Raw genomic sequence first — 112511 nt, 5'->3', positions numbered from 1 at the left:
CGGATGACACCACAGTCCGGCCTCTCCATCGAAAGGTGCGGCCGTCAGGTCAATGGCAAGGTCCACCGAGTAGGCAGTCTCGAAAGCGGTGAATTCGAGCGCATTGCGCGGCGGTGGCGTGTCCGGGCTCTCGGCAAGAAAGAGCAGCCGGTAGAACGCCGTCTCGGCCACTGCCGTTTCCGGTTTCTCGCTGGCGTAGAAGACGCCGGGCGTGTGGCCTTCGCGTCGAAAGCGCGACGGTCCCGGATAACGGCCATAGCGGAATGGCGTGGAAAGCAGATAGTCGAGATGCGCGCATTCGGGCGGGACGGGCGGTTTCGTTTGCTCGATCTCGGCCTCGAGCAATGCCTGTTCCTCCAGCGTGTCGGTGAGCTTCATCGTCGAAACGCGGTGCTGCGCCTCGACCAGCCGCCAACAGGCGCCCGCGCGCGCCTGCGCCTCAGAGCGGAGCGCGTCGGGAGTCCAGATAGCCGAGGACATGAACGAGGCCGTCAATCGTGCGGATGCGCTGCAGCGGCGTTCCGTCGAGGGCAGTGTTTCGGTTGTGCATCCACTGGCGCGAGACTGCGTCGTCACCGCCGGTGATGGCGTCGAGTGAACGGTATAGCCGCACGAACAGGATGGCCAGTTCATAGGCCTTGCCTGAAAGGTGCGAGGCGGCACGCCCCTGCTTCAGCCGCGACAAGGTGGCTTCCGACAGGCCGATCACGTCGGAGAGTTCGCGCGCCGTCACGCCGAGCAAGTCCGCTGCGCGGAACAGCGCCTTCGTGACCACGGCTTCGCGCTCGGGTGTCTGTGTTTGAAGGGCTCGTGCCATCGAAGGCCTCATGTGAAAGAAAAAATATCAAATATTTCACACGATGGCAATATGCGCCCTCACCGCCGCCGCGATACCCGCATCGGGAGACCGCCCTCGGGCTGGGTCGTCAGCTTTTGCACCGGCCATGGCTTCGTCTCCGGCAGTGTGTCGAAGCGGAAGCGCGACATCAGCACGCCGAGCGCGATGACCGCCTCCTGCATGGCGAAGCTGGCGCCGATGCACACGCGGGGCCCGGCGCCGAAGGGCAAATACTGGAAGCGGTCGATCCTGTCGCGGTTTTCGGGATGGAAACGTGCCGGAACAAATGCCTCCGGATTGTCCCACAGCTTGCGGTGGCGGTGCACCGTCCACGGCATGATCTGGATCTGCGTGCCCTTGCCGATGTCGAGGTCCTCGTAGCTGTCGGCCTCGACCGCCTCGCGGCTGATGGAGGCGGCCGGCGGATAAAGCCGCATCGCCTCCTCGAACGCGGCACGCGTCATGGGCATCGCGTCGAGCCATTTCACTGGGTCCGGCTCGCGTGCCAGCACCGCATCGATCTCCGTCTCGATCTTCCGGCGCTCCCAGGGGGCCTGCGACAGGCAGTAGAGCGTCCAGCCGAGTGCCCGCGCCGTGGTCTCGTGGCCGGCGCCGATGAATGTGATGATGTTGTCCTTGATCTCTTCTTCCCCCAAGCCGTCCGGACCCTCGGCCTTCAACAGGAGCGTCAGGAAGTCGTTCGGCGTGCCATCGGGGTCGCGGGCGAGCCAATCCTTGCGCATGGTCATCGTGTCGGCGACGATCTGACGGAAGAAGGCCATCGTCTTGCGGCCGCGCAGCCGGGTGATGCGCGGCAGCCAGTCGGGCGCGCCGATGAGATCGAGCGGGTCGACCCGGCCCATCGTCTCGAACAGGTGGTCGACCTGTTTGGCGAAGCTCCCCGGCTCGCCGGCAATCTCGCCGGAAAAAAGGGTCTCGGCGAGAATGTCATAGGTCAGCATCGTCATGTCGCGGGCGATGTCGGGCGGCTCGGATGGGTCTTCATAGCGCTTTGCGAATGTTTCGGCCGTCTTCAGCATGGCCTGCGCAAAGCCGTGAATGTGGCGCGGCGTAAAGACCGGCGCCATCGCCTTGCGCGAGCGGCGCCAGATGTCGCCTTCGGCCGTCAGAAGCCCGTCGCGCAGGATCGGCCGCAGGATCTTCTGGCGCACCCGCGCCATCTTGTAGTTTTTCGCGTTGTCGACAAGGATATGGCGGATGAGGCCGGGATCGTTGGCGATGACCAGTGGTCCGCCGATACCGGTCGTGATCGAGATCCACTTCTCATTGTAGGAGGGTTCGCCCCACAGCTCGAGCGGATTGCGGTAGACGATCCGTATCATCTGCAGCGTCGAAGGCGGCGATGTGCGCGGCTTCGGCGCCGGGGGCACGAAAGGGGTCGGCGTGGTGTCCATGAAAGCCATCCTGTGCTAGGAAAATGTAGGCTTGCAATCGTCGGCGATCAATCTCCAAGGGAAGGGACGGTCAGGGCGCCGGGAACGGCGGTTGCCGATGCCGCGCGAGATCGGCAAAAGTGCCTGTCAAACTTGGAAAAATCGGCTTGAACGCCTATATCTTGGGCATATTAAACGTGTGATTCGGGGCTGCACTTTCCGCGCCAATCCACCGGCAAAAAGACAACGGTTTCTTATGAGCGAAACGTCCGAAAACAATTCCGGCGAACCGGCCGAATACGGCGCGGATTCCATCAAGGTTCTCAAGGGCCTGGATGCCGTGCGCAAGCGTCCGGGCATGTATATCGGCGACACCGATGACGGCTCCGGCCTGCATCACATGGTCTATGAGGTGGTCGACAATGCCATCGACGAGGCGCTGGCAGGCCACGCGACGAAGGTGACGGTGACGCTCAATCCGGACGGCTCGTGCACGGTGACCGATAATGGGCGCGGAATCCCCACCGATATGCATGCCGAGGAGGGCGTGTCGGCGGCCGAGGTCATCATGACGCAGCTCCATGCCGGCGGCAAGTTCGACCAGAACTCCTACAAGGTCTCGGGCGGCCTGCACGGCGTCGGCGTGTCCGTCGTCAACGCGCTGTCCAGCTGGCTCAAGCTCAAGATCCGCCGCAAGGGCAAGATCCACGAGATGAGCTTTTCCCACGGCGTGGCCGACGCGCCGCTTGCCGTCACAGGCGATGCGGGCGACGAGACGGGAACCGAAGTGAGCTTCCTTCCTTCGACCGAAACCTTCACCATGACGGAGTTCAACTACGACACGCTGGAGCACCGCCTGCGTGAGTTGGCTTTCCTGAATTCGGGTGTGCACATTCATCTGACGGACAAGCGCCATGCCGATGTCAGATCTCAGGAATTTCTCTACGACGGCGGCATTGTCGAATTCGTCAAGTATCTCGACCGGGCCAAGAAGCCGCTGATCGAAGCGCCGATTTCGATCGGCGCCGAGCGCGATGGGATCACGGTGGAAGTGGCCATGTGGTGGAACGATTCATACCACGAGAATGTGCTCGCCTTCACCAACAACATTCCGCAGCGCGACGGCGGTACGCATCTGGCGGGCTTTCGCGGCGCGCTGACGCGCCAGGTGACCGGCTATGCGGAAGCTTCGGGCATTTCGAAGAGGGAAAAGGTCTCGCTGACCGGGGACGATTGCCGCGAGGGTCTGACGGCCGTTCTCTCGGTCAAGGTGCCGGACCCGAAATTCTCTTCGCAGACCAAGGACAAGCTGGTCTCCTCGGAGGTGCGCCCGGTGGTCGAAAGCCTCGTCAACGAGGCGCTCGGCACCTGGTTCGAGGAGCATCCGGGCGAGTCCAAAACGCTGATCAGCAAGGTGGTCGAGGCGGCCTCGGCGCGCGAGGCGGCGCGCAAGGCGCGTGAACTGACGCGCCGCAAGGGCGCGCTCGACATCACCTCGCTGCCCGGCAAGCTGGCCGACTGCCAGGAGCGCGATCCGGCCAAGTCCGAGCTTTTCATCGTCGAGGGTGATTCCGCCGGCGGCTCGGCCAAGTCCGGCCGTTCGCGCAAGAACCAGGCGATCCTGCCGCTCAGAGGCAAGATCCTCAATGTCGAGCGCGCGCGCTTCGACCGAATGCTGTCGTCCGACATGATCGGCACGCTGATCACCGCGCTTGGAACGGGCATCGGCAAGGACGAGTTCAATCCGGAGAAGCTGCGCTATCACAAGATCATCATCATGACGGACGCTGACGTCGACGGCGCCCATATCCGCACGCTTCTGTTGACGTTCTTCTTCCGCCAGATGCCGGAACTGATCGAGCGCGGCCATCTCTATATCGCCCAGCCGCCGCTCTATAAAGTTACCCGCGGCAAGAGCTTCCAGTATCTCAAGGACGAGCAGGCATTCGAGACATATCTGATCGAATCCGGTCTCGAGGATACCTTCCTGGAACTCGGCAATGGCGAAGTGCGGGCCGGCAACGACCTGCGCGCAGTAATTGAGGACGCATTGGCGGTGCGCAGCCTGATCAACGGCCTGCACACACGCTACGATCGCGCCGTGGTCGAGCAGGCGGCGATCGTCGGTGCCCTGAATCCCGATCTTTTTGCTGATCTTGGCCAGGCCGAAGAGATGGCGCAGCGCATTGCCGAGCGGCTCGACGCGATCGCCGAGGAAACCGAACGTGGTTGGGAAGGCCGCACTGCGACGTCCAATGACGGCTCGGGCGGTTTCATCTTCGAGCGCACCGTGCGCGGCGTGAAGGAGACCGTGCAGCTCGACATGGGGCTCATCGGATCGGCCGATGCCCGCGCGCTGAACCGCTATGCGGACCGCCTCGGCGAGATCTACGCGAACCTGCCGGTGCTCAAGCGCAAGGAGACGACGCAGGACATTTCGGGACCGATGCAATTGCTCGACGCCGTCTTCTCCGTCGGCCGCAAGGGGCTCACCTTGCAGCGCTACAAGGGGCTTGGCGAGATGAATGCCGAGCAATTGTGGGAGACGACGCTCGATCCGGATGAGCGCACGTTGCTGCAGGTCAAGATATCCGATGCCACCGATGCCGATTCCTTGTTCTCGCGGTTGATGGGCGACGAGGTCGAGCCGCGGCGCGATTTCATCCAGGAAAATGCGCTGAGCGTCGCCAATCTCGACGTGTAAGGCTATTCCCGGCAAGACTGGCCCAAGAAAAACGGCCGCATTCCCGCTACCGGCGCCCGATCGTTGTTGGTAGCCAGGTGTCCTGGCTGATTGGACGATGGAGAAGACGATGCTGCGCAAGACCGACTTTTATATCGATGGTCAGTGGGTTCCGCCCGTGGCGCCGAAGGAGCTCGAGGTCATCAATCCCGCCGACGAGCAGGCCTATGCCGCAATCTCGCTCGGCGGCGTGGCCGATGTCGACAAGGCCGTCGCCGCCGCCCGCGCGGCCTTCAGCAGATGGAGCGCTACCAGCCGCGAGGAACGCCTCGAATATCTCGAGCGTCTGCTGGCCGAATACAAGGCGCGCATGGCCGATATGGCCAAGGCGATCTCCGAGGAAATGGGTGCGCCGATGAAGCTGGCAACCCAGGCGCAGGCCGCCGCCGGGGCCGGGCACATCAAGTCGTTCATCCGCGTCCTGAAGAATTTCACCTTCGAACGCCCGCTCGATGAGCGCAATCCGCAGGAACATATCATCTACGAGCCGATCGGCGTGTGCGGGCTGATCACGCCGTGGAACTGGCCGATGAACCAGGTCACGCTCAAGGTCGTCCCGGCCGTTGCGGCCGGATGCACGGTTGTGCTGAAGCCCTCCGAGATCGCTCCCATGTCGTCGATCCTGTTTGCCGAGATCATGGATGCGGCAGGCTTTCCGGCCGGCGTGTTCAACATGGTCAACGGCGACGGACCGACGGTCGGCGAGGCCATGTCGCGCCATCCGGGCATCGACATGATGTCGTTTACCGGTTCCACGCGCGCCGGCACCGCCGTGACCAAGGCGGCGGCCGACACCGTCAAGCGGGTGACGCTGGAACTCGGCGGCAAGTCGCCCAACATCGTCTTTGCCGACAGCGACCTGGCCGATGCGGTGGCGCGCGGCGCGGCGCATTGCTTCGAAAACACCGGTCAATCGTGCAACGCGCCCACACGCATGCTGGTTGAACGCTCGGTTTACGGCAAGGCCGTCGATATCGCGGCCGACTATGCCAAGCAGTGCAAGGTCGGAAATCCGGCCGAAGACGGCGACCATATCGGACCGCTTTCCTCTGCCGTTCAATTCGAGAAGGTCCAGAACCTGATCGATGCCGGCATCAAGGAAGGCGCTCGGCTGGCCGCAGGTGGTCTGGGTCGTCCCGACGGTTTCAACCGAGGCTATTTCGTGCGCCCGACGGTCTTTGCCGATGTCTCGAATGACATGCGCATCGCCCAGGAGGAGGTCTTCGGGCCGGTCCTGGCGATGATCCCCTTCGACAGCGAGGACGATGCCATCGAGATCGCCAACGACACGCCTTACGGCCTCGCGGCCTATGTGCAGTCGGGCGACAAGGAGCGCCTGCGCCGCGTTTCGAAGGCTTTGCGCGCCGGCATGGTGCAGCTCAACGGTGCCGACCGCGCACCGGGCAGTCCCTTTGGCGGCTACAAGCAGTCCGGTCTCGGCCGCGAGGGCGGCAAATGGGGCCTGGAGGATTTCCTGGAGGTCAAGGCCGTCTCCGGCTGGGAGTGAGGGGCGCGTGAATCGCGCCGCTCAATGCCGAAACCAGCCGCCACTGCTTAATGGGTCCCGGCTCGCGCGGCTTCGCCGCTTGGCCGGGATGACGCGCGGCTCAGGCCCGCGTCGAGGCCGCCTTTGTCGACGACGAAATCGACGATCGCCTCGACGCCCTTGCCGCGCGAAAGGTCGGTGAAACCGAATTCCTTGCCCGAACGCATGCGTCCGGCGTCATGCTCCATCGTCTCCAGGTCGACATTGACGTGCGGCGCCAGGTCCGCCTTGTTGATGACGAGATAGTCCGATCGCGTGATGCCGGGCCCGCCCTTGCGCGGGATTTCCTCGCCCTGGCAAACAGAAATCACGTAGAGCGTCAGGTCGGCCAGATCGGGCGAGAAGGTCGCCGCCAGATTGTCGCCGCCCGATTCGATGAAGACGATGTCGAGGTCGGGGAATTTGCGGTTGAGCTCGGCAATCGCCTGCAGATTGATCGAAGCGTCCTCGCGGATCGCCGTGTGCGGGCAGCCGCCTGTTTCCACGCCCATGATGCGCTCTTCCGACAGCGCCTGCAGGCGCGCCAGCATCAGCGCGTCTTCCTTTGTGTAGATATCGTTGGTGACGACGGCGATGGAGTAGCGCTCGCGCATCGCCTTGCACAGTTTTTCCGTCAGCGTCGTCTTGCCGGAACCGACCGGTCCGCCGATGCCGACGCGCAGGGGTCCATTGGGTGATGTCATGAGCGAAACAGTCTCGTATGTTGGGTTTCATGCCGCATTGCGGCGATTTCCGACAGGATCGTAGCCGTGCCGAGATCGTCAAGCCCGGAGCGTGCCGCGCGATTCGCTGTTGCGAGGATGACCGGCTCCAATCTCGCCAGGACGGCCGTCGCGTCGCGCTGGCCGACAACGCCGAGCCGGATGGCCGCCTGAATCAGGTTGGAGGCGAAAGCGTGCAGGTAGGCGCCAGCCGCGTCGGCGCAGGCGATGCCATGGACGCCGCAGATTGTGCCGACGGCCACAGGGTAGGGGCAGCGTTCCGGCAGGCGAGCGGCGGCCGGATGCGGCCAGTTGGCGGCGGCCGTCAGAAAGGCCGCGCCCTGCAATCTGCTTTCCATGTGCCGTTCGGCCGAGCCGGCAAGGGCCTCGGCTAGATAGGCCGGCTCTGTCAGCTCGCCACCATCGCGCGCACGGCGCCAGCTCTCGCAAAGAAGCACCGCGTCGTTCCAGCCTGAACCGGACTCAACCAGCGTCTCGATCCACTCGAAGAGCTGTTCGCCATCCGTGACCAGCCCGTCGGCCACCGCGCTCTCCAGGCCGTGGCTGTAGCTGAAGGCGCCGACGGGAAAGGCCGGCGACAGCCAGGTCAGGAGGCGCAGCAGCGCCGGGCCCGAATGCGTGTCAGTCATGGTGGTGATGATGCTCGTGGCCATGCGCGTGGCCGGAATAGGCGCCGCCCACCGGCTCGAAGATCTCGACGACCGGGGCCACCGTCGCGCCGAGGCCTTCCAGCATCGCCTCGATGACATGATCGCGCCGGATCAGGACGCGCTCGGGCTCGATCTGTGCGGCCAGGTGGCGGTTGCCGATATGCCAGGCCAGTTCGATCAGATGCAGGCGATCGCGGGCGCGGATCTCGAGCAATTCCTCCGCTTCGGCGACGACTTTGATCACTCGCCCGTCATCGAGCAGCAGCCCGTCGCCGTGGCGGATATGGCGTGCCTCGGGCAGGTCGAGCAGGAAGGAAATGCCGTTGTCGGAGACCATCGCCATGCGGCGCCGGTGGCGCGCCGTTTCATCAAGCGTGATCGTGCCGGCCGGATCGGTGAATGCGCGGATGATCGAAGAGCAGGTGGTCATTGGTCCCTTTCACCAAATATGCGTTCGTCACTCATGGCGCCGTGTACCACACGAAGAACGGTCACCTTCCTTTCATCGACGCAATAATAGATCAGATAACGGCCGTAGGGCCGTCTGCGAATATTGAGGTGACCGTGATTGCGCACAATCGGATAGCGGTCTGAATGAAGCGCCAGGGATTCGCATGCGGCCTGCAACTCTTCATAAAAAGTGAGGGCACGACGAGGGTTGTCCGAGGCGATGAAGAGCGCGATGCCGCGCAGATCGCTGCGCGCCTTGCGCGCGATTTCAACCCTCATGCCGGGCTCCGGCCATGGCAAGCAGTTCGGCCTTCAATTCGTTGAAGACGTCACCGATAGGCTCGGTCCGACCCGCATCAAGATCGTCCAGCGCCTCTGCCAGCACGGCGTCCAGCGCCGCCAGTTTCGCCTCGCGTTCCTGCACCAGCCGAATGCCCTCGCGCAACACTTCCGAGCGCGAGCGGTAGCGGCCCGATTTGACCAGGCTTTCGACGAATTCCTCGAGCGGCTTTCCGAGATCGGCGCTGACGGCCATGATGTGATCCTCGCTGCAAATCCAATAACTATTATTGATTATGCACGACGCCAGGGCAAGCCTCTCGGCTCAATGTGCGCCGCCATTGGCCTGCGCGCGGGCGCGCGCCGGCCGGGCAAGGACGTGGTCGAGATAAGCGTTCACGCGTTCCGACTGGATGGCGAACTTGGCGCCGCGCGCCCATCCGCCGATTTCGCCGAGTATGACGTCGACGGCGGAAAAGCGGCCGCCCAGCGCATATCGGCGCTCGCCGAGCCGCCGCTCCAGTGTCCCGACCTCGTTGGCGAAATCATGCGCCGTCGCCGGTCCGACGTCGGCGCGGAACTCCTGCGGCAGAATGAAGCGATGCCTGAGCTTGATCCACAGGGGCGCTTCGAGCTCGGATTGGAGAAAGTGCATCCAGCTGTCGAGCTCGGCGCGCCCGGCAAGGCCGGGATTGGCACCCATGCCTTTGTCGGCATGCTTTTCGGCCAGATAGCAGCAGATTGCCGCTGAATCCGTCACCACCAGATCGCCATCGACCAGCGCCGGTGCCTTGCCCGACGGGTTGAGCGCGCGCAATTCGGGCGAGCGCAGACCCATCTCGACGAATTCATACGGCGCTTCCAGTTCCTCCAGCATCCAGAGGACGCGGCTGACGCGCGATCTGCGCGGACCGACGGCTTTGTACATGTGCAATGAACCTCCCATAGTGAATGAACGCACGCCAGATCAATATGCTGGAACATGTACCTTTCGCTCAAACGGTTCCGTTTGAGCGGGACATGTCTAGTGGAGTGAATTTGACATTTGAGTCCTCGGTACGTGTCAACCGCCATATCAAATGTCAAATTCAAAGCTCCACTAGAATCAATTAGTTACTAGTGGTTCTCCTGAATCCGACATTTGCTTGATTGCTTGATGCAGGTGGGATGCAAATGTCGGAATCGAACCACTAGCGCTCGCTTGATCAGGCGATCGTGTCGAAGAGCCTGAATATCCACGATATCTGGTAGACCAGCGCGAAGACGACGAAAGCGACGTGAAAATACATGTTGCGCGTCGCGATCGCCACCGCGCACAGCGCTATGAAAAGCGGCGTGCGCAACAGGTATTCGGTGCCAAATCGGGCGAAATGCTCGCTGCCCTTGATCAGCGTGTCGACGATGTCGAGGCCGTATGTGGCCGCCAGCAGGCCGAAGAACCAGGCGCGGCGGGCCAGAAAGTAGTCCTTGTAGCTCGTGTAGTCCTGCATGGAATCGGGAAACAGCAGCGCGCAGAGCAGGAACAGGGCGATGGCATAGCTGACGATGAACAGATAGATGCCGAACGTCCACTGATGCACGGAGAAAAGACCAAACTCCCACCACCAGTAGTGCACCAGCATCAAGAGCAGCGAGACGACCCAGGCGAGATGCACCGGATAGAGCGGGTATTGCTTTGGATGCTGGATGATGCGCGCCACGCCCGACAGGAGTCGCGTGACGCCCAGACCGATGACCATCCCCATGACGATACGGATGTGCGGAAAGGCTTCCGGCAGTGCGGCTGTGTGTTCCATTGCAACAGACGTTACGGACGCCCGCGCGCGGGATCAAGCTCCCGATATGCGTGCAAAAGCCGATGGTCGGCCTTGCCGGCAGCGCCCCCGGCGCCATGATCCTTTGTGGCCTCAAAACAGGAAGTAGCGCTGCGCCATCGGCAGGACCGTTGCCGGCTCGCAGGTGATGAGTTCGCCGTCGGCACGCACCTCATAGGTCTCCGGGTCGACCTCGATATGCGGCGTGGCGTCGTTCAGGATCATGGAGCGCTTGCCGATGCCGCCGCGCGTGTTTTCGACGGCCACCATCGCCTTTTCCACGCCGAGCGTCTCCTTCAGCCCCGCATCCAGCGCGGCGCGGGAAACGAAGGTTACCGAGGAATTGGTGATCGCCTTGCCGAAAGCGCCGAACATAGGGCGCATATGCACCGGCTGCGGCGTCGGGATCGACGCATTGGGGTCGCCCATGGGCGCGGCCGCGATCGAACCGCCGATCAGCACCATGTCGGGCTTGACGCCGAAGAAGGCCGGGTTCCACAGCACGAGGTCGGCGCGTTTTCCCACCTCGATCGAGCCGATCTCGTGCGCAATTCCGTGCGCGATCGCCGGATTGATCGTGTATTTGGCAATGTAGCGGCGCACTCGGTAATTGTCGTTGTCGCCCGTCTCCTCTTTCAGCCGCCCGCGCTGGCGCTTCATCTTGTCGGCCGTCTGCCAAGTGCGGATGATGACCTCGCCGACGCGTCCCATCGCCTGGCTGTCGGAGGCGATGATGGAAAAGGCGCCCATGTCGTGCAGGATGTCCTCGGCCGCGATCGTCTCCTTGCGGATGCGGCTTTCGGCAAAGGCGATGTCCTCGGGGATCGACGGCGAAAGGTGATGGCACACCATCAGCATGTCGAGATGCTCGGCGATCGTGTTGACCGTGTAGGGCCGCGTCGGGTTGGTCGAGGAGGGGATGACGTTTTGATGGCCGCACACCTTGATGATGTCCGGCGCGTGCCCGCCGCCCGCACCCTCGGTGTGGAAGGCGTGGATCGTGCGATCCTTGAAGGCGGCGATGGTGTTTTCCACGAAGCCGCTCTCGTTGAGCGTGTCGGTGTGGATCATCACCTGCACGTCGTATTCGTCGGCGACCGACAGGCAATTGTCGATGGCCGCCGGCGTGGTGCCCCAGTCCTCGTGCAGCTTGAGTGCGCAGGCGCCACCCAGCACCATCTCCTCCAGCGCGCCGGGCAGCGACGCGTTGCCCTTGCCCGAAAGCCCGATATTCATTGGAAAGGCGTCGAAGGACTGGATCATCCGACCGATATGCCAGGGGCCGGGCGTGCAGGTGGTGGCGAGCGTGCCGTGCGCCGGCCCGGTGCCGCCGCCCAGCATTGTGGTCAGCCCGCTATGCAGCGCCTCCTCGATCTGCTGCGGGCAGATGAAGTGGATATGGGCGTCGAAACCGCCGGCCGTCAGGATCCTGCCCTCGCCGGCAATCGCCTCGGTGCCGGGGCCGACGACGATCGTCACGCCGGGCTGCGTGTCGGGATTACCGGCCTTGCCGATGGCGTGGATTCGTCCGTCCTTCAGTCCGATATCGGCCTTGTAGATGCCGCCATGGTCGACCACCAGCGCGTTCGTGATGACCGTGTCGACCGCACCCTCGGCGCGCGTCGCCTGGCTTTGGCCCATACCGTCGCGGATCACCTTGCCGCCGCCAAACTTGACCTCCTCGCCATATGTGGAGAAATCCTTTTCGACCTCGATGAACAGTTCCGTATCGGCCAGACGCACCTTGTCGCCGGTTGTCGGACCGAACATCTGCGCGTAGGAAGGGCGGGAAATCCGGGCGGGCATCTGTTTTGCTCCTTCAACAAGCGGCAATCCGGCGTGAGCCGGCGCCATGCCGCAAAATGGGCGGATAGACCTGCTTGCCTGGCGTATTCGGAACCGTCAGCGCGATGGGCGCGTTGAACAGAATCGAGCCAAGGACAGTAACAGTCAGGGGAGAGCGCAATTGCACGAAACAGCCACCATGCACCCGTCCGGCGTCGTCAGGATGACGGCGGCGAGCGCCTTGCTGCTGGCGGCCTTGTCGGTCGCTCCGGGCCTGCAGGCGCAGGGTCTGGACGATCCCGAAGCGATCGAGAAGATCATCGGGTCTGAAGTCCAGGAAGAAGAGGTCGAGGCGGCAGCCGACACCGGGCGCGTGATCAGGGCGATCGAGGCCACGGGCAACAACATCAGCACCGTGCGCAAGACGACGATGCTCGACAAGGTCGATATCGTCTTCCTGACCGATTCCGCGGTCACCGAGGGCGGTCCGCCGCCGGAGGTCGAGGCCAAGCTCCAAGAGCACAAGGACGAGATCACGCAGCTTCGCCAGGAACTGGAAGGCAATGCGATGCTCTACCACGCGATCGATTCGCGTCAGATTCTGTTGCGCGACATTCTGGCGATCGAATTCCACGACCGCGACGTCGTCATTTACGCCGCCGCGAAGCCGGCGGGCTGACCGCCGGTTGCGTACGGCCATGGCATGCGGCGCCGGCCGGGTCACCTAGAGCTTGCCCATGATCTTCTGCTGGAAGCCGAAGATCGTGCGCGCTCCGGCCAGCGGCACCAGTGTGACGTCGCGTTTCTGGCCTGGCTCGAAGCGCACGGCCGTGCCGGCCGCGATGTCGAGGCGCATGCCGCGTGCCTTGTCGCGGTCGAACCGGAGCCCTTCATTGGTTTCGAAGAAATGGTAGTGCGAACCGACCTGGATCGGCCGGTCGCCGGTATTGGCGACCGTGATGACGACCGACGGCCGACCGGCATTCAGCTCGATCTCGCCTGCCGCAGGAATGATTTCACCGGGGATCATTGACGCCTCCTCGCGCGCTTGCCGCGCCTTCGTGACCGCTGTCCTTATCTGAGCCCTCAGACGCCTGCCGCCAGCCAGAGGCCGGCGAGCGCCGTCACCACGCCGGCGGCGCGCGTTGTCCACCGCCCGGCAAATGTGCCGAACGCCAGCCCCAGGCCGATGCCGGCCAGATGCAGCATTGCGGTGGCGGCGGCGAAGCCGAGAGCGTAGCCGAGTAGCCCGGCCTGACCCATCTCGCCGCCATGCGCATGCCCGTGAAAAAGGGCGAAGACGCCGACGACGGCCATGCCGGCCGGCGCAGAAACCGCGAAGGCCATGGCGACCATGAGGCCGATCACGACGACCGAGGCGAGGATCATCGGTTCGACGAAAGGCAGGGCCAGCCCCGCCGCGGCCGCCAGGAAGCCGATCATCATCGTGCCGACAAAGGCGCCCGGCACCAGCCACAGCGCCCGCCTGCCGAGCATCGCCGCCCACAGCCCCACCGCCACCATCGCCAGAATATGGTCGGCGCCGAAGAGCGGATGGGTGAAACCGGCCATGAAGGAGCCGTGCTCGGCCGGGTCGAGATGGGCGAATGCGGGCATGGTGCCGGCGGCGAGCATGGCGGCGGCTATGGCGGCTTTTCTGAGCATGGATGTCCCTCTCATGATTGTCACTCGGCCCATTGGCGATGTCAGCGGATCGGTTCGTGAACGGTGACCAGCTTGGTGCCGTCGGGAAAGGTGGCTTCCACCTGCACGTCGTGGATCATTTCGGCGACGCCCTCCATCACCTGCTCGCGACCAACGACATGCGCACCCGCCTCCATCAGATCGGCCACGGAGCGACCGTCGCGCGCGCCCTCGACGACGAAATCGGTGATCAGCGCGACCGCTTCGGGATGGTTGAGCTTCACGCCGCGCTCCAGCCGTCGGCGCGCGACCATCGCCGCCATTGCGACCAGCAGCTTGTCCTTCTCGCGGGGCGTCAGGTTCATCCGTGTCTTTCTCCTACAGTGACCACACTTTGGGCAGGCCTGCCCGTTCATTGAGCAGTTCAAGCAGCGCAACCAGGCGTTTGCGCAGATGGTAACCGTCCTTGCAGCAAAGCCGTGCAAGAAGCTTGCCAGTATCGCCAACCTGCCAGGCGCTGGCGCCGCCATCCTCGCCCATGATCGCGCGCGCCGCCTCGAGCCGCTCCGGCGCCTCGGGCGCGACCAGGAGAACGGTTGCGACAGCGGCGCCGCCCAGCGTAACGGCCCGTCGCCCGAGCCGATCGGCGATCATCGGGCCGATGGCGAAATCCTCGGCATGCACGAGCCGCCCGGATTGACGGACCCGCCAGCGGTCGCGGAACTCGGCGCGCCTCACCACCTCGCCCATGGCCGTGCGGCCGAAGATCGTCGCTTCGAGGAAGAGCCCTTCGGCGTCCGGCGCCAGATCGACCTCGAGGCGGCGCCTGAGCGCGCTGCCGTCGAACAGGATCGTCTCCTGCGGCAGCCAGCAAACCCGGCCACCGGCGCCCACCGCGATCGACGTGGAGACCGTCGCCGTGCCAGCCGCCGAGCGGTAGGCCCGCTCGCAGGCCTGCGTGGTGAGGATCGCCGAAGCGTCGTCGCCGACCTCGAAAGCCCATTCCAGCGAATCGCCACCCGTCAGTCCGCCCGCCGTGTTGATGAGCACCGCCTGCAGCGGGTCCTCGCCTTGCGGCAGCCGGATCTTGGCGGCGCCTTCCTGAAACATCCGCTGAATGCGCGTGCGCCCCGCGCGCCGCGTCACGCAGAGCGCGCCGCGCGCCCTGACGCGCTGCGATTTCAAGCCTGGATCAATTGCTGGTTCGATGGACAAGGGACACCTCCGTGGCGGCAGATTAGAGCATCTTGCCCCGGGGTGAAACGCTGTGCGATCGAGCCTCGCGGCCGCTCAGTTGTGGCCGCGCTCAATTAAGGCTAAAAGTTGGCAGGCGGCTGAGGGGGCGCTTCCCGGAGCGAAAGCGAGGGCGACGACGCATGACGGATCAACTCGAAGCCGAGATCATTGCCAAGCTTGGCCAGCATCTCGACAGGCCAAACGGGCCGATCGGCCGCGATACGGAACTCGGCGAACTGGGCATCCATTCACTGGAACTGACCGAAATCATCTTCGACATGGAGGAGCGCTACGGCATCGAGGTCGAGATGGACACGGCAAGCGCCTGGGAACGGATGCGCAATGTCGGGGACATCGTCGACGCGGTGCGCGGCCTGATCCAGCAGAAGAGCTGATATGGCCAGCCCCCGCATCGTCGTCACCGGGCTCGGCGGCATTTGCAGCCTGGGCAACAATGCAGAGGCGATCCGGCAGTCCATGCGCGCCGGCAAGGTCGGTATCGCCGAGATCACGACCACCCCGCTGCATGAATTGAAGGCGCGCATCGGCGGCGAGATCGCCGAACTGCCGCCATTGCCCTTCGAGCGCCGCCAGGCCATCACCATGGACCGTTTCAGTGTACTGGCGGTAATCGCCGCCGGCGAGGCGCTGGGGAATGCGGGTCTGGTGGTCGACGATCTCGACGCCGCGCGTGTCGGCGCGGTGGTCGGCACCGGGGTGTGCGGCTGGGAGGCGATCGAGGAGAATTACCGGGCCGTGTTCCTGGACGGCAGGAAGCGCGCCAATGTCTTCACCGTGCCGCGCGTCATGCCGGGCGCGGCGGCCGGGCAGGTGAGCATGGTGCACGGGCTGCGCGGCCCGGTCTTCGGGGTCACGTCGGCCTGTTCCTCGTCCAATCACGCATTCGCCGCCGCTGTCGACCAATTGCGGGCCGGCCGTGCCGATGCGGTCGTCGCCGGCGGCACGGATGCACCGCTCATCTATGGCGTGCTGAAGGCCTGGGAGGCGCTGCGCGTCTTGTCGAAACAGGCCTGCCGCCCCTTTTCGGCCGACCGCGACGGCCTGGTGCTGGGCGAGGGGGCCGGTATGGCGGTTCTCGAGACGCTGGACCATGCCGAGGCACGCGGTGCGCCCATTCTGGCCGAACTCGCCGGCATCGGCATGACGGCCGACGCCGCCGATATCGTTGCCCCGACGGTGGACGGGCCGGCCAGGGCGATGCAGAACTGCCTTCGCGATGCGGGTCTGGCGCCTGCCGACATCGACTATATCAACGCTCACGGCACCGGCACCAAGGCCAATGACGAGATCGAGACGGCCGCCATCCGCCGGGTCTTCGGCGCTGCCGCAGATGACCTTTCGGTCTCTTCCACCAAATCGATGCACGGCCATTGCCTGGGTGCCTCCGGGGCCCTGGAAATGATCGCCTGCGTCATGGCGCTGCGCGAGGGCATCATTCCGCCGACCATGGGCTACCGCGAAGCCGACGGCGCCTGCGATCTCGACGTCACGCCCAACGCGGCGCGCCGGCGCGAGGTGCGCGCGACATTGAGCAACGCCTTTGCTTTCGGCGGTACGAATGCGGTCGTGGCGCTGAAGCGCTTTTAAGGCATGGCCCTGAACATTGGGCATCGGCATCGGAGAGGATCGTGCTCAACAAGGAGATATATCGTGCCGAGGAGTCAACATAACGACGTCGCGCTCGAGGCCGAAGCATTTCGGACCGGCGCCACCGCGTTGCTCCCGGCTCTTGCTTGCCGACCGTGTTCGGCTGGTATGGCGTCCGCAAAAGCATTGCCATTCGCTTTGACACCCATCTGATATCACCTATATGATATCCAGAAATCAGGATGGAGATATCAGGATGCCGCTGTTCATCCGCGACACCGAGGTGACTTCCATGGCCGAGGAGCTGGCGAGACTTACCAGGGCGGACAGCAAGACGACGGCTGTCAGAGAGGCGCTCCGCCATGAGCTGGAACGTGTTCGCCCGGCCGTCCCCTTGCGGGACAGGCTGGCCCGGCTGCATGCAAAGGCAGCCAGGATCGGTCTTCCCAATCCGGCGTTCGATATGAAGGCCTATAGCGACGAGATGTGGGACGACACCTGATGTTCGTGGACGCCTCTGCCCTCGTCGCGGTGATCAATCAGGAGCCGGGTTGGGAGGAAATCGCCAAGCGTCTCTCTGATGTGCAGAATACATGTCTGGTGTCTCCCCTCGTGCGATTTGAGGCCACTCTGGCCGTGGCGCGGGCGGCCGCAACCGCCGGCGGCAGAATTTCCAGGCCGGCGCCGGAACTGATTGCCGCCGCGCGCGAGCTCGTCGATGAACTGGTCATGGAGATCGGAGCCGAAGCAATCGGCATATCGGATACGGTCGGGGATTTGGCTCTCGACGCGGCAATGACATATGGCAAGGTCGTCGGTCATCCAGCGGATCTCAATTTTGGCGACTGCTTCGCCTATGCCTGCGCAAAATCTCGCGGTGTGGGCCTTATCTACAAGGGAAACGACTTCGCCCGAACCGACCTCGCGTGAGGCCCACCGCGCATTCCCTTGCAAATCAACAGCGCTCAATGAAAAAAGCCCCGCCGGATCGCTCCGGCGGGGCTTGATCTTGGTTGCGGCAGCGGCTGCCGGGAGGACGATCAGTCCTCCTTGCCGCCCTGCTTCTTCAGTGCGGCGCCCAGGATGTCGCCGAGCGACGCGCCGGAGTCGGTCGAACCGTACTGAGCGACGGCTTCCTTCTCCTCGGCGATTTCCAGCGCCTTGATGGAGACGGTGAGCCGGCGCGTCTTCTTGTCGAACTGGATCACACGGGCATCGACCTTCTGACCGACCGAGAAGCGCTCAGGGCGCTGCTCGCCGCGGTCGCGCGACAGGTCCGAGCGCTTGATGAAGGTCTCGATATCGTGGTCGACCAGCTTGACTTCCAGGCCGCCGTCCTTGACGTCGGTGACCTCGGCGGTCACGACCGCGCCCTTGCGCAATTCGCCGGAAGCGGCGGCCGCGCCGACCGTATCCTGGCCGAGCTGCTTGATGCCGAGCGAGATGCGCTCCTTGTCGATGTCCACGTCGAGCACCTGCGCCTTGACGACGTCACCGCGGTTGTACTCCTCGATGACCTGCTCGCCCGGACGGGTCCAGTCGAGATCGGACAGGTGCACCATGCCGTCGACATCGCCTTCCAGCCCGATGAACAGGCCGAACTCGGTCTTGTTCTTGACCTCGCCCTCGACCTGGCTGCCCACGGGATGGGTGCGCGCGAAGGCTTCCCACGGGTTCTCCAGCGTCTGCTTGAGCCCGAGCGAGATGCGGCGCTTGACCGGGTCGACCTCGAGCACCACCACGTCGACCTGCTGCGAGGTCGACAGGATCTTGCCGGGATGCACGTTCTTCTTCGTCCACGACATTTCGGAGACGTGGATGAGGCCCTCGATGCCCGGCTCCAGCTCCACGAAGGCGCCGTAGTCGGTGATGTTGGTGACCGTGCCGGTGATCTTCTTGCCGAGCGGGAACTTGGTGCCGATATCGGTCCACGGATCGGCCTCGAGCTGCTTCATGCCCAGCGAGATGCGGTGCGTCTCCTGGTTGATGCGGATGATCTGCACCTTGACCGTCTGACCGATGTTGAGGATCTCGGTCGGATGGTTGACGCGGCGCCACGCCATGTCAGTGACATGCAGCAGGCCGTCGATGCCGCCCAGGTCGACGAACGCACCGTAATCGGTGATGTTCTTGACCACACCTTCGACCACCTGGCCCTCTTCGAGGTTCTGGACGATCTCCGAGCGCTGCTCGGCGCGGCTTTCTTCGAGCACCGTGCGGCGCGAGACCACGATGTTGCCGCGGCGCTTGTCCATCTTGAGGATTTCGAAGGGCTGCGGGTTGTGCATCAGCGGCGTGACGTCGCGGATCGGACGGATGTCGACCTGGCTGCGCGGCAAGAAGGCCACGGCGCCGTCGAGGTCGACAGTGAAGCCACCCTTGACCTGGTTGAAGATGACGCCTTCGACGCGCTCGCCCTTGCTGAACTTCTCCTCGAGGCGCACCCAGCTTTCCTCGCGGCGGGCCTTCTCGCGGCTCAACATCGCCTCGCCCAGCGCGTTCTCGATGCGCTCGACATAGACCTCGACAGTGTCGCCCACATTGAGCTGGCCGTCCTTGGCCTTGGCGCCGAATTCCTTCAGCGGCACGCGGCCTTCGACCTTGAGGCCGACGTCGATGATGGCCATGTCCTTTTCGATGGCCGTGATCGTACCCTTGACGACCGAGCCTTCGGCGGCATTGCTTTCACCGAAGGATTCATCGAGCAGGGCCGCGAAATCGTCGCGGGTGGGATTGGATTCTGACATTCTTGCTCCTGAAAAGCCCCGTTTTTTTGGGGCGGCACCGGGGGTTCGCGTTGCGTTGACCCTGCCTTGCATTCCGGCTCGTATCGAGCCAAACGCCGCATCTCGCGGCAATTCCGGTGCATCGGGAATGCCGGCGGGCCGTGTTTGCGGATCAAACAGAAAAACGGCGGGTCGCCCGGTTCGCCGCATTCGCGGAAAATCAGCGCCGCCTTTTCCCTAGATCCCGTCTCTGCCCTCCAGCGCTACCTCGACGATCGCCCTGGCAGTCAGAAACGCCGTTTCTATATCCATTTCGCTCGTGTCGAGCAAGTGGGCATCGTCTGCCGGCCTGAGTGGAGAATCGGCACGCCCCATATCACGTGTGTCGCGGCGCTCGATATCGGCCAGCACCTGCGCCAGATCGGCCGTACCGTGGCGCGCCTCGATCTCGGCCAGCCTGCGTCGCGCGCGCACCTCGGGGCTCGCTGTGACGAAGAGCTTCACGTCGGCATCCGGGCACACCACGGTGCCGATGTCGCGGCCGTCGAGCACGGCGCCGGGCGGTGTCGCGGCGAAGGCGCGCTGCTTTTCGACCAGGATGCGGCGGACCTCCGGATAGACGGCGACCTGCGAGGCGGCCTCGCCCACCGCATGGGCTGAAAGAACGTCGCGGTCGAGCCGGCCGAGATCGAGGTTGCGCGCCGTCCCCTCGGCGGCCGCCGGATCGTCGAGCGGCAGGTCCTCCTGCAGCATCCTGTGCGCGACGGCGCGGTAGGAGAGGCCCGTATCGAGCAGATTGAGGTGGAAATGGTCCGCCAGACGGCGCGCCAGCGTTCCCTTGCCGGCGCCGGCCGGCCCGTCGATGGCGATGACGAACGGTTCAGCCATCACACCGACCGCGTAATGCCGCCGTCGACGCGGATATTCTGGCCGGTGATGTAGCTTGATTTTTCCGAGGCGAGAAAGGCGATCAGCTCCGCCACCTCTTCCGCCGTGCCGTAGCGGCCCATCGGGATGCGGGCGCGCCGCTCTTCCTTTTCGGGCAGGGAGTCGATGAAGCCCGGCAGCACATTGTTCATGCGGACATTGTCGGGCGCGAACTCGTCCGTGAACAGCTTGGTGAAGCCGGCAAGGCCGGCGCGGAAGACGCCGGAAGTGGGAAATGTCGATTCCGGTTCGAACAGCGCATAGGTGGAGATGTTGACGATCGAGCCCGACTTTTGCGCCTGCATGATCGGCGTCACCAGGCGCGCGGCGCGGATCACGTTGAGCAGGTAATATTCCATGCCCAGATGCCAGTCCTCGTCGGAAATCTCCAGCACCGGTCCCTTCGGCCCGTGACCGGCGCCGTTGATCAGCGCGTCGACGCGGCCGAAGCGCTCCATCGTCTGCTCGGTAAAGCGCTTCAGGTCGTCATTGGAGAGGTTGGAGCCGGTAAAGCCCAGTCCGCCGAGCTCCCGGCCCAGCGCCTCGCCCTTGCCGGAAGACGACATGACGGCGACCAGGAAACCTTCCTCTGCCAGCTTGCGCGCCGCTGCCGCACCCATGCCGCTGCCGCCGCCGACGATCATGGCCACCTTGTCTGTGCTCATCGTTCTCTCCCTGCTCCTGCTCGGTTCTTCGATTGCATCCCCACCCTCAATCCCTCCACCTTCGACAAGCTCAGGAGAGGGGAGGAGTTAGGGGTGAGGGTAAATACAAAGCCGAATTTCATGTTCAGCCGCCAGTAATTCACTCCAACTCGGCGCCAAGGCCGCGCATCAGCTCGACGAACGCCGGGAAACTGGTAGCGATCATCGACCGGTCGTCGATCGTCACCGGGTCTTGCGTTGCCAGCCCCATGACAAGGAAGCTCATGGCGATGCGGTGATCGAGATGCGTTTCGACCGTGCCGCCGCCCAGCCCCTTGCCGCCGGGCCGTCCGCGCACGAGCAGGCTGGCGGCGCCTTCCTCGCAGTCGACATGATTGGCCTTCAGGCCGTTGGCGACCGCCGAAAGCCGGTCGCTTTCCTTCACGCGCAATTCGTCGAGCCCCTGCATCAGCGTTTCGCCTTCCGCGAAGGAGGCCGCCACGGCGAGTACCGGATATTCGTCAATCATGGAGGGCGCGCGATCGGCCGGCACCGTGACACCCTTCAAATCGCTGGCGCGCACGCGCAGATCGGCGACATCTTCGCCGCCGGCGCGGCGCTCGTCGATCAGTTCGATATTGGCACCCATGTCGAGGAGCGTGGTGATGAGGCCGGTGCGCGTCGGGTTCATCAGCACGTTCTCGATGACGATGTCGGAGCCCGGCACGATGAGTGCGGCCACCAGCGGGAAGGCGGCGGAGGAGGGGTCGCCCGGCACGGCGATCGTCTGGCCGGTCAGCCTGCCCTGGCCCTCGATGCGGATGTGGCGCGCACCGTCGCGGTCGCTCTCCACCTCGAGCGCGGCGCCGAAGCTTGCGAGCATTCTTTCGGTATGGTCGCGCGTGGCCACCGGCTCGATCACGGTCGTGATGCCGGCCGTGTTGAGCCCGGCCAGAAGCACGGCCGATTTGACCTGCGCCGACGCCATCGGCACGCGATAGGCGATGGGCGCGGCATGTTTGGGCCCGTGCAGCGTCAACGGCATCCGGTCTCCGTCGGCCGCCTTCAAGACCTGGACGCCCATGCGCCTCAAAGGATCGAGGACCCGGCCCATCGGCCGCCTCGACAGGGAGGCGTCGCCGATGAAGGTCGTTTCCATGTCATAGGTTCCGACAAGCCCCATGGTGAGCCGGGATCCGGTGCCCGCATTGCCGAAGTCGAGCGGCGCCTCGGGTTCGAGTAGGCAGCCATTGCCGGTGCCCTGGATCACCCATTCGTCGCCCCGCTTGTCGATGCGCGCGCCCATGGCTTTCATCGCCTGGCCGGTGCGCATGACGTCTTCGCCTTCCAGGAGACCGGTGATGCGCGTCTCGCCCGAGGCAAGCCCGCCGAACATGACGGCGCGATGCGAGATCGATTTGTCGCCCGGCACGCGGACCTGGCCCGACAGGCCGTTCGACTTACGTGCGGTCGCGGGCACTGATGTGGAATGGGCGTTCATCTGCTTGTCGTCCTGTCAGCCGGAGCCGGGCAATGGGTGCACGAGGCCGCGCTGCGCGGCGGCCGTTTCCTAACATGGCTTTCGCCACCGGTCATCCTGCAAATCGGGACTTGCAAGGTCGGGTGTTCGGACGCAATTGTAGTGCCGCGATTAGGTTTTGACATCGACCCAACTTGTGTTTATGGGGACCGGACTTTTCATGACGGAATGCTTGTACTTGGCGGCTGCCGGCGCACGCCGATGGCCGGGTACCATTCCCTATCCAACGAGGCGAAGTCGTGGCTAGACAGGAACTTGGCACAAAGCGCGTCTGTCCCGAAACAGGGCGCAAATTCTACGATCTGAACAAAGATCCGATCGTTTCGCCCTATACGGGCGTTTCTTATCCGCGTTCCTATTTCGAGGCCGGTTCCGAGACGATCGTGGAAGAGGAAGAAGTCGAGACGACCGAGATCGACAGCGAGGGCGCAAGCGCGGAAATCGTCTCGCTCGAGGAAGCCGACGAAGAGGCGAAGGGCGGCAGCGACGCCGACGATGACGATGACGACGATGTCGATCTGGGTGATGACGACAACACCTTCCTGGAAAGCGACGAGGAAGGCAGCGACGACGTGGCCGACATCATCGGCGTCGGCGACGACGACGAGGAAGAGCGTTGAGTGCCGGCGAGCTGCCGGGCGCGCAAAAAAGGTGCGATGGCAGGCTTGATATTCCGCGCGGCTGGATATAGAAGCCGCGTGCATCTGGGCGCCGGATATTCGCGGCGCCAGACCTCTTCGCCGGAAACGGCGCCGGCCAACCGGCCGGGTGTGGGGCCATAGCTCAGTTGGGAGAGCGCTTGAATGGCATTCAAGAGGTCAGGGGTTCGACTCCCCTTGGCTCCACCAATAAAATCAATAGCTTAGACGGAAGATCGAAACTGGCTATAATATTTATAGCCACATTGTAGCCAGCGTGCGCTACGTACCGCATTTCGGTTCCGCGCATTTCCGGGGTTGTCACGTGTCGCAATTTATTCCATGCAACACGGATGCAACACGCACCGACAAGTCGGTCGCGATTTGGCTATTGCGATGGCACCATAGGGTCATCATCAATTGACGGAGTCGAGCATGGAAATGAAGCCACCACTCACACCGGAAATCGTTGGGTTTCTGACGTCGTCGCCTAGGACGCCTATTACTGAGTTGCGGAAAGCAGCCGCTTGGTTGCGAAAGCGCGGACTCGATCCGACCGGGGCAATTTTCGTGGCCAATGAAACCCTGTATCTGCCGGCCGAAGTTGCGCGCGTCATTCAGGAGGACGCGCCGACACCTTTCTGAAAGCCAACATCTGCAACATGTTGACGTACAATACGGCCGCCGCCCGAGCTTGTCTTAGATGAACGACGGCTTGTGCCGCTAGGGGGATATCCCTGTTCTGCCAGCTCTGCGTTCAACGTTGGCGCGGTGGTGGTGAAGATGGGTTGGCCGTGGACGCATACCTTGTGTTCGCGCGCCCTTTTCCTGAACCACAGTGCCTGCATATGGCACGCCTCAGTCCGACTTGCCGAGCGCTTTCAGGATAAAGCGAATCTGCTCGCGCAGGCCCGCTTCGGTGTCTTCGCCGTGTTGAATGCAGTGCTCGATCAGAATCGGATGGAAGAACGGCATGAACGCGGCCTTGACCGCACGGGCCGCCTCCGCGGGATCCTCGACCTGGAACTCGCCCGCTTCGCTGCCCTCGCGGATGATCGCCTCGAAGATCGTCACCATCCGCTCGAGATGTGTCTTGATGATCGCCCGGTTCTCCTGCATGGCGGCGACAATCATGTCGTGCATGCGCCTTTCGTTGATCAGTTTCGTCCTGTTGTGCTGGTGAACGGCGGTCAGGAGCCGATCGAGCCTCTCCGAGGCTGGCGCGTTCGTGCGTGCGATCGCAAAGGCAATGTCAGCGACCTCATTCACGACCCGCCGGCAGATGGCCTCGTTGATTGCGCCCCTGGAGGGAAAGAAACGGTAGACGTTCGCCGGGCTCATGCCGATCTCGGACGCGATGTCGGCCACCGACGTCTTATGGTGGCCGATGCGGCGGAAGTGCTCCTCCGCCACCTCCAGGATGCGTGCGCGCATCACCTCAACGTGGCGCCGGAAAGCGTGACGGCCATCCTTGGCGATACCCGCGGCGTGCCGCAGATGCTGACGGCCGGCTCCTGGGGCTCCGCCTCGTCCATTCCCGCCGCCGAGGCGGCGTGCGAAGCGCTGCGCGAGGCGCTCGATGCACTCGGCACCAATGCGCCCGAAGGATCTTCTCCGGCAGAAATTCTCGCGCGTGCCGATCGCCGCGAGCTCTCAGTCAATGCAGCAACATTCGCACCCGGCCAGAGCAGAGAGGCCCTGGAGGAAATCGACACCGGCCATGTCGCGCCGACCGGCCCCGTCTATCCCGACTTCATTACCTACAGCTATGCAGCGCACTTTGTCGAAGTCCGGGTCGAGCCGACCACGCGCCGCATCCGCGTGCCACGAGTGGTCAGCATGTTCGACTGCGGACGCGTCTTGAGCCCCCGCACGGCGCGCAGCCAGGCCGTCGGCGGCGTGGTCTGGGGCATCGGCGGCGCCCTGCGCGAGGCCGGCGAGGTGGATGAGCGCTATGGCGGAATCCTCAATGCCGACATCGCCGAGTATCTGGTGCCGGTGAACGCCGATATCGGGTCCATCGAGGTCGGATTCATCGACGAGCCCGATCCGATGGTCAACCGGTCCGGCGTCAAGGGCCTGGGCGAGGTCGTTCTTGTCGGCGTGGCGCCTGCGATCGCCAACGCGGTCTATCACGCAACCGGGACCAGAGTTCGTCACCTGCCGATTCGTATCGAAGATCTGATCTAGATGTGGATCCAGGGGCATTCTGTATCCCTTCAACGCCGGCTTCTGGTGCCGCCTACCCAGCACCTACTGCACAGATTGCCGCGGCGACCGTTTGCCAATCGCGGCGGCTTGCGAATTCCCAGAATCGGATTACGCCTTCCTGCAAGGATCACCAGGCTTCTGCCCCGCCGTCCAACCGACTTCCGCCCGTAGCGCTCTGCGTTAGCCAAACTTCCCGGTCCAGAACCGACCGGTTCGATTGTCGTCCTTCATCCAATTGAGGGCCTGGGTCATGGAATCGACCTGGTCATCGTATTTGGCTGCCGGAAACGCTGTGACCTCGTTGAGGAAGTCGTCCTTCCAGTGAGCCATGTTTGGAAGATGGACGTTGCCGTTCTCGATCATCGCGGTCACGCGGTGGGTGCGGCTTTCCTTGTCGGCCTTGGCCTTGACGGGCATGGTCGGGATTGCGACGACAGCAACGGGGTCAAGGGGGGCGCTGGCATTTTCGGCGGGGAATTCTGTACGTTTTTCGCAGATAAGTTCAGCAACCTGTCATAATGAGTTCAGCGATGCGTCCTTGGTCTTGAAGCAAATGTTCGTTCGGGCGCTGCTCTGAAGCTGGCCTCGCTCCTCGGCTATTTGGGAATTTGCCGCCTTATCCATTGCCGGAACGTCCTGAAACCCGGGCGGTTCTTGCTGTCTGCCCAGCACAGGTAATAGTGGCGTGTATTCTGTGTCGGCCATCGGTCGTCGCTGAGTAATTGCACCAAGCGCTCACTGGTCAAATAAGGCGTAGCATAAACATGGGGCAGCCATGCCACGCCATGCCCGTCGAGTGCCGCGACAAGCGTCAGCGCGCTCGGCAGCCGGGCAATCCGTGTATGAGCTTGATGGGCGACGCCGTGATCATCGAACCAATTGGACATTTCGATGTCCCGGTCCTCATCCAGAATCCATGGCAGCTTGGTCAGATCCTGAGGTGTTTGAATGGAAACGGACTCCAGAAGCGAAGGCGCCGCCACGACGACGTCCCTGCCTTCAAGAAGCCTTTCGCAGTTCACCCCCGGCCAGTTGCCGTCACCATGCCGGACAGCGGCATCGAAATCACCTTGTGCAAGATCATGCACTGTCGCATCGGCATTGATGCGCAGATCGATTTCCGGGTGACGCTGCAGAAACGCACCAAGGCGCGGCAGCAGCCAATGTTGGGCGAAATGCGGCGTCATGGTGATGTTGAGGATATTTTCGTCACGTCGAAATTGCTCGATATCACCGGCAATCGCCCTGAAATTCCGGAGCAGATTGTCGGCCAGGTCCGCGGCTTCCGGCAACATGACCAGACGATTGCCGGAGCGGGTAAACAATTTGCGCTGCAAGCGGTCTTCCAAGCCTCGTAGATGCTGACTGACTGCGCCATGCGTCACCTTGAGCGCATCCGCAGCGGCACCGACAGAGCCGGATTCATGGACCGCCGCGAAAGCACGAAGGGAATTCAGCGGCAACCAAGCGATATCGTTCCGTTTTATCATGATAGAAAAACTAACAATAGCGCAGCTTTTCTGACAAGCCAAAAACATCTTGAATTGTTAGATTTTATGGGTCATGTAGATGGAGGCAAGGCCAAGATGGCATACAGTTTTTCTAATTCCGAGAATGTCTCCACGCGTCAGCTTCGTGCTTCCGGCATTGATCAGGAAGCAATTTACCGAATCCGTAACCAGGGACGGATCGAGCGGGCGAAAATCATTCGCCAGTGCTTTGCCACACTCAAGCGCTTTGCCACGGCGGCTTACTGCGGCGGGGGATCTCATGAACCGTCTAACCACCGACGTGCAAGCATTTGAAGCCCACGCAATTGACGCCGACCTTGACAATCTGCGCGCGGCTGGCCGCGGCGCGGCTGCCGGAAGCTGAGACGGTCTATCGCGCCGCTCCTTAACCGGATCGGCCAGTTCCGCACGACTATTGACGATCTGGGCATCCACTTCCTGCACCGCGTCCGCCCGCGCCGATGCCACACTGTGATCCTGACGCACGGCTGGCCAGGCAGCGTTGCCGAGTTCACCCATGTCATAGATGAACTGGCAGATACGAAAGATCCAGACGCGTCGGCGTTCCACGTCGTGGTCCCGTCGCTGCCAGGCTTTGGCTACAGCGACAAATCAGCCACCACCGGCTAGGGAACCGAAAAAGATCGCGGCCGCGTGGGTGGAACTGATGGGACGGCTTGGCTATGGCCAGTTCCTAGCCCAAGGCGGCGACCCGGGCGGTGTGATCACCACGATCCTCTGCGGCAGGTTCCCCGCTCACGTTCTCGGTATCCACACAACGTTGGCACAGGCACCGCCAGGGTTGACAACGGACGGGCTGACCGAGGACGAGCGCAAATGGGCCGCGGACACCGGCGATTTCTGGGGCGGCCCCCGCGCGGCCCCTGCGCGGACTACGCGAAACATCAGGCGACCCAACCGCAAACCATCGGCTACTCCCTCGTCGTCTCACTGGTCGGCCTTCTGGTCTGGATCCTCGACAAGTTCGCTGAGTGGACAGATACCGAGGATAGCCCGTTCGAGACGATTTCCAGAGATCGCGTTCTTGACGACGTCACATTGCACTGGCTGACGCGGACCGGCGCATCGTCGGCCCGCATCTACTACGAAAGCCACGGCGGTGTTAACGCGCTCGACCCGGCCTTCGGGTCGATGTCCCCCCCGGCTATCAGTATATATCCCCGCGACATCGAGAAGTGTCCGCGTGCCTGAGCGCAGGAGCGGTACCGACAGATCGTCCAATGGGGGACGCTTTGAAACCGGGGGACATTTCCCGTCGCTGGAGGTTCCCGAGTATTTCGTCAAGGATCTACAAGAAGGCCTCGCGGCAGTACTGGCCGCTAGTGGTCGTTGGTCATGACGTTGTCGACGCTGGCGTGAAGGCGTGAGACTGATCATCCAACCACCACGGAACTTACGGCGCTCTCAACGGACTGACACCCTTCGAATATCTCAAAATCTGCGGAGACCGGATGACCAACCCGTCTCATTTGTCATGAACGAGGACAACCCGTTGCTAATATTGCTGAAGACGTTATCCTTGCCGCGGGCATCAACAACTCCGCCTGTCTAGGCTTGGACGGGCGGGTGAGATTGGTGTGTCCATGAAACGCGCAGCGCCTCGCACTCTTGCTCTCTCTTTCGTCATTGTCCTGCTTGCCTTCAGCGCGTCCGCCGCTTGTGCGCAAGAGGCCGAAAATCCGGGCGAGGCGGCGGCCCCGGCCGAGATCAGAATCGGCTATCTGCGTGCCTATGAGCCGCAACTGGCGCTTTCGGTGCTCGATATCCCGCCGGAGGACATCGGCATCGCGGGTGCAGATGTGGCGATTGGCGATAACAACACGACCGGCCGCTTCCTCGGCCAGGAATTCATCCTCGAGGCTGTCACGATCCCGTTCGATGGCGACGCGGCGGCCGCCTATCGCGATCTGCGCGCGGGGGGCGTGCAGTTCCTGCTGACCGACATTTCGGCCGAGCAATTGCTGTCCATCGTTGATACGGCCGCGGAAGATGGCGTACTTGTCTTCAATGTCGGGGCGGCCGACGGTATCCTCAGGGAAGAAGAATGCCGCGCCAACCTGTTTCACATCGCCCCCACGCGCAGCATGCTGGCAGATGCCCTGGCGCAATATCTCGTCTGGAAGCAATGGCGCCGCTGGGTGCTGCTTTACGGCTCGCATGAAAAGGACCGGCGCTTTGCCGACGCGCTGCGCCGCGCGGCACACCGCTTCGGCGGCGAGATTGTCGCCGAAAAATTGTTCGAGGACACGGGGACGGCGCGCAGAACCGACACCGGCGTGACGCTGATCCAGCGCCACATGCCGGTATTCACGCAAGACCTGCCCGAACACGACGTGGTGCTGGTAGCGGATGAAAGCGAAGTGTTTGGAACCTATGTGCCCTATCGGACCTGGGTACCGCGTCCGGTGGCCGGAACGGCCGGTCTCGTGCCGTCGGCCTGGCATCCGGCCAGCGAGCAGTGGGGCGGGACACAGATCCAGAACCGGTTCGAAAAGGCCAGCGGGCGGCGTATGTTGTCGAAGGACATGTCCGCCTGGACGGCGGTCCGTGTCATCGGCGAGGCGGCCACGCGCACCGGCAGTACGGACCCCGCCGACATCGACGCCTTCATCCGCTCTGAGGATTTCTCGATCGCCGCCTTCAAGGGGCAGGGGCTGACCTTCAGGCCGTGGAACCGGCAATTGCGCCAGCCGATCTTCCTCGGCGACACCCGCTCTGTCATCTCGACCTCGCCCCAGGAAGGTTTTCTGCACCAGGTCTCCGAGCTCGACACGTTGGGCGTCGACGAGCCCGAAACGCAATGTCGACGTCGGTGAGGCTGAACGATGATGGGAGGAACCCAATGCCAAGTCGGATAATGATAGTGGGCCTGGGACTGGCTGTCGGCATGAGCGCCGGCTCGGCATTGGCCTACGAGGTCTATGTCTCCAACGAACGAGACAACACGATGAGCGTGGTGGATTCGGAAACCATGGAGGTGCTGCGAACGGTCGAGGTCGGCCAGCGCCCGCGGGGCATAACCGTCTCGCGCGACGGCAGGTTCATCTATCTTTGCGCAAGCGATGACGACACCGTCGAGATCATCGACACCGAGACCTACGAGATCGTCGGCACGCTGCCGTCCGGGCCCGATCCGGAGCTGTTCGTGCTCTCGCCGGACGGTGAGACCCTCTATGTGGCCAATGAGGACGACAATCTGGTCACCGTCATCGACATTGCCGGCAAGAAGGTGCTGGGCGAGATCCCAGTCGGCGTGGAGCCGGAGGGCATGGGCATCAGCCCGGACGGGACGACGCTGGTCAACACGTCGGAGACGACGAACATGGCCCATTTCATCGACACGGCGAGCCATGAAAACACGCATAACGTGCTGGTCGACGCACGCCCACGCTTCGCCGAGTTCATGCCCGACGGCGAAGAAGTCTGGGTCAGTGCCGAGATCGGCGGGACGGTCGCTGTGATCGACAACGCTACCCGCGAGATCAAGCACAAGATCGAATTCGAAATACCGGGCATGCGCAGCGAGTCCATTCAGCCAGTCGGCGTGCGCATCAACAAGGACGGCACGAAGGCCTATGTCGCGCTCGGTCCCGCCAATCGCGTGGCTGTCATCGACACCGAGACCTACGAAGTCGAGAAATACGTTCTGGTCGGCCAGCGCGTCTGGCAACTCGCCTTCACGCCCGACGAGAAATACATCATCAGCACCAACGGGGTTTCCAACGACATCACCTTCATCGACGTTGCGAGCGACGAGCCGGTGCACTCGGTCACGGTCGGCGCCGAGCCGTGGGGTGTCGTGGTGTCGCCCAAATGATTTCGGGCCATGCAAGCCATTGAGGATGCAGACAATGAACAAACTGATCGCCTCGCTCGCTCTCATTGCCGGGTTCGCATTCGCGCCACCCTCCGGGTGGGCACAGGATGATGACGACGACGCTTCCGAACGCACGCTGTCAAGCCAGGACGTGCCGGAGCTCATCATCGGATCGCCCGAGGACGATTTTGCGATCAATCAGGCGGACTTTGAGCTGCTCTCCGATCAGGCATATCGCTGGAAGATCACGTCCAACGGCCGGCTGGAATACAAGTTCCACACCGATCTCTTCCGCCATGTCTGGATGAACCAGATCGTCATCGAGGATCTCGAGGTTCACATGAACGGGGCGCCGGCCTGGCTCGAATTCGACTCCGACGGCACGATACAGGTACAATTCAACACCGTGCGGCCCGGCATCTACAGCTGGTCGATACCCGACCTGGCGGATCGCGGCATGCAGGGCACGATCACGATCAAATAGGCCGACCGGCAGGAGGCCAAGCGGTTTTGCAACACGTCATGACGAGGAAAGACGGCGGCGGCATTGCCGCACTGGACGTATGTGCGCTCAGCCATTCCTACGGGGCGAAACGTGCGCTCGCCGATGTGAGCTTCGCCATTCCATCGGCACGCTTTACCGTTCTTCTCGGATTGAATGGTGCCGGCAAGACGACACTTTTTTCGCTGATTACCCGTCTTTACAGCACCCAAAGCGGGTCGATCCGCATATTCGGCCACGACATAGGCCGTCGCAGCGGCGCAGCGCTGCGCAGGCTCGGCATCGTATTTCAGGCCCGCACGCTCGACTTCGATCTGAGTGTGGCGCAGAACCTCGCCTATCACGCGTCGCTCCACGGCATTCCGGCGTTGGAGAGAGAGGAGAGAATGGCCCGCGCGCTTCGCTCGGTGGCCATGGACGGACACGGGCGCGATAAGGTGCGCCAGCTCTCGGGTGGTCAGATGCGCCGCATCGAGATCGCCCGCTCGCTCATGCACTCGCCGCGTCTTCTCCTGCTCGACGAAGCCACGGTCGGGCTCGATATCCGGTCGCGCGCCGACATCCTCGCCCACATCCGCAGGCTGGTCGCCGAGGAAGGGATGACCGTACTCTGGGCGACCCATTTGATCGACGAGGTCGATGACGGCGATCACGTCGTCGTGCTGTATGAGGGGCGGCTTGTGGCCGATGGCACCGTCGCGTCGATCACGGCGGAAACGGGCGCGGCAACCATCGGGGAGGCGTTTGCACATCTCACACAGGCCGGGCCGCCCGCAAACGGCGCGGAGCGTGCGTCATGAACGCCGGCATTGCAGGAGATACGGTACGCCATGGCCGGCACGATCCCGACTTGCCGCCCTTCGGCCTGAAGCATTATCTCATCTGCCTGAAGGGCATCATGGTGCGCGAGGGGCTGCGCTTCCTGCACCAGCGCGAGCGTTTCGTGGCTGCGCTGGTGCGTCCGCTCATCTGGCTGTTCATCTTCGCCGCCGGCTTCAGGCAGGTGCTGGGTGTATCGATCATCCCGCCCTACACGACCTATGTGCTGTACGAGGTCTATATCACCCCCGGTCTTTGCGGCATGATCATGCTGTTCAGCGGCATGCAGTCCTCGCTCTCGATGGTCTACGATCGGGAGATGGGCAGCATGCGTACGCTGCTCGTCAGCCCGTTCCCGCGCTGGTATCTGTTGGTGTCCAAGCTCCTGGCCGGGGTGGCCGTCTCGATCGCGCAAGTCTATGTCTTCCTTGCCATTTGCTGGTTCTGGGGCGTCAAGGCGCCGACCACTGGATATGTCATGGTCCTACCGGCCCTGCTTCTGTCGGGCCTCATGCTGGGCGCGCTCGGCATGCTCCTGTCCTCGCTCATCAGGCAGCTCGAGAATTTCGCCGGCATCATGAACTTCGTGATCTTTCCGATGTATTTCGCCTCCTCGGCACTCTATCCGCTCTGGCGGATCCAGGAGGCGAGCCCGTTGCTCTACACGATCTGCCGCTCCAATCCGTTCAGCTACGCGGTCGAACTCATCCGCTTCGCTCTTTACGGCCAGGTCGAATGGCTCTCGCTCGGTGTCGTCGCCGTATGTACGGCGATCTTTCTGGCCGCGGCGATCCGCGCCTACGATCCTTCGCGCGGCCTGATGGCGCGCAAACAGAATATGGGAGGCAACGCATGACGCGCAGCCTGATCGGGGCCTTTCTGCTCACCGCGCTGTCGGCTGTCGCCGCAGACCCTTCCCTGGCGCAACCGGAGCAGGACCCCGACTGGCCCTGCATCCAGCGCAAGGTTCCTCGGCTCTCGCTGCCCCAGATCTGGACCGGTCCGCAACTGCCTGAAGCGACAAGGAAGTGGTCACAGGAAAACGAGAATGCCGATCTCGTGGCAAGGCTGTCGCAGCGGCGCATTCCGATCGAGGAGGCACAGGCCGACATCCGTACCTTTGCCGACTCGGTCACGCCGCAGGACGACCGCGAACCCCGGCTCCTCATGCTGGCGCGCGGCCTGTTCGACCGGATGAACAGGGAGCGATCCGAGGTCATCTCGGGCATCGGACGCTACGCCCGCAAGCAAACCGAACTCGCGGCCTCGCTGCGCGCCGAACAGGGGCAAATCGATGCGCTGGGCGAACAGCCGGACGCCGACGCCAACGCGTTGGCGCAACGAACCGACGCTCTCGTCCTGAAGACGCGGCTTTTCCAGGAACGCGCCCAGTCACTTGAGTATGTCTGCGAGGTGCCGCGACTGATCGAGCGGCGGCTCTATCAACTCGCGCAGACCATAGCCGGGCTCATCGCTAAGGAGAAATAGGGGAATGCAAGCAGGCCTGAATGTGCGTGACATGGCTTTATTGACGCTTCACGGCACCGGGCGTAGCGTTTCGGGAGCGACCGTTGCGGCGGCAACCGTTAGTGCCGCGCGACGGCCCGGGGAGCCGGCTGCAGCAACGGTCGGACGCCTATCAGGTGCCGCGAAACAGGAGGCGCCGGTTGAATCTCGTCGAACTCGTAATGACCGTTTGCTTGGCTGCCAGCCCGGAGGAGTGCCGCGTCGAGCGCCATTCCTTCGAGAGCACGGGCGAGAGCGCGGGATCGTTGATGCAATGCATGTTTCTGGCGCCGAGCTACATTGCCCGATGGTCGCAGCAGCATCCCGCGCATCGCGTCGTGCGCTGGCGATGTGCATTTCCTGACGTTGGAGAGGATATCTGACGACCGGCAAGGCGGGAGGAGAACCTGGGAGGAAGAGATGAATATCGTAAGGCGCAGCACGCTGCTTTTTGCAGTGCTGGCATCGATCGCGGCCATGATGTCGGCGCCGGTATCGCTTGCCGCCGAGAAAGTCCGCGTCGGCGTCCTGAAATACGGGACGGTGAGCTGGGAATTGGACACGATCAAGCACCATGGTATCGATGCCGCCAACGGAATCGATCTGGAGGTTTCCTATTTCGCCGGCGAGGATGCGACCAACGTCGCTATGCTGGCGGGCGAGCTCGATGTGATCGTGTCGGACTGGCTGTGGGTGTCGCGCCAGCGCGCGGCCGGGGACGACCTGACGCTGATCCCCTACTCGACGGCAGTCGGCGCCATCATGGTTCGCAGGGATTCGCCCATGCGAACGCTGGCTGATCTCAAGCACAAGAAGATTGGTGTGGCCGGCGGGCCACTCGACAAGAGCTGGCTGTTGATCCAAGCCCAGGCAGAGCGCGATTTCGGCTTCGATCTGCCGAACGAGGCGGAGATAGTCTATGGCGCACCGCCGCTACTGGCGGAAAAAGCGATGCAGGGCGAGCTCGATGCGGTGCTCAATTTCTGGCACTATTGCGCGCGCCTTGAAGCCAATGGATTCCGCCGCCTGACCAGCGCGGAAGTGGCCGCGACCGCGCTCGGCGCCAAGGGCAAGGTCTCTGCGCTCGGTTATGTCTTCCATGAACAATGGGCCGAGGAGAACCCTGCGGCCGTCAACGGCTTTGCTAAGGCATCGGCCGCCGCCAAGCAATTGCTGGCGACGTCGGACGAGGAGTGGCTGCGCCTGGCCCCGATGACACGCGCCGAGGGCGAGGAACTCGATGCCCTGCGCAACCGCTTTCGCGAGGGTATTCCCGGCCGGGCGATCGACGAAGAGCGCGCCGATGCCGCCCTGCTCTACGGCGTCCTTGCACAGATCGGTGGGGAGAAGCTGGTCGGGTCCGAGCCGGAAATGGCGGACGGCACCTATTTCTCCGGGCTGAGCGAATGAATTCGCGGCAGGTCGTGGAGCAAGGCGGCGGGACAGTGCCGGCGCGCCGGTTGCGGCAAAGGATTCTCGCTTCGCCCGCATTCATGGCGCTCATCTCGTTGGCCGGCCTGTGCGTTTTGTGGCAGGTGGCGGCCACGGTCTGGCCGAGCCGGACATTTCCGCCGCCCACCGCGGTCTGGCAGGCGTTGCGCGTCGAAGCCGCGAGCGGAGCGCTTGCCTTCAATCTCAGCGTCACGCTGATGCGCGTGGTGGCCGCCTATCTTCTGGCCATGACGATCGGCTCCGCCATCGGCATCGCGCTCGGCACGCACCGCCGCGCCGACCGCTTCTTCGATCCCTGGGTCGTCTTGTTCATCAACATTCCCGCCCTCGTCGTGATCGTGCTCGCCTATGTATGGTTCGGCCTCAACGAAGCGGCGGCCGTATGCGCCGTCGCGGTCAACAAGATCCCGAACGTCGTAGTCACGATGCGGGAAGGCGCGCGTGCGCTCGATCCGCGCTATATGGAAATGGCGCGTGTATATCGCTTCAGCGCGCTCGATCGGCTGCACCACATTCTGCTGCCGCAGTTGCAGCCTTATTTCGCCGCCGCCTCGCGCTCGGGTATCGCGCTGATCTGGAAGATCGTGCTCGTCGTTGAACTGCTCGGCCGGCCAAATGGAGTCGGCTTTCAGATTCATCTCCATTTTCAGCTCTTCGACGTCGCGGCCATCCTTGCCTACACGCTTGCCTTCGTTGCCGTGATGCTTCTCGTCGAATTCGTCCTGGTGCAGCCCGTTGAGCGACATGCGACCCGTTGGCGCCGACACCCCGCTTAAGGTGGATATCGCCGAGAAAACCTTCCGCTCGGCGCAGGGTCTGCCCGTTGCGGCCATACGCGGCCTCTCCTTCGAGGTTCCGCAGGGCGAATTCGCTTGCATGCTGGGACCCTCGGGCTGCGGCAAGACCACGACGGTGCGCATCCTTCTGGGACTCGACAGAGAATTCACCGGAACGTTCCAGCTCCCCACACCTTCCGAGGGACGTGTCGCTGCCGCCTTCCAAGAGCCGACTCTTTTGCCCTGGCGTACGCTGGAGCAAAATGTACGGCTCGCCCTGCCGCACGAGCGGAGAGACCGCGATCTCGAGGGACTGTTCGAGAGCCTGGGGCTGACGGCGATGCGCTCGCTCTACCCCTCCGAATTGTCTCTGGGGCTGGCGCGTCGCGCCGCACTCGCACGCGCCTTCGCCGTGGATCCGGCCATTCTGTTCCTCGATGAACCCTTCGTCTCGCTCGATGAGCGGACTGCCCAACGGCTCAGGCATCTGCTGCTGGCCATCTGGTCCGGCAAGCCCACCACCGCCTTGATGGTGACACACAATTTGCGTGAGGCGCTGATGCTGTCGGACCGCATCATCGTGTTGTCATCGCGCCCGGCACGCACCTTGGGCACGTTCTTCGTCCGCCTGCCGCGCAGTCGGCGAAGCCCGCAGGCCATGAACGATCTGGAGCGATCGTTCCACGCGGAGTTCCCCGAGATGGCGTGAGAGGGTGCTCCATTCAGAAGCAGCGGATGTCGGCCTCCGCCTGAGCACGGCGCAGTTCCGCCGTGGCCTCCTTCGCCGGAGCCGTTTCGCGAAAAAGTGCGCTTCTTTCGCCCGTCATCTGCGCCATGCGGCGGAAGGTTTCGGCGGTCACGTAACGCTCATAAGGAATGATGGATGCGATGACGTCGATCGAGCAGGAGCAGCGCTCGAGCATGTCGCGTGTCTCGCCGTTGGCCTTCATGCAGCCATAGACATAGTCAGCGAGGGCGGATGTCGGATAGTCGGATCGCGCATGCGCCGGATCCCAGGCCAAGGGGCCGACCGCCAGGAGGGCGAGAACTGCGCCTGCAAACAGCAACCGTGCGGGCATTGCCGATCCTTCCGGCTGACAGCATGAGGAATCCAAGGCGACGCAGTCAAGCCGTATTCGAGTTCGGATTATGATCATCGATCTACGTATATATTTGATTGCATATCATAACTTGAGTGTATTTGAAGGATTCAATTGGCGATGATAACGCAAAATATATTAGTAAATTCATCTACGCATGTTGTAATATCTCTTGTGTTGCATTGCGGCATCGATTTCTTTTGCAATGCAATATAAGTAATTTCTTTATTTATTGCAGAGATTATAATTATGTCATAGTCTTATATTGCTTCCGGCATCAAAGGGTTCATCGTCCTAGGGAGCGATGATTGCCCATCGTAGGCCGGTATTGGGTAGGCAGCTTCGGTGCCCGCTGCATATCCGGCTCAGGTCGTGACAGGCTGCCGGAAGTACTTCCCACGTCAAATCGCCAACGCAGCCTGAACGGGCGCGAGGGACGATCCCTTGATGGAAGATATCGGGAGGAAAACAATGCGTGCGCTTTTGAAGGCTACGTCAATTCCACTCACCGTAATGCTGCTGGTCGGCGTCTCGCCCCTGGCAGCCTCGGCCAATGAGACCCTTCAGGAACTCGCGGGCGACGCCAACAACTGGACGATGCCTACGGGCGATTACGCCAATACCCGCTATTCCGAGCTGGACAAGATCAACAAGGACAATGTGGGGAATCTGCAGGTCAAATGGACGTTTTCGACAGGCGTCTTGCGTGGCCATGAAGGCGGGCCGCTGGTCGTTGACGATACCATGTACGTCCACGCGCCGTTCCCCAACACGGTCTATGCGCTGGATCTCAACAATGAGGGCAGGATCCTCTGGAAATACGAGCCGCGACAGGACTCGAACGTCATTCCCATCATGTGTTGCGACACGGTCAATCGCGGCGTGGCCTATGCGCCGCCCGAAGGCGATCGGTCAGCCCTGATTCTGCTCTACCAGGCGGACACCATGCTGACCGCGCTCAACGCCAAGACCGGTGAGGTTGCCTGGCAGGCTCAGAATGGCGAGGCCGTCGACGGCAGCCTGTCAGAATCCGGAACTTCCGCGCCAATGGTGGCCGGAGACAAGGTGATCGTCGGCATTTCCGGCGCCGAGTTCGGCGTGCGCGGCCATATCACGGCTTACAGTTTGAACGACGGATCGTTGGCCTGGCGCGGATACTCGACAGGTCCCGATTCCGAAACCCTGATCGATCCGGAAAACACTACGCATCTCGGCGAGCCTGTCGGCCCGGATTCAGGTATGAACACTTGGGAAGGCGAGCAGTGGCAGACCGGCGGCGGAACCACCTGGGGGTGGTATGCCTATGATCCGGAACTCAACCTGATCTATTACGGCACAGGCAATCCGTCGACGTGGAACCCCAACCAGCGCCCCGGCGACAACCGCTGGTCCATGACCATCTTCGCGCGTGATCTCGATAGCGGCATGGCCAAATGGCTCTATCAGATGACGCCGCATGACGAATGGGACTACGATGGCGTCAACGAAATGATCCTCGTCGACGACATGGAGATCGACGGCGGGGCCCGCGACGTGCTGGTGCATTTCGACCGCAACGGCTTCGCCTACACGCTCGACCGCGCGACAGGCGAGCTCCTGGTGGCGGAGAAGTACGATCCGACGGTAAACTGGGCCTCCCATGTCGAGATGGACCCCAACAGCGACCAGTACGGCCGCCCGCAGGTCGTGCCTGAATATTCGACGGACCACAACGGCGAGGACGTCAATACTACTGGCGTCTGCCCTGCCGCACTCGGCACGAAAGACCAACAGCCGGCAGCCTATTCGAAGAAGACCGGACTGTTCTACGTTCCAACGAACCATGTCTGCATGGATTATGAACCCTACCGGGTAAGCTACACCGCAGGTCAGCCCTATGTCGGTGCGACGGTTTCCATGTATCCCACCCCTGACAGCCATGGCGGCATGGGCAACTTCATAGCCTGGGATGCGGCCAAGGGTGAGATCGTGTGGTCGAAGCAGGAACAGTTCTCCGTTTGGTCCGGCGCGCTGGCGACGGCCGGTGACGTGGTGTTTTACGGAACGCTGGAAGGCTATCTGAAGGCCGTCGATCATGACGGAAACGAGCTCTACAGGTTCAAGACGCCGTCCGGGATCATCGGCAACGTCAACACGTTCGAGCATGACGGCAAGCAATACATCGCCGTTCTGTCTGGCGTCGGCGGCTGGGCCGGCATCGGTCTTGCAGGCGGCCTCCTGGCACCCGAAAACGCCGCGGCATGGCAGACAGCGGTGGCCGGCGAGAATGCCCCGACTGAAGAAAGCGAATCCGTCGCCACGGCCGGTCTTGGCGCCGTGGGCGGCTATGCTGCTTTGGCGGACTATACGACGCTCGGCGGACAGTTGACGGTGTTCGGCCTGCCCGAGTGATCAGCAAGCTGGCCCCGGGCGATGACGTCCGGGGCTCCCAGTCAGATGGAAACGCGCCGGTCACGGCAGTCGGCCTTGGACCCCAATTCGAGATCGATGGTCGGGCAAGGCCAAGCGGGTTCGGAGGCTCGTCGCTGCAAGGAAGGTAGATGAATGTCATTGCGCATATGGCCACTTACCGCCGCACTCGTCCTGGCCCCGGCCGTACTGAGCGCCTCGCAGGCCCAGGACAATGCCGAAAAGGCGCAGGCGGTGAGCGATCAGAACGGCATGTATTTCGACGCCGAAGGCAACCCGACCTTCAAGATCCTCGATGGCGGCGTCGTGGACTGGTATACGTTCAGCGGCTACCGGCGCTACCATGCCGATTGCCATGTTTGTCATGGGCCGGACGGGATGGGATCGACCTATGCGCCGCCGCTCATCGACTCCATGAAAAGCATCGACTATGCCAATTTTCTCGCCATCGTGGCCGAGGGGATCCAGGACGTCGGCGCCGGCAAGGAAAGCGTCATGCCGGGGTTCGGCGACAACAAGAACGTCTATTGCTATCTGGACGATCTCTACATCTATCTCCGGGCGCGTTCGGTGGGTGGCATTCCGCGTGGCAGGCCCCCAAAGAAGGCCGACAAGCCCGAGGCTGCGAAGGACCATGAAGACGCTTGCATGAGCGGGTGACCGATGAACTGGCTCGGGTCGTCTTTCTACCAATATGGTGTTGCCCTGGCACTTGCACTGACGCTCGCGCCGGCAGTGGCGTCTGCCCAGGGCGCCGGACTTGGTGCGGCGGGCGAGCTTGTCGACCCCGAGATTCTCCGTGTTTGCGCCGATCCCTCGAACATGCCGTTTAGCGATATGGATGGTCAGGGCTTCGAGAACAGGCTTGCCGAACTCATGGCCGAGAAACTGGGACGCAAGCAGGTAAGATACTTCTGGTTTCCGACGGTGATGGGCTTCGTCCGCAACACCCTTGGCGCCAACCGCTGCGACGTCATCATGGGATACGCGCAAGGTGACGAACTCGTACAGAACACCAATGCCTATTACCGCTCGGCCTATGTTCTGGTGTACAAGCGCGATAGCGGCCTGGACGGCGTGACGACGATTTCGGACCCCAGATTGGCCGGAAAGCGCGTTGGGGTCGTGCAGGGGACCCCGCCCGCATCTCATCTCGCCGCAGCCAAACTGATGTCAAAGGCGAAGGTCTACCCCCTCATGGTCGACACGCGGGCCGTGCCGTCGGTTGCCAAGAGCATGATCGACGATCTGGTGGACGAGAAGATCGACGCTGCTGCGATCTGGGGGGCCATGGCGGGCTATTATGTTCACGAGGCCGGCACGGATCTTTCGATGATCCCGCTCGTCCGGGAAAAGGCGGGGGCCCGGCTGGCCTATCGCATCACGATGGGCGTGCGTCCATCGGACCAGGAATGGAAGCGGACGCTCAACGGTTTCATTCGGGACAATCAGGAGGAGATCAACGAACTGCTTCAAAGCTATCATGTTCCGCTCTTCGATGAGCAGGATCAGCCGATCCGCTAGCGCGCCGGAGGCTGCGTTCCCGCCGGCCTGGCATATAAAAGCGGGGATGCGTTTGGAACTTTCGGGAGGAGACGAGCAATGAAGACCCGTGCCGCCGTTGCCGTTGGAGCCGGCAAGCCCCTGGAGATCATGGAGGTCGACCTGGAGGGCCCGCGCGAGGGCGAGGTCTTGATCGAGGTCAAGGCGACCGGCATCTGCCACACCGACGAGTTCACGCTGTCGGGCGCCGATCCGGAAGGCACCTTTCCCGCCATTCTCGGCCATGAGGGCGCCGGCGTCGTCGTCGATGTCGGCCCGGGGGTCACCAGCCTCAAGAAGGGCGACCATGTCATCCCGCTCTACACGCCCGAATGCCGGCAGTGCCCCTCCTGCCTGTCGCGCAAGACCAATCTGTGCACCGCCATCCGCGCAACCCAGGGCCAGGGCCTGATGCCCGACGGCACCTCGCGCTTCTCGGTGAACGGCGAGAAGCTCTTCCACTACATGGGCTGCTCGACCTTCTCCAACTTCACCGTTCTGCCGGAGATCGCGGTGGCCAAGGTCCATCCCGAGGCGCCCTTCGACAAGATCTGCTATATCGGCTGCGGCGTGACGACCGGCATCGGCGCCGTCATCAACACGGCCAGGGTCGAGGAAGGGGCGACGGCCGCCGTCTTCGGCCTGGGTGGCATTGGCTTGAACGTCATCCAGGGCTTGCGCCTGGCCGGCGCCGACATGATCATCGGCGTCGACCTGAACAACGACAAGAAGGAATGGGGCGAGCGCTTCGGCATGACCCATTTCGTCAACCCGAACGAGGTCGACGACGTGGTGGCCGAGATCGTCAGCATGACCAGGCGCGGGGCCGACCAGATCGGCGGCGCCGACTACACCTTCGACTGCACGGGCAATGTCAAGGTGATGCGCCAGGCGCTCGAATGCGCCCATCGCGGTTGGGGCGAATCGATCGTCATCGGGGTTGCCGGCGCGGGCCAGGAGATTTCCACGCGGCCCTTCCAGCTTGTCACGGGCCGCGTGTGGAAGGGCACCGCCTTCGGCGGCGCGCGCGGACGCACCGACGTGCCGAAGATCGTCGACTGGTACATGGACGGCAAGATCGAGATCGACCCGATGATCACGCATACGCTCTCGCTCGACGAGATCAACAAGGGCTTCGACCTCATGCATGAGGGCAAGTCGATCAGAAGCGTGGTGGTCTATTGACCGGACCGTCACGTCCGCAGATCTACGTCGACGCCGATGCCTGCCCGGTGAAGGAAGAGGTCGTCAGGGTCGCCGACCGGCATGAACTGACGGTGACCCTGGTATCGAACGGAGGCCTGCGTCCGTCGCGCGATCCCGCCGTTCGCCATGTCGTGGTGGCCAAGGGTGCCGACGCGGCGGACGACTGGATCGTCGAGCATCTGCAGCCGGGCGACATCGTGGTGACGGCGGACATTCCGCTGGCCGCCCGGGCCGTCGAACGCGGCGCCAACGCGCTTGGCCCGACCGGCAGGCCGTTCACCACCGAAACGGTGGGCATGGCGCTCGCCATGCGCGACTTGAACCAGCATTTGCGTGAGACCGGCGAGATCAAGGGGCACAATGCGGGCTTTTCGGCCCGCGACCGCTCGGCCTTCCTGCAGTCCCTCGACTCGACCGTGCGGCGCGCCCTGCGACCGCGATGACGCTTTCGGCGAGGCCGTTGCGCGGCCAACTTCACAGACATTGCTGATCGCAGTGACATAGTGTCGGGCGTCGGGCGGCGTGTCCGACGCCTGATCACGGGAGGATTGTCATGGCCGCGCATTTTACCGGCAACGTCTCCGTCACCTGGCTCAGCGAGGCCGGCGACGACCGCAGCGTCAAGCTCAATCAGGATTTCACCTTTGTCGACGGTGCCGCTCTGGCATGGACGGCGAAGAAGAATGCCGTGGTCGACGGCGCGTCGATTCCCCAGATATTCTGGACCACCTTCGGCCCGCCTTTCGTCGGCGACTACCGGCGCGCATCGGTCGTGCATGACTATTTCTGCACGGTGCGGACGCGATCGGCCGAGGCGACCCACCGCATGTTCTACGAAGCATGCCGTGCCGGCGGCGTCGGTGAAACGCGGGCGCAACTCATGTACGCAATGGTCAGGACCTTCGGTCCCAATTGGAGGACGGCGAGCGGGGCGATCGCCGTCAATGGCGTCGTCGTTCTGGAAGAAGGCGCGCAAGTGAGCGTCATGCACAGCATGAGCGACATCGACTTCCATAACCTCCTGAAATGGATCGAGACGGAAGCCCCCGGAATCGAGGCGATCGACGCCGAAATCGATCGCCGCGCCCAGGAAATTCCCGTTCTGCCGCCACCACAGGAACGCCCGCCAAACGCCCAGTTCTGAACGCCCCGCAAGGCCCGCCGAGCCGCTCGATCGGACGATCCCGCCCACCCGGGGTTTGGAATTCGTGTCAGGCATGTTAGGAAAGACCTCCTCGTCGCGACAATTCATGTCGCCGTCCCGGCCACATCGCAACATGCAGCGCGGATATCCGTTCCGAGCGAGACTGATGAGCCTGAAAACTGTATCGATAGCCAAATCCCACGACGGCCAGCAGGGTGTCTACACACACGCTTCCGAAACCTGCGGCTGCGATATGACCTTTGCGCTCTTCCTGCCGCCGCAGGCCGCGCACGGCCCCTGCCCGGTTCTCTGGTATCTGTCGGGCCTGACCTGCACGCACCAGAATGTCATGGAAAAGGGCGAGTACCGGCGCGTGGCAGCCGAACTCGGCCTGATCGTCGTATGCCCGGATACGAGCCCGCGCGGGGATCACGTGCCGGACGACGAGGGCAACTGGCAATTCGGCTCCGGCGCCGGCTTTTATGTCGACGCCACCCAGGCGCCCTATTCGGCCAATTACCGCATGCACAGCTATGTGGCGGAAGAGCTTCCGGCGCTGGTGGCGGAAAATTTTCCCGCCGACATGAACCGTCAGGCCGTCTTCGGTCATTCCATGGGAGGGCACGGCGCACTGACGCTGGCTCTGCACTACCCGGAGCGTTTTCGAAGCTGTTCGGCCTTCGCCCCGATCGTCAACCCGTCGACAGCGGATTGGTCGCGGCCCGCCTTCGAACGCTACCTTGGACCCAATGAGGCCGATTGGCGCGCCTATGACGCCTGCGCGCTGGTCGAAGACGGCCGCAGCTTTTCGGAGTTTCTGATCGACCAGGGGGCCGCGGACGGGTTCCTGGACGAGGGATTGCGGCCATGGCTGTTCGAGGAAGCCTGCCGCAAGGCTAATATTGCGCTGACCCTGCGGATGCAGGCCGGTTACGACCATTCCTATTTCTTCATCTCGTCCTTCATGGACGATCACCTGCGCTGGCACGCGGCCCGATTAGAGGCGAATTTGTGAAAGCGCGACATGCTTTGGCGCGAGCCGAAGCGACATTCCACGCGGTCGTCCCTATCATGACACCCAGGCGACCGCGCTGAAGGAGGCAATGACCGTATGGCCGTAGTGACTTCTATTCATCGCCGACTCCCCGACAATGATACGTTTGGCGGCCGCCTGTCGCGCACACGCGATGCACAGGGCCTGACCACAACGCAGTTGGCACGCCGCGTCGGGGTGCCGAAAAAAACCATCGAACAATGGGAAAGCGACCGTTCAGAGCCGGGTGTCGAGCGGCTGTCGCTGGTTGCCGGCGTTCTCAACGTCAACATGCTGTGGCTGCTTCATGGGGTCGGCGACGCGCCGGAAGACGATATCGGACCTGACCCGCTGGCGGCGGTGACGATGCAGTTGGAGCGGCTGAAACATATGCACGAGGACACCGGACGCATCATCCAGCGCATCCAGCGCGAGCTTGTCCGGCTTGAAGCCGAACGCTGACCGGTCTCCGCGCGTCTCGCGCAACGCCACCCGTGACAAATGCTTCGTCCTGCGCTAGGTACAGAATCGTCTCGGGTCCAAAATGGCCCGTCTGATCGCGGGAGAGAGCCTTAACCGGCCGCCGAAGGGGAAATCGCCCGAAATCTCTCAGGCAAAGAGAACCGTGGTCAGAATGAGACACTCTGGAAAGTCGGGGCTCCGCCCCGCGCCGAAGGTGTAAGCGTCTCCGACAGAGTTCCGGCGGCGCAAGTCTCTCAGGCTTCCGACAGAGGGGCACGCAAGGGTCGTCATGCGGCGGCCGTATACGTGCACCTTTGGGAGAAGCGATGACCAGCACCGATAATCTTCACAAACTGCCGCTTGAGGACCTGCACCGCGAGGCGGGCGCGAAGTTCGGCGCTTTTGCCGGCTGGTCGATGCCCATCACCTATCCGCTGGGGGTGATGAAGGAACATCTCCATGTGCGCGAAAAGGCGGGACTGTTCGACATATCGCATATGCGGCTTTTCCGCGTTTCCGGCACTGATGGCGCGCGGCTGATCGCCGCCGCGTGCCCGCTCGACCCGGCTGCATTGGACCAATCCCAGTCGCGCTACTCCTTCCTGCTCAACGACGATGCCGGGATCATCGACGATCTGATCGTCACCCGTCTTGGCGGCGACGCATTCATGGTCGTCGCCAATGCCGGCAACGCGGCCGCCGACGAAGCACAGTTGCGCCGCCTTGCCGAAGGGCTCGACGTGGCGGTCGAACCGCTGGACCGGGTCTTTATCGCAATCCAGGGTCCCGAAGCGGAGGCGGCATTGAACCGCGCCGGGATCGATACGACAGGGCTCGTCTTCATGCATGGCGTCGAGCCGCGCGCGGGCTGGTTCCTCAGCCGCTCAGGTTATACGGGCGAGGACGGCTTCGAGATCGCCCTGCCGGCAGATGAGGCGCGCGCGCTGGCGCAAGATCTCCTTGGCCAGGACAGCGTCGAGTGGATCGGTCTTGCCGCCCGCGACAGCCTGCGCCTCGAGGCCGGCCTGTGCCTGCATGGCCAGGACATCACGGCCGACACGACGCCGCTCGATGCCGGCCTGATGTGGGCGATCCCCAAACCCTTGCGCGAGACCGGCGGTTTCGTCGGTGCCGATGCGCTGCGCCGCGCCATCGCCAACGGTCCGGCCCGCAAGCGTGTCGGCCTGAAACCCGAGGGACGTCAGCCGGTGCGCGCCGGCGCCCCGCTTCTCGACGAAAACGGTGAGACGGTCGGCAGCGTGACCTCCGGCGGGTTCGGCCCTTCGGCCGGACACCCGGTCGCGATGGGCTATGTGCCGGCCGACCGAGCCTCGCCCGGCACGCAGTTCTTTACGGAAATCCGGGGCAATCGGCTGGCGATCGCCGTTCACCCCCTCCCCTTCACACCGCATCGCTATCACAAGGGATGAATACGATGGCCGAGACCTATTACACAGAAGATCACGAATGGATCCGCGTCGACAAAGGCGAGGCCACCGTAGGCATCACCGACTACGCCCAGGAACAGCTTGGCGATCTCGTATTTGTCGAGCTGCCGGAGACCGGCAAGACCCTGACGAAGGGCGACGTCGCCGTGGTGGTCGAATCCGTCAAGGCCGCGTCCGACGTCTACGCACCGGCCGACGGCGAGGTGAGCGCCGTCAACGAGGCGCTGCCCGGCGACCCGTCGCTCGTCAACAGCGCGGCCACCGGTGACGGCTGGCTGTGGCGCATGAAGCTCGCCGATGCCGGCCAGCTCGACGGTCTGATGGACGAGGCTGCCTACAAGAAAATGATCGAATAAGGACAAGCACGATGACTGCAGGCAACAGGACGGCCGATTTCGCGGCCCGGCATATCGGCCCGCGCACACGCGACGAGCGCGCGATGCTCAAGGCGCTCGGCCTGACGTCGCGCGAGACGCTGATTTCACAGGCGATTCCCAAGTCGATCCGGCTCGATGGCGAACTCGACCTGCCCGCAGCAGCGAGCGAGTCGGCGGCGCTAGAAGAGCTGAGTGCCATGATGAGCCACAACGTCGTGGCGAAGAGCTTCGCCGGCCAGGGCTATCACGGCTGCGTCGTGCCACCGGTCATCCAGCGCAATCTTTTCGAAAATCCCGCCTGGTACACGGCCTATACGCCGTATCAGTCGGAAATCAGCCAGGGCCGGCTGGAAATGCTCTTCCATTTCCAGACCCTGGTGACTGAACTGACCGGCCTGCCCGTTGCCTCCGCCTCGCTGCTTGACGAAGCGACCGCGGTTGCCGAAGCAGTCGGCATCGCACTCCGGCATCACCGCGACAAGCGCCACAAGGTCGCCATTGCGGGGGCCCTGCATCCGCAGGTGCTGGATGTCGTCGAGACGCGTGCCGCACCGCTGGACATCACGATCGACGGCGAGGAGATCGACGCCGAGACGGCGGCCCTCATCGTGCCGTGGCCCGACACCTGCGGCGTCTACGGCGATCATGGGGCAATCATCGAAAAGGCCAGGTCCGCCGGCGCGCTGGTCATCGTCGTTGCCGACCCGCTGGCGCTGACGATCCTGGATGCCCCGGCGCAGCACGGCGCCGACATGGTGGCGGGCTCCATGCAACGCTTCGGCGTGCCCATGGGATTTGGCGGTCCGCATGCGGCCTATCTCGCCGTCTCTGACAAGCTCACGCGGCTGATGCCCGGCCGCATCATCGGCCAGTCGACCGACACGCATGGCCGCCCGGGCTACCGCCTGGCGCTGCAGACGCGCGAACAGCACATCCGCCGCGACAAGGCGACGTCCAACATCTGCACGGCACAGGCCTTGCTTGCCAACATGGCGGCCGCCTATGCCATCTGGCACGGACCGGAAGGGTTGCAGGCAATGGCGCGCGGCGTTCACGAACTCGCCACGCGCTTCGCCAGGAGCGTAAGCGATGCCGGCTACGATATTGCTGGCAAACAGTTTTTCGACACCGTCACGGTTTCCTGCCCCGGCAAGGCGCAGGCGCTCGCGGATCGGGCTGAAAAGGACGGCCGGCTCGTGCGCCGGATCGGCGACGACCGGATCGCCGTCAGCTTCGACGAAACCTCGAATGAGGCCGATCTCGCCGCTCTCGCCGACTTCTTCGGCGGCAAGGTTCCTCAACAGGCCAAAGCCGCTCTTCCGGCGGGCGGACGCGGCGACGGTTTCATGACCCAGCCGGTCTTCCACGAAAACCGCTCCGAGACCGAGATGATGCGCTTCCTGCGCCGGCTGTCCGACAAGGATCTCGCCCTAGACCGGGCGATGATCCCGCTCGGCTCGTGCACCATGAAGCTCAATGCGGCAGCCGAAATGATGCCGGTCTCCTGGCCGAGCGTCGCCGGGCTGCATCCCTTCGCGCCGGCGCCTCACAGCCAGGGTTACCGGCAGATGATCGAGGACCTGGAACGCTGGCTCGGCGAAATCACCGGCTTTGATGCCGTCTCCCTGCAGCCCAATGCCGGCAGTCAGGGCGAATATGCCGGCCTTCTTGCGATCAGCCGCTATCACAAGGAGCGCGGCGAGCCGCATCGCGACATCTGCATCATCCCCTCTTCGGCCCACGGCACCAATCCGGCAAGTGCGGCGATGGCCGGCATGCGCATCGTCGTCGTCAAATGCACCGAGGAAGGCAATGTCGATCTCGACGACCTGAAGGCCAAGGCGGAACAATATGGCGACCAGCTCGCCGCGCTGATGATCACCTATCCCTCGACCCATGGCGTGTTCGAGGAGGGCATCCGCGACATCTGCGCCCTCATCCACGACAAGGGCGGACAGGTCTATTTCGACGGCGCCAACCTCAACGCCATGGTGGGCCTGGCGCGGCCGGGCGATTTCGGTGCCGATGTCTGCCACATGAACCTGCACAAGACCTTCTGCATCCCGCATGGCGGCGGCGGACCCGGCATCGGGCCGATCGGCGTCAAGGCGCATCTGGAGCCCTTCCTGCCGGGCCATGTGACGCAAGGCACCAGCCACGCCGTCGCCGCCGCACCCTATGGCAGCGCATCGATCCTGCCGATCACCTGGATGTATATCCGCATGATGGGGGCGGTGGGGCTGCGCCACGCCACGGAGACGGCAATCCTTAATGCCAACTACATCGCGCGCCGGCTGAAGGATCACTATCCGCTGCTTTATTCGGGCCGCAATCATCGCGTCGCGCATGAATGCATCCTCGACACGCGCGTCCTGAAGGAAACGGCCGGGGTCACGGTCGAGGATATCGCCAAGCGGCTGATCGACTACGGCTTCCACGCCCCCACCATGTCGTGGCCGGTGGCCGGCACCTTGATGGTGGAGCCGACGGAATCGGAGCCCCTGTCGGAGCTCGATCGTTTTTGCGATGCCATGATCGCGATCGCCAAGGAGGCCAAGAAGATCGAAAAGGGCGAATGGCCGGCCGACGACAATCCGCTGGTCAACGCACCGCACACGGCAGCCGACGCACTGGGCGACACGTGGCATCATCCCTATTCGCGGCGCGAAGCGGCGTTCCCCATGGGCGAAAGTCCGGATTTCGCCAAGTACTGGCCGCCGGTCTCGCGCGTCGACAATGTGGGCGGCGACCGCAACCTGGTGTGCTCCTGCCCGCCGGTCGAAGCGCTGGCGAGTTGAGCTCACTCGACCGTCAAGGGACAGCCCGTTTTTCAGGGCCTTGACAGTCCCAGGAACCGGGCAAGGGCGGCGTCCACCGCCTCGAGGGTCGCCGCATCGATCCGGCCGATGCGGCGACCGATTTTCGACCGGGGCACCGCGGCCGGTTTGTCGATCATGACCTGCGAGCGTTGCCTGAGGCCGTTCGCCGCTGTCGGCTCGACAGTGATGCGAAACAATGGCCAGTCATGCACATCGCTCGTCAGACGCAGGATGGCGGTGGATTCCAAGGCACTGAACGCATCGTCCTGGACGACAAGGGCCGGACGCGGCTTGCCGCAATCGCCCGCAAGGGCAATCGTGAGAAGGTCGCCGCGCCTTATTTCCATTCGTCGTCGAATGCATCCAGATCGGCTTCGAGTTCACGCATGACCGCATGTTCGTCGCTCTTCTGGTCACCCGCGGCAGCGGCCGCTTCCATCGACTGCCTGCGCGCTTCGGCTTCAAAGGCGCGTCGCCGCTCCCTGGCCAGCCTTTCTTCTGCCAACTCGCGCATCAATTCGCCAAGCGACTTGTGATCTGTTTCGGCGAGCCGGACGAGTTCTTCTTTTGCCTTCGGATCGATCCTGAAGGTCACTGACTCGCCCTTGTGCTCACGTCTCAAATAGGACATGGCCGGCTCCGCTTTGTCTGCATCTTGCATATACCACATGTAAGACATCTTGTCCTGAACACAACCAAAGCCTGGCACAGGCCACATGACCTTGCGCCGGGATACTCGCCGGTTGAAGCGGGTCGCGGGATGCTTTATCGAGGCGAACACAAAGAGAACCGATACCCTTCCCGCCGCTTTCCATGGCAGTATCGGTGGTGATTCGACTGGAACGCTGCATTCATGGACGACAACACGGATCTGTTTGCCTCCCTGGGCGACGCCCAACCGGACTCCGCCGCCAAACCGGCCGCGGCCCCGAAGAAGGCCCGGCGCGACCCGCTGCTCGCCGAACGTGACAAGCAGGCGGCGGTCCGCAAGGAAAGCATCGACGGCTACAGCGCCGCCGATATCGAGGTGCTCGAGGGGCTTGAACCGGTACGCCGGCGCCCGGGCATGTATATCGGCGGAACGGATTCGAAGGCGCTGCATCACCTTTTCGCCGAGGTGATCGACAATTCCATGGACGAGGCTGTCGCCGGTCACGCGACCTTCATCGAGGTCGAGTTCGATGCTGACGGCTTCCTGACCGTGACCGACAATGGCCGCGGCATTCCGATCGACCCGCATCCGAAATTCAAGGACAAGTCGGCGCTCGAAGTCATCATGACGACGCTCCATGCCGGCGGAAAGTTCGACAGCAAGGTCTATGAGACCTCGGGCGGGCTGCACGGCGTCGGCGTCTCCGTGGTCAACGCGCTGTCGGACGTTCTTGAGGTCGAGGTCGCGCGCGGCCGCCAGCTCTACCGGCAGCGCTTCGCCCGCGGCGTTGCGCAGGGATCGCTGGAAAAGCTCGGCGAGGTGCACAACCGGCGCGGCACGCGGATCCGGTTTCACCCCGACGCCCAGATCTTCGGCAAGGGCGCGCAATTCGAGCCGGCGCGGCTTTACCGCATGGCGCGCTCGAAGGCCTATCTGTTCGGCGGCGTTGAAATCCGCTGGACCTGCGCGCCCGAACTGCTGGGTGAAAAGGACGACACGCCGGCCAGCGCCGTCTTCCACTTTCCCGGCGGGCTGAAGGATTATCTCGCCGCCTCCCTCGGCTCGGAATTCCAGGTCACACGCGAGATTTTCGCCGGCAAGAGCGAGAAACAGGGAGGCCACGGTTCGGTCGAATGGGCCGTCACCTGGTATGGCGGCGACGGCTTTCTCAATTCCTACTGCAACACGATCCCGACAGGCGAAGGTGGAACGCACGAAGCCGGACTGCGCAACGCCCTGACGCGCGGCCTGCGCGCCTATGCCGAGCTCGTCGGCAACAAGCGCGCCTCCATCGTCACCAACGAGGACGTGATGATCTCGGCCGCCGGCATGCTCTCGGTCTTCATCCGTGAGCCGGAATTCGTCGGCCAGACCAAGGACAGGCTGGCCACGGCGGAAGCCCAGCGCATCGTCGAAAACGCCCTGCGCGACGCCTTCGACCATTGGCTGGCCGACAATCCGCAGGAAGCCTCCAAGCTCCTCGACTGGGTGATCGCGCGCGCCGACGAACGCGTGCGCCGGCGCCAGGAACGCGAAGTCAGCCGCAAGAGTGCGGTGCGCAAACTGCGCCTGCCGGGCAAGCTGGCCGACTGCACCCAGAACGCCGCCGCCGGTGCCGAGCTCTTCATCGTCGAGGGCGACTCGGCCGGCGGCTCGGCCAAACAGGCGCGCGACCGTGCCCTGCAGGCGATACTGCCCCTGCGCGGCAAGATCCTCAACGTGGCCAGTGCCGGGCACGAAAAACTCAGTGCCAACCAGCAGATCGCCGATATCATCCAGGCGCTGGGATGCGGCACGCGCACGAAATACCGCGAAGAGGATCTGCGCTACGAACGCATCATCATCATGACGGATGCCGACGTCGACGGCGCCCATATCGCGTCGCTGCTCATCACCTTCTTCTACCGCGAGATGCCCGAGCTCATCCGCAACGGCCACCTCTTTATGGCCGTGCCGCCGCTCTATCGCATCAGCCAGGGCGGCAAGACCATGTATGCGCGCGACGACGCACATAAGGACGAACTGCTGCGCCAGGAATTCACCGGACGCGGCAAGGTCGAGATCGGGCGCTTCAAGGGCCTGGGCGAGATGATGGCCTCGCAGCTTAAGGAAACGACGATGAACCCGGCAAAGCGGATGCTTCTACGCGTCGACGTTATCGAGGACGCCGATGCGACGCGGCGCTCGGTGGATGCCCTGATGGGCACCAAGGCCGAGAGCCGTTTCCGTTTCATCCAGGAGAACGCCGAGTTCGCCGACGAACTGGATATCTGAGGGACGGCCTCCCGTCAGGCCGCCGCCATCGCCAGTGCATGGCCGCGCGCATTGTCGCGCAGCGCTTCCAGATGAATCGACCTGAACAGGCTGGCCAGTTCGCCAGCGGCCTTGTCCGAGCGATCCGTTCCCGCCTCGGCCGACTTCATCATCAGCCAGCTGACCTCCTGGGCGCCGGCGACCCGCTTGCCGTTGGCGACCTCCCGCCACAATCCGAGTGCCGCAGCCACGGCCACATGGCTGGCTTCCGGCATGCCCGCCGCGCGCAGCGTTGCCGCCACGGCGACATCGCGTCCCGACGCCAGGATGCCGCGAATGCGTGAGGCGGGCCGTCCCGTCAGCGCCACAAGCACCGCGCCGAAGAAATCGATCTTGCCGTAGGCGACGAGCCGCGCGACGAAAGCGGTCGTGAGATCGCCACGGATACGCAGATGCTCGACCAGTGCGGCATGTTCCTCAGGGTCCGTGGCATCGATCAGGGTCAGCGACGCCTTGCTGCAGGCCTCGTGGAAAAGTCTGTCAGCACGCTGTTTGCTCATCAGCGCGGAGACCAATGGCGAGGCGCGCAGGGCCTCTCCAAGCATGACGAGAAGCAGGTGGCGGGTGTCGGCCGGCACCCGCTCATCCCTCAGCAACATGTCGCGCAGCTCTCCTGCGTGACCATGGCGCTCGGCCATGCGGCGGAAGCTGACCGAGGCAATCGCAGCGCCCGAATTGGCGACCAGTTCCATGCAGGCTGCCGCGTCGCAGAGCTCGGCAATCGCCGCCGAAAGCTCCATCGAAACCCGTGCCCGCGAGGCGATGAGCCGCTGGTTTGCCGGCACCGTCTCGCCCAGCCGCTCGATCAGGTCGGCATCGCTCAGCATGGGTGAAAGCGCCAGGATCGGCGCGGCCACCTCCGGTTGGTCCATGGCCAGCCCGTGAATGACCTGAAGTGGCGCCCTGTCGGTAAGCGAAAGCGGCTCGGCAATGGCCAGCCTCACCTTCGGCGACGGATCATCGAGAAGCAGCGTCAAAAGCCCTTCCGCTGCGCATCGCTCCTCGAAACCCAGTTGCGACGTCACATAGGCCCGCGCCAGCGCATCCGCCGCAGCCGCGCGTTCGGCGACACGCGCCGTGTCGATCCATTTCAGCATATGTTGGACAATCATTTCCCGCCTACCCCGAATGCCCTCGATGAGAAGCTAAGGCCAATTGGTTTACGAAGGGTTCACCACATTTCTTAACCACCGTGCCCTTCTTGCCGGGGCCGCCCGGCGCCGCTATCAAGCGGCAGGGCACAGCGCTGGAGGATGTTGATGGCAGGTCTTTATCTGGAGGAATTCGAGGTCGGGCAGGTCATCCGCCATCAGTTGACGAAAACCGTGACGGAAAGCGACAACATGATGTTCTCGGTCATGACGCTCAATCCGCAGCCGCTGCACATCGATTTCGATTTCGCGGCCAGATCCGAATGGGGCAAGCCGCTGGTCAACTCGCTGTTCACGCTCGGGCTGATGATCGGCATCTCGGTTCACGACACGACGCTGGGCACCACGATCGGCAATCTCGGCATGAGCGAGACCGTCTTTCCGCACCCCGTCTTCCATGGAGATACGATCCGGGTCGAAACGGAAATCCGCACGGTGCGCGGGTCGAAATCCAAGCCCGATCGCGGGATCGTCGAATTCGAGCACCGGGCCTTCAACCAGAACAACGTCCTCGTTGCCCGCTGCGTGCGCCAGGCCATGATGATGAAGAAGAAGGCGGTGTAGCGATGCGCTCGTTGTTGTTCGTTCCCGGCGATTCCGAGCGCAAGCTGGAAAAGGCGCTCGCCGCCGGCGCCGACGTTCTGATCGTCGACCTGGAAGACTCGGTGTCGGCGGCCAACAAGAAGGCGGCGCGGGCGATCGCCCACAGCTTCATTGCCGCGGCGGGCAAGCAGACCGCGTCCCGGCTCTATGTGCGCGTCAACGATCTTTCAAGCGGCTCGACCGCCGATGACCTGGCCGCCGTCATGCCGGCGCGCCCGCACGGCATCATGCTGCCCAAATGCGCCGGTGCACCCGACCTCGACCGTCTTTCGGCCATGCTGAGGGTCGAGGAAGCCAATGCCGGCGCCGACGACGGCTCGACGCGCGTCCTGCCCATCATTACCGAAACCGCCGCCGGCGTACTGGCCGCACCGTCCTACCGCCCCGGCCAGCCGCGTCTCGACGGCGTGACATGGGGTGCGGAGGACCTTTCGGCCGATATCGGCGCACGCACGAACAGGGACGAAATCGGCGTCTATACGGACGTCTTTCGTCTGGCCCGCGCATTGACCGTCCTGGCGGCGTCTGCGGCCGAGACATCCGCCATCGACACGGTGTTTGTCGATTTCAGGGATCCCGACGGCCTGCGGCGCGAATGTATCGCAGCCGAGCGCGACGGATTTACCGGCAAGCTGGCCATCCATCCCGGGCAGGTCGCGATCATCAACGAAGTCTTCACCCCATCGCCCGACGCCCTTGCCGAGGCGCGCATGGTCGTCGACGCCTTCGCTGCGGCCGGCAATCCCGGCGTGGTCGGCATAGACGGCAAGATGTACGACATGCCGCATCTCAAGCGCGCCGAACGTCTTCTGGCGCGCGCCAGTGCGGCCGGCGTCGCGTGATCGCGCAGATTTAATCCTTCGTCCAGCGCGGCCGGCGCATGGCGAAGGTCTCCGTCACCGCGGAGTAATCCATATAGCCCAGGCGGGCCACGTTGCCGGCCTTGACGATGTCGAACAGGCCGTCGGTCATGACCGCCTCGTCGATATGAACGCCGACGACTTCGCCGATCACCACGAACACGCCGGCCGAGTTGCCGTCCAGTCCTTGTGGCTCGAGAACATCCGTCACGCGGCATTCCAGCGCCGCGTGGGCTTCCTTCACCCGCGGCGCGGCGACGAGGCGCGACGGTTCGGGCGTCAGCCCCGCATAGCCGAATTCGCTCGTTCCGCGCGGCGCATCGACCGAGGAGGCATTCATCTGTTCGACGAGATCGCGGCTGACCAGATTGGCGACGAACTCGCCGCTTTCGCGCGCGAATGTAGCGCTGTCCTTGGCCCCTTCCGAGGAGAACCAGACGAGATGCGGGTTGCTCGAAATGGCGTTGAAGAAGGAATAGGGCGACAGGTTGAGCTCGCCGGCGGCGTTGCGGGTCGAGATCCAGCCGATCGGCCGCGGCGCGACGATCGCCTTGAAAGGGTCATGTGGCAGGCCGTGACCCTTGGCGGGTTCGTAAAACATTCTTTTTACTCGCTTTGTTGAGGACCGGTATATTCGGCGAGAAGCGTTGCCGGATCAGGCCGTGGGCGCTCGAAGACCTCGCCGGAATGGGTGCCGATATGAACGAATCCGATCACGCGTTCATCAGGCGCCAGACCGAGCATTTGACGCGCCTCGGCATCGTAGGAATACCAGTTGGTGATCCAGTTGGCGGCATACCCCAGGGCATGCGCCGCGTGAACCAGGTTCATCGCCGCCGCCCCACCCGACAGGAACATCTCCCATTGGGGGATTTTCGGGTTTTCGCGCGGCGTCGATATGACGCCGATGACAATGGGGGCACGCGAAAAACGCGTCAGTTCCTGTTGCCGCCGTGCCTCCGGCAACGGCCCCTCGCGCTGCTCCGCGAGTTCTGCAAGCCTTTCGCCAATGCGCTTGCGCGCCTCGCCGCGGTAGAGCACGAACCGCCAGGGCGCCAGCCGGCCGTGATCGGGCACGCGCGAGGCGATGCGAATCATCGTGGCGATGTCATCGTCGCTCGGCGCAGGCTCGCTGAGTTCGGCGATCGGCGGTGACTTACGCGCCAGCAGGAACTCGACAGAAGATGGATTCAATTCGGAAATCCTTCCAAGGGGTTGGCATGCGGCACAGGAATGTGTGCAATTTTGCTGGCAGAAGCGATTCCTGCCGCCATGGCCTTGAAATTGCCACCGGCTCGGGTTTGATGGCAAGCCATGTTGAGGGGTCTTGCCACACAGTTCACACAGCTTGCATTCGGTTGCGCCGTTGCACTGGCCCCGGCCGCGGCCTGGGCACAGGAGTTCTCGGACCCGGGCCTGTCGCTCGACGTCCCGGACATTTCGAGCTTCGCCCCGCCGATGCAGAACAACGATATGCCGCTTTCGGCCGGCATCGGCCGCATCACCCTTTCGGCGCAGCTGACCGATGACGGCGCCGAGGTGTCGAAGGGTCTCGTCTGGCGCATCTTCAAGCCGGAGGCCGGCCCGGACGGCAAACTGCCCCTGGTGGCTTCGGCCAAAGGCGGCACGACGTCATTCAATCTCGATCCCGGCTCCTACCTCGTCCACGCCTCCTTCGGGCGTGCAGGGGCGACCAAGCGGATCGTGGTCGACCGCAACGGCCACCGCGAAAGCTTCGTCCTCGACGCCGGCGGCCTGAAACTCGACGCAGTTCTGTCGGGCGATGTGGATATTCCTCCGGGAAAACTGCGCTTCTCGATCTACGAGGTCGAAAAGGACGCGAATGGCGAGCGCGCCCTCATCATTCCCGACGTACGCTCGGACACCATCGTGCGCTTGAGCGCTGGAACCTATCATGTCGTCTCGACCTACGGGAAGATCAACGCCGTGATCCGCTCCGATCTGCGCGTCGAACCCGGCAAGCTCACCGAAGCGACGGTCGAGCACCGCGCCGCCCAGATAACGCTCAAGCTCGTGCGCGAAGCCGGCGGCGAAGCCATCGCCGACACGTCCTGGTCGGTGCTGACGAGTTCGGGCGACCTGGTGACGGAAAGCGTCGGCGCCTTCGCCGCCATGGTGTTGTCCGAGGGAGAATATACGGTCGTGGCGAAGAACCGCGATCGGCTCTATCAGCGCGATTTCGAAGTGGTGCCGGGGCGCAATCAGGACGTGGAGGTCATCACCGCCGCCCCGCAGAACGCAGAAGCACGCGAAAGCGTCTCTCTGGATTAGAGATTGGCGTTCGCGTCTGAACGCAGACCCCGACAGACCCTCGACGATGGCATCCTTCGCCCACCCGGGCTACGCAGAACCCGTTCTCGGCGATGCGATGGGCCCCGCTCCGATCGATGAGAGGAGCGCCTTGCTCATCAGGCGCGCCGGCGGCGACGATGCAAGATTGACGGCACCCGCCGATGGCGGATTTGGCGTCGTCATCAGCCACCCCAAAAAGCCAACAAAAGAAAACGCCCCGCGCGAACGGGGCGTTTCCTGCATTTCAACATGCTGGCGCGATGAATGCGCGCCAGATCAATATGCTGGAACATTTTCTAGCCGTGGCCGGGCACGGCCGAGGCCATCTCGGCGACATCGTCCTCCTGCGGCTCCCGGTCGGGATGCGACAGGTAGGTGTAGAACATCGGCACGACGAAGAGCGTGAACATGGTGCCGACGAGGATGCCGGAAAAGATCACCAGACCCATCGAATAACGCGCCGCGGCCCCTGCCCCTTCGGCCGTAATCAGCGGCACCACGCCGAGCGCCATGGCCGCCGTCGTCATCAGGATCGGACGCAGGCGTACCTTGGCCGAAGCGACGATGGCGTCGAATTTCGACAGGCTGTGATCCTCACGCTGCTGATTGGCGAACTCCACCAGCAGGATGCCGTGCTTGGTGATGAGGCCGATCAGCGTAATCAGCCCGACCTGGGTGTAGATATTGAGCGTCCCCAGGCCGAGATTGAGCGGCACGATCGCTCCGAAGATGGCCAGCGGCACCGTCATCAGAATGATGAGCGGATCGCGGAAGCTCTCGAACTGCGCCGCCAGAACGAGATAGATCACGACAATGGCCATCGCGAAGGCGATCACGATGGTGTTGCCCTGCTCGACCTCCAACCGCGATTGCCCCGAATAGTCGAGGAAAAAGCCTTCCGGCAGCCGCTGCTCGGCAATATCGACGATCGTCTGCAATCCGTCGCCCGTGGTCACGGTCGGTAGCGGAAGCGCCGAGATCGTCGCCGAGTTGAGCTGATCGAACTGCTCGATCGCCGCCGGCGACGCATTGGTCGACACCGACACCACGGCCGACAGCGGCACCATCTCGCCGCTCGCACTGCGCACGAAGAATTCGCCCAGGCGATGCGGGTTGTTGCGGAACTCGTCCGGCACCTGGGTGATGACGTCGTAGCTGTTGGAATCGCGGTCGAACTGGGCGATCGAGCCGCCACCCACCAGAAGGCCCAGCGTCGCGCCGACTTCGCTGATCGGGATGTTGAGCGCGGCCACCCGGTCGCGGTCGATGGTCAGCGTGACCTCCGGCGCGTCGAAGGAGAGAGAATTCTGGACGACGATGAAGCGCCCGCTCGCCTCCGCCTCGCGCTTGATTTCCTCGGCAATCTCGTAGACCTGGCTGGCATCGCCGGTCGACTGGACCACGACGGAGATCGGCAGACCGCCGCCGGTTCCCGGCAGTGTCGGCGGCGCAAAGATGAGCGCCTCCACCCCGGCGACCTTGGACAATCGCTGCTGGATGTCCTCCTGCAGTTCCTTTTGTGAGCGCTCGCGTTCGGACCAGTCCTTGAAGGCCCATACGGCGATGCCGGAATTGGTCTGGCCGTCAAAGCCGGCGATCGAGAAATTGGCCTTCAGCTCGGGCAGGTCCTTGGTCAACTGGCGCATCTGATCGGCGTAAAGCTGCGTATACTCCGTCGTCGCGTAGCGCGGTGCGTTGACCAGGGCGAAGAGAGCGCCGACATCCTCCTCGGGCGCCAGTTCGCTCGACGTCTTCATCGCCAGGACGCCGGTGAGCGCCACGAGCACGACAGCGATCATCAGCGTAACGGGACGATATTTCAGCGAGCCGGAAACGAGCCTCTCGTAGAGATTGGCGAGACGCTCGAACGTGTTGTCAACAATCTGCTGGAACCGGCTGTGGCCACCGGCCTTGAGCATGCGCGCCGACATCATGGGCGTAATCGTCAGCGCCACGATGCCCGAGATGACAACGGCGCCGGCAAGCGTGAAGGCGAACTCGCGAAACAGCGAGCCGGTCAGACCGCCCGTGAAGCCGAGCGGCGCAAAGACGGCAGCAAGGGTGATGGTCATTGCCACAACCGGACCGGTGATCTCCTTCATGCCCCGGAAGGCGGCCGACATCGGCGACTGGCCCTCCTCGATGTGACGGTGGATGTTCTCCACCACGACGATCGCGTCGTCGACCACGAGACCGATCGCCAGCACCATCGCGAGCAGCGACAGGAGGTTCAGCGAATAACCCATCGCGAACAGGAAGAAGCACACGCCGATGAGCGAAAGCGGGATCGTCACGATCGGCATCACCACCGAGCGGAAAGACCCGAGGAACAGGAGGATGACCACCACGACGATGGCCACGGCCTCGGCGATCGTCTTGAAAACCTCCTCGATCGACGCACCGATCTGTTCCGTGGCGTCGTAGACCAGCGTGATCGACATGCCGTCGGGCAGGCTCGCCTGCAGCGCCGGCAATTCGTCGATGACGGCGCCCGCCGTGCTGAGCGGGTTGGCCGCCGGCGTCGGGAAGATGCCGATAAAGGTGCCCGGCTCGCCGTTGAACTGCACGATCGTGTCGGTGCTTTCGGCGGCCAGTTCCACCCGCGCCACATCGCGCAGCCGCACCACATCGTCGCCTTCCGACTTGAGCGGCAGCGATCCGAATGCCTCCGGCGTCTGCAGCGTCGACTTCAGCGTGATCGAATAGGCGACATATTCGTTCTTGGTCTTGCCCGGCGCGGAGAGGTAGTTCGAGGCGTTGATGGCGCTCAGCACCTCGGCGGCGGTCAGCCCGCGCGCGGCAAGGCGCACCGGATCGATCCACACGCGCATTGAATAGTTGGCCGCGCCCATGATCTGCACTTCGGCGACGCCCTCGATGGTGGACATGCGGGGACGGATGACGCGCTCGATATATTCGGTGAGCTGCTCACTCGTCATGTTGGGATTCTGCATCGCCAGATACATGATGGCGAATTGCTGCCCCGTTCCCTTCACGATCGTCGGGTCGTCGGCGTCGGAGGGCAGGTCGCCGGTGACCTGCTGCACCTTCGACATGACTTCGGTGAGCGCGACGTCGGGATCCGACCCGAGCTCCATGTGAACGGTAACGACGCTCGCCGAGGGGCGGCTCTGCGACGTCACATAGTCGATATTCTCGGTCGTCGAGACCGCCCGCGCGATTGGCGCGGTGATGAAGCCCTGGATGAGATCCGGGCTGGCGCCGGCATAGGTGGTCGTGATCGTGATGACCGTTTCCTCGACTTCCGGGTACTCGCGCACGGACATGTTGAACATGCCCTGGAAACCCAGAAGCAGGATCAGCAACCCCAGGACGCTCGACAGAACCGGCCGTCGGATGAAGATATCTGAAAAACTCATTGTGCGGCTGCCTGCTGGGTGAGCGAAGCGCTCGGATTGACCGAGTTGTCGATGTTGACGGGCGAGCCGTTGTTGAGACGGTTCTGGCCGGCCGTGACGATCTGTTCTCCGGCTGCCACGCCCTCGACGATTTCGACCAACCCGCCAGAGCGCCGGCCGGTCTTGACGAAGATCTGCCGCGCGACCAGCGCCGGACCGGCCTCCTCGTCTTGCGCCTGCGCGTCATCGCTCGCCTGAGCTTCGTCCGACTGGCCATCGCCCTCGCCGGCGGCCGCCGGCGTTGCACCACCCTCGACCTCGGCCTCAACCACGGCATAGACATAGTCGCCGTAAAGGCTGGTCACGACCGCCGTCTGGGGCAGCGCCACGACATTGTCCTCCTGCGGCAGCATGACCGCCACCTGCGCGAACTGTCCCGGCGTCAGCTTGCCTTCGGGATTGCTGATTTCGGCCCGCACGGCGACGAGCCGCGTCTGCGGATCGATCTTCGGCTCGATGCCGGTGATGCGTCCTTCAAACGGCATGTTGTCCGCCGAAAGGCCAATCCGCACCGGCTGGCCGATCTCGATCAGCGGAAGTTCCTGTTCGGGCACGGTGAAATCGGCGCGCATCGTCTCGGTATCCTGCAGCGTGGCCACCGTCGTGCCGGGCGAAAGATACTGACCCTTCTCGATATGCGGGATGCCGATCGTACCGCCGAACGGCGCGATAAGCTGCTTCTGGTCCAGCACCGCCTCCAGCTTCGCGACCTGCGAGGTCGATGCCGTAGCCGCCGCCTGCTGGCTGTCGACCGTGGTTTCGGAGCTCACGCCGCGCTCCCTCAATTGCAGGGCGCGGTTGAGCAATTGCTGATCGAGGGCCGCCTGCGCCCTGGCCGCGTCCAGATCCGCACGTTCAACCTCTGCCTTGAGCTGCATCAGCATCGCACCCTGTTCGACCGTGTCGTTCGCCTCGAACAGAATCGTGTCGACGATGCCCGAGGTTTCGACCGTCAGGTCGACGCCGCGCACCGCATTGACGGTACCGATCGCTTGGACGTCCGGCTTCCAGCTCAGCGGCTCCACAGTGACCGTGGAGACGGTGACGGCGGGACGCTGCATATTGGCGAAGAAATCCTGGATCGCCTTGTCGCGGAACAGATTGAAGCCGATCAATCCGCCTACCAGAATCGCAAGCAGAACGAAGGCTATGACAAAGCGTTTAATCATCGTGTGAGGCTCCGAGTCCGTTCCGGCTTTTCAGCCGACCGCTGCGGGTTGGAGATGGCAAATATGACGGCTTGCGCCGAGGCGGCGAATTACTGTACCGTCTGGACGGTTAAGTCAAGTCATTGCAGCCATGCGGAATAAACGATTGGCCGATCAGCTCATATCATCATCACAGCCCGAACAATCAACGCCGGCGGCGAAAAAGCCGTTATCATCTCGCGCTAAAATATTAAAGGCGGCATCCGAACTCGTCGCCGAATATGGCCCCGCCGCCATGTCGCTGGAAGCCGTCGCGGCACGCGCCGGCCTGTCGAAAGGCGGCCTGCTCTACAATTTCTCGAACAAGGCCAAGTTGCTTGAAGCAATCGTCGAAGAACATCTGGCCGAATTCAAGACGCGGCTTGATCACGAGGCGGCTGAACGGGCGGCATCGCCCAACGCCCTGTGCACGGCCTTTCTGTTGCTCACGCGATGTGACGAATCCGTGAAAAAGGGGCCGCCTGCGGGAATGCTCGCCGCACTGGCCGAAAACCCCGATTTTCTAGAACCCGTCCGCCGTTTCAATCGCGAACTGTTCGAGCGCCTGAAGACAACCTCCAGAGATCCCGAACTCGCCCTGATCACCGTGCTCGCGATCGAAGGCCTGCGCCTGTCGCAGCTGATCGGCACGGAAATCCTGACCGAGGCCGAAAAGACGGACGTCTTGAAGCGACTGGAACTGATGCTGGACGGCAGTGCCTGAAGCGCCCCAGCCGAGCCGCGTCACCCTCGCGCCAGATCGAGACCCGTCCAGGCACCATCGTCTCGGGACGATTTGACGCATGCGTCGACGAACGCCACGCCCTCCAGCCCGTCATACACGCTCGGATAGACAGCCTCGGCCGGCGGCCTGCCGCCTTGCCGCGCCGCCCGGATAGCCCGCGCGGCTTCGGCGTAGATGTTCGCAAAACCCTCCAGATAGCCTTCCGGGTGCCCTGCCGGCACACGACTGACACGGGCCGCGGACGGCCCGGCGCCCGCGCCGTTGCGCGTGATCAGACGTTTCGGCTCGCCGAATGGCGTGTACCACAGATGGTTCGGCTGCTCCTGATGCCATTCCAGCCCGCCCTTGCTGCCATAGACGCGCAAGGTCAGCCCGTTCTCATTTCCCGGCGCAACCTGGCTCGCCCACAGCATGCCCTTTGCGCCGCCCTTGAAGCGCAGCATCACATGCGCATTGTCGTCGACTGGCCGGTCTTCGACAAAGGCGTCGAGATCGGCCGCCAGGCTGTCGAGTTCCAGGCCGCTGACGAAACGAAGAAGATTATAGGCGTGCGTCCCGATGTCGCCCGTCGCGCCGCCGGCGCCCGTCTTGGCGGGGTCGGTACGCCAGGCGGCCTGTTTCTGGCCGCTGTCCTCGATCCGTGTCGTCAGCCAGTCCTGCGGATATTCGGCCTGCACGACCCGGATCGTTCCGAGCTCGCCGGCCGCCACCATGTCTCGCGCCTGTCGCACCATGGGATAGCCGGTGTAGTTATGCGTCAGGATGAAGAGTTTGCCGGACGCTTCGACGAGATCCACGAGCTTTCTGGCATCTGCGAGATTCGAGGTGAGCGGCTTGTCGCATATCACGTGAATGCCCGCCTTCAGGAAAGCTTGCGCGGCCGGCCAGTGCATGTGATTCGGCGTGACTATGGCAACAGCCTCGATGCCGTCGGAGCGCTGCGCTTCGGCCGTGGCCATATCGGCAAACGACGCATAGCTGCGCTCCGCGTCGAGACCCAGTTCGACCGCCGAGGCGCGCGCCCTTTCCGGGTCGGACGACAAGGCACCGGCGACGAGTTCGAATGCCCCGTCGAGCCGCGCGGCGATCCGGTGCACGCCGCCGATGAAGGCGCCCTGCCCGCCACCCACCATCCCGTAGCGGATCGGTGCGTTGTCGCTTCTGCCACTGGTCATGCCTGCCTCCTCCTTTGTCGCGACGTTGTGTTGCCGCACCTTATTCGATGCCCATCATCTTGCGCAGTGCCGCCCGGTCGGTCGTGCCGCCGGCGAAATCGTCGAACGCCTTGTCGGTGACGCGAATGATGTGATGGGCGATGAAGGGCGCGCCTTCGGCCGCCCCGTCCTCGGGGTTCTTCAGGCAGCATTCCCACTCCAGCACGGCCCAGGAATCGTAGCCATGGGTCGTCAGCTTGGAGAAGATGCCGGAGAAATCGACCTGCCCGTCGCCCAGCGACCGGAACCGCCCTGCCCGGCCGACCCAGCCCTGATAGCCCGAATAGACCCCCTGGCGTCCGTCCGGGTTGAACTCGGCGTCCTTGACGTGAAAGGCCTTGATGCGTTCGTGATAGATGTCGATGAAGGCTAGGTAGTCGAGCTGCTGCAGCAGGAAATGCGACGGATCGTAATTGATGTTGGCTCGCGCGTGCCCGCCGACGGCATCGAGGAACATCTCGAAGGTCGCCCCGTCGAAGACGTCCTCGCCAGGATGGATCTCGTAGCCGATATCGACACCGGCCTCGTCATAGGCGTCGAGGATCGGCTTCCAGCGCCGGCCCAGTTCGCCGAACGCCTCCTCGATCAGGCCGGCCGGGCGCTGCGGCCAGGGGTAGAGATAGGGAAAGGCCAGCGCCCCGGTGAACGAAACCGATACGTCGAGACCGAGATTGCGCGACGCCCTGGCGCCAAGCATGAGCTGGCGCACCGCCCATTCCTGGCGCGCCTTGGGATTGTTGTGCACAGAGGCCGGCGCGAAACCGTCGAACTGGCTGTCATAGGCGGGATGGACTGCCACCAACTGGCCCTGCAGATGGGTCGACAGTTCGGTGATCTCCACCCCGGCATCGGCGCAGATGCCCTTGACCTCGTCGCAATAGGCTTGTGATTCGGCCGCCTTTTCCAGATCGAACAGCCGTCCGTCCCATGTCGGGATCTGGATGCCCTTGTAGCCCAGCCCGCCAGCCCATTCGGCGATCGCCGGCAGTGTATTGTAAGGTGCCTCGTCGCTTGCGAACTGCGCCAGGAAAAGAGCGGGTCCCTTGATCGTTGCCGGCATTGCGCCTCCTCCACATCATGTTTCGTCCGAAATAAATCGATTCACCGGACTGTGTCCTATCGAAAGCATATCAGGCGGCAGCCATCAATCACTCCTTGGTGGCGCATCTGACGGCACGCTTTCATAACAGGACTCTTGTTATCAAGTTTATTTGCAACCCCCTCTAGCATCCATTCTGGAATCCTTCTAAACAAGGAGCAGATACCAGCAAGACGATGCGTCTTCATGAGAAGATGCGTCTGCATAGGAGTTGTCATGCGACTCACGCGTCAGACGAATTACGCAATCCGCATTCTCATGTACTGCGCGGCCAATGACGGCCGGCTGAGCCGTATTCCGGAGATCGCGGCCGCCTATTCGGTATCGGAACTTTTTCTGTTCAAGATCCTGCAGCCGCTCGTCGAGAACGGCTTTGTCCAAACGGTCCGCGGCCGCAACGGCGGCGTGAAGCTCGGCAAGCCGGCCACCGACATCACGCTTTTCGATGTCGTCAGGGTGACGGAAGAGAACTTCGCCATGGCCGAGTGCTTCGAGAACGACGCAACCGAATGCCCGCTCGTCGACAGCTGCGCGTTGAACTCGGCGCTGCGCCAGGCGCTGGGTGCGTTTTTCGAGGTCCTGGCCGGCTACACCATTGCCGATCTGGTCAAGGATCGGCCCGACATGCGCAACCTGCTCAACATCAACGAGACGACCGGCCACGCCATCGCCAACTGAGCGTACCGGCGCATACCGAGCGCGCAGCCGGGTCATGCCGCCGATTGCGGCAGCACGAAGGGCATGTCGCCGCGCGGTAAAATGCCGACCTTCATGTCGCATTCGAAGACGCGGGCGATGATGTCGTCGCGCAGCACTTCCGTCGGCGTGCCGGCGGCAGCCAGACGCCCGCGATGCATGACGAAGACGACGTCGGCGAACATCGCCGTGAGATTGAGGTCGTGCAGGATGGCGATGACACCCCCGCCGCGCGCGGCGAAGTCGCGTGCGATGCGCATGATGATGAGCTGGTGCTTGATGTCGAGGCTCGAGACGGGCTCGTCCAGGAAGAGATAGCGCGGCACGCCTTCGAGAACCGGGGCCCAGACCTGGCACAGGACGCGCGCCAGTTGCACACGCTGCTGCTCGCCGCCGGACAGCTCCTGGTAGAAGCGGCCGGCGAACCCGTCGAGATCGACGCGCGCGAGCGCCCGTTCGGGCAGGCGCGCCCCCTCGCCGGCGAGCGCGCCCGAGCGGCCGCTGCTCAGGCCGAGGCCGACCACCTCGCGCACGGTGAACGGAAAGGACAGGTTGGTCGCCTGCGGCAGGACGGCGCGCATCGCGGCAAGCCGCCATGGTTTCAGGGCCGACACTTCCGCACCATTGATCGCGATATGTCCCGAATAGGGCAACTCTCCCGTCAGGGAGCGCAGAAACGTCGTCTTGCCCGAGCCGTTGGGACCCACGACCGCCGCCAGCGCACCCGGAGGGGCCTTGAAGTCGACGCCGGTTACGATGCACTGCTTGCCGATGAATACCGATACGTCGTTCGCTTCGATCATGGTCGTCTCCGCATCAAAGATCGATGACGCCGCGCCGGCGCAGCAGGATCCACAGGAAGAAGGGGCCGCCGACCGCCGCGGTGACGATGCCGATGGGCAGTTCGGCCGGCGTGACAATGGTGCGGCTGACCGCATCGGCGATCAAGAGCAGGCTGGCGCCGAGCAAAGCCGAGCATGGCAGCAGATAGCGGTTGTCCGGCCCGATCAGCAGCCGCAGCAGGTGCGGCACGACGATGCCGACGAAGCCGATGCCGCCGGAAACGGCCACGGAAGCGCCCGTGGCCGCCGCCACGGCGACGATGGCGACATTCTTCAGCCGCTGCACCGGAATGCCCAGGTGATTGGCCGTCGCCTCGCCGAGCGCCATCGCGTTGAGCCCGCGGGCCAGGAACGGCGCCGTCAACAGGACGGCGACGATGATCGGCCCGGCTGCCGCGATCTTGGTCCAGGTCGCGCCGGCCAGCGAGCCGAGCCCCCAGAAGGTAAGGTCGCGCAGCTGGCGGTCGTCGGCCCAAAAGACCAGCACGCCGGAAAACGCCCCGGCCATGGCGCCGAGCGCGATGCCGGCCAAGAGCATGGTTGCGATCGAGGTCTGTCCCCTGCGGGTCGCCACGCGATAAAGAAGAAGTGTCGTGGCCAGACCACCCAGAAAGGCGGCGAACGGCAGGGCATAGATGCCGAGCCATTGAACGAGCGGAGCGAGCGACGTCGTGCCGAGCACGATGACGCTGATTGCGCCGAGGCCGGCGCCGGCCGAGACGCCGACGATGCCCGGATCGGCCAGCGGATTGCGGAACAGCCCCTGCATGACGGCGCCGGACACCGCGAGCGCGGCACCGATGAGTATGCCGAGCACCACACGCGGCAATCGGATTTCATAGATGATGATGTTCTGGCGAAGCGCCTGAAGCCCGCCATTCTCGCCACCGGGCGCGAAGAGACCGGCAAGAACGCGCCAGGCCGACGCGTCGGCCGCCCCGTATCCGAGGCTGGCCGCCGCAGTCACCGCCAGCAGCACCATCAGGACGGCGAACGCCAGCCGGGCCCGCCCTGATCGGTCACCCGCAACCATACGATCTTCCGCCGCCTGCGGCGCGCTCACGACAGTATCCACCATGCGGCCCGGTCAGTGTGTGATCTTGTCGCCATAGAGACTGGCCGCGAGGTCGCGTGCGGCAGCCGCCGTGCGCGGCCCGAAGCCGAGCAGATAGTTTCCGTCCATGCGGATCAGGCGCTTCGACGCACCGGCCGGCGTGGCGGCAACAGCCGGATTGGAGAACAGCTGATCTGCCACCGGCCCGTGGTCGGGTCCACCGCGATCCATCATCAATATGACATCCGGGCGCGCGTTGATCACCGCCTCGTCGGTCAGTTGCTTGTAGCCCTCGAATTCCGTGATCACATTCTGCCCGCCGGCGAGCGCAATGATGCCGTCGGCAGCGGTGCCGGTGCCCGAGGCGAGCACTTTGCCGCCCTGAATGCTCAAGATGAACAGGACGCGCCTGGGCTCGGCGATGCCTTCGGTCAGCGCGCGCGCGGCGTCGAGCTCGCTGCCGACCTCGCGCGCCAGCGCCTCGGCCTTGTCGTCCGCCCCGATCGCCGCGCCAACGGTGCGAATCTTGGCCAGGATGCCGTCGCGGTCGAATGTCTCGGGAACGACCACCATGGGCACGCTTGCCTTTTCCAGAACGTCGACGGCCTCCGGCGGACCGCTGCCCTCAAGCGCTATGATCGCGTCGGGATTGACCGAGAGCACACCTTCGGGCGAAAGCGCCCGCATATAGCCGATGTCGGGCAGTTTGAGCGCCGCCTCGGGAAACTGGCTGGTCGAGTCACGCGCCACCAGCCTGTCCTGTTCACCGAGCGCGTAGACGATTTCGGTGACCGAGCCGCCGACGCCGACGATGCGACGCGCCTCGGCGGCAACGGCCGCCTGCTCGCCGGCAAAGGCCCTTTCGCCGCCGGGCGGCGGCGCCAGCACCGGAAAGACGGTGAGCGCTAGGGTGAATAGGCAGGCGCCTGCCTGCATCAAGCGTCGCCGGGATGATGTGGTCGTCATGGCCTGTGCCTCACGCTGCCGTGGAATGCGGGACTTGCGGCAGGTTTTCGACGATGAAACGCCAGTCCGGCCGCTCGTCCACCCCTTCCTTTCGTTTGCCGAAGAACTGGATGATCATCGACCCGTCCGCTCCATAGGCCTCGATCGAGGTGACATGGCCATCCTTGTTGGGCTTGCGCACCGCCCAAACCTCGGCGATGTGGTCGAGCCGCAGATGAAGATGGAAGGTCGGATCCATCACATTGAGCCACGGCCCCATCGGCTTGATCTCCCGGATCGGCCCGGAATGGATCTGGATGCAGCCGCGATTGCCGACGAAGCACATGATCGGCAGGTCGTCTTCCTGCGCGGCATGGCGCATCATCGCCTCGACCGCGCCGTTGTCGAGCCGCCAGGCAAAATCGCGGCCGATGACTTCCACCGCCTTGCGGCGCGTCAACTTCATGTCGCGCAAAATGCCGGCGAACTGATGCACGTCCGTCATCGTGCCCCAGCGCCGACGCAGTTCCGTCAGATCCGGTTCGGCGGCAGGCTCTTCGGCTTTGTCACCGTCGGTGGCGATCGCGACCGTCTGCGACTGATCGGGCGCCAGCATGTCGCGCACGAGGCGCTCATAGGCCTCGACATCGGAAGACGGGCGCAAATGAATCTTGTGCACGGCCTCGCCCGCCGCATCGAAGAATTGCAGGCTGCGGCGCACTTGCTCGCCGTCCGCCTTCTCGACGGCAAATCCATGCACCCAATGCTTGGGGAAGATGCGCAGGTCGATCTCAGCGCCCAGAACCATCGCGGCATGCTTTCCGGCCACGGGCTTGTCATAGGGGCCGATCTTCTCGTGCACGGCACTTTCATTGCGCGTCAGCGCCATGACCTCGCCGACGGCGCCGATGCCGCCCAGAAGCTTGTCCACATCCGGCACGATCCTGCGCGCCGAAATGCCGCAATAGGCGGCGACGAACTCGGCCTCCGATATGCCGAGCTGATTTGCCAGGTCGCGCTCGCGCATCTTGGGATTGTCCGCCCACGCGGCGCGGATCGCTTCCGGCGTCGGTCTGACGTCGATGGTCATCAATGGCCCCCTACTTGTTGAGAATGAGCTTGCCCTGACGGGTGATTTTCAGACGGTAGAGCGCGCCGCCATGCTCGATTCCGATCTCCTTGCCGCCTTCGAAGAGCGAGTTGCTGCTGATCGTCTTCATGTCAAACGGCTGGCGGGCCGCCTGCTCGTCGCGCCGATAAGCGGGAGACCTGTCGCGCCGTGCGAATTCAACGGTGTAGCGCATGCTGTTCACGTCCATCTCCTCCATTCGCGCCGGGCTTGCGCAGAGCTGGCTTGGCGGGTCGGGAATCTCCGATTTGATTTCTTGACAGTAATTATCATGTTTATTAGGAAGTGCAATACCGGACGCAATGAGTCAAGTTTAAACGCGAACGGGCCAACCGACAACCGCGAGCAAGCGCACACAACGATGACGTGTCAGCCAGCACGAACACATTTCAGGAGAGGGCAGATGGGGCTGGTTCACGGCTACCCGGATCGGGTCGATAGCGCATGGCATCACGACATGTCGGCAACGAGGTGGCGCCGGTCGGCGGCACTGTTGGCCGGCGTCGCGGTCATTGGATTGACGGCTGGCGAAGCAGCCGCACAGGAAGCTACAGCGCAGGATGCGGCGGTCGCACAGGCAACACAAACCGACAGCGAAGTCGGCCTCACCGTTCTGGATCGGATAACGGTTGTCAGCCGTACCGGCGAGAGCGCACTTGAAACGCTTGGCTCCGTCAGCCAGGTCGCCGGCGAAGTTCTCGAGCGGCGCATGGCGACCAATCCGTCAGAAGTTCTGTTCGGCGTGCCTGGCGTGGCGGTCCAGATGGATTCAAAGAGAGCCGCTTCGACAATCAATATCCGCGGCCTGCAGGACTTTGGACGTGTTGCAGTCATCGTCGATGGTGCCCGGCAGAATTTTCAGCGCTCCGGGCACGGTACACAGAATCTCTTTTTCATCGATCCGATGCTGATCCAGCAGGTCGATGTCGTACGTGGCCCAATTGCCAATACCTATGGCTCCGGAGCGATCGGCGGCGTCGTCTTCTTCGAGACCAAGGATGCGATCGACTTTCTGCATCCGGACGAGACATATGCATTCTCCGTTACGGGACAGTATGAATCAAACGGCAGCGGATGGACGACCAGCGGCACTGGCGCTTATCGCTTTAGCGACGCTTTCGACGTTCTGGGCAACGTCGTCTGGCGCGATTACGGCGAGTACAAGGATGGTGACGGCAACCGGGTGGAAGGGTCCGGTTTCGATCTTCTCAGTGGAATGTTGAAGTCGTCCATCCGACCGACCGAGAACAGCGAACTGAAGCTTGGATGGATCGGTGCCGACGACAGCTGGACAGAAGGGTCCGGCGCCTATGATGCCGATCTCAAGCAGAACACCTTCACGGCACGATACAACATCACCGACGATGCGGCGAGTTGGCTCGATCTGCATGTCAACGCGTCCTACAACAAATCCAACCTTGACCAGACCTACCTGACGGATGCGTTCCAGTTCGATTCCTCAACAGGCGCCCCGACGATCATCCCGGCCGGCTCCCAGACCACCTATGATCTCGACACCTACGGGTTCGATGCCTGGAACACCTCGCGGTTCGATACCGGTCTGATCTCCCACGAATTGACCTATGGCGGGGACTGGCTGAAGGACGAGGTCGTCACCGAGAACGCCGGTGGCGGCAGCGACGTCTACACGCCTTCGGGCAACAGAACCGTCTGGGGAGCCTATGTCCAGGACAAGATTACCTACGAATGGCTCGAGGTCATCGGGGCGCTGCGTTACGACAATTACGAATTGGAGGGCGGTTCAACCGACAATTCCGGTGACCGCGTTTCACCGCGCATCACCGTAGGCGTGTCACCATTCACGGATGAGACCTGGAAAGGACTTCAGTTCTACGGCACCTACGCCGAAGGGTATCGGTCGCCTTCCGTTACCGAAACGCTGATCAGCGGCCTGCATCCCAACGGCGTCGTCTTCCCCTTCCTGCCGAACCCCGACCTGAAGCCCGAAACGGCAAAAACATGGGAGTTCGGCGTTAATTACGCGAAAGACGGCATCGCCCTCGCCGATGACACCTTGCGGCTCAAAGCGGCTTATTTCAACAACGACATCGACGACTATATCGGCGGCAAGTCGATCGATGCCGGCACGGACGGTTGTCCGTACATTCCCACATTAACGCCGATATGGATGGGCGGCAGCTACGTTCCCACCTGCTTTCAGTACCAGAACTTCGCGGAAGCCAAGATCCGCGGCTTCGAATTCGAGGCCGTCTACGATGCGGGTCGCTGGTTCGGTGGTCTGACGGCATCCATCATCGATGGCTACACGATCCAGGACGGGGAGCGTGAAGACCTTCTGACCGTGCCGAACTCCCAGGTCACGGCGCATCTTGGCATGCGCCTGCTCGAAGAGAAGCTGACGATCGGCGGCGAAGTCCAGTACAACGATGTTCCGGAGGGGGCGACCTTCGCGGACAACTATACGCTCGTCAACGCATTCGCCAGCTATCGGCCGAACGAGAATTTCCGGTTGGATTTCCGTGCCGACAACCTTTTTGACGAGCATTACGCCAACCCGCTCAACGCAACCACAACGGATATCATCTACGAACCCGGCCTGACGCTGAAGTTGGCCGCAACCCTACGCTTTGGAGGCTAAGACAACATGAAACAAGCAGCGACATTGATCCGTCTCCTGACCGCGGTGATTGCGATGTCGCCTGCCTGTGCAGGGCTGGCGCAGGCCGAAGAGCCGGCGCCAGCCCTGGCCATGGAACTCAACGGCCTCGAGAAATCCCAGGCCGGCTGCCGGCTCACCTTCGTCGTCACCAACGACCTCGGCAAGCCGCTCGACAAGGCAGCCTTCGAGATCGTCCTGTTCGACCAGAAGGGGCTGGTCGACCGTCTCAGCGTGCTCGATTTCAAGGCGCTGCCCGCCGGAAAGACCAAGGTACGCCAGTTCGACCTGCCCGGCGTCGACTGCCCGGCCGTCTCGCGCGTTCTGGTCGACGACGCCACGGCCTGTCAGGGCGACGACGTTGCCGCGAATGCCTGCATCGCCAATCTGAAAACCGAAACCAAGTCGCCGGTCGCATTCGGCAGCTGAACCCAACGTATCGGAGTAGCCCATCATGGACAGCAATTTTCTGGACGAGGCCCGTTCCATCATCGAGCTTGGCGGCCCCGTCGTCGTGATCCTGCTGATCCTGTCGGTCGTGGCCCTGGCGATCGTGCTTCTCAAGCTGGTCCAGTTCTGGCGCGAGCGCGTCGGCTTTCACGGCTCTGCGCGCAAGGCACTGCATCTGTGGATCCATGGCAGCTATGGCGACGCCCGCCATCTTGCCGATGCCGACCGCTCGGCCGTCGGCGAAGCGTTGGCAACCGCCATGCGCCTTTCAGTATCGCGCAACGTGCCCAAGGCCGTCATCGAGGACGAGGTCGGCCGGGTGTCCGTCGACCGTCTGCACAGTCTGCAGAGCGGCTTTCGCGCGCTCGACGCGATCGCCCAGATCGCACCGCTGCTCGGCCTTTTCGGCACGGTGCTCGGCATGATCGACGCTTTCCGTCAGTTGCAGGGTGCCGGCAGCGCCGTCGATCCGTCGATCCTGGCGGGCGGCATCTGGGTCGCGCTGCTGACGACAGCCACCGGCCTTGCCGTCGCCATGCCGGTCTCGCTGGTGCTCACCTGGTTCGAAACACGAGTCGAAAACGAACGCGTCGCCATCGAGACCATCACCACCAGCTTCCTGTCGCAAAGCGCGCTCGGCGACATCCGGGCGGCAGCCGGCGCCGAACGCGATGCTGCCCTGGCCGAGGTTGGAGGACGGGGTCATGCGCATTGAGGCGGTCGCCCGGCGGCGGCGTCCGGTCTCCGTTACCTCGCTGATCGACGTCATCTTTCTATTGCTGCTGTTTTTCATGCTCTCATCGACATTCACCAAGTTCGCCGAGGTCGAGATCACCGGTGGCCGCGCCGGCGCCAATGTTTCAGGCGAAGCCCCCGACATCATCGTGCGGGTCGGACAAGAGGGTTGGACCGTCAACGGCGTGAGCCTCGACGAGGACGGTGCGGTTGGGGAATTGCAGCGCCTGCACGACGCGGGTGCCGAAACGGCCGTCCTCCTGGTGCGTGGCGAGGAAATGACCTCGCAGATGCTGATCAGCGCCGTCGAGCGGGTGCGCCGCGAAACGGACCTCACGCTGTCGGTCGCGAGATAACTGCCATGCGTTTGCCCCGCCAAACCAAACGAGCGCCGCAGGAAAGCACGATCACGCTGATCAACGTGGTTTTCCTGATGCTCATCTTCTTCCTGATTGCCGGCTCGCTGACGCCGCCGCTGGACAAGGACGTGACCTTGATCTCGACCGCGGAGTCCGATCGGGCCGAGCCGCCCGAGGCGCTGTTCGTCACCAGCGACGGCGTGATGCGCACACGCGGCGAGGAAACGGACGCAGCCGGCTATGTCGCCCATGTCAGGCAGGAGCAGGCCCTGCTCGAAGACGATCCCGTCGCCGTCAAGCTGGCCGCGGACCGCGACCTGCCGGCAACGCGCCTGATCGAGATCGTGGGCGAACTGAAATCGGCCGGCGCCAACCGCGTCACCGTGGTCACCGAAAGGGGCAAGCCGTGAAACCGAAAGGCTGGCATTGGGCGGTAGCGATCGTCGTTTCCTGCATCGTGCATGCCGGAGCGGCAAGCTACCTTCTTGATGAAGACAAACCACTGACAATGACGGAGGGCGCCTCGGGCCTCGAAGTCGCGATGCTCGGCTCGTTCGAGGATGCGGTTTCGGCCGGCGAGCCTGTCGAGACGACCGAAACGCTTCCGCCCACCGAAACCGAGGTTCAGCCCGTCGAGCCGGTCAATCGGCCCGAGACGGCAGAACCGGCCAAGGCCGCCGAGGTCGAGCCCACGCCGTCCGAGCCGGCCGAGGTGACAGACGTCGCGCCGAGCGAGCCGACGACCGAAGCGCAGGTCCTGGTGCCGGTGACGCAGGTCGAGCCGGAAAAGGCGGACGAACCCGAAGAGGTGCAGCAGGCCGCGCTTGCGCCGGTGGAAACGGCCGAACCGGTCGAGGCGCAGCCCGAAACAACCGAGCCCGACCTGGCCATTCCCGATTCGGTGCCGACACCCACCGCCCGTCCCGAGCCGCCGGTCGAGCAGGCCGTGGTCAAGCCGGAGCGCGTCGAGCCGCGCCCGAAGAAGACCGAGGCGCCGAAGGCGAAGCGCTCGCAGCGCTCCTCCGGTTCGCGCGGCAAGCAGACCCAGGATACGCGGCGCGGCCAGGCCGACGGACAATCGCAGGCGCGTTCCGGTGCCAGTGGCCGCGGCCAGAGTGGAAGCGGCAGTGCCGCGGTCTCCAATTATCCCGGCAAGATCGTCTCCAAGCTCCGTCGGTCTCTGCGCTATCCCTCCGCGGCGCGGCGCAAGCGTGTTCAGGGCGAGGTCCACGTGCAATTCACGGTATCCGCCAATGGCGGTGTGCGCGGGATACGGGTCGTGCGGTCCTCGGGTTCGCCGGTCCTCGACAAGGCGGCCATCGACACGGTTCGCCGGGCCGCCCCCTTCCCGTCCATTCCCAGGGGGGCCGGCCGCGCAAGCTGGCCTTTCACCGTGCCCCTGGCCTTCAGGCGCTAGACCAAGAACGCCATACGGAAATCATCATGCTCGGTATGCTCAACCTGCACGCCCTCGCCCTTCATGACGGCGACGGCCTGCGCCCGGAACTGAAGAAATTGTTCGAAGACCGCACAAGGCCTACATTGCATGGCCCGAATGTGGTGGCCTTCGATGCAGACACCGCCACGCGGCTGTCCGGTCCGCCCGCGCCGAAGCAGGCGCCCGACGAACTGCCGGACGGCGTGGTGCGTTTTCCCGGCCGGGCAGGACGCAGCTATACCTAGCGCGCGTTCGCTTCAAACGTTTACGTTTGAAGCAAAGATATGCGCGCCAGATCAATATGTTGGAACATGTACCTTTCGCTCAAACGATTCCGTTTGAGCGGGACATGTTCTAACCTAATCCAAGGCAAGGCAACACAAAGGACGAACGTCATGTACATCGCCATGAACCGCTTCAAGGTGCAGAAGGGCTCCGAGGAGGCCTTCGAGAATGTCTGGAAGGGGCGCGATTCCAGCCTCTCCGAAATGAAGGGGTTCCGCACCTTTCATCTCTTGCGCGGGCCGGAGAACGAAGAGGAAGGCTACACGCTGTTCGCCTCCCATACCGTGTGGGAGAGCCACGACGACTTCGTCGCCTGGACGAAGTCCGAGCAGTTCCGCGCCGCCCACAAGAATGCCGGCAACAACAAGGTCCTCTATCTCGGCCACCCGCAATTCGAGGGCTTTACCGTCGTCCAGGGCGCCTGAAAACGTATGCACCCCCTTCCCCGAGCTCGGAGCCATGGGCGCAGGCGGACGACGCCTCGATCATCTATTCACTCGGCTGCGGCCAGCAGGCTCGCATTGCCGCCGGCGGCAGTCGTGTCGACGCACACGGCACGCTCATGGGCATAAGCCGCCGGATGGATCATTTCCGAAACAAGCGGCACGATCGGTCCGCTGCGCGCTGCGAGCGCCTGGCGGACTGATCGCAACGCATCGTCTCCAGCACATGAGGCGACGACATCGAGTTCGAGGCGCGACAGCGTGTCGGGCGCAACGCTCCCTTCCACGGCGTTGATCGGCAGGCCCTTGCCGAGCAGGGGCTGCACGGCCTGGGCCGCGCCGGACGCGACGGCCAGGACCGAATTGCCGGCCGCCAGCGCCTGAACGGCCTGGGCCAGGAGGCTTTCCGCATCGGGTCCAAGACAAAGCACGCGGCCGCGCGGATGAAGGTTGAGCGTATTGGCCTCGCCCGTCGGTCCGGGCAGGTCGACCGGGCCGAAATCGACCGCCGCCGCAGCCGTGATCGCCTCGGCGCCCTTGCCGCGCAGATGCTTGCGCAGCACCGCGATGCGGTCGCCGCGCGTCGCCCAGTCACCGCGCGCATTGTCCGGAAAATGGTCTGCCAGAACGGTCTGCGGCACCGCCTCGCCGGCCACACTCTGACGTGCCTCACCACTGGCCTTGCGGAAGCGGCGCAGATAATGCGGCCCGCCCGCCTTGGGGCCGGTCCCCGAAAGTCCCTCGCCGCCGAAGGGCTGCGACCCGACGATGGCGCCGATCTGGTTGCGATTGACATAGAGATTGCCGGCGTGAATGCCGTCGACGAAATGCTGCGCGCGTGCCTCGATCCTCGTGTGAAGGCCGAATGTCAGGCCGTAACCCTTTGCGTTGACCGCGGAAATGACGCGATCAATTTCGTCCGCCTCGAAACTCGCCACGTGCAGGACGGGCCCGAAGATCTCGCTCTCCAACTCGCCGATCCCCGTCAGGCGGAAGATGTGCGGCGCCACGAAGCGGCCGCCTTCGGGCGCCTCGAGCTTCGCCACCAGCCGGCCCTTCGCTTCCATCGTACGGCAATAGTCGAGGATCGCGGCCTGCGCCTCGTCGTCGATGACGGGGCCGACATCCGTCGACAGCTGCCACGGATCGCCGACCGTCAACGCCTCCATGGCGCCGCGCAGCATCTCCATGACCTTACGCTCGACGTCCTTCTGCACATAGAGCATGCGCAGTGCCGAGCAACGCTGACCGGCGCTCTGGAAGGCGGAGGCGAGGATGTCGCGCACCGCCTGTTCGGGCAGCGCGGTCGAATCGACGACCATCGCGTTGAGCCCCCCCGTCTCGGCGATCAGCATGGCGTCGGGCGCGGCACTCCTTGCAAGCTGGAGCTCGATCGAGCGGGCCACCTCCGTCGAGCCGGTGAAGCAGACCCCGGCGATCTTCGGATGCGCGACCAGCGGCGCGCCGACCGAGGGACCGTCGCCCGGCAGGATCTGCAGCACGTCGTCGGCAATTCCCGCCGCGTGCATCAGTTCGACGGCGCGCGCCGCGACGAGCGGCGTCTGCTCGGCCGGCTTGGCGATCACCGCATTGCCGGTGACGAGCGCGGCCGCGATCTGCCCGGTGAAGATCGCCAGCGGAAAATTCCACGGCGAAATGCAAGCAATCACCCCGCGCGCCTCGGTGCCGGCCTCGACCTTGGGCGCCTCAGCGGCGTAGTAGCGCAGGAAATCGACCGCCTCGCGCACTTCGGCCACGCCGTCGGCCAGCGTCTTGCCGGCCTCGCGCGCGCACAGCGAAAACAGTTCCTCGGCATGCCGCTCGTAAAGGTCGGCCGTCTGCAACAGCAAGGCGGCGCGCTCGGCGACCGGCGTCGCCGCCCATTGCGGCTGCGCCTTGACGCCCGCCTCGATCGCCGCTGCCACGGCGGCCTCGTCGGCCTCAGGGACATGGCCGACCACCTCATCGGTGCGGGCCGGATTGACGAGCGGCCGCTCCTTGCCGGCGCTGGAAGGCTGGCTGGGCCTGGCCCTGGCGCGGTCGCCCGTGGCGAATTCCGCCCGCGCCGCATCGATGGCTTCGACGGCCACGGGATCGGTCAGATCCCAGCCCCTGGCATTGCGCCGACGCGCGCCATAAAGGTCCAGCGGCGCGGGAATGGCCGGGTTGGCCGCCGGTCCCTGGCGGGCGACGGCATCAAAAGGATCGCGGGCAATCTCCTCCGGGCTCACCTCGTCGTCGACGATCTGGTGGACGAAGGAGGAATTGGCCCCGTTTTCGAGCAGCCGGCGCACCAGATAGGCCAGCAGATCGGAATGCGCGCCGACCGGCGCATAGATGCGGCAGCGCGTCGCTTCCGCCTTGCGCAGAGCCTCGTGCAGCGTCTCGCCCATGCCGTGCAGGCGCTGGAACTCGAAGGCGTCCTTGTCGTTCGTCATCGCCAGAATGGCCGATACGGTGTGCGCATTGTGGGTCGCGAACTGCGGATAGATGCGGTCGGTCATGCCGAGCAGCTTCTTGGCGCAGGCGATGTAGGAGACGTCGGTATTGGCCTTGCGGGTGAAAACCGGGTAACCGGCAAGCCCGAGCGTCTGCGCCCGCTTGATCTCGGTGTCCCAATAGGCGCCCTTGACCAGCCGCACCATTATGCGCCGGTCGAGCTTTTGGGCCAGCGCGTAAAGCCAGTCGATGGCGAAGGAGGCGCGCGGACCGTAGGCCTGCACGACGACGCCGAATCCATCCCATCCGGCCAGGCGCTCATCGGCCAGAACCGCCTCGATCACGTCGAGCGACAGGTCGAGCCGGTCGGCCTCCTCGGCATCGATGTTGAGCCCCATATGCGCCTTGCGGGCCGCCAGCGCCAGCGACAGAAGACGTTCGTGCATCACCGGCAGCATGGCTTCGCGCTGGGCAAATTCGTAGCGCGGATGAAGCGCCGACAGCTTGACCGAGATGCCGGGATTGCGGCGGATATCGTCACTGCCGGCCACACTCTTGAGCGCGCCGATCGCATCCGAATAGGCACGATGATAACGCAGCGCATCGCCGTCCGTGCGCGCCGCCTCGCCCAGCATGTCGTAGGAATAGAGATAGCCCTTGCGGGTATAGTCGCGACCGCGCTCGACGGCCTCTTTGATCGTACGGCCAAGCACGAACTGCTCGCCCATCTCGCGCATGGCAGCCGAGACGGCGGTGCGGATCACTGGCTCGCCGAGCCGGCGCACCATGCCGCGCAGCGTGCGCTCGATACCGCCCTCGCCTTCCTCCAGGACGCGGCCGGTCAGCACCAGCGCCCAGGTCGAGGCGTTGACGAAAATGGAGCTCGAACCGCCCGAATGCGCCGACCAGTCGTGCGGCGCGATCTTGTCACGGATCAAGTCGTCGACCGTTTCCGCATCGGGCACGCGCAACAGCGCCTCGGCCAGGCACATCAGCGCCACGCCTTCCTGCGTCGACAGCCCGTATTCGGACAGGAAGACCTCCATGAGCTGCGAATTGCCCGACTGGCGCACCTGCCGCACCAGTTCGGCGGCCCGGGCCGATATGGCCGAGCGGGTCTGCGCCGAAAGATCGGCCGCCTCGACCAACCGCTGCAGCGCCTTCTCCTCGTCGGGCAGATAGTTGGCGCGCATTGCGCCACGCAGTGATTCGAGCGTCTGCATCATGATCCCCTGGTCACGACATGAAGAATCAACCTTCGACCCTAATCTTGGCAAGAGACAAGGACCGCGGGGCACACTATCACCCGCCCGGCATGGTGTTCGGTCCAACATTGTTGTAGACGCAACTCAATGGTACCGATTGTCGAAGCGAGTCGGTCCAAATGGATCAGGGAGGAAGAAATGGCAGGCCAATTGGACCGCATTGACCGGAACATCCTGGCCGCGCTGACGCGCCAGGGCCGGCTCTCCATGGCCGAATTGTCGGCCAGGGTGGGCCTTTCGAAAACACCGGTGCAGGCCCGTGTCAAGAAACTGGAGCAGGAAGGCTACATCCGCGGCTATTCGGCCATCGTCGACCATGAACGCATGGGCCTCGGGCATATAGCGTTTGTCCAGGTCAAACTCTCCGACACACGCTCGACGGCGTTGGCGGCGTTCAACAAGGCGGTTCTCGGCGTGCCGGAAATCGAGCAGTGCCACATGATTGCGGCGAGTTTCGACTATCTGCTAAAGGTCAGGACCCGCGACATCGCCTCCTATCGGCGCGTACTGGGCGAGCATATCTCCGCCCTGCCCCATGTCGCGCAAACATCAACCTATGTGGCCATGGAAACGGTCAAGGACCGGTGAGACCGGCCGTATTCGAAGCGGCCGACCACGTCGGGGTCGCCTCGGCCGGATCGCCGGTGTAGATGCAACGCAACAATACGGGAGAACACTATGGCGCGATCGGGAATCGCCTCCATCGGCGAATGCATGCTGGAATTGTCGGGACAGGACGCCGATCTCTGGCGCATGGGCTTTGCCGGCGACACGTTCAATACCTTGTGGGCGATGCGCGCGTTGAGCGAGCCGACCGTCCCGGCGGACTATGTGTCGGCGTTCGGCGACGATCCCTTCTCGGCCAGGCAGATCACATTTTTCGCGGAAAGCGGCATCGGCATCGCCGAAAGCCCCCGCATTGCCGGCGCGCGGCCTGGCCTTTACGCCATCACGCTTGACGGCGCCGAGCGCTCCTTCACCTATTGGCGCAACGACGCCGCGGCGCGCCAACTGGCCGACGATCCCGATCGGCTCGCAAAAAGCCTTCAGGGCCGCCAACTCGTCTACTTCTCCGGCATCACGCTGGCCATCCTGAAACAGGCCGCCCGCAACACGCTCGTCGAGGCGATCGCCGCAGCCCGCAACGCTGGTGCGCGCATCGCCTTCGATCCGAACTACCGCCCGGCGCTCTGGGACACTCCGCAGGCGGCGCGCGCCGCGATCGGCGATGCCCTGGCCGTGACCGACATCGCCCTGCCGACCTTTCCCGACGAGCAGGCGCTCTACGGCGACGCTTCGCCGGATGCGACGGCGCACCGTCTGCAAGAGATCGGTGTCGCGGAGATCGTCGTGAAGGACGGGGCCGCTCCGGCCCTCGTCCTTGCCGAAGGCGTGGGCAAGAGCGTCGACGCCGTGGCCGTGGCGCAGCCCATCGACACGACCGGCGCCGGGGATTCCTTCAATGGCGGTTATCTGGCGGCGCGTCAGGCCGGCGACGGGCCGGAAGTGGCCGCCCGGCGCGCGCACAATGTGGCCGCGGCGGTCGTCCAGACCCGCGGCGCGCTCGCCCCGTTCGAAATGCTGCGCCAGGCCTTCGCGCTTTGAGCGCCCGGCACACCGACGACATGGAGATGCCATGAGCGTATTGGCCTATTTCGCGGCCGCATTGGCGGAGATCGCCGGCTGCTTCTCCTTCTGGGCCTGGCTGCGGCTCGACAGGTCGCCCTGGTGGCTGGTTCCCGGCATCGCCTCGCTCTGCCTCTTCGCCTATCTGCTGACGCTGGTCGACCTGCAGCATGCCGGGCGAACCTATGCCGCCTATGGCGGCGTCTATATCCTGTCCTCCCTCGCCTGGCTGTGGCTTGCCGAAGGCGTAAGGCCGGACCGCTGGGACAGCATCGGGGCCACGGTCTGCCTGATCGGCGCCGCCATCATCGTGTGGGCCCCGCGCGGCGGTTGAGATCAGCCGGCCACGCGCCGCATCGCACCAAGCCCCGCTTCAGAATCGGTTGAAGCAAAGATATGCACGCCAGATCAATATGCTGGAGCATGTACCTTTCGCTCAAACGATTCCGTTTGAGCGGGACATGCTCTTGCGCGCGTTCGCTTCAAACGGAACGTTTGAAGCAAAGATATGCGCGCCAGATCAATATGCTGGAGCATGTACCTTTCGCTCAAACGATTCCGTTTGAGCGGGACATGCTCTATGGCAGCGTGAACCTGTATTCCGTCGCTTGCCGATAGATTTCTCCCGGTCGCAGCACGGCTTGCGGGAAATATGGCCGGTTGGGCGAATCCGGCCAGAATTGCGGCTCGAGCGCGAAACCCGCATAAGCGTCGTAGGTGCGGCCTTCCAGGCCGCCGGGCACGCCGTCGAGCCCCTGCCCGGCATAGAATTGCAGTCCGGGCTCGCCCGTCCACACCTCCATTTCAAGACCCGAAACCGGGCCCTGCGCCCAGGCGGCGAGCTTGAGCGGACCTCGTGCCGCCGCCAGGCAGAAATTGTGGTCATAGGCGAACTGCCCGCCTTGCGTTTCGTGCCGGATCGGGCGCGAAAGCTCGAAATCGAACGGCGTGCCGGCGACGGGCTCGACCCGGCCGGTCGGAATGAGGTCCTCGTCCACTGGCAGGTAGGCCCCGGCCGGAACCATCAGCCGGTGGTCGAGCACGCCGCCCGCGCCGCCGTCTTCGAGGTTGAAATAGGAGTGATGCGCCAGGTTGCACAGGGTCGGCGCATCGCATGTGGCCGACAATTCGATCGCCAGCCGGCCCGGCTGACGCAACCGGTAGGTGCAGGAAATGTCGAGATTGCCCGGGAAACCCATGGCGCCGGCGGGATCGAGCAGCGTCAACGTGACGAAATCCTCGCCATGGTCGGCGAGCGTCCACAGGCGCTGGCTGGTGCCTTTCGCGCCGCCATGCAGCATGTGCCGCCCGAGAAAATTCTGATCGACCGAGAAGCGCTCGCCATCGATCGCGAAATGCCCGCCGCCAATGCGGTTGGCATAGCGCCCGACGATCGCGCCGAAATAGGGCGCGGGCTCCAGATAGCCGGCGAGTGCGTCGAAGCCGAGCACGAGCGGCGGCGCATGCCCGTCAAGCCGCAGGTCCTGAAGCACCGCGCCCCAGGTCAGGATCTTCGCCGAAAGTCCACCGCCGGCGATGGCGAGGCGGTGAACCGTCTCGCCCTCCGGCGTCGTGCCGAATACCTCAATTGCGGCCATCGTATTCCGCCCCGGTACGCCCGCTTACAATCCGAGCCCGCCGATGCAGACATATTTGGTGTCGAGATAATCCTCGATGCCCTGATGTCCGCCCTCGCGGCCGAGGCCGGATTCCTTCAAACCGCCGAAAGGCGCCTCGGGCGTCGTGATGAGACCTTCATTGACGCCGACCATTCCGTATTTCAGACCTTCCGTGACACGGAAGACGCGCCCGAGATCGCTCGAATAGAAGTAGCAGGCCAGGCCGAACTCGGTATCGTTGGCGAGCGCCACCGCTTCTTCTTCCGTCTCGAATCGGAAGACCGGCGCGACGGGCCCAAAAATCTCTTCCTTCATGAAACGCATCTCAGGTTTCGCCTCGGCGATCACCGTCGGCTCGAAGAAGGTTCCGCCCAGTTCGTGCCGCTTGCCGCCGGTCACCACCTTGCCGCCCTTTTCGGACGCATCGGCGATGAATTCCTCGACCTTTTCGACAGCCTTGTCGTCGATCAGCGGCCCTTGCTGAACGCCCTCATCGAGCCCTGGACCGATCTTCAGCTTGGCGGATGCATCGGCCAGCTTTTCCACGAACCTGTCATACACACCGGCCTGCACGAAGAAGCGGTTGGTGCACACGCAGGTCTGGCCGGAATTGCGGTATTTGGCGACCACAGCGCCTTCGACGGCGCGATCGATATCGGCGTCGTCGAAGACGAGGAACGGCGCGTTGCCGCCGAGCTCCATCGACACCTTCTTGACGGTGGAGGCCGACTTCCCGATCAGGAGCTTGCCGACCTCGGTCGACCCGGTGAAGGTGATCTTCTTGACCAGCGGATTGGCGCATATCTCGTCGCCGATCTCGCCGGCAGAACCGGTGACGATGTTGACGACCCCCTTGGGAATGCCGACCTCCTCGCACAGCGCGCCCCAGGCGAGCCCCGAATACGGCGTCTGGGAAGCGGGCTTGACGACCGCGGTGCAGCCCGCGGCAATCGCCGGACCGATCTTGCGCGACAACATGGAGGAGGGAAAGTTCCACGGCGTAATGGCGGCGATGACGCCCACCGGCTCCCGGGTTACCAGGATGCGGCGGTCGCCCCAAGGCGACGGCACGACGTCGCCATAGGCACGCCGCGCCTCCTCGGCGAACCACAGGACATAGGCCGCCGAAGACGCGATCTCGCCCTTCGCCTCGGTCAGTGATTTGCCCTGCTCCAGGGTCAGGAGTTCGGCCAGCGCATCCTGATTGTCCATGAGCGCGTCATGCAGCTTGCGCAGCATCTTGGAGCGCTCGAGCGCGGTCGTCTTGCAGAACGACGCAAACGCTTCGGCAGCCGCCTCGATGGCGCGCCGCGTCTCCGCCTTGCCGGATTTCGGAACGGTGCCGATCTTCAGGCCGGTTGCCGGATTGATCACATCGATCGTCGCGCCCGAATCGGCTTGCACCCATTCGCCGCCGATCAGATTGGCCTCGCGCATGAACTGGCTCGATTTCTGCAGCATGGGGACGTCTCCTGATGTTGCGGCCGTTCGCCGGCCGGCTGTTCCTGAATTCTTCCTGGCCGTCGCCAAGGCATAGCTTGGCGCCTTGGGGCTGGCAACCGCGCCGGCAGTTCCCCTGTGGCGCAGGAACCCGGCGCTCAGCCGAGGATATAGGGCAGCACGGTCACCCAGAAAGCGGTCGAAACCACGGCAAACCCGGTCGAAATGGTCATGGCGTTGGATGCCAGCGCCTGGCCGGTGCCGAACTGCGTGGCAATCAGGTAGGAATTGACGCCTGCCGGCAGGCCGGCCGCGACAACGGCGATCGTCGTCGCAAAAGGCGGCAGGCCGATGATCTGCGCCATGACAAGCGCGACGGCCGGCATCAGGAAGAGCTTCATGAGCGCCAGCACGACGCCGGCGCGCACATTGCCGGAGATCCCGTAGCTGACAAGGCTGAGTCCCATGGAAAACAGTGCCAGCGGCCCGGCGATATTGGCCAGCGCATCGATGAAACGCATGGCAAGGTGCGGCAGCTCAAGGCCCGTCATGCGCCATGCAAGGCCGCACACTATGCCGATGATGAGAGGGTTGGTGAACAGCCGCCGCAGGAAATCCTGCGCCAGCGCCGCCGGATCGACGCGCACTCCCCTTTGACGGCTGACGATCGAAAACATCACGATCGAAGCGATCATCATCGTCGGCAGATGCACCGATATGATGAGCGACAGCACATCGAAGCCTGCCTGGCCGAAGACGCCCAGCACCAGCGGGCTGCCGAGCAGGACGAGGTTGGAAAAGGCGGTCGACACCCCGCCAACCACGCCGGCACGTGCATCGCGCCCGAACAGTTTGATCGTGGTCCACTGGCCGCAGGCCCAGGCGACGAAGACGGCGGAGAAATAGGTCGCCCACAGCGACCAGGGCGCCGTACCGTGAAAATCGGCCCCGACCATTGTGCGAAACAGCAGCAGCGGCAGCGCCACACTGACGGCGAACTCCGACAGTGCCTCGCCCTGGAATGGCTTCAGATAACGCGTGCGGCCGGCCAGATAGCCGAGCGCCACGAGACCGAAGACGAAGAGAACTGTTTCGACAAGCGGAGACATGCGCTGTTGGGCTTAGCCGCCCGAAGCGCCGGCAACAAGTCACAGGCGCGAATAGCTGTTATGCCTCGGATTCACGGCAGCCCGAAAAGCCCGGGCAATGGCGCCGGCTGCAGGCGGATGGCGGCGCGTCGGCACATCGCCTTTGCTTCCCATACCATATCCCTATATCCAGATCGTCGAACAGGAGCCCGCATGTTTCGAATCATTGCCATTGTCGCCACGCTGTTGCTGGCCGTTCCCGCTTCGGCCACGGAGGCCGGCTGGGCGCTGTTGCGGCAGGGCGGCAAGGTCGTCCTTCTCAGCCACGCCCAGGCGCCGGGCGTTGGCGACCCGGCCAATTTCGACATCGAGAAATGCGGCACACAGCGCAACCTCTCGGAGCGCGGCAGGCTGCAGGCGCGGCGCATCGGGGCGCTGTTCGCCGCGCGCGCGGCTCCGATCGACAAGATCCTTTCGAGCCGCTACTGCCGATGTCTCGACACAGCCCGCCAGGCTTTCGGCGACCGGCTTCTGGAGCCCTTGCCGGCGCTGGACTCCATCGAGGGCAAGGATGCCGACCCCGAGGCCCAGAAGGCCGAGGTTGTGGACCTGATCCATGACTATTCTGGCAGCGGCAATCTCATCCTGGTTACGCATCAGGCCAACATCACCGCCCTGACCGGCGTCAAGCCGCGCCCGGGAGAGGCGGTGATCGTCGCCCCGACGGAGAACGGCGTAGCCGTCAGCGGACGCATCATCTTCAATTGATCCGCATGCGATCAATGTGAGGCCAGGAATTCCTCGGTCTCGCGCCGATCCGGCGTGCCCAGGCGTCCACCGAATCGGGTGCATTTGATCGCCGCGACGGCATTGGCGAAGCGCATTGCCGCTGCTTCGCCGCGTCCCTCCGCCATGGCGAGCGTGAAGGCGCCGTGCCAGACATCCCCCGCCCCGAGGCTGTCGACCACCTCGACCGGGAAGGAAGGGACGTGGCGCAGCGCGTCACCCTCCAGGTAGAAGGCACCTTTGGCCCCGTCCGTATAGGCGACCCAGGCGCTCGTGCGTGCTCGGGCGCGGCGCAACCCTTCATGCGGATCGTCGACGCCGCAAAACGTTCGCAGCCCGGCGGCGGAAAAGGCGATATGGCTGGCAAGCGCGACGGCGTCCTCGGCTTCATGGACGGACGGTTCGGCATCGAGAATGCCCGCCACGCCGCGCGCGCGGGCCGCCTGCATGGCCACCGCCGCCCCTTGCGGCCAGCGTGTGTCGGCCAAGGCGGCATCGAAATGGTCGGGCAGGCTTTCGGCCAGCCATTGCGCGTCGAAGCTCAGACCCATGTCACGAAAGTTGACGATCTGACGCTCGCCTTCGGCGTCGACATAGACCGAAGAAAAGGAGGACCGCCCGTCTTCAAGGCGCCTGACCAACGCGCAGTCGACGCCTTCCCGATCGAGCCCCGAGGCGATGAGGTCGCCGATTTCGTCGCGTCCCAGGCGCGCCGCCAGCATGGCACGGCCGCCAAGCCGCGCGACCGCGACCGCCGCATTGGCCGCGCAGCCCCCGCCGACGATGGCGGCGTCTTTTGCGCGCAGCTTTTCCGCCGTTCGGGGAAATGCATCCACCGACATGACGAAATCGATCACGGCGACACCGACGGCGAGGACGGTTTTCATGCCTCAGAGTGTTCAAATATGCTGGCCGCTGCAAGCCGGCGGTTCTGTTCGGGCAGCCATGCGCCATATTCCCGCCGCAAGCATCGAGAATTAAGTCGCCGCCTGTTGCCGTTTCCCCGGCAATCTCCTATTTGCTGGGCGATACTGCTTCGCCCCTTTTCCTTGCAGCAAAAACCGACTAGACACCGCCGACCAACCGATTTTGACGTTTCCAGGGAACAAAGACGTGTCCAGCACATTTGACAAGGTCGCCGATATTATCGCCGATACGAGCGAAATCGAGCGCGAGACGATCACGCCCGAAAGCCACACCATCGATGATCTTGGCATCGACAGCCTCGACTTTCTCGACATCGTGTTCGCCGTCGACAAGGAATTCGGCATCAAGATTCCGCTCGAGAAGTGGACACAGGAAGTAAATGACGGCAAGGCTTCGACGGAGGAATACTTCGTGATGAAGAATCTGTGCGCCAAGATCGACGATCTCATCGCCGCCAAGACTGCCTGAGTCTCCAACTGCGTGCGCCCTTCAACCCTCACATGAGCCGGGAATGACAGAAAAAGACGTCGTCATAACCGGAATCGGTATCGTCTCGTCGCTCGGCGAAGGGCCCGAGGCGCATTGGCGGGCCCTGTCGGGCCACCCTCTCCATCCCGTCATCGACAGTGAGCGGTTCAAGCCCTACACGGTCCACCCGCTGCCGCCCATCGAGTGGAGCCAGCAGATCCCCAAGCGCGGCGACCAGCGGCAGATGGAGGTCTGGCAGCGTCTCGGCACCTATTGTGCCGGTCTGGCGCTCGACGATGCAGGGATGAAGGGTGACGAGGCGCAGTGCACCACCATGGACATGGTCGTTGCCGCCGGCGGCGGTGAGCGCGACCAGGAGGTCGACACGACGATCCTCGAGGCGTCCCTGACGCGCAACGACCGCGAGATCCTGCTCAACGAGAAGCTGACGACGGAGCTTCGCCCGACCCTGTTTCTTGCCCAGCTTTCGAACCTGCTGGCCGGCAACATTTCCATCGTCCACAAGGTAACGGGTTCCTCGCGCACCTTCATGGGCGAGGAAGGATCCGGCGTATCGGCGGTCGAGACGGCAGTGGCGCGCATCCGGTCCGGACAGTCCTCGCACCTTCTCGTTGGCGCGGCGTTCCAGACCGAGCATCCCGATCATCTGCTGGCCTATGAACTGGCCGGCAAGCTGCATCGCGGGTCGTGGAAACCGGTCTGGTCACGCCAGGGAGCCGAGGGCGGCGGCATGGTCAGCGGCTCGGGCGGCGCCTTCCTGGTGCTGGAATCGCGTGCCCATGCCGAAGCGCGCGGCGCCACCATCTATGCGATGATCGACAAGGTTTCCTCCGCGCGCAGCCGGCGCGGCGCGGAAGACCTGGATCAGAAGATCGGCGCGCTCATCGATGGCACGCTGGGACGCGACACGGCGGCGCTCGCGATCTCCGGTGCATCGGGCGCGCACGAGGCGACGGCGGCCGAAAAGGCGGCCATCGACCGGCGCGGGCATCTGACGCCGCGCGGCTTTGCCACGATGACCGGGCATCTCAAGGAAGCGCAGTTTCCCTTTGGCGTTGCGCTCGCCGCGCTGGCAATCAAGAATGAGGCGGCCTATCCGCCCTTCGACAGCGATGAAAAGCCATTCGACGGCCACGTCGATACGGTGCTGGCAACGGCTGTCGGACACGAGCGATTCGAGGGCGCGGCACGCGTTACCAAGGCCTGATCGAGGCCGACGGAGTTGGCGATGAGCAAGCACACCGACAAGTTTGGCAGACCCGTGGTCGTGGTCACGGGCATGGGTGTCGTAACCTCTCTGGGCGTCGGCAAGAAGGACAATTGGGCGGCACTGACCTCGGGCACGTCCGGCATCACGCCGATCTCGCGCTTTCCGACCGATCTTTTGAGCACCCGCATTGCCGGCACGGTCGATTTCCTCAAATCGAGCGGCAAGGGCGCGATGTACCTGACCTATGAGCTCGCCGAGACGGCAGCGCTCGAGGCCCTGGCCGAGGCCGGCGCCAATGGCGATTTCGGCGGTCCGCTGTTTCTCGCAGCCCCTCCCGTGGAAATCGACTGGCACCAGCGTTTCGCGCTCTACAATCGAAAAGCCGAGGGCGTCGGCTACGACCGCCTGCTCGACGTCGCCCGAAAGCACCCTTCGCGCCCGGTTTATGATTCAACCCAGTTCGCCACGATCGCCGACCAGCTGGCCGACCGTTTCGGCACGACTGGCATGCCGATCACTTTGTCGACGGCCTGCGCCTCCGGCACAACGGCCATTCAGCTTGGCGTCGAAGCGATCCGGCGCGGCGAATGCGACAAGGCGTTGGCCATCGGCACCGACGGTTCGGCCACCGCCGAGGCACTGATCCGCTTTTCTCTCCTGTCGGCCCTGTCGACGCAGAACGATCCGGCGCAAAAGGCCTCAAAGCCCTTTTCGCGCGATCGCGACGGGTTCGTGCTGGCCGAAGGCTCCGCCGCCCTGGTGCTTGAATCGCTGGACAACGCCCTCGCCCGCGGCGCCGAAATCCTCGGCGTGATGCGCGGATGCGGCGAAAAGGCCGATGATTTCCACCGCACCCGTTCCAAGCCGGATGGCTCGCCCGCCATTGCGACCGTGCAGGCGGCACTTTCGGATGCCGGCATGGACGAAAGCGGCATCGACTACATCAATGCGCACGGCACCTCGACGCCGGAGAACGACAAGATGGAGCACCTGTCGCTGTCGACCGTCTTCGGCGAGCGGATGCGCGACATCCCGATCTCGTCGAACAAGTCGATGATCGGTCATACATTGTCGGCCGCCGGTGCGATCGAGGCCGCATTCTCGCTGATGACGATGCGTGAGGGCGTCATTCCGCCGACCATCAATTACGACAACCCCGATCCGGCGATCGAGCTCGACGTTGTGCCGAACGAGAGCCGGTCGGCCGATGTCTCCAGCGTATTGTCGAATTCCTTCGGCTTCGGCGGCCAGAACGCCTGCCTTGTCATGGCGCGCGAACCGGAATGACAATGGGGCAAACGGCGAATAGGGAGTAGCGAACGGCGCTGCCCCCGTCGCAATATGCTATTTGCTGTTTGCTGTCCCCTATAGCTATCCAGATTCATGAAAGTCGTACTCATGCGCGCATTGCAACTCGTCGAGGACCGCAAGATCGAAACGATCGATCTGCCGCCGCCGCCGCTGCCGGGACTGGGCGAGGTGACCGTCGACATCAATGCGGTGGCACTCAACCATATCGACGTGTGGGGCTGGCGCGGCATGGCATTTGCCAAGCGCAAGATGCCGCTGGTCATCGGTGCGGAAGCCGCCGGCACCGTGTCGGCCGTTGGCCCCGGCGTCGCCCATCTGCAGCCCGGCCAGCTCGTATCCATCTACGGTGCGCGCACCTGCGGGCTTTGCCGCGCCTGCCGCGAGGGCCGCGACAATCTGTGCGAACATGTCTCGGGCGTGCACGGCTTCCATCTCGACGGTTTTGCGCAAGAGAAGATCAACCTGCCGGCGAGGCTCCTGGTGCCCGCCCCGCCCGGAGTCTCAGAGGTCGGCGCGGCGCTCGCCCCGGTCACCTTCGGCACGGTCGAGCACATGCTGTTCGACAATGCCAGGCTCGAGCCCGGCGAGACCATTCTCGTGCATGCCGGCGGCTCCGGCATCGGCACCGCCGCCATACAGCTCGCCAAGAAAATGGGCTGCACCGTCATCACCACGGTCGGCTCCGACGACAAGATCGATAAGGCCAAGGCGCTGGGTGCCGATCACGTCATCAACTACCGCGAGGACCGGTTCGAAGGCGTGGTGCGCAAGCTGACCAAGAAAAAGGGCGTCGATGTCGTCTTCGAACATGTCGGCGCCGACACATGGGCCGGCTCCATGCTCAGCCTCAAGCGCGGCGGCCGCCTGGTCACCTGCGGATCGACCTCCGGCGTCTCCACCCAGATCAACCTGATGCAACTCTTCCAGCAGCAGTTGAAGCTGTTCGGCTCCTTCGGCTGCCGCATGGAAAACATGGCCGACGCCATGCAGAAGATGGCCGCGGGCCTCGTCCATCCCGTGATCGACACCGAGGTCGGGTTCGACGATATCGGCGAAGCGCTGAAACGCATGGAAGGCCGTGCCGTATTCGGCAAGATCATCCTGCGCGTGGGGTGACCGGCTGTGCCGGGCAGCAATCTCTTCCGACGCGCCACCTTCAAGGCGGCCAATGCGCTGCGCACGGCCAATTACTGGCTGATCGCGCAGGTCGCCATCGGTCTGTTGCGCCTGCTGCGGCGCCTGCCGGCCGACCGCGCGCTCGATTTTATCGACCGGGCGGCGCGGCGCCTCGGGCCGTTGTTCGGCCGTCACCGCGTGGCGCTCGACAATCTGCGCCGCGCCTTCCCCGAAAAGTCCGAAGACGAGATCAAGCAAATTGCCCTCGACATGTGGGGCAACATGGCGCGCCTCGGCGTCGAATATATCTTCATGGAACAATTGTTCGACTTCGTTCCCGACAGCGACGAACCCGCCCGGGTCGAGGTGATCGGCGAAGAGCTTTTCAGGCAATTGCGCGACGAGAAGCGCCCGCACATCTTCTTCACCGGCCATATCGGCAATTTCGAGCTGCTGCCGGTGGCCGCAGCCGCCTATGAATTGCCCGTGGCCGCACTCTTCCGCGCCCCCAACAACCCCTACCTGGCGGCGGAGGTCCTGTCGAAACGCGAAGACTCCATGGGCGATCTCATCGCCTCGCGCCGCGGCGCAGCCTTCACGCTCGCCCGCGTGCTGGAGCGTGGCGGCAATGTCGGGATGCTCGTCGACCAGAAATTCCGGCGCGGCGTCGAGACGACCTTCTTCGGCCGTCCTTGCGAGACAAGCCCGCTCCTGGCAAAGCTCGCGCGCCAGTACGAGTGCGACGTCTATCCCGCGCTGAGCGTACGACTGCCCGGCAACCGCTTCCGTCTGACCATTTTCGACAAGCTCGACCTGCCGCGCACATCCGCCGGCACGCTCGACATCGACGCCACGACGCGGTTGCTCAACGACATTGTCGAGGAATGGGTGCGCGCCAATCCCGGCCAGTGGATGTGGTTCCACAAGCGCTGGAAACTGTCGCGTTAACCCGCTCATCGGGCATTGTTCGGGAGAATCCGTGTCCGGTGTTGCCGCCGAAGCGCGCCAGCATCACCGTCTTCCCGACAAGGCCGGATGCATCGCCGGTGCCGACGCCCTGCCCCGCAATGCCGGCGCCCAGGCCCAACAGGACCGCCACCGCGAGGCCGGCCAGGTATCGAAGCAGGACCTTGTTGCGCCTGAATGCACGAGCAATTCTTGTCATGATGCATTTCCCTGCGCCCCCGGTGACGCTACGTAACGGCAGGCAGATGCCGCATCAGTGAAATGCCTTACATTGCCCTCACGCCGAACTTTCCCTCCGATCCCCTGAATAGGCTTGGACCAGGCGACAATCGCGATTTACTCGCGGCCTGTTTCGCGCTTTGATCGGCCCGGGATCCGAACATGCGGGAACACGGGAGAAGAACATGACAATGTGGAAATCGGTATTGGCGGCGACGGCGATGGCCCTGGCGACCAGCACGGCCGCAATGGCGCAGCGAACCGATCTCGTCGTCGGTGTGGTGTTGGAGCCGCCGCACCTCGACCCGACGGCAGGCGCGGCCGCCGCGATCGACGAAATCGTCTACGCCAACATCTTCGAGGGGCTGACGCGAATCGGACCGAGCGGCGAAGTGCAGCCGGCACTGGCCGAAAGCTGGGAGATTTCGGACGACGGCAAGGTCTACACCTTCAAGCTGCGCGAAGGCGCAAAATTCCATGACGGGACCGATTTCGACGCCGAGGACGTGAAGTTCACGCTCGACCGGGCGCGCGCCGATGATTCGACCAATGCGCAAAAGGGATTGTTTGAGGCGATCGAAACCGTCGAGGTCGTCGATCCCGCGACGGTCACGGTGACGCTGGAAAACCCGCAAGGCTCGTTCCTCTACAATATGGGCTGGGGAGACGCCGTGATCGTGGCGCCCGAATCGGCCGAGACCAACAAGGAAAAGCCGGTCGGCACCGGGCCGTTCAAATTCGACAACTGGGCAAAGGGTTCGTCGATCACCATCTCGAAGGCCGATGATTACTGGGGTGAGCCGGCCCATCTCGACAAGGCCGAGTTCCGCATCATCCCCGATGCCGCAGCCGCCGTGCCGGCGCTCCTGACGGGCGACGTCCAGGCCTTCCCCCAGATGCCGGCGGGCGACGCGCTGCCGCAGATCGAGGCCGATTCGCGCTTCGAGGTCGTCATCGGCGCCACGGAAGGCGAGACGATCCTGTCGACCAACAACAAGAAGGCGCCGTTCGACCAGCTCAAGGTGCGCCAGGCGATCGCCCATACGCTCGACCGCGAGGCGATCATTGCCGGCAACGGCTCAGGCTACGGCACGCCGATCGGCTCGCATTTCTCCCCGGCCAACGAGGCCTATGTCGACCTGACCGACACCTATCCGCACGACATCGAAAAGGCCAAGGCGCTATTGGCCGAAGCGGGCTTTGAGGATGGGATCAAGGCGACGCTGAAACTGCCGCCGCCGGCCTATGCACGTGACGGCGGCCAGGTGGTCGCCGCGCAGTTGCGCGAGATCGGCATCGAATTGGAGATCATCCCGGTCGAATGGGCGCAATGGCTCGATCAGGTCTTCAAGCAGAAAGACTACGATCTCACCATCGTCTCGCATACCGAGCCGAACGACATCGGCATCTATGCGCGCGACGACTACTACTTCCAGTACGACAATCCCGCCTTCGACAAGGTGATGGAAGAACTGGAAGTCACCTCCGACCAGGCCAAGCGCAACGAACTCTACAAGCAGGCACAGAAGATCATCGCCGACGACGCGGTCAACGGCTACCTGTTCCAATTGCCCAAGATCGGCGTCTGGGACGCCAAGCTGGAAGGCTTGTGGGAAAATTCGCCCATACAGGCCAACGACCTGACCAAGGTACAGTGGGCGGAATAGGCCACTGTTACTCCGGCCATGATCGATTTCCACGTTGCCCCCCTCTGGGCTGCCGCCCATCTCCCCCACGAGGGGGGAGATGGGAAGCCTAAGCGACACCGATTGACCTGCAACGTCAGCGATTGGCGCAACCGGTCGTTCGAGCCAATTTCCCCCCTCGTGGGGGAGATGTCCGGCAGGACAGAGGGGGGCGCGATGAAACACCCCCCTTTGCAGATTTATCCGTCATGATCGCCCTTCAATGATCGCCTATATTCTCAAACGTCTTTCCATCGGCATTGCCACGCTGATCGTCGCCTCGATCGTCGTTTTCTCGGTGCTCGAGATCGTGCCCGGCGATCCGGCGCAGCTCATGCTGGGCATGAACGCGACCGAGGACGCGCTTGCGGCATTGCGCGAGCAGATGGGGCTCAACCAGCCGCTCGTCATGCGCTATCTCGACTGGGCCGGTGGCCTGCTACGGGGCGATTTCGGCCAGTCCTTCACCTATTCCTCGCCGGTCATCGACCTGATCGCCGAGCGTGCCGCCGTCTCGCTGCCGCTTGCCGTGATAGCGCTCGTCATGTCGACGGCGATCGCCATTCCCGTCGGGCTCTTTGCCGCCTCGCGCCGCGGCAAGGCTGGTGACGCGGTGGCCATGGGCGCGGCACAGTTCGGCGTGGCGGTGCCCAATTTCTGGTTCGCCCTGATCCTGATCTATGTCTTCGCGGTCTGGCTGCGGCTCGTACCGGCGGGCGGATTTCCCGGATGGGAGGCGGGCCTGTGGGCCGGCGTCAAGGCGCTTCTTCTGCCCGCCATTGCACTCGCCCTGCCGCAGGCCGCCATCCTGGCGCGGGTAACGCGATCCGCCCTGCTCGAAGTCCTGGGCGAGGACTATATCCGCACCGCGCGGGCGAAAGGCATGCCGCGGCGCTCCGTGTTGTGGCGCCATGCGCTCAGGAACGCCATGATCCCGGTCCTGACCATTCTCGGCCTGCAGTTCGCTTTCCTGCTCGCCGGCACCATCATCATCGAAAACGTCTTCTATCTGCCGGGGCTTGGCCGGCTCGTCTTCCAGGCGATCACGCAGCGCGATCTCATCGTGGTCGAAGGCGTCGTCATGCTGCTTGTGGCCAGCGTCATCATCGTCAACGTGATCGTCGACCTTTGCTACGCGCTGGTCGATCCCCGGCTGAGGACACGCTGATGACCGCGCAGGATCACACCGCCCAGGACGGCACGGGCGCCTTCATCCGGCTCGCCTTTGCCAACCGCTCGTTCCTCGCCGGTTTCGTCATCACCGTGCTGATCGCGGCCATGGCGCTTCTGTCCTTTGTCTGGACGCCCTACGACGTGACCGCCATCGAGATGGGCCAGCGCATGCGGGGGCTCTCCTGGGTGCATCCGTTCGGCACCGACCATTTCGGTCGCGACATCCTGTCGATGATCATGGTCGGCTCGCGCAATTCCATCGCCGTGGCTATCGTTGCCGTCGTCATCGGCATGGGGCTCGGTGTGCCGCTGGGCTGCTGGGCCGCGGCGCGGGGCGGATGGGTCGACGAGGCGCTGATGCGCTTCAACGATCTCGTCTTCGCCTTCCCTGCCCTGCTCTCGGCGATCATGATCACCGCCATATTCGGCCCCGGCGCGCTCAATGCCATCATCGCCATCGGCATTTTCAACGTTCCGGTCTTCGCCCGCGTGGCGCGCGCCGGCGCCCTTTCGCTGTGGCCGCGCGAGTTCATCCTGGCAGCCCGCGCCGCCGGCAAGGGCAAGACGCTGATCACGCTCGAGCACATCCTGCCCAACATCGCCTCCATGCTGCTCGTCCAGGGCACGATCCAGTTCGCGCTCGGCATCCTCGCGGAGGCCGGGCTTTCCTATGTCGGGCTCGGCACGCAACCGCCCATGCCGTCCTGGGGCCGCATGCTGTTCGATGCCCAGACGCGCATGATGGTGGCGCCGCATCTGGCACTGTTTCCCGGCATGGCGATCGTCGTCACCGTGCTCGGGCTGAACCTGCTCGGTGACGGTCTGCGCGACGTGCTCGACCCGAAATTGAGGCGCGAACGCTGATGACCCTGGTCGAAATCGAAAAGCTGTCCCTGTCGATCGGCGCCACACCGATCCTGAAGGATGTCGATCTGTCGATCGGCGCCGGCGAAACGATGGGGCTGGTCGGCGAATCCGGGTCGGGCAAGTCGATGACGGCGCTCACCCTGATGCAACTCCTGCCGCAGGCCGCCCGCGCGGCCGGCCGCGTCACCTTCGACGGCATCGACATCCTGTCGGCGAGTGAGGAGGCCATGTGCCGCCTGCGCGGCGACGATATCGGCATGGTGTTCCAGGAGCCGATGACCGCGCTCAACCCGGTCAAGACGATCGGCGAGCAGGTCGCCGAAGGCATTCGCTGGCACACCGGCGCCAACCGCGCCAATGCCGAGGCAAGCGCCCGGCGCATGCTCGAGCGGGTCGGCCTGCCCGAAGCGCAATTTCCGCTGTCGCGCTTCCCGCACGAGCTTTCCGGCGGCCAGCGCCAGCGCGTCGTCATCGCCATCGCCTGCGCGCTGAAGCCGAAACTTTTGATCGCCGACGAGCCGACGACGGCGCTCGACGTGGTCTTGCAGGCGCAGATCCTCGACCTGCTGCGCGACCTTGTCGCCGAGGACCGCATGGGGCTCCTGCTCATCTCGCACGATCTGGCCGTCGTCACCGACATGGCCGACCGCGTGACGATCATGCGCCATGGCGAGGTGATGGAAGAAGGCGAGACGGCAAAGACGCTGTCTGCCCAGGTCCACCCCTATACGCGCCAGCTTGCCCAGTCCTCCATGCATGCACCGGAGCGGCCCAACAGGCATGCTGCCTCCTCGACCACCGGCGACCTCTTGCAGGTCGACACGGTCGTGCGCGACTATCCCGGCCGCCGCAGGTCCTTGTGGAAGAAGACCGAGCCGTTCCGCGCCGTTGATGGCGTGTCCTTCTCCATGAAGCCCGGACAGTCGGTCGCGCTCGTCGGCCGTTCGGGTTGCGGAAAGTCGACACTGGCGCGCATGATCCTGGCGCTCGACAATCCGACCGGCGGCGAAATCCGTTTCATGGGCGAGAGCCTTGCCAGCCGCAAAGAGGCCGCGCTGCGCCCCGCACGGCGCAACATGCAGGTCGTCTTCCAGGATCCATACGGCTCCTTCGATCCGCGTCACCGGGTCGAGCGCCTTGTCGCCGAGCCGCTCCACCTTCTGGAAAAGAAGCCCTCGCGCGCCGAGCGGCGCGAAATGGTGGCGAATGCCCTGCACGAGGTCGGCATGCGGCCGGCCGATATGGACAAGTATCCGCACGAGTTCTCCGGCGGCCAGCGCCAGCGCATCTCGATCGCCCGCGCCATCATCACGCGGCCCAAGCTGGTCGTGGCCGACGAGCCGGTCTCCGCGCTCGACGTCTCGATCCGGGCCCAGATCCTCGACCTCTTCGCCGATCTGAACCAGCGGCTGGGCGTGGCCTATCTCTTCATCACCCACGACCTGACGGTCGCCCGCGCCATTACCGACGAGGTGATGGTGATGCATGACGGCCGGATCGTCGAAGAGGGACGCACCGGCGCGGTGCTCGACAATCCGCAATCGGATGCGGCCAAGGCACTGATTGCCGCGGCGCCGGACCTGCGCCGCGCAATCAGGCGGAAGCTGCAGGAACAGGGGTGATCGCGCGCATCGGCGCCATACTCGCCATGAAGACGGGCGCCCGGCTGCTTCTGGACGACACGAACCCGCCTCGCGCCCTTGCCGCCGGATTGGCCGGATAGACCATCGGAGCGGCGAGCCTTTTCCATCGCATGCCGATCGCCCAGAGCATCTCCCGCTCAAACGGAATCGTTTGAGCGAAAGGTACATGCTCCAGAATATTGATCTGGCGCGCATATCTTTGCTTCAAACGTTTCCGTTTGAAGCGAACGCGCGCTAAGCTTCCTGACCGAGCCAGGAGGACGTTTTCGATGGAAGCCCGATCGCCCGCACCGGCCTTGCCGAGCCCGCCGCAATGCGGCCATTACGAGATCCTGCACCGCGGCGCTCCGGCCGCTCTTGCCGGTCACGTCACGAGCATCACCTGCTATCGCGAGAGCGTTCCCGGTCATTTCCGGCAGATCGAACCAGCTTCGCTGGACATACCTTTGATCATCGGCTTCGACGGTCCCTTCGCCATCGGCATCGGCCATACGCCCGGACCATCGGACACCGTGACAAGCTTCGCCTCCGGGCTCGCCCCGCGCAATGTCGTCATCGATTCCTTCGGTTCGGCGCATTGCCTGCAGATCAACTTCACGCCGCTCGGCGCCTATCGCTTCTTCGGCCTGCCCATGCATGAACTCAACAGCCGTCTGATTGCGCCCGACGACCTGCTGGGCCCGGCCTTTGCCGAACTGCGCCAGCGCCTCGGCGAAGAGGCGGACTGGAACCGACGGGCCGACCTCGCCGCAGCCTTCGTGATCCAACGTCTCGGCAAACGCCCGGCGACCGCCTCCCCGGCAATCGCGGCCGCCTATGCGGCACTGGTCGGCAGCGGCGGCCGGCTGCGCGTCGAAACCCTGGCCAGACGCCTCGATGTCAGCCGCAAGCATCTGGCGCACCGATTTTCAATCGAAGTCGGGGCCAATCCGAAAACGGTGGCCCGCATCGTGCGCTTCAACAGTGCGCTCGCCAAGGCACGCGCTCAGGCGTCGCCCGACTGGGCCGACATCGCGCTGGAATGCGGCTATGCCGACCAGGCGCATCTGGTGCGCGAGTTCCGCGACTTCGCCGGATGCTCGCCGGTTCGTGCAGGGCAGATGCTGATGTGAGGACCGGCAGAGACGACCGAGGTTACATTTCTTCAATACGCTGCCGCAGTCGGCTGTCATGATCGCGACCAGTCAAATTGCATTGGGAGCAGTCAGATGACAGTCGCAGAATCCGCCCGCACAGCCCATTATGTCGCCATCGAGCCGCCGCGCATCTTCCCGGCCCTGCGCTTCAACGATGCCGCCACAATGATCGATTGGCTGGTCGACGTGCTCGGCTTCACCGTCCATGCCAAATATATGGACGGCGACAAGGTCGCCCATGCCGAACTGGCCTTCGGTTCGTCGATGATCATGCTCGGAGACGCCAAGCCGGACGCCTTTGGCGCGTTGGTCGGGGCGCCCGGCGATACCGGCGGCAAATCGCTCTATGTCGTCGTCGACGACGCCGACGCGCTCTACGAGCGGGTCAAGGCCGCCGGCGCAAGAATCCTCCAGGCACCGACGGACCGCGACTATGGAAGCCGCGAGTTCATCTGCGCCGATCCGGAAGGCAATGTCTGGTCGTTCGGCACCTATTGGCCGAAGGCGCACGAGGAAGCTCACTGATCGCCATTGGTGGCGCCATCTGCTTCCGCGCGCCAGCCAGCGCACATCGGCGCATCCATTCGTGCACAACGCCTGTGCCGGGCGTCGAGTTGCGCCGCCTCCCTGTTGGTCTAAATTGCCTCGACTGCCCTATATAGGGACGAAGACGTCAGGGAGGACGCAATGGACGCCATCGTGGATGCGGCTACGGGCCAGTTCGAGCTCAACGAGGACCAGCGCGCCATTCAGGACATGGCCCGCGCCTTCGCCGCCGACAGGGTCGCGCCCCAGGCGCTCGACTGGGACCGCCAGAAGCATTTTCCGGCCGACGTGATCCGCGAGACCGGACCGCTCGGCATGGGCGGCATCTATGTGCGCGAGGATGTTGGCGGTTCCGCACTCGGGCGCCTTGACGCGGTCCTCATTTTCGAGGCGCTGGCCGAGGCCTGTCCGGGCTTTTCCTCCTTCATCTCCATCCACAATATGGCGGCGTGGATGATCGACAGCTTCGCCAGCGACGAGCAGCGGCAGCGCATTCTGCCGAAGCTGACTTCGATGGAGTGGCTGGCGAGCTATTGTTTGACCGAACCGGGATCCGGCTCCGATGCGGCAGCGCTGAAGACGAGAGCCGTCAAGGACGGCGACCATTACGTCCTCAACGGCGTCAAGCAGTTCATCTCGGGCGCCGGCGGCAACGACCTCTACGTCGTCATGGTGCGGACCGGCGATGAAGGCCCGAAAGGCGTCTCCACCTTCGTCATCGAAAAAGACACGCCCGGCCTGTCCTTCGGCGCCAACGAGCACAAGATGGGCTGGCACATGCAGGAGACACGCCAGGTCGTCTTCGAGGATTGCCGTGTGCCGGCGGAAAACCTCCTGTCCGGGGAAGGTGCAGGCTTCAAGATCGCCATGGCAGGGCTCGACGGCGGCCGGCTCAACATTGCCGCCTGTTCGCTGGGCGGGGCGACGAGCGCGCTTGCCAAGGCGCTTGCCTATGCCGGCGAACGCAAGGCCTTCGGCAAGGCCATCAACCAGTTCCAGGCCCTGCAGTTCAAGCTCGCCGACATGGAGACCGAGTTGCAGGCATCCCGTCTTCTGCTCTATGCGGCCGCCTCGAAGCTCGACGCCAAGGCACCCGACGCATCGAAATGGTCGGCCATGGCCAAGCGCTTCGTCACCGATGTCGGTTTCGACGTCGCCAACGAGGCGCTGCAGGTCCATGGCGGATACGGCTATCTGCACGAGTACGGAATCGAGAAGCTGGTGCGCGACCTGCGCGTTCACCAGATCCTGGAAGGCACCAACGAGATCATGCGCGTCATCATCGCGCGGCATCTGGTGGAAAGGGAGTAGGGGAAGAGGTGCGAGGAGCAGCCAGCCCAATTCCCCTACTCCCCTACTTCCTTATTCCCCACTCACTCACCCCCCATTCCGAAGGAAACCCGACATGACCACCATCGCATTCATCGGCCTCGGCAACATGGGCAATCCCATGGCCGCCAATCTCGTCAAGGCCGGTCATACCGTGCAGGGTTTCGACCTCGTTGCGGAAAATCTGGACGCCGCCAAGGCCAATGGCGTAGCGGTGATGGACAGCGCGGCCGCCGCGGTCAAAGGGGCCGGTACCGTCATCACCATGCTGCCGGCAGGCAAGCACGTCCTCGGCGTCTATGAAGACATCGCGCCCAAGGCCGAAAAGGGCGCCCTGTTCATCGATTCCTCGACGATCGACGTCGAATCGGCACGCAAGGCGCATGCGATCGCCGCCGACCACGGCCTGTTGTCGATCGACGCGCCGGTCTCCGGCGGCACGGGCGGCGCAGCAGCCGGCACGCTGACCTTCATGGCCGGCGGCACCAGGGACGCCTTCGACACGGCCCAGGCGATCCTCGAGCCGATGGCGGGCCGCATCGTCCATTGCGGTGACGCCGGCGCCGGCCAGGCGGCAAAGATGTGCAACAACATGATTTTGGGCATCTCGATGATCGGCGTGTGCGAAGCCTTCGTGCTGGCCGAAAAGCTCGGCCTGTCGCACCAGGCGCTGTTCGACGTCGCCTCCACCTCGTCCGGCCAGTGCTGGTCGCTCACGACCTACTGCCCGGTGCCGGGGCCCGTGCCCGCCTCTCCGGCCAACAAGGACTACACGCCCGGCTTTGCCGCCGGCCTGATGCTGAAGGACCTGAAGCTCGCCCAGGAAGCGGCCGCGCAGGCCGGCGCGGCCACGCCGCTCGGCGCAGAGGCCGCACAACTCTATGCGCTCTTCAATGCCATGGGCCATGAAGGCTCGGATTTTTCCGGCATCATCAACTTCCTGCGCGGGGATGGCAATTGAGGGATGGGCAGTCAGCCCGCGCGACCCGTTAATCTCTTTCCTGGCTCGATTCAGATTTGCTTAAGCTTACGCTAACCGCACGGTAACGATGTGCCGGTAGAAATGATTGCGAGGCGGCCGTTGCAGCCGTCGCGCTCCGGATCAGGTTGAGCGTACCGGAGCAAGATTTTTTCTGTGACCGAGTAACACGTTCAGTGCGTTATTCTTCTGCAGGACCGCGTGCCTTCGGCGCGCGGTCTTTGCTTTTCTTCCCGGCCGCAGAGCCAACTCAGTCCTGGGGCTGGAACTGTATGTCGACCGGCGGACGCAGGGCATTGGCCAGCCGGTTCGTCTCGTTGGCCTTGCCGGCGACGGACAACACCTCCATCAGCATGGCATCCGTCATCCCCTTGGCGCGGGCGGACGCCGTGTGCGAATAGGTGCAGTACTCGCAGCCATTGGTGGCCGACACGGCGATATAGATCAGTTCCTTGGTCAGCGGATCGAGCGCGCCGGGCCCCATGACGTCCTTCAGCGCTTCCCAGGTGCGCTTCAAGTGCGCCGGGTCGTGCGCCAGCACCTTCCAGAAATTGTTCACCCAGTCGGTCTGCCGCACCGCCATGATGTCGTCATAGACGGCGCGGACCTCGTCGCTGGCATCCTCGTACTGGACGAGGGAAACGATCGGCGGATTGGACATGCTTGCCTCCCGGATGCGCTGCGGGGCGTCCTTTGAACGCCCCGCTCGTCTGGTGTGTCAACCCTTGGCAAGGTCTTCCTTCGCCAGGTCCAGTGCCTTCACGATGCGCTCGCAGGCCATGTCGATCGTCTCGCGGGTCCAGATCAGGGGCGGCGACATGATCATCGTGTCGCCGGTGGCCCTGAGCATCAGCCCTTTGTCGATCGCATGATCGCGCACGGACACCGCAGCGCTGCCTTCGGGCTCGAAACGCTGTTTCGTCGGCTTGTCCCTGACGATCTCGATGGCGCCAAGCAGGCCGAACGTGCGCACCTCGCCGACGAGATCGTGACCCGCGATCCGTTCCTTGAGTGCTGTTTCGAAATAGGGGCCCGTCTCCTCGCGCACCCGTTCGATCAGCCCTTCGCGCTCGATGATCTCCAGGTTCTTCAGCGCCACGGCGCAGGCCACGGGATGGCCCGAATAGGTATAGCCATGGAAGAACTCGCCGCCCTTTTCCACCAGGGTGGAGGCGATGCGGTCGCCCACCAGCAATGCCGAAAGCGGCTGGTAGCCCGACGTCAGGGCCTTGGCGGTCGTGATCGTGTCGGGCTCGATGCCCATCGACTGCGCGGCGAACCATTCGCCGGTGCGGCCATAGCCGGTGATCACTTCGTCGAGCATCAGGAGCACGTCATATTTGCGGCAGATGCGCTGGATCTCCGGCCAGTAGCTCGCCGGCGGGATCTTGACGCCCCCTGCCCCCTGGATCGGCTCGCCGATGAAGGCGGCAACCTTGTCGGCGCCCACGCGCAGGATCTCCTCTTCCACGGCGCGCGCCGCCCTCAGGCCGAAATCGTGCTCGCTCTCGCCGGGTTCGGCCAGTTCATAGGCGTAGGGCATCGTGACATGGGCGATGTTGGGCACCTCCCCGCCGAGTTGCGCATGCATGTCCGCCATGCCGCCGAGCGACGTCCCGGCGACGGTGGACCCGTGATAGGCCATGTTGCGCGAGATGATGCGGTTCTTCTCCGGCTTGCCTTCCAGCGCCCAGTAGTGGCGCACGAGCCGGAGCGCCGTATCGTTCGCCTCCGAGCCGGACGAGCCGTAAAACACCTGGTTGATATGCGCCGGCGCGATCTCGGCCAGCCGCTTTGACAAAAGAACAGGCGTCGGCGTCGAGCAGCGGAAGAAGGAATTGTAATAGGGCAGTTCCTTCATCTGCTGATAGGCGGCCTCGGCCAGTTCGTCGCGCCCGTATCCGACATTGACGCACCACAGCCCGGCCATGGCGTCGAGGATCTCGTTGCCTTCCGAATCATGGATATACGGCCCTTTGGCACCGGTGACGATGCGGCTGCCGGCACTGCGCAGGTCCTTGTGGTCGGTGAATGGATGGAGGTGATGCGCGGCGTCGATCTCCTGAAGCTGCTTCAGGGAAAAGTTCTGATAGGTCATGGAGCAAATCCTTCACGTTAAACCATTCCGGCAATGGCCGGGGCACGGGTTCAGGCGAAGGTTGGCGGCGAATAGCCGATGCGTGCGCACAGCCGCAGAAGCTCGGCATGGCGGGTGCGCGGCGACGGCGTCACCGCGGAAGCAAACCCGGCCATGTCGAAACCGATCTTGCGCATGGCGGTGACTTTAGCCCGGAGCCGCCGCGCCGTTCAAGCGGCTTCGCGCCGCCGGGTCGAAGGCGCAAACGCAGTCGCCGCGGTCCCGCGGCCACCCGGGAAGCCATCGCTTTATGTCGGAATGATTGTGCTTCTGGTCGCCGCTTCGTCTATCGGCGCCCGCCAGCGCCGCCAATATGGGAGCATCGATCACCAGGACTGGAGAGCGCATGACCGTCAACGTTCCGCCAACATCCGGCCTGACCGAGGGAACGCGCAGCAGGCGCGGCGGGCGCGCTGCCAAACGGGCGGAGAAGGCAGGCGCATTCGAGCAGGCGCCTTTCAGGCAATTGAAGAACCCGTTTGCGCCCGCACGCATCGTCTCGGACGACGAACTGGAGGCGATCCATCACGCGTCGCTGCGGGTGTTGAGCGAAATCGGAATGGATGTGCTTCATGCCGATGCGCGCGCCATCATGAAGCAGAACGGCGCAGATGTGCGCGAGGGTTCCGAGCGCGTACGCTTCGATCCGGAAATGATCATGGAACTGGTCGCGCACGCCCCGTCGGAATTCACCATGCATGCCCGCAATCCGGCGCATGATATCCGCTTCGGCGGCGACAGCATCATATTCGCTCAGGTCGCCTCGGCGCCCAATTGCTCCGACCTCGACAGCGGCCGGCGCCCCGGCAACCAGATCGACTACCGCAACCTGGTCAAGCTCGGCCAGATGCACAATGTCATCCATTGCAGCGGCGGCTACCCGGTCGAGCCGATCGACATCCACCCCTCGATCCGCCACCTCGAATGTCTCCGCGACCTGGCGCTTCTGACCGACAAGGTCTTCCACATCTATTCGCTGGGCAAGGAGCGCAATCTCGACGGCATCGAGATCGCCCGCATCGCGCGCGGCATTGGCCGTGAGCAGATGATGGAGGAACCCTCCGTCCTCACGGTGATCAATACCAATTCGCCGCTCAAGCTCGACATTCCGATGCTGGAAGGCATCATCCAGATGGCGGGCATGGGCCAGGTGACGATCATAACGCCGTTCACGCTGGCCGGCGCCATGGCGCCGGTGACGATCGCCGGCGCGCTGGTCGAGCAGAACGCCGAGGCGCTGGCCGGCATCGCCTTCGCGCAGATGGTGAGGAAAGGCGCGCCGGTCGTCTATGGCGGCTTCACCTCCAATGTCGACATGAAGTCCGGAGCCCCCGCCTTCGGCACGCCGGAAAACGTCAAGGCGCAGATCGTCGGCGGCCAGTTGGCGCGGCGCTACTCCATCCCCTATCGCACCTCCAATGCCTGCGCGGCCAACACGGTCGATGCGCAGGCAGCTTACGAAAGTATGTTCTCGCTGTGGGGCGCGGTCCAGGGCGGCGGCAATTACGTCAAGCACGCCGCGGGATGGCTCGAGGGCGGGCTTTGCGCGTCCTACGAAAAGACGATCCTCGACATCGACCTCCTGCAGATGATCGCCGAGATCTTTGTCCCGCTCGACATTTCCGAGGAAGCACTGGCAATCGACGCCATTCGCGACGTCGGTCCTGGCGGCCATTTCTTCGGCACGGCGCACACGCAAGCGCGCTACAAAACCGCCTTCTACCAGCCGATCGTCTCGGACTGGCGCAATTACGAAAGCTGGGCCGAAGCCGGCAGTCCGACGGCGATCGACCGGGCCAATCGGGTATGGAAGGAGCGGCTTGCGACCTACGAGAAGCCGCCAATCGACCCGGCAATCGAGGAGGAAATCAACGCATTTGTCGAAAAGCGTATCGCCGAGGGCGGCGCGCCGACAGATTTCTAATCGCTGGGCACCATGGCGAATTTCGACTGGCACGCCGAGCGTAGCGACCTTTCAGACCTTACCCTGCTCGACCGGGCGCCCGAGTCCGAAGGCATCGACCTGAGCGCGGTTCGCCGGTACCGGCTGGCAAGGCTGCGTGGCGAGATGAAGAGCCGCGCCATCGCCGCCGTCATCCTTTCCGACCCCGTCGACATCCGCTACGCCACCGGCACGCGCAACATGCAGGTCTTTTCCGCGCGCAACGCGCCGTCACGCTACCTGCTCGTCACCGAACACCGCACCATCCTCTACGAATTCACCGGCTGCATGCATCTGGCCGCCGGTTTCGAGACGATCGACGAGGTGCGCCCGGCCCGCACGGCGAGCTTTGTCGCCGCCGGGCCGAACATTGCCGAACGAGAAAGGGATTGGGCGGCGGAAATGGCCGCCACGCTTCGCGAACTGGTGGGCCGGGAGGCCACGGTGGGCTTGGAGCGCATGAATGCCGGCGCGGCCATCGCACTCGCCGCAGAAAGCTTTCGCATTGTCGACGCGCAGCAGCCGGCCGAGATGGCGCGGGCGATCAAGTCGCCGGAAGAGATGAAATGCGTCAAGGCTTCGCTGCGCGCCACCGAAACGGCCGTTGCCCGGCTGCGCGATGCCATCCGGCCGGGCTTGAGCGAAAACGAATTGTGGTCGGTGCTGCATCGGTCCGTCATCGCCCAGAATGGCGATTATTGCGAAACGCGCCTCCTCTCCTCGGGCCAGCGCACCAATCCATGGTTCCAGGAAACCGGGCCGAAGCGCATCGCCGATGGCGAGCTGATCGCGCTCGACACCGATGTGGTCGGCTGCCACGGCTACTATTCGGACTTTTCACGCACCTTCCACTGCGGCCCCAGCAAGCCGACCGAGGCGCAAAGGACACTCTACAAAACGGCGCTCGAGCAGGTCGAGCACAATATGCAGGTCATCCGGCCGGGCATGAGCTTTCGCGACTATGCCGAGCGGGCCTGGACGATCCCCGAGCGCTATTTCGCCAATCGCTATTATCTGTCGGCCCATGGCTGCGGCATGACCGGCGAATACCCCTATCTCTATCACCGCGCCGATTTCCCCGATGCAGGCTATGACGGGACCATCGAGCCCGGCATGACGCTGTGCGTAGAAAGCTATATCGGCGAGGAAGGCGGTTCGCAGGGCGTCAAGCTGGAACAGCAGATGCTCGTGACCGAGAGCGGCACCGAGCTTCTTTCAAAATTCCCTTTCGAGACGAACCTTCTTTCATAAAACACATGTGAAGCAGCAAGAAGCGGACACAGGACCATGAAATCTCATGCAAAAGCGGTTGTCATCGGCGGTGGAGTGGTGGGCTGCTCGGTGCTGTACCACCTGGCCCGCGCCGGCTGGCGCGACGTCATGCTCATCGAGCGCTCGGAGCTCACCTCCGGCTCCTCGTGGCACGCCGCCGGCGGCTTCCATACGCTGAACGGCGATCCCAACGTCGCCAGGCTGCAGGCCTATACGGTGCAGCTTTACAAGGAGATCGAGGAGCTTTCCGGGCAATCCTGCGGCCTGCACCTGACCGGCGGCGTCATGCTGGCCGACAGCCCCGAGCGCATGGACTTCCTGCGCCTCGCCCACGCCAAGGGGCGTTATCTCGGCATGGAGACCGAGCTCATCACGCCTTCCGAAGCCAAGGCGATGTATCCGCTGATGGATGAAAGCCATTTCGTCGGTGCCCTGTGGGACCCCGTGGAAGGCCATCTCGATTCTTCCGGCACCACTCACGCCTATGCCCGGGCCGCGCGCAAGCTGGGCGCGGAAATCGTGCTGCGCAACCGCGTCACCGACCTCACCCAGGAGCCCGACGGCACCTGGAACGTCGTCACCGAGCAAGGCACGGTGAAAACCGAGCATGTGGTCAATTGCGGCGGGCTGTGGGCGCGCGAGGTGGGCCGCATGGTCGGGCTCGAGCTGCCGCTGCTTGCCATGGAGCACATGTATCTGCTTACAGAACCCATGCCGGAGGTGGAGGAATTCAACCGCGCCACCGGCCGCGAGATGATCGGCGTGATCGACTTCAAGGGAGAGATCTACACCCGCCAGGAGCGCAACGGCATCCTGCTCGGCACCTATGAAAAGGCTGCAAGGCCATGGTCGTCGCGCCAAACGCCGTGGGATTTCGGCCACGAGCTTCTGGAGCCGGACATCGACCGCATCGCGCCGTCGCTGGAGGTGGGCTTCCGCCACTTCCCGGCACTGGAAAACGCCGGCATCAAGCAGGTCATCAACGGCCCCTTCACCTTCGCACCGGACGGCAACCCGCTGGTCGGCCCTGTCCAGGGCCTCACCAACTTCTGGTGTGCCTGCGCTGTCATGGCGGGCTTTTCCCAGGGCGGCGGCGTCGGGCTGGCGCTCGCCAACTGGATGGTGGACGGCGATCCGGGATTCGATGTCTGGGGCATGGATGTTGCCCGCTTCGGCGAATGGGCGAGCCTGCGCTACACCAACGCCAAGGTGCGCGAAAACTATTCGCGCCGATTCTCCATCCGCTTCCCCAACGAGGAACTGCCCGCCGCCCGTCCCGCGCAGACGACGCCGCTCTACGACATCATGACCCGCGACAACAATGCGGTGATGGGCGATTCATGGGGCCTGGAAACCCCGCTCTGGTTCGCGCCAAAGGGCACGGAGCCGAAGGACATCGTCTCCTTCCACCGCTCCAACGATTTCGAGCATGTCGGCAACGAAGTGCGCGCCGTGCGCGAAAGCGCCGGCATCACCGAGATCGCCAATTTCGCCAAATACGAGGTCTCGGGCCCGGGCACGGAAGCCTTCCTCAACCGGCTGATGACCAACCGCATGCCGAAGACGGGCCGCATCGTGCTCACCCCGATGCTCAATGAATCCGGCAAGCTGATCGGCGATTTCACCATTGCGAAGGCCAGCGAAGACCGCTTCATGATCTGGGGTTCCTCGGCGGCGCAGATCTATCACATGCGCTGGTTCGAAAAGCACCTGCCGGAAGACGGCTCCGTCTCCATCCACCGCTTCGACCAGACGCTTGTCGGCCTTTCCATCGCCGGGCCGAAAGCGCGCGCCGTGCTCGAAAAGCTCGCCGATATCGACGTTTCGAAAGAAGCCTTCCGCTTCATGGATTTCCGCGAAATGGCTGTCGCCGGCGCGCCCTGCATGGTCAACCGCCTCACCTATACGGGCGATCTCGGCTACGAAATCTGGATGCCGCCCGCCTATCAACGCCTCGTCTACGAGGCAATCAAGAAAGCCGGCGCCGAATTCGGCATCGTCGATTTCGGCATGCGTGCGCTTCTGTCCATGCGGCTTGAAAAGAACTTTCCCACCTGGTTCCGCGAATTGCGCCCCATCTACGGGCCCTTCGAGGGTGCGATGGACCGCTTCGTCAAGCTGGACAAGAACGATTTCATCGGCCGCCAGGCCGCCGCAAAGGAACAGGCCGAAGGGCCAAAACTGCGCCGCGTCTCCTTCATCATCGACGCCGAAGACGCCGATGTGATGGGCGACGAACCGGTCTGGGCAAGGACCGCCACCGATTACGGCACGGTCGAAAACCCGCACGGCTACGGCGCCCCGCGCTTCGGCCCGGACGGCAAGGAGACGACGGGCAGCAGCAGCGGCGGCAGCGTAAATGGCATCACCGACGGCGAATGGCGCGTCGTCGGCTGGGTGACATCGGGCGGCTATGCCCATTATGTGCAGAAATCGATGGCGCAGGCCTATGTGCCGGCGGAGCTTGCCGAAAACGAAAGCGAGCGCCTGTTCGAGATCGAGATCCTCGGCCAGCGGCGGACCGCCCGTATCAATATCGAGCCACCATTCGATCCGGCCGGAGAAAGGATGCGGGGTTAGAGCAATTCCAGGAGAAGTGGAAACCGGTTCTCCGTCCGGAATTGCGTCGAATCAAAAGGTTAGATCGGCGAACCGATTCCGTGAAACGGTGAGCCGATCTAGGTCACGACCACGCAGTAATGATGTGGATAGGTTGGGTGAGCCATGGCCGATCCCGGCGCGCGGGTGGATAGTCGGCAAGCGCGCCCGTTCGGGCGACACCATCTCCCGCTTGCAATGGATCGAGACAGAATGCTCAAAACCTCCTTCACTCTCCTGGCCACGCTGGCCGCCGGCTCCGCCGTCTGGTCGGCACCGGCATTCGCCGAACCTTTTGCGCCAAAGGTCTTGGTCATCACCATGTTCGGCGAGGAAGCCAAACCCTGGTTGGAAAATGGCAAGCTGGAGACGAAAACGGCCGTGCCCGGCCTGTCGAAGGACTATCCCGAAGTCGCCTGCAACGCCGACGGGCTCTGCCTGATGACGACGGCAATGGGTTTCGCAAATGCCGCCAGTTCCGTTTCCGCCCTGGTCTATAGCGGCCTCTACGACCTGGAGCAGACCTATATTCTCATCGCCGGCATCGGGGGCGTCGACCCGAGCGACGGCACGCTCGGTTCGGCCCATTGGGCGCGCTACGCAATCGACGGAGGGCTGCGGCACGAAATCGACCCGCGCCAGGTTCCCGCCGAATGGCCGAATGGCGTGGTGGCGCTCGGCGCCGCAAAGCCGGGCGAAAAACCGAAATGGGGTTCGGGGACAGAAGTCTACGAACTCAACGAAGCCCTGGTGGACAAGGCTTTCTCCCTGACCAGGGACGTCGAACTGGCCGATAGCGAGAAGGCGCAGGCCTATCGCCAGGCCTATGGTGAAGCGCCGGCCGGCGCGGCCCCCGAAGTCAGCATCTGCGACACGCTTTCCTCCGACACCTACTGGCATGGCACCGACATCGCCGAGGGCATGGGCGAATGGGTATCGCTGCTGACCGAGGGCAAGGGCAATTACTGCACCACGCAGATGGAGGACAACGCGACGCTGACCGCCCTGCGGCGCGGCGCCGATGCGGGGCTGCTTGATTTCAGCCGCGTCGCGCTTTTGCGCACGGCATCGAATTTCGACCGCGAACCCGACGGGATGAGCGCGGTCGAGTCGCTGACCGCCGACTCCGGCGGTTTCGGCCCGGCAACCGCCAGTGCCTACCGCGTCGGTTCGGTCCTGGCACAAGCCGTGATCGAGAATTGGGCCGAATGGGAAAACGGCGTTCCCGCCGACTGACGCCATCGCTCTGGCGTTGCCGGCTCGGCGATCAACCCAATCGTAGGGCCGGCAGCACCATCTCGGCCAGGCCCGACGCGGCGATATAAGGCAGGCCCTTGCGCCGCGCCGTCCAGCCGGCAACCGCGACCTTCTCTGACGCCGGCTCGAAGCGCCTGATGAGGTCCCAGGTGCGGCAGTCGACCGCGCACAGATCCGCCCTGCCCTCGGCAACGGCGACGACAGATGCGCGGTGACCACCGGTCTCGATGCGTTCGGAAAACACGGCAACGCTCTCTCCGGCGGCCTGGAGATCGCGCTCCAGCGCGATCGTGCCCGACATGGAGGCCGGTTCGTTGAAGGCGAGCCGGCGCCCGCGCATCAGGTCGAGCGGCAGCATCGCCCGCCCATCGGCCGGCGCGGCGACGGGCTTCTCAGGTGCCTCGCCCTTCCGCATGACAATGGCGCTCGAATAGAGAGCCCCTGCCCCGCCCTCGTAAGCGTCATAGTTCGGCTGGCCAACGACCCGGACATGATCGATCAGGCCGGATTCGAGCGGCCCCCAGCAGGTCTGGCCCAGAATGAGGGCGGGATGGCGCCACAGCGTGAAGAGATCGAGTTCGTCCAGTGGCAGCGTTGCCGGATCGGGTGCGATGACATTGCCGGCCGCATCGCGAATGCCGCCCGGCACGGCCGGCAGGTCGGCGTTGCAGCGGGCCAGGCGTTGCGGCGCCTCGATGCCGGCGGCGCGCAGGCGATCGCACAGGCCCGCCCATTCCGCGTCGGTCTCGGCGCGGGCTTCCGGGAAATCATACATGGGCAGTGCGGCCACATAATCGCTCATTGGGCCCACTCAGCCGATATGGGGGCGATTTTCAAGATGCCGGTTCAATCCTTGGCAGGCTTTGCCGGCACGGGCGCGGTAGCGGCCAGTCCGCCGACGCTGCGCGCACGCACGCGCGGGCGAAAGGCGCGGCCGGGTTCCGGGGCCCGGCGCAACACCGGATGGATCACCGGTTCCTTGGGCTCGAGCGCGAAACTGCGCAGCAATGCGAAGTAGTTCGGATAGATATAGCCGCCATTCATGCGCACCCATTCCCGGCGCTTTTCGCGGAACAATCGCGGCAGGCGATACCAGGCCACACCCGGTGCCTTGTGATGGACCAGGTGCAGGTTGTTGTTGAGAAACAGGAGCGCCAGCGGCGAGCGTTCGACGATGATCGTGCGCCCGTCCGGCCGCTCAGACCATTGGTGCTCGGCAAATGTGCGCACGGATATCAGTGCCTGTCCGATCCACACAGGCCCCACCAGGTAGAGCCAGAAAGGCATGGCGAAGGCGAAATGGACGATGGCGACAACCACCACCAGCCCCGCTCCCTGGATGAGCCAGGCCGTGCGCACGGCAGGATCGCCGGCACGCAAGAGGCGCAGTTCTCCCAGCAGGAAACCCGCCGTGCCCAGGAGCGGCCCGAGCACCAGTCGCCCGATCATGGTATTGTTGACATGCAGAAGGAACCCGAATGCCTTCGGATATTGTTCATGTTTCCACAGCGCGCGGTAATAGCTTTCGGGATCCTCG

116 protein-coding genes, 1 tRNA gene and 1 riboswitch (2 of these 118 cut by a window edge) are annotated in these 112511 nt (G+C 63.8%); of the genes, 70 read left to right on the top strand and 47 right to left on the bottom strand.

The window, feature by feature from the left end; translation table 11 throughout:
- The 3 genes in view from GM909_RS10135 to GM909_RS10125 are tightly spaced (at most 59 nt apart) and all read right to left on the bottom strand, a layout consistent with a single transcriptional unit that may run on beyond the window.
- On the bottom strand, nt 1-480 hold the 5' portion of the coding sequence (locus tag GM909_RS10135; protein ID WP_157016259.1) for an RES family NAD+ phosphorylase. The gene continues 273 nt to the left of window position 1, outside the view; 480 of the gene's 753 nt are visible here — the first part of the coding sequence; the start codon lies at nt 478-480; the stop codon falls past the left edge of the window.
- Nucleotides 440-817, bottom strand: a complete 378-nt coding sequence (locus GM909_RS10130; protein WP_157016258.1) for an antitoxin Xre/MbcA/ParS toxin-binding domain-containing protein — start codon at nt 815-817, stop codon at nt 440-442. The genes GM909_RS10135 and GM909_RS10130 overlap by 41 nt, the downstream gene beginning before the upstream one ends.
- Nucleotides 818-876: 59 nt before the next feature.
- Entirely contained in the window at nt 877-2253 is a 1377-nt protein-coding gene (locus GM909_RS10125; RefSeq protein WP_157016257.1) for a cytochrome P450, read from the bottom strand.
- Between the two features lie 235 nt (nt 2254-2488).
- Between GM909_RS10125 and gyrB the strand changes: the two genes are divergently transcribed.
- On the top strand, nt 2489-4936 hold the full coding sequence (gene gyrB / locus GM909_RS10120) for a DNA topoisomerase (ATP-hydrolyzing) subunit B (RefSeq protein WP_157016256.1): 2448 nt from the start codon (nt 2489-2491) through the stop codon (nt 4934-4936).
- A gap of 109 nt (nt 4937-5045) precedes the next feature.
- Nucleotides 5046-6482 carry an aldehyde dehydrogenase family protein gene (locus GM909_RS10115; protein ID WP_157016255.1) on the top strand — a complete coding sequence of 479 codons (1437 nt, stop codon included), beginning with the start codon at nt 5046-5048 and terminating at the stop codon, nt 6480-6482.
- Nucleotides 6483-6529: 47 nt separating this feature from the next.
- Here the strand turns inward: GM909_RS10115 and ureG are convergent, their stop codons facing one another.
- The 8 genes from ureG to ureC form a co-directional block, all read right to left on the bottom strand.
- Entirely contained in the window at nt 6530-7204 is a 675-nt protein-coding gene (gene ureG, locus GM909_RS10110) for an urease accessory protein UreG (protein ID WP_157016254.1), read from the bottom strand.
- Nucleotides 7201-7872, bottom strand: coding sequence for an urease accessory protein UreF (locus tag GM909_RS10105; protein ID WP_157016292.1), 672 nt, complete (start codon nt 7870-7872; stop codon nt 7201-7203). The genes ureG and GM909_RS10105 overlap by 4 nt, the downstream gene beginning before the upstream one ends.
- Nucleotides 7865-8323: an urease accessory protein UreE gene (locus GM909_RS10100; protein ID WP_157016253.1), complete on the bottom strand. Its 459-nt coding sequence runs from the start codon at nt 8321-8323 to the stop codon at nt 7865-7867. The genes GM909_RS10105 and GM909_RS10100 overlap by 8 nt, the downstream gene beginning before the upstream one ends.
- On the bottom strand, nt 8320-8622 hold the full coding sequence (locus GM909_RS10095; RefSeq protein WP_157016252.1) for a type II toxin-antitoxin system RelE/ParE family toxin: 303 nt from the start codon (nt 8620-8622) through the stop codon (nt 8320-8322). The genes GM909_RS10100 and GM909_RS10095 overlap by 4 nt, the downstream gene beginning before the upstream one ends.
- Nucleotides 8612-8878: a type II toxin-antitoxin system ParD family antitoxin gene (locus GM909_RS10090; protein WP_157016251.1), complete on the bottom strand. Its 267-nt coding sequence runs from the start codon at nt 8876-8878 to the stop codon at nt 8612-8614. The genes GM909_RS10095 and GM909_RS10090 overlap by 11 nt, the downstream gene beginning before the upstream one ends.
- A 69-nt stretch (nt 8879-8947) precedes the next feature.
- Nucleotides 8948-9550, bottom strand: a complete 603-nt coding sequence (locus GM909_RS10085) for a glutathione S-transferase family protein (RefSeq protein ID WP_157016250.1) — start codon at nt 9548-9550, stop codon at nt 8948-8950.
- 277 nt (nt 9551-9827) lie between these two features.
- A complete protein-coding gene (locus GM909_RS10080) occupies nt 9828-10418 on the bottom strand; it encodes a hypothetical protein (protein WP_157016249.1) in 591 nt (196 codons plus the stop codon).
- Between the two features lie 111 nt (nt 10419-10529).
- The gene (gene ureC / locus GM909_RS10075) at nt 10530-12242 is read right to left on the bottom strand and encodes an urease subunit alpha (RefSeq protein WP_157016248.1); all 1713 of its coding nucleotides are present in this window, start codon (nt 12240-12242) and stop codon (nt 10530-10532) included.
- A gap of 160 nt (nt 12243-12402) precedes the next feature.
- Between ureC and GM909_RS10070 the strand changes: the two genes are divergently transcribed.
- Entirely contained in the window at nt 12403-12900 is a 498-nt protein-coding gene (locus tag GM909_RS10070) for a hypothetical protein (RefSeq protein ID WP_235911798.1), read from the top strand.
- A 45-nt stretch (nt 12901-12945) separates the two neighbouring features.
- Here the strand turns inward: GM909_RS10070 and GM909_RS10065 are convergent, their stop codons facing one another.
- From GM909_RS10065 to GM909_RS10050, 4 genes are read right to left on the bottom strand one after another with little or no spacing between them, the layout of a single operon-like run.
- Nucleotides 12946-13251 carry an urease subunit beta gene (locus GM909_RS10065; protein WP_157016247.1) on the bottom strand — a complete coding sequence of 102 codons (306 nt, stop codon included), beginning with the start codon at nt 13249-13251 and terminating at the stop codon, nt 12946-12948.
- Between the two features lie 56 nt (nt 13252-13307).
- Nucleotides 13308-13886 (bottom strand): HupE/UreJ family protein, encoded by a 579-nt coding sequence (locus GM909_RS10060; protein ID WP_157016246.1) that lies wholly within the window; start codon nt 13884-13886, stop codon nt 13308-13310.
- 41 nt (nt 13887-13927) lie between these two features.
- On the bottom strand, nt 13928-14230 hold the full coding sequence (locus GM909_RS10055; RefSeq protein ID WP_157016245.1) for an urease subunit gamma: 303 nt from the start codon (nt 14228-14230) through the stop codon (nt 13928-13930).
- Nucleotides 14231-14243: 13 nt separating this feature from the next.
- Nucleotides 14244-15080, bottom strand: a complete 837-nt coding sequence (locus GM909_RS10050; protein WP_235911796.1) for an urease accessory protein UreD — start codon at nt 15078-15080, stop codon at nt 14244-14246.
- Between the two features lie 161 nt (nt 15081-15241).
- On the opposite strand from GM909_RS10050, the gene GM909_RS10045 reads away from it, so the two are divergent.
- The 4 genes from GM909_RS10045 (at nt 15242) to GM909_RS10030 (ending at nt 17639) form a co-directional block, all read left to right on the top strand.
- Entirely contained in the window at nt 15242-15496 is a 255-nt protein-coding gene (locus GM909_RS10045; RefSeq protein WP_157016244.1) for an acyl carrier protein, read from the top strand.
- Nucleotide 15497: 1 nt separating this feature from the next.
- Nucleotides 15498-16709, top strand: coding sequence for a beta-ketoacyl-[acyl-carrier-protein] synthase family protein (locus GM909_RS10040; protein WP_157016243.1), 1212 nt, complete (start codon nt 15498-15500; stop codon nt 16707-16709).
- Nucleotides 16710-16965: 256 nt separating this feature from the next.
- Entirely contained in the window at nt 16966-17211 is a 246-nt protein-coding gene (locus GM909_RS10035) for a type II toxin-antitoxin system VapB family antitoxin (RefSeq protein ID WP_157016242.1), read from the top strand.
- The gene (locus tag GM909_RS10030; RefSeq protein ID WP_157016241.1) at nt 17211-17639 is read left to right on the top strand and encodes a type II toxin-antitoxin system VapC family toxin; all 429 of its coding nucleotides are present in this window, start codon (nt 17211-17213) and stop codon (nt 17637-17639) included. Before GM909_RS10035 ends, GM909_RS10030 begins: the two co-directional genes overlap by 1 nt.
- A gap of 110 nt (nt 17640-17749) precedes the next feature.
- Here GM909_RS10030 and rpsA read toward each other — a convergent pair whose 3' ends face one another.
- The 4 genes from rpsA to aroA all read right to left on the bottom strand — a co-directional run bounded on the left by rpsA (nt 17750) and on the right by aroA (nt 22507).
- Entirely contained in the window at nt 17750-19456 is a 1707-nt protein-coding gene (rpsA, locus tag GM909_RS10025) for a 30S ribosomal protein S1 (RefSeq protein ID WP_157016240.1), read from the bottom strand.
- Nucleotides 19457-19672: 216 nt separating this feature from the next.
- The gene (gene cmk / locus GM909_RS10020; protein ID WP_157016239.1) at nt 19673-20323 is read right to left on the bottom strand and encodes a (d)CMP kinase; all 651 of its coding nucleotides are present in this window, start codon (nt 20321-20323) and stop codon (nt 19673-19675) included.
- A complete protein-coding gene (locus GM909_RS10015) occupies nt 20323-21027 on the bottom strand; it encodes an SDR family oxidoreductase (protein ID WP_157016238.1) in 705 nt (234 codons plus the stop codon). The genes cmk and GM909_RS10015 overlap by 1 nt, the downstream gene beginning before the upstream one ends.
- A gap of 139 nt (nt 21028-21166) precedes the next feature.
- On the bottom strand, nt 21167-22507 hold the full coding sequence (aroA, locus tag GM909_RS10010) for a 3-phosphoshikimate 1-carboxyvinyltransferase (protein ID WP_157016237.1): 1341 nt from the start codon (nt 22505-22507) through the stop codon (nt 21167-21169).
- A gap of 278 nt (nt 22508-22785) precedes the next feature.
- On the opposite strand from aroA, the gene GM909_RS10005 reads away from it, so the two are divergent.
- From GM909_RS10005 to GM909_RS09995, 3 genes are all read left to right on the top strand, one after another.
- Nucleotides 22786-23166 (top strand): TIGR02300 family protein, encoded by a 381-nt coding sequence (locus tag GM909_RS10005; RefSeq protein ID WP_157016236.1) that lies wholly within the window; start codon nt 22786-22788, stop codon nt 23164-23166.
- Nucleotides 23167-23318: 152 nt separating this feature from the next.
- Nucleotides 23319-23394: transfer RNA gene (locus GM909_RS10000), tRNA-Ala, on the top strand.
- Nucleotides 23395-23619: 225 nt separating this feature from the next.
- Entirely contained in the window at nt 23620-23829 is a 210-nt protein-coding gene (locus GM909_RS09995; RefSeq protein WP_157016235.1) for a hypothetical protein, read from the top strand.
- 213 nt (nt 23830-24042) lie between these two features.
- On the opposite strand, the gene GM909_RS09990 is transcribed toward GM909_RS09995, so the two are convergent.
- On the bottom strand, nt 24043-24618 hold the full coding sequence (locus GM909_RS09990) for a TetR/AcrR family transcriptional regulator (RefSeq protein ID WP_157016234.1): 576 nt from the start codon (nt 24616-24618) through the stop codon (nt 24043-24045).
- 24 nt (nt 24619-24642) lie between these two features.
- Between GM909_RS09990 and GM909_RS09985 the strand changes: the two genes are divergently transcribed.
- On the top strand, nt 24643-25374 hold the full coding sequence (locus GM909_RS09985; RefSeq protein WP_198174196.1) for a molybdopterin cofactor-binding domain-containing protein: 732 nt from the start codon (nt 24643-24645) through the stop codon (nt 25372-25374).
- Between the two features lie 201 nt (nt 25375-25575).
- On the opposite strand, the gene terL is transcribed toward GM909_RS09985, so the two are convergent.
- Complete coding sequence (gene terL, locus GM909_RS09980) at nt 25576-25812, bottom strand: phage terminase large subunit (RefSeq protein WP_157016232.1); 237 nt, start codon at nt 25810-25812, stop codon at nt 25576-25578.
- Between the two features lie 179 nt (nt 25813-25991).
- Nucleotides 25992-26858, bottom strand: coding sequence for a LysR substrate-binding domain-containing protein (locus GM909_RS09975; protein ID WP_198174195.1), 867 nt, complete (start codon nt 26856-26858; stop codon nt 25992-25994).
- Between GM909_RS09975 and GM909_RS25750 the strand changes: the two genes are divergently transcribed.
- The 13 genes from GM909_RS25750 (at nt 26754) to GM909_RS09920 (ending at nt 36508) form a co-directional block, all read left to right on the top strand.
- A complete protein-coding gene (locus GM909_RS25750; protein ID WP_198174200.1) occupies nt 26754-27200 on the top strand; it encodes a hypothetical protein in 447 nt (148 codons plus the stop codon). The genes GM909_RS09975 and GM909_RS25750 overlap by 105 nt on opposite strands.
- A 66-nt stretch (nt 27201-27266) precedes the next feature.
- Nucleotides 27267-27536: an alpha/beta fold hydrolase gene (locus tag GM909_RS26470; RefSeq protein WP_407941276.1), complete on the top strand. Its 270-nt coding sequence runs from the start codon at nt 27267-27269 to the stop codon at nt 27534-27536.
- 207 nt (nt 27537-27743) lie between these two features.
- Complete coding sequence (locus tag GM909_RS25740) at nt 27744-28118, top strand: hypothetical protein (protein ID WP_198174193.1); 375 nt, start codon at nt 27744-27746, stop codon at nt 28116-28118.
- A gap of 392 nt (nt 28119-28510) precedes the next feature.
- Complete coding sequence (locus tag GM909_RS09965) at nt 28511-29743, top strand: ABC transporter substrate-binding protein (RefSeq protein WP_157016230.1); 1233 nt, start codon at nt 28511-28513, stop codon at nt 29741-29743.
- Between the two features lie 41 nt (nt 29744-29784).
- On the top strand, nt 29785-30744 hold the full coding sequence (locus GM909_RS09960) for a YVTN family beta-propeller repeat protein (RefSeq protein ID WP_235911810.1): 960 nt from the start codon (nt 29785-29787) through the stop codon (nt 30742-30744).
- A 34-nt stretch (nt 30745-30778) separates the two neighbouring features.
- Nucleotides 30779-31228 carry a cupredoxin domain-containing protein gene (locus GM909_RS09955; RefSeq protein ID WP_235911792.1) on the top strand — a complete coding sequence of 150 codons (450 nt, stop codon included), beginning with the start codon at nt 30779-30781 and terminating at the stop codon, nt 31226-31228.
- 38 nt (nt 31229-31266) lie between these two features.
- Nucleotides 31267-32046: an ABC transporter ATP-binding protein gene (locus GM909_RS09950; RefSeq protein ID WP_157016227.1), complete on the top strand. Its 780-nt coding sequence runs from the start codon at nt 31267-31269 to the stop codon at nt 32044-32046.
- A complete protein-coding gene (locus GM909_RS09945) occupies nt 32043-32921 on the top strand; it encodes an ABC transporter permease (RefSeq protein ID WP_157016226.1) in 879 nt (292 codons plus the stop codon). Before GM909_RS09950 ends, GM909_RS09945 begins: the two co-directional genes overlap by 4 nt.
- Nucleotides 32918-33553: a hypothetical protein gene (locus GM909_RS09940; protein ID WP_157016225.1), complete on the top strand. Its 636-nt coding sequence runs from the start codon at nt 32918-32920 to the stop codon at nt 33551-33553. The genes GM909_RS09945 and GM909_RS09940 overlap by 4 nt, the downstream gene beginning before the upstream one ends.
- A 179-nt stretch (nt 33554-33732) precedes the next feature.
- A complete protein-coding gene (locus tag GM909_RS09935) occupies nt 33733-33954 on the top strand; it encodes a hypothetical protein (protein ID WP_157016224.1) in 222 nt (73 codons plus the stop codon).
- 37 nt (nt 33955-33991) lie between these two features.
- Nucleotides 33992-34981, top strand: coding sequence for an ABC transporter substrate-binding protein (locus tag GM909_RS09930; RefSeq protein WP_157016223.1), 990 nt, complete (start codon nt 33992-33994; stop codon nt 34979-34981).
- Nucleotides 34982-35064: 83 nt separating this feature from the next.
- A complete protein-coding gene (locus GM909_RS09925; protein ID WP_157016288.1) occupies nt 35065-35799 on the top strand; it encodes an ABC transporter permease in 735 nt (244 codons plus the stop codon).
- The gene (locus GM909_RS09920; protein ID WP_157016289.1) at nt 35768-36508 is read left to right on the top strand and encodes an ABC transporter ATP-binding protein; all 741 of its coding nucleotides are present in this window, start codon (nt 35768-35770) and stop codon (nt 36506-36508) included. The genes GM909_RS09925 and GM909_RS09920 overlap by 32 nt, the downstream gene beginning before the upstream one ends.
- A gap of 13 nt (nt 36509-36521) precedes the next feature.
- Here GM909_RS09920 and GM909_RS09915 read toward each other — a convergent pair whose 3' ends face one another.
- Nucleotides 36522-36878, bottom strand: coding sequence for a hypothetical protein (locus GM909_RS09915; protein WP_157016222.1), 357 nt, complete (start codon nt 36876-36878; stop codon nt 36522-36524).
- Between the two features lie 534 nt (nt 36879-37412).
- Between GM909_RS09915 and GM909_RS09910 the strand changes: the two genes are divergently transcribed.
- The 11 genes from GM909_RS09910 (at nt 37413) to gcvP (ending at nt 49318) form a co-directional block, all read left to right on the top strand.
- Nucleotides 37413-39290 carry a methanol/ethanol family PQQ-dependent dehydrogenase gene (locus tag GM909_RS09910; protein ID WP_198174199.1) on the top strand — a complete coding sequence of 626 codons (1878 nt, stop codon included), beginning with the start codon at nt 37413-37415 and terminating at the stop codon, nt 39288-39290.
- 153 nt (nt 39291-39443) lie between these two features.
- Nucleotides 39444-39968 (top strand): c-type cytochrome, methanol metabolism-related, encoded by a 525-nt coding sequence (locus tag GM909_RS09905; protein ID WP_157016220.1) that lies wholly within the window; start codon nt 39444-39446, stop codon nt 39966-39968.
- Nucleotides 39969-39971: 3 nt separating this feature from the next.
- A complete protein-coding gene (locus GM909_RS09900; protein ID WP_157016219.1) occupies nt 39972-40832 on the top strand; it encodes a substrate-binding domain-containing protein in 861 nt (286 codons plus the stop codon).
- 78 nt (nt 40833-40910) lie between these two features.
- Nucleotides 40911-42035: an S-(hydroxymethyl)glutathione dehydrogenase/class III alcohol dehydrogenase gene (locus GM909_RS09895; protein WP_157016218.1), complete on the top strand. Its 1125-nt coding sequence runs from the start codon at nt 40911-40913 to the stop codon at nt 42033-42035.
- Nucleotides 42032-42499, top strand: a complete 468-nt coding sequence (locus GM909_RS09890) for a YaiI/YqxD family protein (RefSeq protein WP_157016217.1) — start codon at nt 42032-42034, stop codon at nt 42497-42499. The genes GM909_RS09895 and GM909_RS09890 overlap by 4 nt, the downstream gene beginning before the upstream one ends.
- Nucleotides 42500-42609: 110 nt before the next feature.
- On the top strand, nt 42610-43200 hold the full coding sequence (locus GM909_RS09885) for a DUF1353 domain-containing protein (protein ID WP_157016216.1): 591 nt from the start codon (nt 42610-42612) through the stop codon (nt 43198-43200).
- A gap of 172 nt (nt 43201-43372) precedes the next feature.
- A complete protein-coding gene (gene fghA, locus GM909_RS09880) occupies nt 43373-44215 on the top strand; it encodes an S-formylglutathione hydrolase (RefSeq protein ID WP_407941275.1) in 843 nt (280 codons plus the stop codon).
- Nucleotides 44216-44311: 96 nt separating this feature from the next.
- Entirely contained in the window at nt 44312-44695 is a 384-nt protein-coding gene (locus GM909_RS09875) for a helix-turn-helix domain-containing protein (RefSeq protein ID WP_157016214.1), read from the top strand.
- A gap of 88 nt (nt 44696-44783) precedes the next feature.
- Nucleotides 44784-44869: riboswitch (glycine riboswitch) on the top strand.
- Between the two features lie 152 nt (nt 44870-45021).
- Nucleotides 45022-46125 (top strand): glycine cleavage system aminomethyltransferase GcvT, encoded by a 1104-nt coding sequence (gcvT, locus tag GM909_RS09870; RefSeq protein ID WP_157016213.1) that lies wholly within the window; start codon nt 45022-45024, stop codon nt 46123-46125.
- 5 nt (nt 46126-46130) lie between these two features.
- Complete coding sequence (gcvH, locus tag GM909_RS09865) at nt 46131-46499, top strand: glycine cleavage system protein GcvH (RefSeq protein ID WP_157016212.1); 369 nt, start codon at nt 46131-46133, stop codon at nt 46497-46499.
- Nucleotides 46500-46510: 11 nt separating this feature from the next.
- A complete protein-coding gene (gene gcvP / locus GM909_RS09860; RefSeq protein ID WP_157016211.1) occupies nt 46511-49318 on the top strand; it encodes an aminomethyl-transferring glycine dehydrogenase in 2808 nt (935 codons plus the stop codon).
- Nucleotides 49319-49350: 32 nt separating this feature from the next.
- Here the strand turns inward: gcvP and GM909_RS09855 are convergent, their stop codons facing one another.
- Entirely contained in the window at nt 49351-49686 is a 336-nt protein-coding gene (locus tag GM909_RS09855; protein WP_157016210.1) for a type II toxin-antitoxin system PemK/MazF family toxin, read from the bottom strand.
- Entirely contained in the window at nt 49677-50237 is a 561-nt protein-coding gene (locus GM909_RS25735; RefSeq protein WP_198174192.1) for a ribbon-helix-helix protein, CopG family, read from the bottom strand. The genes GM909_RS09855 and GM909_RS25735 overlap by 10 nt, the downstream gene beginning before the upstream one ends.
- Between GM909_RS25735 and parE the strand changes: the two genes are divergently transcribed.
- Nucleotides 50193-52265, top strand: coding sequence for a DNA topoisomerase IV subunit B (gene parE, locus GM909_RS09845; RefSeq protein ID WP_157016209.1), 2073 nt, complete (start codon nt 50193-50195; stop codon nt 52263-52265). The two genes, GM909_RS25735 and parE, sit on opposite strands and share 45 nt — an antisense overlap.
- 14 nt (nt 52266-52279) lie before the next feature.
- Here the strand turns inward: parE and GM909_RS09840 are convergent, their stop codons facing one another.
- Complete coding sequence (locus GM909_RS09840) at nt 52280-53416, bottom strand: DUF2336 domain-containing protein (protein WP_157016208.1); 1137 nt, start codon at nt 53414-53416, stop codon at nt 52280-52282.
- Nucleotides 53417-53563: 147 nt separating this feature from the next.
- Here GM909_RS09840 and GM909_RS09835 point away from each other — a divergent pair, with 147 nt between their 5' ends.
- Together GM909_RS09835 and GM909_RS09830 are read left to right on the top strand one after the other, a co-directional pair.
- A complete protein-coding gene (locus tag GM909_RS09835) occupies nt 53564-54019 on the top strand; it encodes a MaoC family dehydratase (RefSeq protein WP_157016207.1) in 456 nt (151 codons plus the stop codon).
- 2 nt (nt 54020-54021) lie between these two features.
- Nucleotides 54022-54900: an HpcH/HpaI aldolase/citrate lyase family protein gene (locus tag GM909_RS09830; protein ID WP_157016206.1), complete on the top strand. Its 879-nt coding sequence runs from the start codon at nt 54022-54024 to the stop codon at nt 54898-54900.
- Nucleotides 54901-54910: 10 nt separating this feature from the next.
- Here GM909_RS09830 and GM909_RS09825 read toward each other — a convergent pair whose 3' ends face one another.
- Together GM909_RS09825 and GM909_RS09820 are read right to left on the bottom strand one after the other, a co-directional pair.
- Nucleotides 54911-55519, bottom strand: a complete 609-nt coding sequence (locus tag GM909_RS09825) for a flavin reductase family protein (protein WP_157016205.1) — start codon at nt 55517-55519, stop codon at nt 54911-54913.
- Nucleotides 55520-55524: 5 nt separating this feature from the next.
- The gene (locus tag GM909_RS09820) at nt 55525-56112 is read right to left on the bottom strand and encodes a nitroreductase family protein (RefSeq protein ID WP_235911791.1); all 588 of its coding nucleotides are present in this window, start codon (nt 56110-56112) and stop codon (nt 55525-55527) included.
- Between the two features lie 120 nt (nt 56113-56232).
- Between GM909_RS09820 and GM909_RS09815 the strand changes: the two genes are divergently transcribed.
- Entirely contained in the window at nt 56233-57210 is a 978-nt protein-coding gene (locus tag GM909_RS09815; protein WP_198174191.1) for a hypothetical protein, read from the top strand.
- A gap of 317 nt (nt 57211-57527) precedes the next feature.
- Here GM909_RS09815 and GM909_RS09810 read toward each other — a convergent pair whose 3' ends face one another.
- Both GM909_RS09810 and GM909_RS09805 read right to left on the bottom strand, forming a co-directional pair.
- Complete coding sequence (locus GM909_RS09810; protein WP_157016204.1) at nt 57528-60611, bottom strand: efflux RND transporter permease subunit; 3084 nt, start codon at nt 60609-60611, stop codon at nt 57528-57530.
- A complete protein-coding gene (locus tag GM909_RS09805; RefSeq protein WP_157016203.1) occupies nt 60608-61819 on the bottom strand; it encodes an efflux RND transporter periplasmic adaptor subunit in 1212 nt (403 codons plus the stop codon). Before GM909_RS09805 ends, GM909_RS09810 begins: the two co-directional genes overlap by 4 nt.
- 160 nt (nt 61820-61979) lie before the next feature.
- On the opposite strand from GM909_RS09805, the gene GM909_RS09800 reads away from it, so the two are divergent.
- Nucleotides 61980-62561, top strand: a complete 582-nt coding sequence (locus GM909_RS09800; protein ID WP_268890764.1) for a TetR/AcrR family transcriptional regulator — start codon at nt 61980-61982, stop codon at nt 62559-62561.
- A 20-nt stretch (nt 62562-62581) separates the two neighbouring features.
- Here GM909_RS09800 and GM909_RS09795 read toward each other — a convergent pair whose 3' ends face one another.
- Entirely contained in the window at nt 62582-63757 is a 1176-nt protein-coding gene (locus GM909_RS09795) for a Gfo/Idh/MocA family protein (protein WP_157016201.1), read from the bottom strand.
- Nucleotides 63758-63797: 40 nt separating this feature from the next.
- Entirely contained in the window at nt 63798-64856 is a 1059-nt protein-coding gene (locus tag GM909_RS09790; protein ID WP_157016200.1) for a sugar phosphate isomerase/epimerase family protein, read from the bottom strand.
- A gap of 255 nt (nt 64857-65111) precedes the next feature.
- Between GM909_RS09790 and rirA the strand changes: the two genes are divergently transcribed.
- The gene (gene rirA, locus GM909_RS09785; protein WP_157016199.1) at nt 65112-65573 is read left to right on the top strand and encodes an iron-responsive transcriptional regulator RirA; all 462 of its coding nucleotides are present in this window, start codon (nt 65112-65114) and stop codon (nt 65571-65573) included.
- Between the two features lie 32 nt (nt 65574-65605).
- Here the strand turns inward: rirA and GM909_RS09780 are convergent, their stop codons facing one another.
- Genes GM909_RS09780 through hemP form a run of 5 tightly spaced genes read right to left on the bottom strand, consistent with a single transcriptional unit; the run spans nt 65606 to nt 69760 of the window.
- Complete coding sequence (locus tag GM909_RS09780) at nt 65606-66394, bottom strand: heme ABC transporter ATP-binding protein (protein WP_157016198.1); 789 nt, start codon at nt 66392-66394, stop codon at nt 65606-65608.
- Between the two features lie 13 nt (nt 66395-66407).
- A complete protein-coding gene (locus tag GM909_RS09775; protein ID WP_157016197.1) occupies nt 66408-67511 on the bottom strand; it encodes a FecCD family ABC transporter permease in 1104 nt (367 codons plus the stop codon).
- A 9-nt stretch (nt 67512-67520) separates the two neighbouring features.
- Nucleotides 67521-68453 (bottom strand): heme/hemin ABC transporter substrate-binding protein, encoded by a 933-nt coding sequence (locus GM909_RS09770; protein WP_157016196.1) that lies wholly within the window; start codon nt 68451-68453, stop codon nt 67521-67523.
- 10 nt (nt 68454-68463) lie between these two features.
- Entirely contained in the window at nt 68464-69522 is a 1059-nt protein-coding gene (locus GM909_RS09765; RefSeq protein WP_157016195.1) for a hemin-degrading factor, read from the bottom strand.
- 10 nt (nt 69523-69532) lie between these two features.
- The gene (gene hemP, locus GM909_RS09760; RefSeq protein WP_407941270.1) at nt 69533-69760 is read right to left on the bottom strand and encodes a hemin uptake protein HemP; all 228 of its coding nucleotides are present in this window, start codon (nt 69758-69760) and stop codon (nt 69533-69535) included.
- Nucleotides 69761-70018: 258 nt separating this feature from the next.
- Here hemP and GM909_RS09755 point away from each other — a divergent pair, with 258 nt between their 5' ends.
- The 8 genes from GM909_RS09755 (at nt 70019) to GM909_RS09720 (ending at nt 75891) form a co-directional block, all read left to right on the top strand.
- Nucleotides 70019-72181 carry a TonB-dependent hemoglobin/transferrin/lactoferrin family receptor gene (locus GM909_RS09755; RefSeq protein WP_157016284.1) on the top strand — a complete coding sequence of 721 codons (2163 nt, stop codon included), beginning with the start codon at nt 70019-70021 and terminating at the stop codon, nt 72179-72181.
- A gap of 6 nt (nt 72182-72187) precedes the next feature.
- The gene (locus tag GM909_RS09750; protein WP_157016194.1) at nt 72188-72628 is read left to right on the top strand and encodes a hypothetical protein; all 441 of its coding nucleotides are present in this window, start codon (nt 72188-72190) and stop codon (nt 72626-72628) included.
- A 25-nt stretch (nt 72629-72653) separates the two neighbouring features.
- Entirely contained in the window at nt 72654-73364 is a 711-nt protein-coding gene (locus GM909_RS09745; protein WP_157016193.1) for a MotA/TolQ/ExbB proton channel family protein, read from the top strand.
- On the top strand, nt 73354-73740 hold the full coding sequence (locus GM909_RS09740; RefSeq protein WP_157016192.1) for a biopolymer transporter ExbD: 387 nt from the start codon (nt 73354-73356) through the stop codon (nt 73738-73740). The genes GM909_RS09745 and GM909_RS09740 overlap by 11 nt, the downstream gene beginning before the upstream one ends.
- Before the next feature lie 5 nt (nt 73741-73745).
- Complete coding sequence (locus tag GM909_RS09735; RefSeq protein ID WP_157016191.1) at nt 73746-74153, top strand: ExbD/TolR family protein; 408 nt, start codon at nt 73746-73748, stop codon at nt 74151-74153.
- Nucleotides 74150-75160: an energy transducer TonB family protein gene (locus GM909_RS09730; RefSeq protein ID WP_157016190.1), complete on the top strand. Its 1011-nt coding sequence runs from the start codon at nt 74150-74152 to the stop codon at nt 75158-75160. Before GM909_RS09735 ends, GM909_RS09730 begins: the two co-directional genes overlap by 4 nt.
- Before the next feature lie 26 nt (nt 75161-75186).
- On the top strand, nt 75187-75426 hold the full coding sequence (locus GM909_RS09725; protein ID WP_157016189.1) for a hypothetical protein: 240 nt from the start codon (nt 75187-75189) through the stop codon (nt 75424-75426).
- A gap of 150 nt (nt 75427-75576) precedes the next feature.
- Nucleotides 75577-75891, top strand: a complete 315-nt coding sequence (locus GM909_RS09720; RefSeq protein ID WP_157016188.1) for an antibiotic biosynthesis monooxygenase family protein — start codon at nt 75577-75579, stop codon at nt 75889-75891.
- Between the two features lie 68 nt (nt 75892-75959).
- Here GM909_RS09720 and putA read toward each other — a convergent pair whose 3' ends face one another.
- Nucleotides 75960-79571: a bifunctional proline dehydrogenase/L-glutamate gamma-semialdehyde dehydrogenase PutA gene (gene putA, locus GM909_RS09715; RefSeq protein WP_157016187.1), complete on the bottom strand. Its 3612-nt coding sequence runs from the start codon at nt 79569-79571 to the stop codon at nt 75960-75962.
- Nucleotides 79572-79751: 180 nt separating this feature from the next.
- On the opposite strand from putA, the gene GM909_RS09710 reads away from it, so the two are divergent.
- The 3 genes from GM909_RS09710 (at nt 79752) to GM909_RS09700 (ending at nt 81573) form a co-directional block, all read left to right on the top strand.
- On the top strand, nt 79752-80201 hold the full coding sequence (locus GM909_RS09710) for an Lrp/AsnC family transcriptional regulator (RefSeq protein WP_157016186.1): 450 nt from the start codon (nt 79752-79754) through the stop codon (nt 80199-80201).
- Nucleotides 80202-80291: 90 nt separating this feature from the next.
- Nucleotides 80292-81218, top strand: a complete 927-nt coding sequence (locus GM909_RS09705) for a sugar kinase (protein WP_157016185.1) — start codon at nt 80292-80294, stop codon at nt 81216-81218.
- Nucleotides 81219-81249: 31 nt separating this feature from the next.
- Nucleotides 81250-81573 (top strand): YnfA family protein, encoded by a 324-nt coding sequence (locus GM909_RS09700; protein ID WP_157016184.1) that lies wholly within the window; start codon nt 81250-81252, stop codon nt 81571-81573.
- A 244-nt stretch (nt 81574-81817) separates the two neighbouring features.
- Here the strand turns inward: GM909_RS09700 and GM909_RS09695 are convergent, their stop codons facing one another.
- The 3 genes from GM909_RS09695 to GM909_RS09685 form a co-directional block, all read right to left on the bottom strand.
- Nucleotides 81818-82837 carry an aldose epimerase family protein gene (locus tag GM909_RS09695; RefSeq protein ID WP_157016183.1) on the bottom strand — a complete coding sequence of 340 codons (1020 nt, stop codon included), beginning with the start codon at nt 82835-82837 and terminating at the stop codon, nt 81818-81820.
- Between the two features lie 24 nt (nt 82838-82861).
- Entirely contained in the window at nt 82862-84319 is a 1458-nt protein-coding gene (locus tag GM909_RS09690; protein WP_157016182.1) for an NAD-dependent succinate-semialdehyde dehydrogenase, read from the bottom strand.
- A gap of 137 nt (nt 84320-84456) precedes the next feature.
- Nucleotides 84457-85407, bottom strand: coding sequence for an AEC family transporter (locus GM909_RS09685; protein WP_157016181.1), 951 nt, complete (start codon nt 85405-85407; stop codon nt 84457-84459).
- A gap of 192 nt (nt 85408-85599) precedes the next feature.
- Between GM909_RS09685 and GM909_RS09680 the strand changes: the two genes are divergently transcribed.
- Complete coding sequence (locus GM909_RS09680) at nt 85600-86154, top strand: histidine phosphatase family protein (protein ID WP_157016180.1); 555 nt, start codon at nt 85600-85602, stop codon at nt 86152-86154.
- A gap of 11 nt (nt 86155-86165) precedes the next feature.
- Here the strand turns inward: GM909_RS09680 and GM909_RS09675 are convergent, their stop codons facing one another.
- A complete protein-coding gene (locus tag GM909_RS09675; RefSeq protein WP_157016179.1) occupies nt 86166-87059 on the bottom strand; it encodes a PfkB family carbohydrate kinase in 894 nt (297 codons plus the stop codon).
- Nucleotides 87060-87285: 226 nt separating this feature from the next.
- Between GM909_RS09675 and GM909_RS09670 the strand changes: the two genes are divergently transcribed.
- From GM909_RS09670 to mmsB, 13 genes are all read left to right on the top strand, one after another.
- Nucleotides 87286-87567, top strand: coding sequence for an acyl carrier protein (locus GM909_RS09670; protein WP_157016178.1), 282 nt, complete (start codon nt 87286-87288; stop codon nt 87565-87567).
- Nucleotides 87568-87610: 43 nt separating this feature from the next.
- On the top strand, nt 87611-88795 hold the full coding sequence (locus GM909_RS09665) for a beta-ketoacyl-ACP synthase (protein ID WP_157016177.1): 1185 nt from the start codon (nt 87611-87613) through the stop codon (nt 88793-88795).
- Nucleotides 88796-88816: 21 nt separating this feature from the next.
- A complete protein-coding gene (locus GM909_RS09660) occupies nt 88817-90085 on the top strand; it encodes a beta-ketoacyl-ACP synthase (protein ID WP_157016176.1) in 1269 nt (422 codons plus the stop codon).
- Nucleotides 90086-90196: 111 nt separating this feature from the next.
- Nucleotides 90197-91225: a zinc-binding dehydrogenase gene (locus GM909_RS09655; RefSeq protein ID WP_157016283.1), complete on the top strand. Its 1029-nt coding sequence runs from the start codon at nt 90197-90199 to the stop codon at nt 91223-91225.
- Between the two features lie 6 nt (nt 91226-91231).
- Nucleotides 91232-92173, top strand: coding sequence for a lipid A biosynthesis lauroyl acyltransferase (locus tag GM909_RS09650; protein WP_157016175.1), 942 nt, complete (start codon nt 91232-91234; stop codon nt 92171-92173).
- Nucleotides 92174-92595: 422 nt separating this feature from the next.
- The gene (locus tag GM909_RS09645; protein WP_157016174.1) at nt 92596-94077 is read left to right on the top strand and encodes an ABC transporter substrate-binding protein; all 1482 of its coding nucleotides are present in this window, start codon (nt 92596-92598) and stop codon (nt 94075-94077) included.
- A 241-nt stretch (nt 94078-94318) separates the two neighbouring features.
- Entirely contained in the window at nt 94319-95263 is a 945-nt protein-coding gene (locus tag GM909_RS09640; RefSeq protein WP_157016173.1) for an ABC transporter permease, read from the top strand.
- Nucleotides 95263-96132: an ABC transporter permease gene (locus GM909_RS09635; protein ID WP_157016172.1), complete on the top strand. Its 870-nt coding sequence runs from the start codon at nt 95263-95265 to the stop codon at nt 96130-96132. The genes GM909_RS09640 and GM909_RS09635 overlap by 1 nt, the downstream gene beginning before the upstream one ends.
- A complete protein-coding gene (locus GM909_RS09630) occupies nt 96132-97757 on the top strand; it encodes an ABC transporter ATP-binding protein (RefSeq protein WP_157016171.1) in 1626 nt (541 codons plus the stop codon). The genes GM909_RS09635 and GM909_RS09630 overlap by 1 nt, the downstream gene beginning before the upstream one ends.
- A gap of 290 nt (nt 97758-98047) precedes the next feature.
- A complete protein-coding gene (locus tag GM909_RS09625; protein WP_157016170.1) occupies nt 98048-98890 on the top strand; it encodes a helix-turn-helix domain-containing protein in 843 nt (280 codons plus the stop codon).
- 96 nt (nt 98891-98986) lie between these two features.
- Entirely contained in the window at nt 98987-99439 is a 453-nt protein-coding gene (locus GM909_RS09620; RefSeq protein WP_157016169.1) for a VOC family protein, read from the top strand.
- A 162-nt stretch (nt 99440-99601) separates the two neighbouring features.
- On the top strand, nt 99602-100771 hold the full coding sequence (locus GM909_RS09615; protein ID WP_157016168.1) for an isobutyryl-CoA dehydrogenase: 1170 nt from the start codon (nt 99602-99604) through the stop codon (nt 100769-100771).
- A gap of 94 nt (nt 100772-100865) precedes the next feature.
- Entirely contained in the window at nt 100866-101750 is an 885-nt protein-coding gene (gene mmsB, locus GM909_RS09610) for a 3-hydroxyisobutyrate dehydrogenase (RefSeq protein ID WP_157016167.1), read from the top strand.
- A gap of 268 nt (nt 101751-102018) precedes the next feature.
- On the opposite strand, the gene GM909_RS09605 is transcribed toward mmsB, so the two are convergent.
- Genes GM909_RS09605 through GM909_RS09595 form a run of 3 tightly spaced genes read right to left on the bottom strand, consistent with a single transcriptional unit; the run spans nt 102019 to nt 104042 of the window.
- Entirely contained in the window at nt 102019-102429 is a 411-nt protein-coding gene (locus GM909_RS09605) for a carboxymuconolactone decarboxylase family protein (RefSeq protein WP_157016166.1), read from the bottom strand.
- A 57-nt stretch (nt 102430-102486) separates the two neighbouring features.
- Nucleotides 102487-103866: an aspartate aminotransferase family protein gene (locus tag GM909_RS09600; protein WP_157016165.1), complete on the bottom strand. Its 1380-nt coding sequence runs from the start codon at nt 103864-103866 to the stop codon at nt 102487-102489.
- A 50-nt stretch (nt 103867-103916) separates the two neighbouring features.
- Nucleotides 103917-104042, bottom strand: coding sequence for a capsid protein (locus GM909_RS09595; protein ID WP_157016164.1), 126 nt, complete (start codon nt 104040-104042; stop codon nt 103917-103919).
- Between the two features lie 209 nt (nt 104043-104251).
- Between GM909_RS09595 and GM909_RS09590 the strand changes: the two genes are divergently transcribed.
- The 4 genes from GM909_RS09590 to GM909_RS09575 all read left to right on the top strand — a co-directional run bounded on the left by GM909_RS09590 (nt 104252) and on the right by GM909_RS09575 (nt 110953).
- Nucleotides 104252-105829 carry a trimethylamine methyltransferase family protein gene (locus GM909_RS09590; RefSeq protein ID WP_157016163.1) on the top strand — a complete coding sequence of 526 codons (1578 nt, stop codon included), beginning with the start codon at nt 104252-104254 and terminating at the stop codon, nt 105827-105829.
- 12 nt (nt 105830-105841) lie between these two features.
- Nucleotides 105842-107098, top strand: a complete 1257-nt coding sequence (locus GM909_RS09585) for a M24 family metallopeptidase (protein ID WP_157016162.1) — start codon at nt 105842-105844, stop codon at nt 107096-107098.
- A gap of 36 nt (nt 107099-107134) precedes the next feature.
- Nucleotides 107135-109699: a GcvT family protein gene (locus GM909_RS09580; RefSeq protein ID WP_157016161.1), complete on the top strand. Its 2565-nt coding sequence runs from the start codon at nt 107135-107137 to the stop codon at nt 109697-109699.
- A gap of 231 nt (nt 109700-109930) precedes the next feature.
- Nucleotides 109931-110953 carry a purine-nucleoside phosphorylase gene (locus GM909_RS09575; protein ID WP_157016160.1) on the top strand — a complete coding sequence of 341 codons (1023 nt, stop codon included), beginning with the start codon at nt 109931-109933 and terminating at the stop codon, nt 110951-110953.
- Between the two features lie 31 nt (nt 110954-110984).
- On the opposite strand, the gene GM909_RS09570 is transcribed toward GM909_RS09575, so the two are convergent.
- Both GM909_RS09570 and GM909_RS09565 read right to left on the bottom strand, forming a co-directional pair.
- Nucleotides 110985-111776, bottom strand: coding sequence for a phosphate/phosphite/phosphonate ABC transporter substrate-binding protein (locus GM909_RS09570; RefSeq protein ID WP_157016159.1), 792 nt, complete (start codon nt 111774-111776; stop codon nt 110985-110987).
- 44 nt (nt 111777-111820) lie between these two features.
- On the bottom strand, nt 111821-112511 hold the 3' portion of the coding sequence (locus tag GM909_RS09565; protein WP_157016158.1) for a fatty acid desaturase. Its footprint extends 269 nt past the window's final position; 691 of the gene's 960 nt are visible here — the last part of the coding sequence; the start codon falls outside the window, past its right edge; it ends in the stop codon at nt 111821-111823.

Source organism: Mesorhizobium xinjiangense (genome assembly GCF_009749525.1).
GTDB lineage: Bacteria > Pseudomonadota > Alphaproteobacteria > Rhizobiales > Rhizobiaceae > Mangrovimarina > Mangrovimarina xinjiangensis.
This window is presented reverse-complemented; position numbering and strand designations above follow the sequence as displayed.

Coding starts and splice junctions, on each gene's coding strand:
- GM909_RS09630 (WP_157016171.1), top strand. CDS start 96,132: ATGACCCTGGTCGAAATCGAAAAGCTGTCCCTGTCGATCGGCGCCACA.
- putA (WP_157016187.1), bottom strand. CDS start 79,571: ATGCAGACGCTCGAATCACTGCGTGGCGCAATGCGCGCCAACTATCTG.
- GM909_RS09780 (WP_157016198.1), bottom strand. CDS start 66,394: ATGATCGAAGCGAACGACGTATCGGTATTCATCGGCAAGCAGTGCATC.
- GM909_RS09745 (WP_157016193.1), top strand. CDS start 72,654: ATGGACAGCAATTTTCTGGACGAGGCCCGTTCCATCATCGAGCTTGGC.
- rirA (WP_157016199.1), top strand. CDS start 65,112: ATGCGACTCACGCGTCAGACGAATTACGCAATCCGCATTCTCATGTAC.
- GM909_RS09640 (WP_157016173.1), top strand. CDS start 94,319: ATGATCGCCTATATTCTCAAACGTCTTTCCATCGGCATTGCCACGCTG.
- GM909_RS09875 (WP_157016214.1), top strand. CDS start 44,312: ATGGCCGTAGTGACTTCTATTCATCGCCGACTCCCCGACAATGATACG.
- GM909_RS09855 (WP_157016210.1), bottom strand. CDS start 49,686: ATGGAAATAAGGCGCGGCGACCTTCTCACGATTGCCCTTGCGGGCGAT.
- GM909_RS09710 (WP_157016186.1), top strand. CDS start 79,752: ATGGCAGGCCAATTGGACCGCATTGACCGGAACATCCTGGCCGCGCTG.
- GM909_RS09685 (WP_157016181.1), bottom strand. CDS start 85,407: ATGTCTCCGCTTGTCGAAACAGTTCTCTTCGTCTTCGGTCTCGTGGCG.
- GM909_RS09920 (WP_157016289.1), top strand. CDS start 35,768: ATGCGACCCGTTGGCGCCGACACCCCGCTTAAGGTGGATATCGCCGAG.
- gcvP (WP_157016211.1), top strand. CDS start 46,511: ATGACTGCAGGCAACAGGACGGCCGATTTCGCGGCCCGGCATATCGGC.
- GM909_RS09755 (WP_157016284.1), top strand. CDS start 70,019: ATGTCGGCAACGAGGTGGCGCCGGTCGGCGGCACTGTTGGCCGGCGTC.
- mmsB (WP_157016167.1), top strand. CDS start 100,866: ATGACCACCATCGCATTCATCGGCCTCGGCAACATGGGCAATCCCATG.
- ureC (WP_157016248.1), bottom strand. CDS start 12,242: ATGCCCGCCCGGATTTCCCGCCCTTCCTACGCGCAGATGTTCGGTCCG.
- GM909_RS09615 (WP_157016168.1), top strand. CDS start 99,602: ATGGACGCCATCGTGGATGCGGCTACGGGCCAGTTCGAGCTCAACGAG.
- GM909_RS09700 (WP_157016184.1), top strand. CDS start 81,250: ATGAGCGTATTGGCCTATTTCGCGGCCGCATTGGCGGAGATCGCCGGC.
- GM909_RS09765 (WP_157016195.1), bottom strand. CDS start 69,522: ATGACCATCGACGTCAGACCGACGCCGGAAGCGATCCGCGCCGCGTGG.
- GM909_RS09925 (WP_157016288.1), top strand. CDS start 35,065: ATGGCGCTCATCTCGTTGGCCGGCCTGTGCGTTTTGTGGCAGGTGGCG.
- GM909_RS10065 (WP_157016247.1), bottom strand. CDS start 13,251: ATGATCCCCGGTGAAATCATTCCTGCGGCAGGCGAGATCGAGCTGAAT.
- GM909_RS09795 (WP_157016201.1), bottom strand. CDS start 63,757: ATGACCAGTGGCAGAAGCGACAACGCACCGATCCGCTACGGGATGGTG.
- GM909_RS09810 (WP_157016204.1), bottom strand. CDS start 60,611: ATGAGTTTTTCAGATATCTTCATCCGACGGCCGGTTCTGTCGAGCGTC.
- GM909_RS09940 (WP_157016225.1), top strand. CDS start 32,918: ATGACGCGCAGCCTGATCGGGGCCTTTCTGCTCACCGCGCTGTCGGCT.
- GM909_RS09910 (WP_198174199.1), top strand. CDS start 37,413: ATGCTGCTGGTCGGCGTCTCGCCCCTGGCAGCCTCGGCCAATGAGACC.
- GM909_RS09620 (WP_157016169.1), top strand. CDS start 98,987: ATGACAGTCGCAGAATCCGCCCGCACAGCCCATTATGTCGCCATCGAG.
- GM909_RS09680 (WP_157016180.1), top strand. CDS start 85,600: ATGTTTCGAATCATTGCCATTGTCGCCACGCTGTTGCTGGCCGTTCCC.
- GM909_RS09990 (WP_157016234.1), bottom strand. CDS start 24,618: ATGCGCGCACGCATCCTGGAGGTGGCGGAGGAGCACTTCCGCCGCATC.
- GM909_RS10105 (WP_157016292.1), bottom strand. CDS start 7,872: ATGACTGACACGCATTCGGGCCCGGCGCTGCTGCGCCTCCTGACCTGG.
- GM909_RS10080 (WP_157016249.1), bottom strand. CDS start 10,418: ATGGAACACACAGCCGCACTGCCGGAAGCCTTTCCGCACATCCGTATC.
- ureG (WP_157016254.1), bottom strand. CDS start 7,204: ATGACATCACCCAATGGACCCCTGCGCGTCGGCATCGGCGGACCGGTC.
- GM909_RS09705 (WP_157016185.1), top strand. CDS start 80,292: ATGGCGCGATCGGGAATCGCCTCCATCGGCGAATGCATGCTGGAATTG.
- GM909_RS09885 (WP_157016216.1), top strand. CDS start 42,610: ATGGCCGCGCATTTTACCGGCAACGTCTCCGTCACCTGGCTCAGCGAG.
- GM909_RS10115 (WP_157016255.1), top strand. CDS start 5,046: ATGCTGCGCAAGACCGACTTTTATATCGATGGTCAGTGGGTTCCGCCC.
- GM909_RS09720 (WP_157016188.1), top strand. CDS start 75,577: ATGTACATCGCCATGAACCGCTTCAAGGTGCAGAAGGGCTCCGAGGAG.
- GM909_RS09830 (WP_157016206.1), top strand. CDS start 54,022: ATGCGCTCGTTGTTGTTCGTTCCCGGCGATTCCGAGCGCAAGCTGGAA.
- GM909_RS09660 (WP_157016176.1), top strand. CDS start 88,817: ATGAGCAAGCACACCGACAAGTTTGGCAGACCCGTGGTCGTGGTCACG.
- gcvH (WP_157016212.1), top strand. CDS start 46,131: ATGGCCGAGACCTATTACACAGAAGATCACGAATGGATCCGCGTCGAC.
- GM909_RS09950 (WP_157016227.1), top strand. CDS start 31,267: ATGACGAGGAAAGACGGCGGCGGCATTGCCGCACTGGACGTATGTGCG.
- GM909_RS09580 (WP_157016161.1), top strand. CDS start 107,135: ATGAAATCTCATGCAAAAGCGGTTGTCATCGGCGGTGGAGTGGTGGGC.
- GM909_RS09895 (WP_157016218.1), top strand. CDS start 40,911: ATGAAGACCCGTGCCGCCGTTGCCGTTGGAGCCGGCAAGCCCCTGGAG.
- GM909_RS10095 (WP_157016252.1), bottom strand. CDS start 8,622: ATGAGGGTTGAAATCGCGCGCAAGGCGCGCAGCGATCTGCGCGGCATC.
- GM909_RS09815 (WP_198174191.1), top strand. CDS start 56,233: ATGTTGAGGGGTCTTGCCACACAGTTCACACAGCTTGCATTCGGTTGC.
- cmk (WP_157016239.1), bottom strand. CDS start 20,323: ATGGCTGAACCGTTCGTCATCGCCATCGACGGGCCGGCCGGCGCCGGC.
- GM909_RS09750 (WP_157016194.1), top strand. CDS start 72,188: ATGAAACAAGCAGCGACATTGATCCGTCTCCTGACCGCGGTGATTGCG.
- GM909_RS09600 (WP_157016165.1), bottom strand. CDS start 103,866: ATGACCTATCAGAACTTTTCCCTGAAGCAGCTTCAGGAGATCGACGCC.
- gyrB (WP_157016256.1), top strand. CDS start 2,489: ATGAGCGAAACGTCCGAAAACAATTCCGGCGAACCGGCCGAATACGGC.
- GM909_RS09775 (WP_157016197.1), bottom strand. CDS start 67,511: ATGGTGGATACTGTCGTGAGCGCGCCGCAGGCGGCGGAAGATCGTATG.
- GM909_RS09915 (WP_157016222.1), bottom strand. CDS start 36,878: ATGCCCGCACGGTTGCTGTTTGCAGGCGCAGTTCTCGCCCTCCTGGCG.
- GM909_RS10030 (WP_157016241.1), top strand. CDS start 17,211: ATGTTCGTGGACGCCTCTGCCCTCGTCGCGGTGATCAATCAGGAGCCG.
- GM909_RS09690 (WP_157016182.1), bottom strand. CDS start 84,319: ATGCTGCAGAAATCGAGCCAGTTCATGCGCGAGGCCAATCTGATCGGC.
- GM909_RS09635 (WP_157016172.1), top strand. CDS start 95,263: ATGACCGCGCAGGATCACACCGCCCAGGACGGCACGGGCGCCTTCATC.
- GM909_RS09570 (WP_157016159.1), bottom strand. CDS start 111,776: ATGAGCGATTATGTGGCCGCACTGCCCATGTATGATTTCCCGGAAGCC.
- GM909_RS10040 (WP_157016243.1), top strand. CDS start 15,498: ATGGCCAGCCCCCGCATCGTCGTCACCGGGCTCGGCGGCATTTGCAGC.
- GM909_RS10015 (WP_157016238.1), bottom strand. CDS start 21,027: ATGAGCACAGACAAGGTGGCCATGATCGTCGGCGGCGGCAGCGGCATG.
- terL (WP_157016232.1), bottom strand. CDS start 25,812: ATGCCCGTCAAGGCCAAGGCCGACAAGGAAAGCCGCACCCACCGCGTG.
- GM909_RS10085 (WP_157016250.1), bottom strand. CDS start 9,550: ATGTACAAAGCCGTCGGTCCGCGCAGATCGCGCGTCAGCCGCGTCCTC.
- GM909_RS10130 (WP_157016258.1), bottom strand. CDS start 817: ATGGCACGAGCCCTTCAAACACAGACACCCGAGCGCGAAGCCGTGGTC.
- GM909_RS09965 (WP_157016230.1), top strand. CDS start 28,511: ATGAAACGCGCAGCGCCTCGCACTCTTGCTCTCTCTTTCGTCATTGTC.
- GM909_RS09605 (WP_157016166.1), bottom strand. CDS start 102,429: ATGTCCAATCCGCCGATCGTTTCCCTCGTCCAGTACGAGGATGCCAGC.
- GM909_RS09900 (WP_157016219.1), top strand. CDS start 39,972: ATGAACTGGCTCGGGTCGTCTTTCTACCAATATGGTGTTGCCCTGGCA.
- GM909_RS10100 (WP_157016253.1), bottom strand. CDS start 8,323: ATGACCACCTGCTCTTCGATCATCCGCGCATTCACCGATCCGGCCGGC.
- GM909_RS09655 (WP_157016283.1), top strand. CDS start 90,197: ATGCGCGCATTGCAACTCGTCGAGGACCGCAAGATCGAAACGATCGAT.
- GM909_RS09725 (WP_157016189.1), top strand. CDS start 75,187: ATGCTCGGTATGCTCAACCTGCACGCCCTCGCCCTTCATGACGGCGAC.
- GM909_RS09665 (WP_157016177.1), top strand. CDS start 87,611: ATGACAGAAAAAGACGTCGTCATAACCGGAATCGGTATCGTCTCGTCG.
- parE (WP_157016209.1), top strand. CDS start 50,193: ATGGACGACAACACGGATCTGTTTGCCTCCCTGGGCGACGCCCAACCG.
- GM909_RS09840 (WP_157016208.1), bottom strand. CDS start 53,416: ATGATTGTCCAACATATGCTGAAATGGATCGACACGGCGCGTGTCGCC.
- GM909_RS09675 (WP_157016179.1), bottom strand. CDS start 87,059: ATGAAAACCGTCCTCGCCGTCGGTGTCGCCGTGATCGATTTCGTCATG.
- GM909_RS09945 (WP_157016226.1), top strand. CDS start 32,043: ATGAACGCCGGCATTGCAGGAGATACGGTACGCCATGGCCGGCACGAT.
- GM909_RS09590 (WP_157016163.1), top strand. CDS start 104,252: ATGACCGTCAACGTTCCGCCAACATCCGGCCTGACCGAGGGAACGCGC.
- GM909_RS09585 (WP_157016162.1), top strand. CDS start 105,842: ATGGCGAATTTCGACTGGCACGCCGAGCGTAGCGACCTTTCAGACCTT.
- GM909_RS25740 (WP_198174193.1), top strand. CDS start 27,744: ATGGGCCGCGGACACCGGCGATTTCTGGGGCGGCCCCCGCGCGGCCCC.
- GM909_RS09995 (WP_157016235.1), top strand. CDS start 23,620: ATGGAAATGAAGCCACCACTCACACCGGAAATCGTTGGGTTTCTGACG.
- GM909_RS10090 (WP_157016251.1), bottom strand. CDS start 8,878: ATGGCCGTCAGCGCCGATCTCGGAAAGCCGCTCGAGGAATTCGTCGAA.
- GM909_RS09960 (WP_235911810.1), top strand. CDS start 29,785: ATGATAGTGGGCCTGGGACTGGCTGTCGGCATGAGCGCCGGCTCGGCA.
- hemP (WP_407941270.1), bottom strand. CDS start 69,760: ATGGAGGAGATGGACGTGAACAGCATGCGCTACACCGTTGAATTCGCA.
- GM909_RS09625 (WP_157016170.1), top strand. CDS start 98,048: ATGGAAGCCCGATCGCCCGCACCGGCCTTGCCGAGCCCGCCGCAATGC.
- GM909_RS09595 (WP_157016164.1), bottom strand. CDS start 104,042: ATGCGCAAGATCGGTTTCGACATGGCCGGGTTTGCTTCCGCGGTGACG.
- aroA (WP_157016237.1), bottom strand. CDS start 22,507: ATGAACGCCCATTCCACATCAGTGCCCGCGACCGCACGTAAGTCGAAC.
- GM909_RS09835 (WP_157016207.1), top strand. CDS start 53,564: ATGGCAGGTCTTTATCTGGAGGAATTCGAGGTCGGGCAGGTCATCCGC.
- gcvT (WP_157016213.1), top strand. CDS start 45,022: ATGACCAGCACCGATAATCTTCACAAACTGCCGCTTGAGGACCTGCAC.
- GM909_RS09740 (WP_157016192.1), top strand. CDS start 73,354: ATGCGCATTGAGGCGGTCGCCCGGCGGCGGCGTCCGGTCTCCGTTACC.
- rpsA (WP_157016240.1), bottom strand. CDS start 19,456: ATGTCAGAATCCAATCCCACCCGCGACGATTTCGCGGCCCTGCTCGAT.
- GM909_RS10060 (WP_157016246.1), bottom strand. CDS start 13,886: ATGCTCAGAAAAGCCGCCATAGCCGCCGCCATGCTCGCCGCCGGCACC.
- GM909_RS09930 (WP_157016223.1), top strand. CDS start 33,992: ATGAATATCGTAAGGCGCAGCACGCTGCTTTTTGCAGTGCTGGCATCG.
- GM909_RS09695 (WP_157016183.1), bottom strand. CDS start 82,837: ATGGCCGCAATTGAGGTATTCGGCACGACGCCGGAGGGCGAGACGGTT.
- GM909_RS09645 (WP_157016174.1), top strand. CDS start 92,596: ATGACAATGTGGAAATCGGTATTGGCGGCGACGGCGATGGCCCTGGCG.
- GM909_RS09955 (WP_235911792.1), top strand. CDS start 30,779: ATGAACAAACTGATCGCCTCGCTCGCTCTCATTGCCGGGTTCGCATTC.
- GM909_RS09575 (WP_157016160.1), top strand. CDS start 109,931: ATGCTCAAAACCTCCTTCACTCTCCTGGCCACGCTGGCCGCCGGCTCC.
- GM909_RS10125 (WP_157016257.1), bottom strand. CDS start 2,253: ATGGACACCACGCCGACCCCTTTCGTGCCCCCGGCGCCGAAGCCGCGC.
- GM909_RS09805 (WP_157016203.1), bottom strand. CDS start 61,819: ATGATTAAACGCTTTGTCATAGCCTTCGTTCTGCTTGCGATTCTGGTA.
- GM909_RS09825 (WP_157016205.1), bottom strand. CDS start 55,519: ATGTTTTACGAACCCGCCAAGGGTCACGGCCTGCCACATGACCCTTTC.
- GM909_RS09790 (WP_157016200.1), bottom strand. CDS start 64,856: ATGCCGGCAACGATCAAGGGACCCGCTCTTTTCCTGGCGCAGTTCGCA.
- GM909_RS10045 (WP_157016244.1), top strand. CDS start 15,242: ATGACGGATCAACTCGAAGCCGAGATCATTGCCAAGCTTGGCCAGCAT.
- GM909_RS10055 (WP_157016245.1), bottom strand. CDS start 14,230: ATGAACCTGACGCCCCGCGAGAAGGACAAGCTGCTGGTCGCAATGGCG.
- GM909_RS25750 (WP_198174200.1), top strand. CDS start 26,754: ATGCTGACTGACTGCGCCATGCGTCACCTTGAGCGCATCCGCAGCGGC.
- GM909_RS09905 (WP_157016220.1), top strand. CDS start 39,444: ATGTCATTGCGCATATGGCCACTTACCGCCGCACTCGTCCTGGCCCCG.
- GM909_RS09735 (WP_157016191.1), top strand. CDS start 73,746: ATGCGTTTGCCCCGCCAAACCAAACGAGCGCCGCAGGAAAGCACGATC.
- GM909_RS09770 (WP_157016196.1), bottom strand. CDS start 68,453: ATGACGACCACATCATCCCGGCGACGCTTGATGCAGGCAGGCGCCTGC.
- GM909_RS10035 (WP_157016242.1), top strand. CDS start 16,966: ATGCCGCTGTTCATCCGCGACACCGAGGTGACTTCCATGGCCGAGGAG.